General features: G+C 36.1%; 101 protein-coding genes, 1 tRNA gene, 2 pseudogenes, 1 riboswitch and 1 other annotated feature (2 of these 106 cut by a window edge). Of the genes and pseudogenes, 94 read left to right on the top strand and 10 right to left on the bottom strand.

Going from position 1 to position 115,343, the window contains the following annotated elements:
- The 40 genes and pseudogenes from NQ540_RS05920 to NQ540_RS05725 form a co-directional block, all read left to right on the top strand.
- A protein-coding gene (locus tag NQ540_RS05920) for a DUF2075 domain-containing protein (protein WP_005605813.1) crosses the window boundary here: on the top strand, positions 1-1,321 show its 3' portion. It extends 434 nt beyond the left edge of the window; the window shows 1,321 of its 1,755 coding nt (coding positions 435-1,755); its start codon lies off the left edge, out of view; it ends in the stop codon at positions 1,319-1,321.
- On the top strand, positions 1,311-1,613 hold the full coding sequence (locus NQ540_RS05915) for a nucleotide pyrophosphohydrolase (RefSeq protein ID WP_005605812.1): 303 nt from the start codon (positions 1,311-1,313) through the stop codon (positions 1,611-1,613). The genes NQ540_RS05920 and NQ540_RS05915 overlap by 11 nt, the downstream gene beginning before the upstream one ends.
- 174 nt (positions 1,614-1,787) lie before the next feature.
- Positions 1,788-3,290 (top strand): sugar ABC transporter ATP-binding protein, encoded by a 1,503-nt coding sequence (locus NQ540_RS05910; protein WP_005605810.1) that lies wholly within the window; start codon positions 1,788-1,790, stop codon positions 3,288-3,290.
- Positions 3,287-4,276, top strand: a complete 990-nt coding sequence (locus NQ540_RS05905; protein WP_005605809.1) for an ABC transporter permease — start codon at positions 3,287-3,289, stop codon at positions 4,274-4,276. Before NQ540_RS05910 ends, NQ540_RS05905 begins: the two co-directional genes overlap by 4 nt.
- A gap of 1 nt (position 4,277) precedes the next feature.
- Complete coding sequence (locus NQ540_RS05900; RefSeq protein WP_005605808.1) at positions 4,278-5,279, top strand: ABC transporter permease; 1,002 nt, start codon at positions 4,278-4,280, stop codon at positions 5,277-5,279.
- Positions 5,280-5,368: 89 nt separating this feature from the next.
- Positions 5,369-6,490 carry a substrate-binding domain-containing protein gene (locus NQ540_RS05895; protein ID WP_005605806.1) on the top strand — a complete coding sequence of 374 codons (1,122 nt, stop codon included), beginning with the start codon at positions 5,369-5,371 and terminating at the stop codon, positions 6,488-6,490.
- 11 nt (positions 6,491-6,501) lie between these two features.
- Complete coding sequence (gene lsrF / locus NQ540_RS05890) at positions 6,502-7,383, top strand: 3-hydroxy-5-phosphonooxypentane-2,4-dione thiolase (protein WP_005605805.1); 882 nt, start codon at positions 6,502-6,504, stop codon at positions 7,381-7,383.
- Between the two features lie 110 nt (positions 7,384-7,493).
- Complete coding sequence (locus tag NQ540_RS05885) at positions 7,494-8,453, top strand: sugar-binding transcriptional regulator (RefSeq protein WP_005605804.1); 960 nt, start codon at positions 7,494-7,496, stop codon at positions 8,451-8,453.
- Positions 8,426-9,997 carry an autoinducer-2 kinase gene (lsrK, locus tag NQ540_RS05880; protein ID WP_005605802.1) on the top strand — a complete coding sequence of 524 codons (1,572 nt, stop codon included), beginning with the start codon at positions 8,426-8,428 and terminating at the stop codon, positions 9,995-9,997. Before NQ540_RS05885 ends, lsrK begins: the two co-directional genes overlap by 28 nt.
- Before the next feature lie 15 nt (positions 9,998-10,012).
- Positions 10,013-10,369 (top strand): cupin domain-containing protein, encoded by a 357-nt coding sequence (locus NQ540_RS05875; protein ID WP_005605801.1) that lies wholly within the window; start codon positions 10,013-10,015, stop codon positions 10,367-10,369.
- 81 nt (positions 10,370-10,450) lie between these two features.
- Positions 10,451-11,287, top strand: a complete 837-nt coding sequence (gene rhaD / locus NQ540_RS05870; RefSeq protein WP_049554416.1) for a rhamnulose-1-phosphate aldolase — start codon at positions 10,451-10,453, stop codon at positions 11,285-11,287.
- Positions 11,288-11,563: 276 nt separating this feature from the next.
- Positions 11,564-13,516, top strand: coding sequence for a BglG family transcription antiterminator (locus tag NQ540_RS05865; RefSeq protein WP_005605798.1), 1,953 nt, complete (start codon positions 11,564-11,566; stop codon positions 13,514-13,516).
- On the top strand, positions 13,506-13,970 hold the full coding sequence (locus NQ540_RS05860) for a PTS sugar transporter subunit IIA (RefSeq protein WP_005605796.1): 465 nt from the start codon (positions 13,506-13,508) through the stop codon (positions 13,968-13,970). Before NQ540_RS05865 ends, NQ540_RS05860 begins: the two co-directional genes overlap by 11 nt.
- A gap of 98 nt (positions 13,971-14,068) precedes the next feature.
- Entirely contained in the window at positions 14,069-15,394 is a 1,326-nt protein-coding gene (locus NQ540_RS05855; protein ID WP_005605794.1) for a PTS galactitol transporter subunit IIC, read from the top strand.
- A gap of 11 nt (positions 15,395-15,405) precedes the next feature.
- Positions 15,406-15,690: a PTS sugar transporter subunit IIB gene (locus NQ540_RS05850; protein ID WP_005605792.1), complete on the top strand. Its 285-nt coding sequence runs from the start codon at positions 15,406-15,408 to the stop codon at positions 15,688-15,690.
- Positions 15,691-15,692: 2 nt separating this feature from the next.
- Positions 15,693-16,517 carry a class II fructose-bisphosphate aldolase gene (locus tag NQ540_RS05845; RefSeq protein ID WP_005605791.1) on the top strand — a complete coding sequence of 275 codons (825 nt, stop codon included), beginning with the start codon at positions 15,693-15,695 and terminating at the stop codon, positions 16,515-16,517.
- A 15-nt stretch (positions 16,518-16,532) separates the two neighbouring features.
- Positions 16,533-17,222 (top strand): triose-phosphate isomerase, encoded by a 690-nt coding sequence (locus NQ540_RS05840; RefSeq protein WP_005605788.1) that lies wholly within the window; start codon positions 16,533-16,535, stop codon positions 17,220-17,222.
- Positions 17,223-17,224: 2 nt separating this feature from the next.
- On the top strand, positions 17,225-17,746 hold the full coding sequence (locus NQ540_RS05835; protein WP_005605786.1) for a YjbQ family protein: 522 nt from the start codon (positions 17,225-17,227) through the stop codon (positions 17,744-17,746).
- Between the two features lie 428 nt (positions 17,747-18,174).
- Positions 18,175-19,005, top strand: coding sequence for a 5-dehydro-4-deoxy-D-glucuronate isomerase (kduI, locus tag NQ540_RS05830; protein ID WP_005605784.1), 831 nt, complete (start codon positions 18,175-18,177; stop codon positions 19,003-19,005).
- A 15-nt stretch (positions 19,006-19,020) separates the two neighbouring features.
- Positions 19,021-19,818 carry a gluconate 5-dehydrogenase gene (locus NQ540_RS05825; protein ID WP_005605782.1) on the top strand — a complete coding sequence of 266 codons (798 nt, stop codon included), beginning with the start codon at positions 19,021-19,023 and terminating at the stop codon, positions 19,816-19,818.
- A 101-nt stretch (positions 19,819-19,919) separates the two neighbouring features.
- The gene (locus NQ540_RS05820) at positions 19,920-20,609 is read left to right on the top strand and encodes a GntR family transcriptional regulator (protein ID WP_005605781.1); all 690 of its coding nucleotides are present in this window, start codon (positions 19,920-19,922) and stop codon (positions 20,607-20,609) included.
- 133 nt (positions 20,610-20,742) lie between these two features.
- Entirely contained in the window at positions 20,743-24,057 is a 3,315-nt protein-coding gene (locus tag NQ540_RS05815; RefSeq protein WP_169304263.1) for a polysaccharide lyase family 8 super-sandwich domain-containing protein, read from the top strand.
- A 64-nt stretch (positions 24,058-24,121) separates the two neighbouring features.
- Positions 24,122-25,303, top strand: coding sequence for a glycoside hydrolase family 88 protein (locus NQ540_RS05810; RefSeq protein WP_223429373.1), 1,182 nt, complete (start codon positions 24,122-24,124; stop codon positions 25,301-25,303).
- Positions 25,304-25,326: 23 nt separating this feature from the next.
- Positions 25,327-25,827: a PTS sugar transporter subunit IIB gene (locus NQ540_RS05805; protein ID WP_005605773.1), complete on the top strand. Its 501-nt coding sequence runs from the start codon at positions 25,327-25,329 to the stop codon at positions 25,825-25,827.
- A 14-nt stretch (positions 25,828-25,841) separates the two neighbouring features.
- A complete protein-coding gene (locus NQ540_RS05800; protein WP_005605771.1) occupies positions 25,842-26,642 on the top strand; it encodes a PTS mannose/fructose/sorbose/N-acetylgalactosamine transporter subunit IIC in 801 nt (266 codons plus the stop codon).
- Positions 26,632-27,447, top strand: coding sequence for a PTS system mannose/fructose/sorbose family transporter subunit IID (locus NQ540_RS05795; RefSeq protein WP_005605769.1), 816 nt, complete (start codon positions 26,632-26,634; stop codon positions 27,445-27,447). Before NQ540_RS05800 ends, NQ540_RS05795 begins: the two co-directional genes overlap by 11 nt.
- 9 nt (positions 27,448-27,456) lie before the next feature.
- Positions 27,457-29,316, top strand: coding sequence for a heparinase II/III family protein (locus tag NQ540_RS05790; protein WP_005605768.1), 1,860 nt, complete (start codon positions 27,457-27,459; stop codon positions 29,314-29,316).
- Positions 29,317-29,370: 54 nt separating this feature from the next.
- Positions 29,371-30,000: a bifunctional 4-hydroxy-2-oxoglutarate aldolase/2-dehydro-3-deoxy-phosphogluconate aldolase gene (locus NQ540_RS05785; RefSeq protein WP_039848813.1), complete on the top strand. Its 630-nt coding sequence runs from the start codon at positions 29,371-29,373 to the stop codon at positions 29,998-30,000.
- A 53-nt stretch (positions 30,001-30,053) separates the two neighbouring features.
- Positions 30,054-31,058 carry a sugar kinase gene (locus NQ540_RS05780; protein ID WP_005605764.1) on the top strand — a complete coding sequence of 335 codons (1,005 nt, stop codon included), beginning with the start codon at positions 30,054-30,056 and terminating at the stop codon, positions 31,056-31,058.
- Between the two features lie 990 nt (positions 31,059-32,048).
- Entirely contained in the window at positions 32,049-32,876 is an 828-nt protein-coding gene (locus NQ540_RS05775) for an HAD family hydrolase (RefSeq protein ID WP_039848812.1), read from the top strand.
- A gap of 18 nt (positions 32,877-32,894) precedes the next feature.
- The gene (locus tag NQ540_RS05770; RefSeq protein WP_005605760.1) at positions 32,895-34,364 is read left to right on the top strand and encodes an MFS transporter; all 1,470 of its coding nucleotides are present in this window, start codon (positions 32,895-32,897) and stop codon (positions 34,362-34,364) included.
- Positions 34,365-34,422: 58 nt separating this feature from the next.
- Entirely contained in the window at positions 34,423-36,147 is a 1,725-nt protein-coding gene (locus NQ540_RS05765) for a glycoside hydrolase family 3 protein (RefSeq protein ID WP_005605759.1), read from the top strand.
- Positions 36,148-36,162: 15 nt separating this feature from the next.
- Positions 36,163-37,966, top strand: a pseudogene (gene uidA, locus NQ540_RS05760) (beta-glucuronidase).
- 91 nt (positions 37,967-38,057) lie between these two features.
- Entirely contained in the window at positions 38,058-38,738 is a 681-nt protein-coding gene (locus NQ540_RS05755; RefSeq protein ID WP_005605756.1) for a FadR/GntR family transcriptional regulator, read from the top strand.
- Positions 38,739-38,855: 117 nt separating this feature from the next.
- Positions 38,856-39,485 carry a bifunctional 4-hydroxy-2-oxoglutarate aldolase/2-dehydro-3-deoxy-phosphogluconate aldolase gene (locus tag NQ540_RS05750; protein ID WP_005605755.1) on the top strand — a complete coding sequence of 210 codons (630 nt, stop codon included), beginning with the start codon at positions 38,856-38,858 and terminating at the stop codon, positions 39,483-39,485.
- A gap of 2 nt (positions 39,486-39,487) precedes the next feature.
- Positions 39,488-40,891 carry a glucuronate isomerase gene (gene uxaC, locus NQ540_RS05745; protein ID WP_005605754.1) on the top strand — a complete coding sequence of 468 codons (1,404 nt, stop codon included), beginning with the start codon at positions 39,488-39,490 and terminating at the stop codon, positions 40,889-40,891.
- Between the two features lie 13 nt (positions 40,892-40,904).
- Entirely contained in the window at positions 40,905-41,957 is a 1,053-nt protein-coding gene (gene uxuA / locus NQ540_RS05740) for a mannonate dehydratase (RefSeq protein WP_005605753.1), read from the top strand.
- Between the two features lie 10 nt (positions 41,958-41,967).
- Positions 41,968-42,807, top strand: a complete 840-nt coding sequence (locus NQ540_RS05735; RefSeq protein ID WP_039848811.1) for an SDR family oxidoreductase — start codon at positions 41,968-41,970, stop codon at positions 42,805-42,807.
- 78 nt (positions 42,808-42,885) lie between these two features.
- Complete coding sequence (locus NQ540_RS05730) at positions 42,886-43,890, top strand: sugar kinase (RefSeq protein WP_039848810.1); 1,005 nt, start codon at positions 42,886-42,888, stop codon at positions 43,888-43,890.
- 118 nt (positions 43,891-44,008) lie between these two features.
- Positions 44,009-44,716, top strand: coding sequence for an alpha/beta hydrolase (locus NQ540_RS05725; RefSeq protein WP_005605749.1), 708 nt, complete (start codon positions 44,009-44,011; stop codon positions 44,714-44,716).
- Between the two features lie 44 nt (positions 44,717-44,760).
- On the opposite strand, the gene NQ540_RS05720 is transcribed toward NQ540_RS05725, so the two are convergent.
- The 3 genes from NQ540_RS05720 to NQ540_RS05710 all read right to left on the bottom strand — a co-directional run bounded on the left by NQ540_RS05720 (position 44,761) and on the right by NQ540_RS05710 (position 46,482).
- Positions 44,761-44,834 (bottom strand) — tRNA-Arg (locus NQ540_RS05720).
- Between the two features lie 437 nt (positions 44,835-45,271).
- Entirely contained in the window at positions 45,272-45,715 is a 444-nt protein-coding gene (locus NQ540_RS05715; RefSeq protein WP_005605748.1) for a threonine/serine exporter family protein, read from the bottom strand.
- A complete protein-coding gene (locus NQ540_RS05710; RefSeq protein ID WP_049554443.1) occupies positions 45,712-46,482 on the bottom strand; it encodes a threonine/serine exporter family protein in 771 nt (256 codons plus the stop codon). Before NQ540_RS05710 ends, NQ540_RS05715 begins: the two co-directional genes overlap by 4 nt.
- Positions 46,483-46,691: 209 nt before the next feature.
- On the opposite strand from NQ540_RS05710, the gene pta reads away from it, so the two are divergent.
- Entirely contained in the window at positions 46,692-47,681 is a 990-nt protein-coding gene (gene pta / locus NQ540_RS05705; RefSeq protein ID WP_005605745.1) for a phosphate acetyltransferase, read from the top strand.
- Positions 47,682-47,922: 241 nt separating this feature from the next.
- Here pta and NQ540_RS05700 read toward each other — a convergent pair whose 3' ends face one another.
- A complete protein-coding gene (locus NQ540_RS05700) occupies positions 47,923-48,108 on the bottom strand; it encodes a PspC domain-containing protein (RefSeq protein WP_005605744.1) in 186 nt (61 codons plus the stop codon).
- A 421-nt stretch (positions 48,109-48,529) separates the two neighbouring features.
- Between NQ540_RS05700 and NQ540_RS05695 the strand changes: the two genes are divergently transcribed.
- From NQ540_RS05695 to queA, 4 genes are all read left to right on the top strand, one after another.
- Positions 48,530-49,069: an NADPH-dependent FMN reductase gene (locus NQ540_RS05695; protein ID WP_039848809.1), complete on the top strand. Its 540-nt coding sequence runs from the start codon at positions 48,530-48,532 to the stop codon at positions 49,067-49,069.
- Between the two features lie 143 nt (positions 49,070-49,212).
- Entirely contained in the window at positions 49,213-49,800 is a 588-nt protein-coding gene (gene ruvA / locus NQ540_RS05690; protein WP_005605742.1) for a Holliday junction branch migration protein RuvA, read from the top strand.
- 12 nt (positions 49,801-49,812) lie between these two features.
- The gene (gene ruvB / locus NQ540_RS05685; RefSeq protein WP_005605740.1) at positions 49,813-50,820 is read left to right on the top strand and encodes a Holliday junction branch migration DNA helicase RuvB; all 1,008 of its coding nucleotides are present in this window, start codon (positions 49,813-49,815) and stop codon (positions 50,818-50,820) included.
- 14 nt (positions 50,821-50,834) lie between these two features.
- On the top strand, positions 50,835-51,872 hold the full coding sequence (gene queA / locus NQ540_RS05680; protein WP_005605738.1) for a tRNA preQ1(34) S-adenosylmethionine ribosyltransferase-isomerase QueA: 1,038 nt from the start codon (positions 50,835-50,837) through the stop codon (positions 51,870-51,872).
- 1,046 nt (positions 51,873-52,918) lie between these two features.
- Here the strand turns inward: queA and NQ540_RS05675 are convergent.
- Positions 52,919-53,101, bottom strand: coding sequence for a YjzD family protein (locus tag NQ540_RS05675; protein WP_005605732.1), 183 nt, complete (start codon positions 53,099-53,101; stop codon positions 52,919-52,921).
- A 139-nt stretch (positions 53,102-53,240) separates the two neighbouring features.
- Between NQ540_RS05675 and NQ540_RS05670 the strand changes: the two genes are divergently transcribed.
- The 12 genes and pseudogenes from NQ540_RS05670 (at position 53,241) to NQ540_RS05615 (ending at position 66,053) form a co-directional block, all read left to right on the top strand.
- Complete coding sequence (locus NQ540_RS05670; RefSeq protein WP_005605730.1) at positions 53,241-56,594, top strand: DNA polymerase III subunit alpha; 3,354 nt, start codon at positions 53,241-53,243, stop codon at positions 56,592-56,594.
- A gap of 98 nt (positions 56,595-56,692) precedes the next feature.
- The gene (gene pfkA, locus NQ540_RS05665) at positions 56,693-57,658 is read left to right on the top strand and encodes a 6-phosphofructokinase (protein WP_005605729.1); all 966 of its coding nucleotides are present in this window, start codon (positions 56,693-56,695) and stop codon (positions 57,656-57,658) included.
- Between the two features lie 24 nt (positions 57,659-57,682).
- Positions 57,683-59,089: pseudogene (gene pyk / locus NQ540_RS05660) on the top strand (pyruvate kinase); the annotation flags it as partial.
- Between the two features lie 215 nt (positions 59,090-59,304).
- A complete protein-coding gene (locus NQ540_RS05655; RefSeq protein WP_005605727.1) occupies positions 59,305-60,168 on the top strand; it encodes a CvfB family protein in 864 nt (287 codons plus the stop codon).
- Positions 60,169-60,171: 3 nt separating this feature from the next.
- Entirely contained in the window at positions 60,172-60,636 is a 465-nt protein-coding gene (locus NQ540_RS05650) for a Fur family transcriptional regulator (protein WP_005605726.1), read from the top strand.
- A gap of 3 nt (positions 60,637-60,639) precedes the next feature.
- Positions 60,640-61,524, top strand: a complete 885-nt coding sequence (xerD, locus tag NQ540_RS05645; RefSeq protein ID WP_005605725.1) for a site-specific tyrosine recombinase XerD — start codon at positions 60,640-60,642, stop codon at positions 61,522-61,524.
- 24 nt (positions 61,525-61,548) lie between these two features.
- A complete protein-coding gene (gene deoB, locus NQ540_RS05640) occupies positions 61,549-62,718 on the top strand; it encodes a phosphopentomutase (RefSeq protein WP_039848807.1) in 1,170 nt (389 codons plus the stop codon).
- A gap of 19 nt (positions 62,719-62,737) precedes the next feature.
- The gene (locus tag NQ540_RS05635) at positions 62,738-63,553 is read left to right on the top strand and encodes a purine-nucleoside phosphorylase (protein WP_005605723.1); all 816 of its coding nucleotides are present in this window, start codon (positions 62,738-62,740) and stop codon (positions 63,551-63,553) included.
- A 26-nt stretch (positions 63,554-63,579) separates the two neighbouring features.
- Complete coding sequence (locus NQ540_RS05630; protein ID WP_039848805.1) at positions 63,580-63,957, top strand: GNAT family N-acetyltransferase; 378 nt, start codon at positions 63,580-63,582, stop codon at positions 63,955-63,957.
- A complete protein-coding gene (locus tag NQ540_RS05625; RefSeq protein ID WP_005605721.1) occupies positions 63,945-64,706 on the top strand; it encodes a segregation and condensation protein A in 762 nt (253 codons plus the stop codon). Before NQ540_RS05630 ends, NQ540_RS05625 begins: the two co-directional genes overlap by 13 nt.
- On the top strand, positions 64,699-65,319 hold the full coding sequence (gene scpB, locus NQ540_RS05620; protein WP_005605719.1) for an SMC-Scp complex subunit ScpB: 621 nt from the start codon (positions 64,699-64,701) through the stop codon (positions 65,317-65,319). Before NQ540_RS05625 ends, scpB begins: the two co-directional genes overlap by 8 nt.
- Before the next feature lie 8 nt (positions 65,320-65,327).
- Entirely contained in the window at positions 65,328-66,053 is a 726-nt protein-coding gene (locus NQ540_RS05615; RefSeq protein ID WP_005605717.1) for a pseudouridine synthase, read from the top strand.
- 64 nt (positions 66,054-66,117) lie between these two features.
- Here NQ540_RS05615 and NQ540_RS05610 read toward each other — a convergent pair whose 3' ends face one another.
- Positions 66,118-66,372: a ferredoxin gene (locus NQ540_RS05610; protein ID WP_005605715.1), complete on the bottom strand. Its 255-nt coding sequence runs from the start codon at positions 66,370-66,372 to the stop codon at positions 66,118-66,120.
- On the opposite strand from NQ540_RS05610, the gene NQ540_RS05605 reads away from it, so the two are divergent.
- The 13 genes from NQ540_RS05605 (at position 66,371) to NQ540_RS05545 (ending at position 81,123) form a co-directional block, all read left to right on the top strand.
- Entirely contained in the window at positions 66,371-67,438 is a 1,068-nt protein-coding gene (locus NQ540_RS05605; RefSeq protein WP_005605713.1) for a helix-turn-helix domain-containing protein, read from the top strand. The genes NQ540_RS05610 and NQ540_RS05605 overlap by 2 nt on opposite strands.
- A gap of 1 nt (position 67,439) precedes the next feature.
- On the top strand, positions 67,440-68,813 hold the full coding sequence (locus NQ540_RS05600; protein ID WP_005605712.1) for a RecQ family ATP-dependent DNA helicase: 1,374 nt from the start codon (positions 67,440-67,442) through the stop codon (positions 68,811-68,813).
- Between the two features lie 135 nt (positions 68,814-68,948).
- The gene (locus NQ540_RS05595; RefSeq protein WP_005605710.1) at positions 68,949-69,521 is read left to right on the top strand and encodes an SAG1386/EF1546 family surface-associated protein; all 573 of its coding nucleotides are present in this window, start codon (positions 68,949-68,951) and stop codon (positions 69,519-69,521) included.
- Between the two features lie 69 nt (positions 69,522-69,590).
- Positions 69,591-70,256 carry a (d)CMP kinase gene (gene cmk / locus NQ540_RS05590; protein ID WP_005605709.1) on the top strand — a complete coding sequence of 222 codons (666 nt, stop codon included), beginning with the start codon at positions 69,591-69,593 and terminating at the stop codon, positions 70,254-70,256.
- 130 nt (positions 70,257-70,386) lie between these two features.
- Positions 70,387-71,580: a 30S ribosomal protein S1 gene (rpsA, locus tag NQ540_RS05585; protein ID WP_005605707.1), complete on the top strand. Its 1,194-nt coding sequence runs from the start codon at positions 70,387-70,389 to the stop codon at positions 71,578-71,580.
- 84 nt (positions 71,581-71,664) lie between these two features.
- Positions 71,665-72,978, top strand: coding sequence for a ribosome biogenesis GTPase Der (der, locus tag NQ540_RS05580; protein WP_005605705.1), 1,314 nt, complete (start codon positions 71,665-71,667; stop codon positions 72,976-72,978).
- Between the two features lie 161 nt (positions 72,979-73,139).
- Positions 73,140-73,418, top strand: a complete 279-nt coding sequence (locus NQ540_RS05575; protein ID WP_005605703.1) for an HU family DNA-binding protein — start codon at positions 73,140-73,142, stop codon at positions 73,416-73,418.
- Positions 73,419-73,542: 124 nt separating this feature from the next.
- Positions 73,543-74,814, top strand: a complete 1,272-nt coding sequence (locus tag NQ540_RS05570) for a tetratricopeptide repeat protein (protein ID WP_005605701.1) — start codon at positions 73,543-73,545, stop codon at positions 74,812-74,814.
- A gap of 10 nt (positions 74,815-74,824) precedes the next feature.
- Positions 74,825-75,355 (top strand): YpiB family protein, encoded by a 531-nt coding sequence (locus tag NQ540_RS05565; protein WP_039848803.1) that lies wholly within the window; start codon positions 74,825-74,827, stop codon positions 75,353-75,355.
- Complete coding sequence (locus NQ540_RS05560; protein WP_005605698.1) at positions 75,348-76,577, top strand: CCA tRNA nucleotidyltransferase; 1,230 nt, start codon at positions 75,348-75,350, stop codon at positions 76,575-76,577. The genes NQ540_RS05565 and NQ540_RS05560 overlap by 8 nt, the downstream gene beginning before the upstream one ends.
- Positions 76,578-76,689: 112 nt before the next feature.
- A complete protein-coding gene (locus NQ540_RS05555; RefSeq protein ID WP_005605696.1) occupies positions 76,690-77,163 on the top strand; it encodes a hypothetical protein in 474 nt (157 codons plus the stop codon).
- Positions 77,164-77,289: 126 nt separating this feature from the next.
- Positions 77,290-78,708, top strand: a complete 1,419-nt coding sequence (glgA, locus tag NQ540_RS05550) for a glycogen synthase GlgA (protein WP_005605694.1) — start codon at positions 77,290-77,292, stop codon at positions 78,706-78,708.
- 18 nt (positions 78,709-78,726) lie between these two features.
- On the top strand, positions 78,727-81,123 hold the full coding sequence (locus tag NQ540_RS05545) for a glycogen/starch/alpha-glucan phosphorylase (protein WP_005605692.1): 2,397 nt from the start codon (positions 78,727-78,729) through the stop codon (positions 81,121-81,123).
- 40 nt (positions 81,124-81,163) lie between these two features.
- Here NQ540_RS05545 and NQ540_RS05540 read toward each other — a convergent pair whose 3' ends face one another.
- Entirely contained in the window at positions 81,164-83,014 is a 1,851-nt protein-coding gene (locus NQ540_RS05540) for a glycoside hydrolase family 13 protein (RefSeq protein ID WP_039848802.1), read from the bottom strand.
- Between the two features lie 273 nt (positions 83,015-83,287).
- On the opposite strand from NQ540_RS05540, the gene glgB reads away from it, so the two are divergent.
- The 9 genes from glgB (at position 83,288) to nth (ending at position 94,730) form a co-directional block, all read left to right on the top strand.
- Entirely contained in the window at positions 83,288-85,132 is a 1,845-nt protein-coding gene (gene glgB / locus NQ540_RS05535; RefSeq protein WP_005605688.1) for a 1,4-alpha-glucan branching protein GlgB, read from the top strand.
- Positions 85,133-85,147: 15 nt separating this feature from the next.
- A complete protein-coding gene (locus NQ540_RS05530; protein WP_005605686.1) occupies positions 85,148-86,320 on the top strand; it encodes a glucose-1-phosphate adenylyltransferase in 1,173 nt (390 codons plus the stop codon).
- Between the two features lies 1 nt (position 86,321).
- Entirely contained in the window at positions 86,322-87,434 is a 1,113-nt protein-coding gene (glgD, locus tag NQ540_RS05525) for a glucose-1-phosphate adenylyltransferase subunit GlgD (RefSeq protein ID WP_039848801.1), read from the top strand.
- Between the two features lie 156 nt (positions 87,435-87,590).
- Positions 87,591-90,218, top strand: coding sequence for an exonuclease domain-containing protein (locus NQ540_RS05520; RefSeq protein ID WP_005605682.1), 2,628 nt, complete (start codon positions 87,591-87,593; stop codon positions 90,216-90,218).
- 99 nt (positions 90,219-90,317) lie between these two features.
- Positions 90,318-90,794 carry a cell wall elongation regulator TseB-like domain-containing protein gene (locus tag NQ540_RS05515; RefSeq protein WP_005605680.1) on the top strand — a complete coding sequence of 159 codons (477 nt, stop codon included), beginning with the start codon at positions 90,318-90,320 and terminating at the stop codon, positions 90,792-90,794.
- A 13-nt stretch (positions 90,795-90,807) separates the two neighbouring features.
- Positions 90,808-91,995: a pyridoxal phosphate-dependent aminotransferase gene (locus NQ540_RS05510; protein ID WP_005605678.1), complete on the top strand. Its 1,188-nt coding sequence runs from the start codon at positions 90,808-90,810 to the stop codon at positions 91,993-91,995.
- Between the two features lie 30 nt (positions 91,996-92,025).
- Positions 92,026-93,327, top strand: coding sequence for an asparagine--tRNA ligase (gene asnS / locus NQ540_RS05505; RefSeq protein ID WP_005605676.1), 1,302 nt, complete (start codon positions 92,026-92,028; stop codon positions 93,325-93,327).
- 71 nt (positions 93,328-93,398) lie between these two features.
- On the top strand, positions 93,399-94,088 hold the full coding sequence (locus tag NQ540_RS05500) for a DnaD domain-containing protein (RefSeq protein WP_005605675.1): 690 nt from the start codon (positions 93,399-93,401) through the stop codon (positions 94,086-94,088).
- 3 nt (positions 94,089-94,091) lie between these two features.
- Positions 94,092-94,730 carry an endonuclease III gene (nth, locus tag NQ540_RS05495; protein WP_005605673.1) on the top strand — a complete coding sequence of 213 codons (639 nt, stop codon included), beginning with the start codon at positions 94,092-94,094 and terminating at the stop codon, positions 94,728-94,730.
- 29 nt (positions 94,731-94,759) lie between these two features.
- Here nth and NQ540_RS05490 read toward each other — a convergent pair whose 3' ends face one another.
- Positions 94,760-95,581: a hypothetical protein gene (locus tag NQ540_RS05490; protein WP_005605672.1), complete on the bottom strand. Its 822-nt coding sequence runs from the start codon at positions 95,579-95,581 to the stop codon at positions 94,760-94,762.
- Between the two features lie 284 nt (positions 95,582-95,865).
- Here NQ540_RS05490 and NQ540_RS05485 point away from each other — a divergent pair, with 284 nt between their 5' ends.
- Positions 95,866-97,443 carry an LPXTG cell wall anchor domain-containing protein gene (locus tag NQ540_RS05485; RefSeq protein ID WP_005605670.1) on the top strand — a complete coding sequence of 526 codons (1,578 nt, stop codon included), beginning with the start codon at positions 95,866-95,868 and terminating at the stop codon, positions 97,441-97,443.
- Between the two features lie 146 nt (positions 97,444-97,589).
- Positions 97,590-97,671, top strand: a riboswitch (SMK box riboswitch).
- A complete protein-coding gene (gene metK / locus NQ540_RS05480) occupies positions 97,669-98,841 on the top strand; it encodes a methionine adenosyltransferase (protein ID WP_039848886.1) in 1,173 nt (390 codons plus the stop codon). Its footprint overlaps the riboswitch before it by 3 nt.
- Before the next feature lie 76 nt (positions 98,842-98,917).
- Here metK and NQ540_RS05475 read toward each other — a convergent pair whose 3' ends face one another.
- On the bottom strand, positions 98,918-99,448 hold the full coding sequence (locus NQ540_RS05475) for a tRNA (mnm(5)s(2)U34)-methyltransferase (protein ID WP_259912400.1): 531 nt from the start codon (positions 99,446-99,448) through the stop codon (positions 98,918-98,920).
- Between the two features lie 190 nt (positions 99,449-99,638).
- On the opposite strand from NQ540_RS05475, the gene NQ540_RS05470 reads away from it, so the two are divergent.
- From NQ540_RS05470 to thiI, 4 genes are all read left to right on the top strand, one after another.
- Entirely contained in the window at positions 99,639-101,495 is a 1,857-nt protein-coding gene (locus NQ540_RS05470; protein WP_156780416.1) for a muramidase family protein, read from the top strand.
- Positions 101,496-101,513: 18 nt separating this feature from the next.
- Positions 101,514-101,709, top strand: a binding site (T-box leader).
- A 46-nt stretch (positions 101,710-101,755) separates the two neighbouring features.
- Positions 101,756-104,170, top strand: coding sequence for a leucine--tRNA ligase (gene leuS / locus NQ540_RS05465; RefSeq protein ID WP_039848800.1), 2,415 nt, complete (start codon positions 101,756-101,758; stop codon positions 104,168-104,170).
- A gap of 22 nt (positions 104,171-104,192) precedes the next feature.
- Positions 104,193-105,317 carry a cysteine desulfurase family protein gene (locus NQ540_RS05460; protein WP_005605660.1) on the top strand — a complete coding sequence of 375 codons (1,125 nt, stop codon included), beginning with the start codon at positions 104,193-104,195 and terminating at the stop codon, positions 105,315-105,317.
- 13 nt (positions 105,318-105,330) lie between these two features.
- Positions 105,331-106,548, top strand: a complete 1,218-nt coding sequence (gene thiI / locus NQ540_RS05455) for a tRNA uracil 4-sulfurtransferase ThiI (protein WP_039848799.1) — start codon at positions 105,331-105,333, stop codon at positions 106,546-106,548.
- 50 nt (positions 106,549-106,598) lie between these two features.
- Here thiI and NQ540_RS05450 read toward each other — a convergent pair whose 3' ends face one another.
- Complete coding sequence (locus tag NQ540_RS05450) at positions 106,599-108,017, bottom strand: N-acetylmuramoyl-L-alanine amidase (protein WP_005605656.1); 1,419 nt, start codon at positions 108,015-108,017, stop codon at positions 106,599-106,601.
- Positions 108,018-108,159: 142 nt separating this feature from the next.
- On the opposite strand from NQ540_RS05450, the gene NQ540_RS05445 reads away from it, so the two are divergent.
- From NQ540_RS05445 to era, 9 genes are all read left to right on the top strand, one after another.
- On the top strand, positions 108,160-109,062 hold the full coding sequence (locus NQ540_RS05445) for a deoxyribonuclease IV (protein WP_005605654.1): 903 nt from the start codon (positions 108,160-108,162) through the stop codon (positions 109,060-109,062).
- Positions 109,063-109,144: 82 nt separating this feature from the next.
- Entirely contained in the window at positions 109,145-109,558 is a 414-nt protein-coding gene (locus tag NQ540_RS05440; protein WP_005605653.1) for a Fur family transcriptional regulator, read from the top strand.
- 156 nt (positions 109,559-109,714) lie between these two features.
- On the top strand, positions 109,715-109,888 hold the full coding sequence (gene rpsU / locus NQ540_RS05435) for a 30S ribosomal protein S21 (protein WP_005605651.1): 174 nt from the start codon (positions 109,715-109,717) through the stop codon (positions 109,886-109,888).
- A 95-nt stretch (positions 109,889-109,983) separates the two neighbouring features.
- Positions 109,984-110,430 carry a GatB/YqeY domain-containing protein gene (locus NQ540_RS05430; RefSeq protein WP_039848797.1) on the top strand — a complete coding sequence of 149 codons (447 nt, stop codon included), beginning with the start codon at positions 109,984-109,986 and terminating at the stop codon, positions 110,428-110,430.
- Positions 110,431-110,452: 22 nt separating this feature from the next.
- On the top strand, positions 110,453-111,460 hold the full coding sequence (locus NQ540_RS05425; RefSeq protein ID WP_005605647.1) for a PhoH family protein: 1,008 nt from the start codon (positions 110,453-110,455) through the stop codon (positions 111,458-111,460).
- On the top strand, positions 111,441-113,633 hold the full coding sequence (locus NQ540_RS05420) for an HD family phosphohydrolase (RefSeq protein WP_156780430.1): 2,193 nt from the start codon (positions 111,441-111,443) through the stop codon (positions 113,631-113,633). The genes NQ540_RS05425 and NQ540_RS05420 overlap by 20 nt, the downstream gene beginning before the upstream one ends.
- A gap of 151 nt (positions 113,634-113,784) precedes the next feature.
- Entirely contained in the window at positions 113,785-114,273 is a 489-nt protein-coding gene (gene ybeY / locus NQ540_RS05415; RefSeq protein WP_039848795.1) for an rRNA maturation RNase YbeY, read from the top strand.
- Positions 114,263-114,643: a diacylglycerol kinase family protein gene (locus NQ540_RS05410; RefSeq protein ID WP_005605642.1), complete on the top strand. Its 381-nt coding sequence runs from the start codon at positions 114,263-114,265 to the stop codon at positions 114,641-114,643. The genes ybeY and NQ540_RS05410 overlap by 11 nt, the downstream gene beginning before the upstream one ends.
- Before the next feature lie 9 nt (positions 114,644-114,652).
- Positions 114,653-115,343, top strand: partial view of a GTPase Era gene (gene era, locus NQ540_RS05405; protein ID WP_005605640.1) — the 5' portion only. The gene runs 218 nt beyond the window's last position; the window shows 691 of its 909 coding nt (coding positions 1-691); it begins with the start codon at positions 114,653-114,655; the stop codon falls past the right edge of the window.

Genomic DNA, 115,343 nt, shown 5'->3' with positions numbered 1-115,343 from the left:
AATATGGGGAGAGTTACATCGAAAGAATAATATTATTTTTCCAACACGTAGACGGATAGAGGATGCAGCTGTTTTTAAAGCTTCTCCATTCCATAAATTGACTCAGGAACAATTACAAACCAAAGATAGAATTATGCTCAAGATTTTTGAAAACGTAGCTAATACTAGAAAAGATACTCCGCACCAATTAATTATGGTGAATGGTGAGGCGGGTTCTGGAAAGACAGTTCTAATGAGTAATTTATTTTATGAGTTATTCCAGGAAAGCGAAAAAGAGCAGGGTGAATCTATTTTTAGTGGAATTTCAACATATCTATTAGTCAATCATGAACAACAGTTGACCGTTTACAAAGAAATCGCAAAAAAACTAGGTATCAAAGAGCAGTATGTTCAGAAACCAACTAGTTTTATTAATAATCATTCCTCAGAAAATCCTGTTGATGTTGTTATCGTAGATGAGGCTCACTTATTATGGACACAAGGGAAGCAGTCTTATAGAGGGAAAAATCAATTAGATGATCTCCTAGAGAAAGCAAAAGTAGTTGTGATTGTTTTTGATGAAAATCAAATACTTTCAACTGAACAAATTTGGGAAGACGAACTCTTAGATAAATATAAGGGAATGTGTCAAAACGAAAATAATTATATTGAGTTGAAGAATCAAATGCGAATTCATTCAAGCAAAGAGACAGTGAAGTGGATTCGAAATATCATTGACTTACAAGAAGTAGGACCAATTCCTCACGATGAGTTAGGGTATGATTTACGTATTTTTGAAACTCCTAAAGAACTAGAAAAAGCAATTGTTGAAAAGAATGATAATGAAAATATCGGTCTGTCTAGAATAGTAGCTACGTTTGACTGGGAATATAGTGGTAACAAAAAAGAGGATGGTTATTGGGATGTTTCTATTGGAGATTGGAAAATGCCATGGAACTTACAATTACCTAAAGTTAAAAAGAAATCCATCAATTATAAATCATTGGCATGGGCGGAACAACCTCAAACAATCGCAGAAGTAGGTTCGACTTTTACAATTCAAGGTTTTGACTTAAACTATGTTGGGGTGATTATTGGACCATCAGTCGTTTTTAGAGATGGAAAAATCCAGTTCGTTCCTGAAAATAGTAAAAACGAAAAAGCGGTCAGAAATAGAACGTTGTCTGATGGAAGAAAAGAGAAATTTGGGGAACGACTATTAAAAAATGAACTGAATGTACTATTAACTCGGGGAGTAAAGGGGCTTTATATTTATGCCGTTGACCCAGCTCTTCAAGAAGAATTAATGCGTAGACAAGGAGAAAAGATAAATGGCAAATGAAAATAATCCTAGCATGAAATTAATTAATCAGTTTCATGATGATCACCAGTGGAGACAATTCCATAACGCAAAAGATTTGGCTCTTTCAGTATCCATTGAAGCTGCTGAATTGTTAGAAATCTTCCAATGGACTGATCCAGAATCTGCTGTGGAGAAAAAACGTGAGGACATTGAGGAAGAATTAGCAGATGTTCTTATCTATTGTTATACTTTAGCTGAAAAATTAGACATGGATATTGATGAAATCATTGCAAAGAAATTGGTGAAAAATCTGAAGAAATATCCTGTATAGTTAATTGATATGCAAAAAGAAATCCCGCTAGTTTTAGCGGGATTTCTTTTTTTCGTTCGTTTTTATTCATAGAATTATCAAAATTACGCTATTGACAGCGCTTTAAAAAATGAGTACAATGAAACCGAAACAAAAGTTAGTGTACGTAACATTTGTAAAGGAGGAAATGTTGTCGTGGAAAATGTGAAGTTGCTGGAATGTAAAAATATCTGTAAATCGTTCGGCGATAACCATGTATTAAAGGGCATTAACATTAGTCTTTCTCCTGGTGAAGTCTCCGCTATTATTGGGGGGAACGGTGCGGGTAAGAGTACGCTCATGAAGATTATTATGGGTATCTACAAATCCGACCAAGGAGAGATTATTCTCAATCAGGTGTCTCATAAGAACTTAACACCTGCTGTTGCTTTAAGTAGTGGAATTTATTTGGTGCCGCAGGAACCGATGCTCTTTAAGAATATGTCTGTTTTAGAGAATATTCTAATTGGATTGCCAGGGGATACAAGCGAACAAAAGGCTAATCTCCTCAAACTCATTGAAAAGTTGAAATGGAGTATTAATCTAGAACGTAGAGCTGATACGCTAACGATTGCGGAACAACAATTGGTTGAAATCCTAAAAGGCTTGATTCGTAATCCAAAAGTTTTAATTTTAGATGAACCTACAAGTTCATTGACCTTTAATGAAACAGAAACCTTATTCGAACTAATCGAGAAGCTAAAGACAGAAGGTGTAGGGATTCTCTATATTACCCACCGTCTAACAGAAGTCTTTAAGATTGCTACCGACATTATTATCATGCGCGATGGGAAGATTAGCCTATCTGGGAAGACACAAGATTTTACTAATGATATGTTGATTCAAGCTTTGTTACCGGATGGAACGAATATGGAAGATCTTCGAAATCATGACGATGGGAGAGTCATTGATCGAACAGTCGAACCGATTTTATCGGTGGAGGATTATTCGGGAAATGGCTTTAAAGGTGTATCTCTAAAAGTATTTCCTGGTGAAATTCTTGGTTTGGCGGGAGTTGTTGGTGCAGGTCGTACGGAACTCGCTGAGACGATTTTTGGGAAAGACGAAGTGCATAGTGGAAAGGTTCTTCTTGGAAAAATCGATATCACTGGGAAATCTACAAGTGAGGTGATTCATCTAGGTCTTAATTATGTACCTGAAGATCGATTCAAACACGGAATTTTTAAGATTAGTGATCTCGGGATGAATATCACGGGCGCTTCTCTTCAGTCGATTGGGAAGTACTTCATAGATCGAAAACGCGAGAAAGAAATGTATGAATACTTTAAACGCTCCTTCAAGATTAAATCAATGGATGTTAGTGATGAGATTGGTAGCTTATCGGGTGGGAATCAGCAAAAAGTGGTGATTGCAAAAGCCATTGCTTCCATGCCAAAATTGCTAATTTTAGATGAACCGACACGTGGAATTGACGCAGGGGCCAGAGGAGATGTGTACAAAATCATTCAAGAGCTCAAAGAAAGAGGGCTTGCGATATTGATGATTTCTTCGGATATGGAAGAAATTGTTCAATTATCTGACCGAGCCGTAACGATGTATCATGGCAGAATTAATGCAGAGTTTGTCGGTGAAGAAATCACCCAAGAAAATCTGATGAGTGCCTCATTCGGTGTTGTAAAAGGAGAGAAAGTCTCATGAAGAATTTACTCAAACAACGAGAAATCGTCTCAATCATTTTTATTATTGGACTCTTTGTAGTCGTAGGATTATTCAATCCACAGTTCTTGGCACTTGAGAATATTTTCCAGATTGTCAATAACAGTGCTGTCTATGCGATGGTGGCTCTTGGAATGTGTTTTGTTCTTTTCACTGGTGAGATTGATGTCTCCATTGGAGCAATCGTTGGTTTAACAGCAGCCATTACGGGAAAGATGTTAAACGGGGGAGCTTCTATCTTCTCAGTATTTATAGTAGCGATAGTCGTTGGAATGGCGATCGGCATTATTAATGCTCTGGGAATCGTGCTCTTCAAAATTCCTTCGATTATTATGACGCTTGGAATGATGGGGATTATTCGTGGCTTCCAATATATCTACACAAATGGACAATGGTTACAAGATTTTCCAAATGAATTTTTGAATATCTCTCAAGAAACAATTGGCGGAACTTTTGGATACGTATTTGCAAGCGCTTTAGTGATTGCGATTTTACTCTACTTCTTTACGAAAAAAACAATGGTGGGTAAGAGCTTTAAAGCAGTAGGAGATAATATCGATGGCGCAAGACTCATCGGGATTCCGGTAGAGAGAATTAAGTTCCTCAGCTATATCATCTGTGGAAGCTTTGCGGCTATCGGCGGTGTCTTATATGCGAGCCGTATTGGATTTGTGACTCCAACGGATGGAACGGGTTATGAAATGACCGCAATTGCCGCATGTGTGATTGGTGGTATTGCTCTTGAAGGAGGGCAAGGCTCAACATTTGGGGCGATTATTGGATCTATTCTGATGACATCGATTAGTAGTATCCTAGTCTTCTTAAACTTCCCTTCAACATTCAACAATACGATTACTGGAGGAATCTTAATTGCGATTGTGGTGATTGGAGCCATTTCCAACCAAAGAACGCAAGAAAATATTCGAAAAGAACGACTCCGCGTAAGAGTAGAACAAGGAGGGGAATAAGATGGAAAAGAGCAAAAAATCAATATTCAGTTCTCTAAAATGGCGCTGGGAGTATTTCTTAGTTCTTCTCTTAATTTTAGAGTTTGTCATTTTCGGAAGTTTGAATCCGCGTTTCTTGAATCCATTCATTTTAATGAATTCGATTAATAATTTTATTCCGGTGTGTATCGTTTCTCTATTGGTTACTTACGTCATTATTACAGGAGGAATGGATATTCAAGCTGGATCCATTATGGGATTGACGTCAATTTGTGTAGGGGTTCTCTGGCAAAAGATGGGGCTTAATATTTGGTTAGCCGTGCTTCTTGGGCTACTGGTAGGAGCTCTTTGTGGACTGATTAGTGGAATGTTAATTGCGTATGCAAAAGTTCAGCCGATGGTCATTACACTAGGTGGATCCTTCCTCTATTCAGGATTGGCTTTGGTCGTTCCCGCACTTGCTGGAGTAGTAGCTTATCAAGGGATTACTAATTTTCCACCTGAATTTCAGGAGATTGCTGCAGGGAACATCGCTGGGATTCCAAATCAGGTCATTATCTTCGCAGTCTTATTAATCTTTTCGTTTATTCTATTACACCTTACAAAATACGGAAGAAAAATCTTCCTCATCGGTGTGAACCGAAATACCGCGGAATACTCTGGAATTAAGACTGCTAGAGTTGTAATGAGTACCTACGTCTTATCGGGGATTGCCGCTTCAATTTCAGGAATTCTACTCACATCCTATCTTGGTACAGCCAAGCCGGACTTTGGAGCTGATTTGACCTTACCAATTATCACTGCGGTGGTTTTAGGAGGAACTTCTATCTATGGTGGTAAAGGAAATGTTATTGGCACAGGGTTAGCAGCCTTAATTATAGGTTTTATGAAATTTGGTTTAACACTTATTGGAGTTAATGCGCAATATCAAGATATTCCAGTTGGAATTCTATTGATTCTATCACTCATTATCAACTTTATGATTCATTCAAAAGTGTTCCAAAAAATAATGAAAAAGAAATAAGGAGGAAAGAAGCGATGAATAGTTCATAGTGTGAGATTCCCCAGTTGCAAAGTTGTCAAAAGAATGAGTTCTATAAAAGGAGAATTAACATGAAATTTAGAAAATTTTTAACGTATGGTGTCCTAGTTGGAGCAACGGCTTTCTTTTTAGGCGCTTGTGGAAACAGTAGTCAAAATTCAAGTTCAACTTCAAATTCAAATTCAAACGCAACAACTCAAACTGCAAACAATGGTGGGAAAGTAGTCTTCATCCCTAAAGTAACAGGGAATTCTTTCTTTGAATCTGGAAACTTAGGCGCTCAAGAAATGGCTAAAAAAGAAGGCTTTACAGTGGATTATAATGGGAACCCTGTAGCTTCAGTAGCCAACCAAGTAACCATTATCAACAACGCGGTTCAAACAGGAGCAGGCTCTATTGCAGTTTCTTCTGTAGACCCAACAGGACTAGATAATGCCCTAAAACAAGCTCAAAAGGCAGGGTTGAAAGTCGTTACTTGGGACTCAGACGTTTCTCCAGATGCACGTAGTTTAATGGTATCTCAAGGAACTCCGACTCAATTAGGGGAAATGTTAGTGAAAATGAGTGTGGATGCATTAGAAAAACGTGGAAAGGATCCTAAGAAAGACAAGATTAAATATGCATGGCACTATTCTTCTTCAACCGTACAAGACCAAAACTCTTGGCAAAAAGTGGGTGAAGAATATATTAAGAAAAACTATCCAAACTGGGAAAATGTGAATGAATCAAATTACTACAGTAACCAAGATGCTCAACAAGCTTTAAACGTAGGTCAATCAATCTTATCAGCGCATAAAGATATTGATTTAATCATTTGTAATGACTCAACAGCTTTACCAGGACAATTACAAGCGGTTCAAAACGCAAAACTTACGAAGAAGGATATTACTGTAACTGGATTCTCAACTCCTAACTCTATTAAGAAATATGCAAAAGATGACATTATCGAAGAATGGGGTCTATGGGATGTAAAAGTGCAAGGAGCTCTTGCTGTGTATCTTGCAAACTACTTAGCTTCAGGAAATCAAGCTAAAGTTGGCGATAAGATTAATGTTCCTGGAATTGGAGAAGTTGAAGTTCAAAATAACTCTATTTTAGATCCAAACTATAAAGATTCACCAGATAGTGGGGTTGTATTATTGCCAGAAAGAACAATCTTCACGAAGGAAAATATGGATAAATACGATTTCTAGGAGGAAAAATAATGGCAGATTTAGAAGGTTTAAAAGTTTCAAAAGAATATTATATCGATCAACCGGTTAAGACATTAGATCAATTCTTTGTAAAAGGGGCTCATAATGTCGATTACGGAATGAAGAAACATTTAGCGAATATTTTCAATCCTAAAAGCGGGAATACAGTGATGTTTGCTTTTGACCATGGGTATTTCATGGGCTCAACTGCTGGATTGGAACGTCTAGATATCGTGCTTCCAAAAATCGCACCAGAAGTAGATTGCTTGATGGGTACACGTGGAGCGATTCGAACAAGTGTTGATCCAAGTTGGAGAAAATCAACAGCTTTACGAGTGACTTCAGGTTCATCCATGCTGAATGATGATTTAAGTCATGAAATCTTAGCGGTGGATATTGAAGAAGCCATTCGATTAAATGCAGACTGCTTAGCCGTTCAAACTTTTATCGGAGCTGAAGGACAATTATCAAGCTTAGATAATTTATCTAGAGCGGTTAACCTTGGTAATCGTTATGGCATTCCAACGATGGGAGTTGTAGCAGTCGGAAAAGATATGGAAAGAACCGACCGCTTCTTCAAACTAGCAACTCGTATCGTAGCCGAACTAGGAGCTAATTTAGTCAAATCATATTATTGTGATAATTTTGAAGAGGTAGTAGCTGCATGTCCGGTACCTATTGTCGTTGCGGGAGGTAAAAAATTACCTGAGAAAGAAGCATTAGAGTTAGCTTATAAAGCCATTCAAGGAGGAGCAAAAGGTTTGGATATGGGGCGTAACATTTTCCAAAGTATGCATCCAACGGAAATGGCTAAGAGTATTGCAAAAATTGTTCATGAAAAATATACGGACAAAGAAGCATTTGAATACTATACAGATTTAATCAATCGATAATCTGAAAATGTAGGTATGAAAGGGTTAGGGAAGACGAGTGTTATTTCCCTAATTCTTTTGGGTAGTGTATACTTTATTCAGTTAAGATTTTCGTAAAGAGGGTAAATAAAATGGATTTTTCTGAAAAAGATAAACGTTATAAAGATTCATTACTTTATAAGGTTGCATGGCTCTATTATATTGATGGTTTGACTCAAAAAGAGATTGCAGATCGTCTTTCTGTCAGTCGAATTAAAATCATCAAAATGTTAGAAGAGTCACGTCAAAAGAAAATTGTTCGTTTCCACTTTTCGACAGTCTATCGGGATAAAAACAAGATTGAACAACAGTTAATAGAAAAATACAATTTAAAAGATGTCTTTGTTGTGCCATGGAGTAGCAATGAAAACTTAGCGGAAGATTTAGGACAAGCTACGGCCATGTATCTGAATGATTTAATTAAAGATGATGCATTCGTTGGAGTTGGTTATGGTGAAACAATGGGAGCCTTCCTCAGACATTTATCAGGTTTGACGGATAAAAATCTATCTGTCATCTCCATGACTGGTGGAGTAATGCCCTATATCAGACAGATTGGAAATGGAATCATTGATATTAAACACTATTTAATTCCTGCTCCATTAGTTGTAGGTAGTAAAGAATTAACGGAAGCAATTTTGAAAGAAAAATCAGTATCCGATATTGTCGAAATGACGGAGAAAATCAATGTAGTTGTTTCTAGTTTAGGTGGAATGCAAGAACATTCGACCATACTGAAATCAGGTCTTCTCACACCTGAGAAGTTTGAAAGCTTAAAGAGTAAAGGTGCAGTTGGAGATATGCTAATGCACTTTATGGATGAGGATGGCAATCTCGTTGATGATGAGATTGAAGACAGAATCATCAGTACCAAGCTAGATAAACTTAAAAATTATGATTATATCATTGTTGCAGCTGGAGGAGACGCTAAACTTCCAATTATTCATACTGCTATTACACATGGTTTTGTTAATGTATTAATTACGGATGAAAACACAGCAGAGCTTCTATTAGGAGACTGCACATGGAAGAAAGAAGAGAATACTTATTAGCGCTCGATGGAGGCACAGGGAGTTTTAGAGCTATTTTATTCCAAAAAGACGGTGTGCAAAAGGCCATTGAGCAAATTGAATGGGAACATCCTGTATACGATGAATACCCAGGAAGTGTAGGTTTTGATTTTGAAAAAAACTGGGAGATTATCCAGCGCTGTATTCGAAATCTAATAGAAAAAAATAATATTACTCCTGAAGATATTAAAGGAATCTCAACAGATTCAATGAGAGAAGGGTTCATTCTTTATGATGAAAATCAAAAGGAATTAATTGGTTTTTCTAACATCGATGCTAGAGCCAAAGAAGAAGTAATTTCATTAAAGAGGGAACATCCTACATTAGAAATGGAAATCTATCTTGAAACGGGCGAAACATTTGCATTGAGTGCAGTTCCACGTTTGCTTTGGGTTCAAAAAAACAAGCCAGATCTTTACCAAAAGGCTAAATATATGAACATGATAAACGATTGGATTGTATTCAAATTAACTGGAAAAATCGTTTCAGAGCCAAGTAATTCTTCTACTAGCGGATTATTTGACCTAGCTAAACGCGAATGGTTACCGGAAGTAGCGAAGAAATGTGGCTTAAAGGATGATATATTCCCACCTGTCTATGAAAGTGGCGTTCCAGTAGGAAATGTAAGTGCTGAAGCTGCTCGTCAAACTGGCCTTTCAGAATCAACGATCGTAGTTTGCGGTGGTGGAGACTCTCAACTAGGTTGTATTGGGGTTGGATCCATTAAACCAAATCAAGCTGCCCTTTTTGGAGGAAGTTTTTGGCAATATGAATTCAATACCGATAAACCTTATGTGGATGACAGAGGTAGAATTCGAGTAAATTGCCATTCGGTTCCTTCTGTGTGGCAACAAGAAGCAATTGCTTGGAGTTCCGGTCTCGTGATGAGATGGTTTAGGGATGCGTTTTTAGACTTAGATGTGGAACTAGCTAAACAATTAGGAACTTCTGTGTATGCGCTTATGGATCAAAAAGCGAAAGAAATTCCTATTGGATGTTATGGAATGCATTCGATTTTTGCGGATGTCATGAACTTTAGAAATTTGAAGCACGCGAGCCCAACATTCACAAACTTTTCAATTGACCCTTTAAAATTTAATAAAGCAACCTTTTATAAGTCCATCATGGAAAATGCTGGTTTGATTACATTAGGTCACTTGAAAATGGTTGAAGAAATCACTGGAAATAAACCAGATGAAATTTTCTTCGCTGGTGGCTCCGCTTATAGTGAGTTATGGTCACAAACAATCGCAGATATTTTAGGTATCAGAGTGATTACTCCAAAAGAAAAAGAAGCGACAGCACTAGGTGCTGCGTTTCTAGCGGGGATTGGTAGTGGCGTTTACGATAATTTGGAAGAAACAACCCAATATGTTCAAATTGACAAAGTTTACGAACCGGATATGGATAATCATCGTAAATATTTAGAGATTTTTAATGATTGGCAAGTGCTTTATAAAGAGTTGCTAAATATTTCAGATAAGGGGTTAACAGATTATATGTGGATTGCCCCAGGTTCTGAATAATAAAGGAGTGATTGTATGTTTGTATTAGATGAAAAAGAGAAAGATTATCGTTTTGGTGATAGTGGGCCAAAGTACTTAATGAAAGGGCCACGTTCCAATTTTGCAGTAGTAAGATTTAATCCGGGACAAGATTTTCCAGCGCATTATCATGAAATTATGGAAGAAAATTTCTATGTTCTTGAAGGGAAAATTGATATTTATGTTGATGATGCAAAAGTCACTTTATCTAAAGGAGAGTTTATTCATATTGAACCAAATGAAGTTCATTATGTAAAAAATCCTTATGATGAACCAATTGTCATGGTATCGACATTGGCACCTTTCCAAGAAGTGGATAAGATTGAAGCACCTGATTTCAAGCCTGAAGATTAAATAGAGCCCCCTGATGAATGATTCACAGGGGGTATTGTAATTATAATTTTTAATTTTTTATAGAAATGAAAGGAGATTTGTATGACATACCCAGACTATATTTATGAACTCTGCCATGTGACATATGACATGTGGAATAAGGGGTGGGATGAATACAATGGTGGTAATGTAAGTTATCGTCTCACAAAAGAGGAAGCCAGTTCGATTGAAGCAGACCTTGAAGGAACCTCGTACACTTATTACACTGAAAATAGAAAAGAAGTGGAAGTGCTTGATGTCCCTGAGCACGTACAAGGAGAATATCTCTTAATCACCGCTTCAGGAAGTCACTTCAGAACATTGTGTTTACAACCTCATGAGGACACTGGAATCATTCAATTGACTCCAAAAGGGTACCGAGTAGTAGCAGGATTCGTGACGGGAAAACGTCCAACCAGTGAAATCTTCATGCATATACTCGCTCATGCTGCGCGTCTAAAAGTGGATTCCAATCACCGTGTTGTGATTCATAATCATGCGACCAATATTGTTATTTACTCATTATTAGATGAAGTAACGAGTGAATCATTAACGCTTGATTTATGGTCCGTATTAACAGAATCTATCGTTGTATTCCACGACGGAATCGCTGTGTTGCCTTGGGAAGTCCCAGGAACTCAGTTAATCGGAGACGATACAGCGCGTGAACTGGAGACTCATCGTCTTGTTGTCTGGGCTAAACATGGGGTTCTTTCAACCGGAAAAGATTACCAAGACTGCTTTGGTCTCATTGAAACAGCCGATAAAGCAGCACATATTGCCTTAGAACTAAAACGTGTCAGCGGAAAGAGCATCCACGAAAACAATGTTCTTTCTAAGGCAGACTTGAAGAAAGTTTGTGATGTTTTAGGAGTAGAAGGCAAATATTTAAATGATTAAGAAACTTCATTTTTTATTAGAAAAGAGATAGACATAGTTCTATCTCTTATTTTTTATAAAGTCTAGTATAAAATCCGAAATATTCCCATTAATACCTAAATTAAATCTAATTATGGTTGCTATATGTTAATGAAAATATAAAAAATAGAGATAAAAATATAACTAGTTCCACATTAATCTGGAACTAGAACGAATAAAAATAATTGTAGGCATATCATATACTAGAAGTGTGATAAAACGCTTGCAGTAGAAATAAATTGATTAGGGAGTGAACGCATGAATGCAAGACAAATTTTCCTATTAGAATTTTTGCTTAAACAAAATGAGTATCTCTCAGCAAACCAATTATCTGAAAAGTACGGAGTTTCTACGAAAACTGTTTATCAAGATATTGACAAAATAAATTACTTTTTAGAAGAAGGAGCATTGAACAGCAGAATTATTAAAGTTCCAAGAAAAGGAATCAAGTTATCTGCTGATGAAGAAAGAAAAAGGATTCATGCTTTTCTTTTGGAGAATAAATTTGAATCTGGGGCAGAAAATTATTCACCAGAGTATAGAGAATTAGAGATTATTAAAAGGTTATTTATTAATCAAGATAAATTAGATATCTATGAGTTTGCTGAAGAAATGTACGTTACAGAATCAACTGTTCATAGAGATATTGATAAATTAGAGAATAATTTAGGAGAGTTTGATTTGAAAATCCGAATCAAACATGATCGTTTTTATGTAGATGGTGATGAATGGAGTATTAGAAAAGCATTACATTCTTATATAACTCAAAATCCAACAATCCGTAGTGAAGAAGGGTTAGAAGGATTTTTTACAAAAGGCGATGTTGAAAAATGTAGAGAGGCTATTGATAGATTATCTCAAAAGTATCATCACCAATTTTCAGATGATTATTCATGGTTATTACTTACAGAATGTCTAGTTTTTAAAAAGAGAACTGATCAAAATAATTACTTAACGAAAAGAACAAGTAACTTGATAAATGATCTTAACCACTTAGAAGTTTATTTCTTTTCTGGAGAATTGTTGGAGAACATTATTGATAAGCCTTTTTCAGAAATTTCTCCTTATGAGATTGAAGCAATGGCGTATAGTTTGCTTGCTTACGGGTTTAGTATACAATCAGCTGATTATATTCAAAATATTGAGGAGCAGGTAAATGAATTAATCGAAAAAGTATCTAGTTTACTTAGTCTTGACTTAACTAAAGACAAACATTTGAAATTGATGTTATCAAACCACATTTCAAAAATGATTTTCAGATTACGAAATCAAATTTACATTACAAATCCGGCTATAGAGGAAATAAAAAAACAATATTCTAGTTTGTTTAATGTCATTTGGATCGCTATTCGAGACTTGGGTAAATACTATGAAATCAATATTCCTAACGAAGAGTTGGCATTTATCGTAATTCATTTTCAATTGGCAATTGAAAAAATACTAAAACCTTTGAATGTCGGTGTTATCTGTCAAAATGGTATCGCAACTTCAGAATTAATCATGAGTAAGCTCCACAAGATTTTTGATGCAGATGCAAAGATTTCAAATATTAGTGTACGAGAAATCGATTTTTATGATTTAAGCAATATCGATTTAATTATTTCTACAATTTCGCTTCCAGATATAACGATTCCTGTGATTGAGGTTAGCCCAATTCTTACAAAAGGGGAAATTGAATCTATAAGAAGTTTCTACACTGATCATATGACTGATAATTACACATTAATGCGAACAAGTTTAGATGGTAGAAAGTTTAACATGGAGTCATTACAAACATTAATTAAGACACCTAAATTAGTTCATGTATCTGTGAAAAATAAAAAAGAATGTATTGAGAAAATGATTGATGAATGCGACCTGTCTAATCGAAGAATTCAAGGGTTTAAAGAGTCAATTCTTGAAAGAGAAACGTTAGGTAGTACAAGTGTATACACAGGAGTTGCTTTACCTCACTGTGATCCAAGATTTGTTAATCAGTCTGAATTAATATTTATGACATTAGATAAGCCGATTAATTGGGGTAAAAATAATGTTAAATTAATCATCCTTATTGCCGTTGCAGAAAATGATATTCCGATTTTTAAAGATAGTTTAATCGCATTATATTCTGTGATTGAAAATCAAGAATTAATGAATGAATTGGTGTTCATGAATAATGGTGATGAAATTAAGGAAAGACTATTAAAGGAGGTGAGCCAAAATGCTAAATGAGGAAGTCTTTGAAATGAATGTTCCAAACATGAAAACGAAAGAAGAAGCGTTAAGCTATTTGGCTGATAAATTAATCAGTAAAGGAATTGTAAAAGAATCTTATAAACAAGCAATTATTGATAGAGAGCATGTTTTTCCAACAGGATTGCAATTTGAAGCGTATGGAATTGCTATCCCACATACAGATATAGAACATGTGAATAAAGAGCAAATAGCGTTAATGACATTGAAAGATGCTGTTTCTTTTTATCAGATGGGAACAAATGATGTTGAAGTTCCAGTGAGAGTAATTTTTATGCTAGCGCTGAAAGAAGCACACAGTCAATTGACGATGCTTCAACAACTGATGGAAGTCTTACAGGATAAAGACATAATGGAAAGAATCTTGAGCATGGATGAGAATACACCTAACTCAGAGATTAAAGAAGTATTAGCATTAAAAAATATTAAATAATTAAATGGTTTAGTAATAGGAGAGGAGGACAGAAAGTTACTAAATCATCAGTATCAGACTGATATTCTGATTATTTTATACATTAGGAGGAATTTATAATGTTAGAATTATTTCAAAAATTTATTGATTTAGGAGCCATTGTTGTTCTACCAATTTTAATTTTTATTTTTGGTATGGCTCTTGGAACAAAACCTAAAAAAGCCTTTGTATCAGGTATTATTGTTGGGGTTGGTTTTGTAGGATTAAATATGGTAGTCGATTTGCTAGGAGGTAGCTTAGGACCTGCTGCCCAAGCAATGGTTGAACGTTTTGGCTTGAACTTAACAACAATCGACGTTGGTTGGCCAGCCGCTGCAGCAATTTCCTATGGTACATTGTTAGGTTCGCTTGCTATTCCAATTGGTATCGGTATTAACATTTTACTTTTATTCTTAGGGTTAACAAAAACATTGATGGTTGATATGTGGAATTTCTGGCATGCAGCCTTTGTTGCTTCACTAGTTTACGCAGTTACACAAGATTTCACATTGGGTTTATATGCAACTGCTACTTATTTAGTAATGATTTACTTATTAGCAGATCTTATTGCACCAGCAATCAAAAAATTCTATGGATTTCCTAATATTACATTCCCACACGGAACTTCAGCACCTGGATTCCTAGTTGCGATTCCTTTGAACTGGTTATTTGACCGTATTCCTGGATTTAACAAAATTGAAGCTAACCCAGAAAGTATCCAAAAGAAATTTGGTGTGTTTGGTGAAAGTACAGTTTTAGGCTTATTAATTGGTATTGCAATGGGTCTTTTAGCTGGTTATGATGCAAAAGGAGTTCTTCAATTAGGTGTTAAAATGTCTGCTGTAATGGTTCTTATGCCACGTATGGTGTCTCTATTAATGGAAGGTTTAACGCCAATCTCAGAAGCTGCTAACGAATTCGTTCAAAAACGTTTCCCAGGTCGTGAAGTAAATATTGGTATGGACTCAGCATTGTCAGTAGGACATCCAGCAGTATTATCAAGTTCATTACTTTTAGTACCAATTACAATTTTACTTGCAGTCATTTTGCCTGGAAACCAAACATTACCATTTGGTGACCTTGCAACAATCCCATTCGTAGTCTGCTTAATGGCAGCTGTATTTAAAGGAAATATTGTTCGTACAGTTGTCGGTGGAGCGATTTATATGACAAGTATTTTCTATATTACATCATGGGTTGCGCCTCTTGTTACGCAAGCAGCAAAAGCAGCTAACTTTGATTTAGGTGGAAATACAAGTATTACAGCGCTAGCAGAAGGTGGGTTATGGCCAACTTGGTTATTTGTCTTTGCTGGGCAAACAGCCCCATGGATTATTTTAACAGTTGTATTAGTTGGATCATTAGCTGGTCTATTCTATGTTAATAAAGTTCGAGTTGCAAAATAGGAGTGAATATTATGAAAAAATTATTAGTTATGTGTGGTTCTGGTATTGCGACATCTACTGTTGTTGTTGGTAAAGTAAAACAGTGGTTGAAGGATAATGGGTACGAAGATAAAGTGCAAGTATTCCAATCTAAAGTATCAGAAGAAGTAAATAGACTTGATGAATATGACGTAGTTATTTCTACAACAGTAGTTCCTGATTCTGTAAAAGATAAAGTGATTATGGGATTGCCATTACTTACAGGCATGGGAATTGATTCTCTATGGAATGAATTGAAACAAGCATTGGAGGCTTAATCATGAAAGCAAGAATGAGAGATGTACTGGGTAAAGCGAAAAAGGAACATTATGCAGTTCCAGCAGCTAATATGATTGATTGGAATTGTGCTAAAGCATATTCTGAGACTAGTGAAAAATTAGAATTACCATTAATTTTAGCATTTGCACAAGTACATTCTCAATATTTAAGTTTAGAAGACGCAGCTGCAATTGGACGTTATTTCCAAGAAGTAACAAATACTCCGGTTGTGTTGCATCTCGATCATGGTCAAGATTTTGAATTCATTAAACGTGCTATTGAACTTGGATTTAATTCAGTCATGATTGATGCTTCATTAGATACATTTGAGGAAAATGTTCGTAAATCGAAAGAAGTTGTCGAATACGCACATCAATTTGGTGTAGATGTAGAAGCTGAAATTGGATTTGTTGGAGCAAATGCTGCTTCGAATAATGAAGAGGTGAAATCCATTTATACGAGTGTTGAAGATGCTAAGAAATTTGTTGAAGAAACGAATGTAGATTCATTAGCTGTTTCTATTGGTACTTCTCATGGGTTGTATAAAGGTACTCCAAAATTAAACTTTGAACGGTTAGAAGAGTTGAATGAAGCACTTACTATTCCTTTGGTATTGCATGGCGGGTCAGGTTCTGGAGATGATAACCTCAATCGTTGTGCTACACATGGTATTTCAAAGATTAACATTTATAGTGATTTTATATACTCTGGTGCCAAAGCAGTTGCTGATGGATATGTAGAAAACTATATTGATATTGTGAATTTATCAAGAAAGGGTATGGAAAATACTCTTGAACATTATTACAAAGTATTTGAAACCAAATAAATTAGGAGGAGAAATATGAAAATTGTAAAAAGCAAATTCTTTATCTTCAATCCCAAATCATATTTATTTGGTGATGAATTACTAGAGTTAGCTAAAGAAGCGGACCATTTAGCAGAGGTTTATCCTGAAATTAGTATTTTTGTGACTTGCCCATATGCAGATATTAGTAGAGTTGCGAGTGAAACAAAAAATATTATTGTAACGGCTCAACATTTAGATGGAATTGATTGCGGTAGGGGAATGGGAGCTGTATTACCAGCATCGTTATATAATGCTGGTGCAAGAGCCACTTTCTTAAACCACGCCGAACATCCATTAACAACATCACAAGTAGTGGCGTCCGTAAATAAAGCAAAAGAACTAGGAATGATTACAGTTCTATGTGCGGATTCTATTCAAGAAGCGAGAATGCTTGCAATGTTAGAGCCAACAATTATGCTTTGTGAACCGACAGAGCTTATTGGTACTGGACAAACCAGCGATGATTCTTATATTGTGAAAACGAATGAACAAGTGAAGTCAGTATATCCTAATATTCTTATGATGCAAGGTGCAGGAATTATGAATGAAAAGGATGTCTATCGGACTATTAAATTAGGCGCAGAAGGTACTGGTTGCACAAGTGGTATCGTAAAAGCTGAAAATCCAAAAGAAATGTTGAGATTAATGGTTGAAGCGATTGATCAAGTGATGAATGAGGGTTAATCATGAGTGTATTTCAAAAAGAGTTTAAAGTTGAAACAAAAGAAAAGGCTGTATCCTATGTGGATATTACGCAAAGTGTAAAAGATACTATTTTAGAAAGTGGTATTCAATCGGGAACTTGTACAGTTGTAACAGCACATACGACATGTTCTATTTTCTTTGAAGAAGATACACATGACCGTGATGAAGACGGAGTGGATTTCTTACAATTAGATTTGAATCGAATCTTAGAAAGTATAGTTCCGCCCCATATAAATGCGCAAAGTTACAAGTATCCAGGCGAAGCACACTATAAAGAAGTGGAATCATGGCCTAATCCAGAAGAATGGCTACCAAATGGAAATCGTAGCTACCTTTGGAATGGAGATGCGCATATCAAGGCCACCATTATCGGTGCAAGTGAAACATTAGCAGTAGTGGATGGTCAATTAGGAATTGGTAAAACTGGGTATGTTTATTTTGCCGACTTTGATAAAACACGAAAAAGAACAAGAAAGTATAGAGTCATCGTTTTAGGAGAATAAAGGCATGAAAATAATCATGCAATATATTTTAATTACTTATTAAGAAAATGAATAAAAACGAAAACTAGAATTGCCAAAAACTGGTCGCCATCTATTCATTTTAGGTGCAATAAGATTTTTCTTATTGCACCTTTTTTAAAAATATCAAAAAAAATTTTTGTCACCTCGATTTGTGAAATCGAGAATTTTGAACTGGAATCTAATTCTAATTTATATCTATTTTAATGCGTTTTAGAAGTATGCATTCAACGGCGATATTGTGAAATACTCCGGAAAAACTTTTGAAAAGCATAAGTTTACGTGTTAACACGTTAAGTTTTACTTGAAACTGGTTTCGTTTAGTGTTAGACTGAACGCGAGAGCGCTACCAAAAGAGAAAAAAGATTTGGTAGTAAAAAGCTTTTATGAACCAATTAAGGAGGAGAACTATGGAAACGAGATATACACACAGTCCAGAGGACATCAGACATTACTCTACGGAGCAATTAAGAAAGGAATTCTTAGTTGAGAAAGTATTCGAACCAAATCAAGTGAAGTTGACGTACACTCATAACGACCGCATGATTTTTGGTGGGGTAATGCCAGTTGAAGGGAAATTAACTATTGAATTATCAACAGAGTTAGGCGTGGACTACTTCCTACAAAGACGTGAAATGGGTGTGATTAATATTGGGGGCCCAGGTGTCATTGAAATTGATGGTGTTTCAGAAAATATGGTGAAACAAGATGGATACTACATCGGGAAAGAAACAAAAGAAATTGCTTTCTCAAGTGTTTCTGCTGAAGACCCTGCGAAATTCTACATTGTGTCCGTTCCAGCACATCATAAATATCCAAATAAAAAATTAAGTATTGAAAAAATTGTTCCACTTTGCATGGGTGAATCTAATACATTAAACCAAAGAAAGATTTATCAATATGTTCATCCAAATCAATGCGAAAGCTGCCAATTACAATTAGGGTACACAGTGCTTGAACCAGGTAGCTCTTGGAATACAATGCCATGTCATACGCATGAACGTCGTATGGAAACATACCTCTACTTTGATATGGAACCTGATACAAGAGTCTTCCACTTCATGGGAACTCCGCAAGAAACAAAACACTTAGTGGTTGGAAACGAAGAAGCATGTATTTCACCAAGTTGGTCTATTCACTCAGGTGTGGGAACCTCAAACTACACATTCATCTGGGGAATGGCTGGAGAAAACATCACCTATACCGACATGGATATGGTTCCAATGCAAGATCTTAAATAGTGAGGAGTAAGTAAAATGACAAATGACATGTTTTCATTAAAAGGTAAAGTTGCACTCGTAACAGGTGCAGTATATGGAATCGGGTTTGCGATTGCAGAAGCTTTAGCAAGTGCTGGTGCCACTATCGTATTTAATGATAGAAATGAAAGTGGAGTAGAAAAAGGGCTAGCAAACTATGCGGAAAAGGGTATTAAAGCTTACGGATATGTTTGTGACGTTACGGATGAACCTGGTGTTCAAGAAATGGTGAAAAAAATCGAAGCAGAAGTAGGCGTGATTGATATCTTAGTCAACAATGCTGGAATCATCAAACGAATTCCAATGCATGAAATGGCGGCTGAAGATTTCCGCCAAGTGATCGATGTGGACTTAAATGCGCCATTTATCGTATCAAAAGCCGTTATTCCTTCAATGATTAAAAAGGGTGGCGGTAAAATCATTAACATTTGTTCAATGATGAGTGAATTAGGACGCGAAACCGTTTCGGCTTATGCAGCGGCTAAAGGCGGATTGAAGATGTTAACACGTAATATTGCATCAGAATACGGATGCTACAATATTCAATGTAATGGAATTGGACCTGGTTATATTGCGACACCGCAAACAGCTCCTCTTCGTGAAATTCAACCGGATGGAGAAAGACATCCATTTGATAAATTTATTATCGCAAAAACACCAGCAGAAAGATGGGGAGAAGCAGAAGACTTGAAAGGTCCGGCCATCTTCCTTGCAAGTGGTGCAAGTGACTTTGTAAATGGTCATATCCTCTATGTGGACGGCGGTATTTTAGCGTACATCGGTAAACAACCTTAATTCTAAACGCCCCTTCCCATAGAAGGGGTGTTTATTCTGTTTACTTGAGGAAATTATTTTGTTATGATGGCTTTAAAATAAAAGGACGGAAGTGTTTGTGTGTGCTACCAAAGTATGAAATTATAAAACAAAACATTTTAAAAGAGATTGACGAAGGCAAATTTAAACCCGGATCTAAAATTTATTCCGAAGGTGATTTGAAAAAAATCTATCAGGTTAGTAATACAACAGTCGTTAAAGCATTAAATGATTTAGTGGCTGAAGGGTACTTGATTCGAAGACAAGGTGAAGGGACCTTCGTTCGTAAAAACATGTTGCATCGAAAAGTTAGTTTTAGTGAAAGACTAACGAAGAAATTCAATCCGAAAAAGAATTCGGAACGAGTAGAGACTTCGATACAAATCTGTGAAGATAAACGCGTTTTAAGTCAATTTGAAGGGAAAGCTCCTTTATATGAAATCGTTCAAAGAGCGATGATTGACGATACTTTATGGAAAATTCAAAAGCGTTTTGTTCAAACGACTTTATTAAGTGAAGAGGCAGTTCGTCATATTACTGATGGTGGAAGTGTCTCTAAAGAGTTGGGTATTGAAAATAACTTAGTAAATATGCCTATGAGCATGACGATTGAATTTAAGACAGTGGATATTCTTGAAACAAACGAGCTCCAAACCAATTCGGTAGTGATTGTAAAGAAAACAATCTTTAACAATACAACCAAAGAAGTGATTGAATACTCGGAAAGCTTTATCCATCCTGATTTTTATGAAGTTAATTTGATTGCTGAATAAAATAAGAATCCTCCTAATGTGGGGGATTCTTATTTTTTTTAATTTTTTTAAATAAACCGTTTACAAATTCTAAAAGGAGTGGTAGAATTCATTTATAGGGTTAACACGTTAAGTTAAAAACGGAAGGATGGTCATGATGAAAAAAGTTTGGTCGAGCTGTTTAGTTTTAGCTTTTGCTTTGGTTTCGTCTCTGGGAGTCTCTCAGGGAAATCTTGTATATGCTGAGGATCATAAGGAAACTCAGGCAGAACAAACAGTCAATCTTGTAAAAAATGGAACGTTTGATTCGACCCTCGATACAGGGGAAAAATGGACTGGAAAATCAGCAGTTGATTGGAATACTCCTTGGATTGCTAAAGGAGAAAAAGGAAAGTATAAAATTCAAATTACAGATGAAGCGAATCTTTTAATGGAAGCTGAATCTGAAATGAGAGCGGTAGTAGGACAAGATATTCCAGTTGAACCGAATCAAAAGTATACTTTTTCAGTGAGAATCAAAACAGAAAAATTAGACTCAAAAATTGGTGCTAGAGTTCGCATTATGTCTTATGACAGCAATAACAAACAGCTTTCACCACTTTGGTATAGCAAGAGTTTAGTCGGAGATAACGATTGGACGACGATTACGGAGGAGTTTGTCGCAGGAAGTGAAGCGACAAAAATCCGAGTGGAGTTATTCTTTGAAACAGGAAAAGGAAAAGTTCAATTTGATGATGTGAGCTTGACCAAAAAAAAGGAGAAGAAAGAGACTCAACCGCAAAAGACAAAAGAAATTGATTTTGATGATTCAGTTACTTTAACGACTGACAAACGATGGGTGCTCGATTCCAAATATACGTACAAGATTAAAGACACTTCTGTTGCTACCATTGAAAACGGAGCAATTGTTCCTAAAAAGGCTGGAAGTACTGAATTAGTTGTAAGCGCTCCAGGAAGTAAGGATAAAGTAGTTCCACTGAAAGTGCTTGAACCAAATGCAACCTATGAAAACTTGTTAAAAAAATGGGATGCCATGATTTCTGGGAATGACTTTTACTCGACAGAGAGTAGTTATATGAAAGAAATCTTTAACATTAATGAAAAAGAAGTAGAAGGGTATCTATCTAGTTTCTTAGCAAATGATGAAAAGAAAATTTGGGATGCAGTTGGGGATTACTCTAAATCAGCCAATTTAACGAAGACGTATAGACGTGTGGAACAAATTGCAAAATCAGTTACGAATAAAAACTCAAAATACTATAACGACGACAAAGTTATTCAAGTAGTCAAACATAGCATGAAATTCATGTATGACCATTACTACAATGAAAATACTGAATCTAAAGGAAATTGGTGGGATTATGAAATTGGAGTTCCTCGTGCCATCAACAATATCCTAACGATTATGAATCGTTATTTCAGTAAAGAAGAAATTGCGAAATACTTAAAACCAGTGAGCAAAATGGTTCCAGACCCATCTAAAATCATGGTCAGCCAAAACCGTGGTAAAACAGCTGTTGGTGGGAACCTTTCAGATTTGGGAAAAGTTAAAATCATTGAAGCGCTACTCCTTGAAGATGACGCGAAATTAGAACGCTCAATTCAAGCCGTAAGTAATGTATTAGCATTAGTTTCTGAGGGGGAAGGGTTCTACTATGATGGTTCTTATGTAGATCATACAAATATTGCTTATACAGGGGCATACGGAAATGTATTAATTGATGGATTTTCTCAATTACTCCCTGTTATTCAAGCAAGTCCTTATAAGATTAGTAATGACAAATTAAATGTTCTTTATCACTGGATTCATCAAGGATTCTTACCTTTGATTTATAAGGGTGGGTTGATGGATATGACAAGAGGTCGCTCACTTAGCAGAAAAGTACAAAATGATCACTATGCTGCAGTGGAAGTTTTAAGAGGTATTTTAAGAATTGCCGAAGCAAGTGATCAACAAGAAAAAGCGAAACTTCAAGGACTAGTGAAAGATATCGTTTCTTCCGATGATTTCTACGATACCTTTAAATCATTGAAGTCTTTCTACGATGTTCATCTCTTTGAAAGTCTAATGTCTAATCAGATGGTAGAGGCGACTCCAAGAGATACGTATCTCAAACTCTATCAAGCGATGGACAAAGTGGCTTACTACAATAAAGAACGTGAATTTGCTTTCGGAATTAGCATGTATTCGAACAAGATTCAAAACTACGAATTCATGAATAAAGAAAATGCCAAAGGTTGGTATACAAGTGATGGTGCCTCTTATCTCTACAATGATGATTTAAGTTATTATAGTGATGATTATTGGGCAACCGTTGATCCTTATAAACTAGCAGGGATTACTGAAACGAACGAAGCTAGAGCAAAAGGGTCTGGGATGACAACAATGGATCATTCATTTGTTGGAAGTACAGCGCTAGGTAATAAATACGGAACGGTTGCGATGGACTTCCAAAACTGGAATAAAACACTAACCGCCAAAAAATCATGGTTTATTCTAGGCGATCGAATCGTATTCCTCGGTTCGGATATTAAGAACAGTACGGATAATGAAGCTTATACAGTAGTCGATAACCGTAAAGTTCAAAGAGAATCAAGAAATCGCAGTGCTTCGAAGAATGATTATAGTGTGGTTGCAGACGGAAAAGAAGTTCCTGTTTCAGACGCTGATACCAAAATGCAAGTGAAAGATTTACTCTTAAAATCTAAAAATACGCAAATGAATATTGGATATAAATTCCTAGAACCGACAACTGTTAATGTGAAAAAAGAAAACCGTAAAGGAACTTGGAAGGATATTAATGAAGGACAAAGTGATGAAGAAGTAGAAAATAGCTTCATTTCAATTGTTCAACCACATGATGCTACGAATAATAAATATGCGTATGTCCTCTATCCAAATCGTTCAGCTAAAGAATTTGAAGAGGAAAAGAACAACGATGACATTCAAGTTGTAGAAAATTCTGAAAAAACGCAAGCAGTCTTTGATAAGACGAATCAAATTTACGGAGTTGTAAAATATGATGACTCTGAGTTGACGTTAGAAGATGGTCTCGTATTAAAAGAAAAAGGGATTTATACCATTAAGAAAGAGGGCAATAAACTAGATATTGCATTCTTAAATCCAGAAGATCCTTCAGCAGGCCTACCAGCACTCAACACAGACAAATACGAATTACAAAATTCAACAGAACCTACTGTTGAAAACAAGATTAGATATTACTCGTATTTAGTGAAAAAACAAACAGAAGAAGAAACAACTCAGGAACAAACACAAGAGCAAACACAACAAAGTTCAAGTGAATCAACTACTGAAATTAGAAACACAGAAGATTCAAAAGACTCCAATACAACAAAAGAAGAGACTTTACCTGCCACAGGGGCTAAGAATTTTGAAGTGTATACGTTACTTGGAATTTTATTATTAACAATTTCACTTATTTTTTCAAAAAAACGTTTACAAAAATAAAAAAATAGGGTACAATGAACTTAACGAGTTAACGTGTTAAGTTGCCTTATAGAGAGGTGCAAGAATGATTGATAAAAATATCGAACTTTTGAAAGTGTATCAACCGAATGAGGCGGAGGTCTTAACTCCTGCTTTAGTAGATGAAGCGATCAAAGTTTGTTTAGAAAAAATTGATAGTAACTTAGAGCAGTTGGGGGAACAATACCCAACGCCAGCAACATTCGATAATGACTATAAACCGATGGGAAATATCGAATGGACCAATGGTTTTTGGACTGGAATGTTGTGGCTCGCTTATGAATTTACTGGGGAAGAGAAATATAAAGTAGCTGCCGAAAAGAATGTGGATTCCTTCATTGAACGAATTGAACGATTAATCGAAGTTAATCACCACGACTTAGGCTTCCTATATACGCCTTCTTGTGTCAGCGCTTATAAGCTAACAGGAAATGAGAAAGCAAAAGAAGCGGCCATTAAAGCTGCGGACCAACTCGCTTCAAGATATCAAGAAAAAGGAAACTTTATTCAAGCTTGGGGAGAATTAGGAGCACGTGATAACTACCGCTTAATTGTGGATTGTTTATTAAATATTCCTCTTCTATTCTGGGCAAGTAATGAAACTGGAGATAGTAAATATGAAGAAATGGCTAAAGCTCACTTCCAGACAACTTTGAAAAACGCTATTCGTCAAGATGCTTCAGCTTTCCATACTTTCTACTTTGATCCAGAAACAGGAGAGCCTGCATATGGAAAAACAAGACAAGGGTATTCAGATGACTCTGCATGGGCAAGAGGGCAAGCATGGTTAATTTATGGAATTGCTCTTTGCAATGCGTATGCTCCATCCGAAACTAATGTTGAATATTTCCAAGCGGTAACAAACTACTTCTTAAATCGTGTGCCGGAAGACTTTGTATGTTATTGGGACTTAATCTTTGATGATACTTCAGGTCAACCAAGAGATACTTCTGCAGCTGCCATTGCAGTTTGCGGTATCCAGCAAATGGCTAAAGAGCTTCCAAATAATGAAGCGGTTAAAGAGTATGAAAAATGGGCAGACAGAATTCTATATAACTTAATCACCAAATATACGGATAAAAAAGGATCTACTATCGTTGCCTTATTAAATGAAGGAGTATATTCATGGCATTCAGGGAAGGGGGTTAACGAAGGAAATATTTGGGGTGATTACTTCTATCTAGAAGCGCTTATGCGTAAAAACAAAGACTGGGAAATGTACTGGTAAAAAGAAAAGAAAGGGATGAGAATATGGAAAATAAACCAAACATTAAAATGGTCAGAATTGACGAAAGACTTATCCATGGTCAAGGACAATTATGGATTAAGAGTTTAGGAGTCAACTTAGCCATTTGTGCAAATGACGCAGTGTCAACGGATGAATTACAACAAACATTAATGACAACTGTATTGCCAAAAGAAGTGAATGTACGTTTTTGGACGATTCAAAGAACTGCCGAAATTATTTGGAAAGCTGCCCCACACCAAACAATTTTTGTAGTGGTATCTAGTCCAGCGGATGCACTTCGCTTATGTGAACTAGGATTTCCAATGGAAAATGTGAATGTGGGTAACATTCACGCGGCTCCTGGAAAGGATAAAGTATCACAATTCATTTATCTAGGAGAAGAAGATAAACAAGCACTTCGAACAATGAAAGAAAAATTCAATGTTCAATTCAATACAAAAACTTCTCCAGTTACGAATGACGGAGCACAAACTTTAGAAAAATTATTAGAAATGATTAGCTGAAAAGAGGGAGAACAATGGAAATTTCATTAATGCAAGGTATTTTGATTGGTCTAGTGACAGCATTCTGTTATTCAGGGATGTTACTAGGAATTTATACAAACAGAGCAATTGTTATGGCGTTTTTTGTAGGGTTAATTTTAGGAGACATTCCTACAGCATTAACATTCGGAGCTTTAGCTGAATTAGCTTATATGGGATTCGGGGTAGGTGCTGGTGGTACAGTTCCTCCTAACCCAGTAGGACCTGGTATCGTAGGTACAATCATGGTAATTACATTAAAAGATCAAGGGATTACACCTGAAAATGCATTAGCACTTTCATTCCCATTTGCGGTATTATTCCAATTCGTTACAACATTCTTATACACATTCTTCGCTGGTAATCCAAAAATGGCTGAAAAAGCGATCGAAAATGGTCACTTTGGTAAATTTAAATTAATCGCACACTCAACTTATATCGGTTTAGCAGTTGCTGGTTTCATTATTGGTATCTTATCTGCACTAAGCCGTCCAGCATTAGAAGCATTTGTTAATGCTTTACCAAAATGGTTGATTAGTGGTTTCGGTGTAGCTGGTGGGTTAATTCCAGCAATCGGTTTTGCAATGATTTTATCTGTAATGTTGAAAAAAGAATTAACTCCATACGTAATCCTAGGTTATATCTGCGTGGCTTACTTAGAATTACCAACAATGGCTGTAGCATTAGTTGGTTCAGTATTTGCATTAATTGCTTACTACCAAAATTCTAATAAACAAGAAGTAGTTGTGGAAACAGTTCAAACTAGCGAAGTGGAGGATTTTAGCAATGGAATCTAAACAAAATAAATTAACGAAACGTGATTATTTTAGAACATCATTAAGATCATACATCTTACAAAATGGATTCAACTATAATACTTATCAAGGGGTCAGCTACTTAAACGTTATCTTACCTGGCTTAAAGAAGATTTATAAAGATGATCCAGAAAAATTAAAAGAAACTGCTAAAGCAAACTTGGAGTTCTATAACACAAGTCCACATTTAGTACCGTTTATTTCGAACTTGCAATTAGCGATGTACGAAGATGGTCAAAGTATTGATTCTGTACGTAGTATTAAAATGGCTCTTATGGGTCCTTTAGCAGGGATTGGAGATTCTATCGCACAATTCGGTTTAGCGCCATTGTTCTCTACAATCTTTGCAGGTTTAGCTCTAGATGGTCTAGGATTTGCTCCAATGGGATATTGGTTGGCAATGTTATTAAGTATGTTTGCTATCAAAGTATTCATGGGATATCTTGGATATCGTTTAGGGACAAATGCTATTAAAACTTTAAGCGCTCAAATTAGCAAAATCTCTGAAGCAGCCAATATTGTTGGGGTAACAGTTATCTCTGCATTAGCAGCCTCATTTGTAAAAGCTAAAATTGCCATTCAATATGCGACAACTGTAAGTTCTGGTGAAGAACAAATCGTTTCTATTCAAAAAATCTTAGATAAAATGATGCCAAGATTATTACCAGTATTAATTACAGTATTAGTGTTCTATCTATTGAAGAAGAAAAAATGGAACACTTATCAATTATTAATCCTATTATTCGCAATTGGTATCTTAGCTTCTGTTCTAGGAATTTTAGCATAAGGTGATGAGATGTTTACGAATCTAGAGACATATCAATCTAGATTTTGGTTAAAAGAAGAATTTCTAAAAAAGATAGGGAAAAGTTCAAGTGGGTTTCTGCTTGAACTTTTTTCTAGAGTAGATGCTTTAGTTGACCAGGATTTAGTCTACTATGATCATCAAATGGATATGGAAACGTGTTTTGAAAAATATTCATTTCATGAGTTTAAATGGCACCAAACGCCAAATGGAGATATGGAATGGATCTTCATGTTAAATCGACAAGGATATCTTGTTGATTTAGCAGTAGCGTCTTATGTAACCAAAGATGAAAAGTATTTGAAAAAGTGGAAGGAAATCGTTTTTGATTTTATTTTGGAAAATGAAGAGGAGATTTCTCACCCAGAAGCTTCATGGAGAGTGTTGGATGCTGGCATTCGTTTAATGAATTGGGTGAAAAGTTTAACCTATCTTCCACTATCAGAGTTTAGTGAGGTAGAAAGAAAGCAAATTCAGGAAGCGATGTCTTTGCATGTTAATTATATTCGTACTCATTTACAAGAGAAGCATCTTCTTAGTAACTGGGGAGTTCTTGCCGTCAGTGGTGTTCTTTCTTTCGTATATTTCTTTGATGAACAACCTGAGCTGTATTTGTGGGCTAAAGAAACACTTTTAAATCAAGCGTCTCTTCAGTTTACAAAAAAGGGACTTCATTGGGAACAAAGTCCACTGTATCATCATCAAGTCGTCATGTGTTTTGCATATTTATATCAGATTGCTTGTTATATGGGATATGAGGATCAACACCTTTGGAAGGAAGTTTTAATCGAACCTGTTCGTGCGAGTTATTATTTATCGAATTCTAATCATATGCTTTTAGCGTTAAATGACAGCGATACGGTTGATTTTTCTTGGGTCCATTCCTACTATCATTTGCTGGGGTTTGAGAGTGAATGTCCAGAGTATACAATGGGAGTTTTATATTCAGGGAGAGCGTTTGATAAAAAACATAAAGTGAATTTCGAAAACTGGTTTTATGATGAAGTAGGCGGAATAGCGGTTGTAAAAAGTTCAGATATTTACTTCAGTCTGTTTTGTGGCCTTCATGGAAGCTCACATGGTCATGCATCCCACGGAGCAATCAGTCTAGAAATGGATGGAGCTCCTTTTATAACACATCCAGGGAGATATACTTATACAGAATGTGAAAAACGAGTTCACTTTAAATCAGAACAGATGCAAAATACGGTCCTAGTAGAAGGCGGTCATTATCCTTCTATCGAAAGCTCATGGGGATATCATTGGGTAGCCAAACCTTTATCAATGCAGATGAAAAAGGAGGACGAACTCTATTATTTTGAAGCACAATGGAGTATTCCAATGAAAGATAATGAAACTTCTAGTAGAGCTTATGTTAGTCGAAAAATGATTTTGGATACGCAAGCTAAACTTTTATTGGTGATTGATGAAGAAGAATGTGGACATGCTTTAACCCAAAACTTTATCATCCCAACGAAACATTCGAATGATGTGTATTCCAGGTTCTGGACGAATGGAGAGATGGTTACAGAGGCTATCCAATATTCTAAACGATACAATTCGTTGGATGAAGGCATTCAATTAAAAATCAGAAATAAAAAAGATCCCATTTTTACATGTATTGCATTGGAACCTTATTCAGTGGAGAAGGAGAGCATCCCTCGCCTAGATTGTCCAGGAGAAGAAAGAGGGACAAAAATAAAATGTAAAACCAAGAGTGGAGAAATAACGATCTATTATTCTCCGGAAGATATTCATAATGGACTGAAATATCTAAAAGATTCAAATGGAAATATCGTTTATGGGAGAATGGTTGCTGAGAAAAATAATCAGATAAAAAGATTCAGATAAAAAGACTAGACTATGTATACAAACAAAGCCAGATTTATAAAGGAGAGAAAGGACATGTCAAGTGTATTAGAACAATTAAAAGAAAACTATATTTTTGCAGTTATCCGCGGGAAATCATCAGATGAAGCGATTGAAATTTCAAAACATTCTGTATTAGGTGGAATTAAAAATATTGAAGTGACTTATACAACACCTGAGGCTTCTAAAGCAATTACTGAATTGAAAGCTCTTTATGCAAAAAAATCAGAAGTTGTCATTGGTGCTGGAACGATTATGACAGTAGAGTTGGCTAAAGAAGCAATTGCTGCTGGTGCGGAATTTTTAGTAAGTCCTCACTATGATGCACATATTCAAAAGGTTGCTCATGAAGCTCATATCGATTACTTCCCGGGATGCGCAACAACAACAGAAATCGTTCAAGCGATGAATGGGGGAGCAAAAATCATTAAATTATTCCCGGGTGGAGTTCTAGGGCCTTCGTTCATTAAAGATATTCATGGCCCAATTCCAAATGTAAATTTAATGCCTTCAGGTGGAGTTTCTCTAGCCAATATTAAAGAGTGGAAAGAAAAAGGCGCAGTAGCAGTAGGAGTTGGAAGTGCTCTTGGTGCGAAAGTTGCAACAGAAGGGTATGAAAGTGTCACACGCATTGCTAAAGAATTTGTGAATGCTTTGGTTGATTAATTGGAGGTAATTCATCCTTCTAAAAAATTCTATTTAAGAAAAGAGGAGACAAGATGAGAGTCATCACTTTAGGTGAAATTTTGTTAAGATTATCGACCGCAGATGATGTACGGTTAAAAAGTACAAAAGAGTTCAGAGCCTGCTATGGTGGAGCTGAAGCAAATGTAGGGATTTCCTTAGCGCACTTTGGCCATGACGTTTCTGTGGCAACGGTTCTACCGCAAGATAATCCTTTAAACGATGCTGTAAGTTCAAGATTACGAATGAATGGAATTGATACGAATCTAGTAGCGACAGAATATGGAAGATTAGGAACTTACTTTTTAGAACAAGGAAATGCAGGACGTGCTTCTCGTGTTACATACGATCGCTTATATTCTAGTATCTCCGTTTTAAATGAACTATGCTGGGATCTAGACGAAATCTTTATTGATACTGATTTGCTTCATATTTCAGGAATTCTACCAGCTCTTTCTAAGAAGTGGCAAGCTTGGGCGGTTGAAGTCGTCCGTAAAGCGAAAGAATATGGATGCTATGTGAGTTTTGATATGAACTATCGTAGTAAGTTGTGGAGTTATGAGGAAGCCTATCCTTGTTTCCAACAAATCTTGCCTTATGTAGATATTTTATCTGCAGGGAGACTCGATGCGATTCATTTTCTCCAAGTTGCAACAGCTGAAGAAGACGTATCTCTTGAAGAAATCTATCGTCGCGTGAAAGAAAAATATGCGAATATCAAAGTGTTATATTCCACAAAAAGAAATGTCATTTCAACCAATCACCATGAGTTACAAGGTTTTTATGTAGGAGAAGATAATAACTTTGTAGAGTCAAAAATCTATGATATTCAACCTGTAATTGATCGAGTTGGCGGTGGTGATGCTTTTGCCGCTGGGATTCTAAACGGAGTTCTAAAAGGTTGGGATAGCCAACAAATTGTCGATTTTGGAACAGCAAGTTCGGTATTAAAACATACGGTTTTTGGCGACTGGAATCCGTTCGACGAAAATGAAGTCTTTGAATTTATGAACCAAAAATCAGGACAGATTGTTCGTTAATTTAACAAAAGGTAAAAACGCCAATGCAATTGCATTTGCGTTTGTTTGTATGATGTCAAGGGTATTCGAACCATCCTACTTCATTAATCACTGCTGTTAATTTAATTAGACGCTTTAGAGCCTCGAAAATAATACAGCTGAAACGGTACGAACGGTACCAATGTTTTAGTCACCATGTAAGATGTCACGAATCGCGTTGGTAATCGTAGTCGATTAACTAATTAAAAGACGACGAGGAGATGACAAAAAAAATTATCACGAGAATGATTGGAATTTTTAATCTATTTAAGACAATGGAAGGAGATGCAGAAAAAATGTATATCAAAAATCATCAAGTTAGCATTGCCAGATAACTTAAAAAATCAACGGTTTGAGAAGGCGATTTGTCACCGGGAGAATATTGGGATTAGGAGTACGTATGCATTCATTGCCTTGCCTGACACGAATCTTAAAAAACGCGTCCACATCCGAACTCGTCATGAGGACATTCAACAAACCTATTTATTAGGGCCAGAATATCTTTAAAGTCGTAGTGCTTATCTCCATTTCGGAAATAGAGTTAGAAATTAACAAGTATGTCTTGAAAGTTATCTACTCGAAAATAGATAGTTCTTCTTACAGTCAACATTTGTGGGAATCAGAAAAACAAGATTGTTTTTTATCTTAACAATATATATTCATCATTCAACAGATGACTTTTAAAAGTCGTCTGTTGATTTTTGTTGCCTATTATAATAGATGAAACCTTTATTTAAATAGGGAAATAGCAACTTTAAAAAAGTTTGAAAATTTTTTAATTTAGGTATTTATTTTTTGGTTCACATCTGATACAATGAATACATCAGATGAATTTACTGCAAAACGTCACATCATTTCTAAAATTAGAGACGATTTTATATTTACGCACTAATGTAAGCGGGTGCATAAAAGTCATCTAACAAAAATCATCTGCAGACTTTAGAACTGATTTATTTTATGAAAGGAGAGCATATGGCTTTAACAAATGAAAGTCCATTCGTAGTATGTATCGATTCAGATGGCTGTGCGATGGACACAATGGATATTAAACACATTCGTTTCTTCGGCCCGCTAGCAGCGAAGTATTTCGAGATTCAAAATCAAGAAGTCTATTTAGAAGAATGGAATCGTGTCAACTTATTCTCTGAAACGAGAGGGATTAATCGCTTTAAAGGGTTACTACTTAGTCTCGAGTTTGCTCAAGAACATGGTGAAGCAATTGAAGACTTTACAGTGTTTGCTAACTGGTGTAATCATACGACATCTCTTTCAAATCAATCATTGGAAGAGGAGATTGCTAAGCATAATGATGCCGTACTAATAAAAGCGCTCGAGTGGAGCAAGGCTGTAAATCACGGCATTGAAACCGAACTTGTTGGCGAAGACAAACCTTTTGAAGGCGTAAAAAGAGCTTTAGAAGAAATTAGTAAAGTAGCTCAGATTGCGATTGTTTCTTCAGCAAACAGCGAAGCAGTTAATAGCGAATGGAAACGTCATGGGTTAATGCCATTTGTTTCTGAATTCTTCGGACAAGAACGAGGAAGTAAAGCAGCAGCGATTAAAGAAATTAAGAGTCTCGGATTTGAAAAAGAGAAAATCTTAATGGTTGGGGATGCTCCTGGGGATTTTGATGCTGCAAAAGTTAATGAAGTACATTTCTATCCAATATTATTTGGGAAAGAAAAAGAGTCATGGGCAACGTTAGTCACAAATATTCTTCCAGAATTTATTGACGGACAATACAATGACGAAGAGTATCAAGCAATTTATCATAAACATTTATCACAATTTAAAAATTAAAAATAAGGAGTTATTAACATGGAAAATACAGGGATTCATAGAGCGAAAACGTGGCAAATGGCTTTGTTTGCTTTAAATAATACATCAACAAACTTATGGCTAGTTCTTTTGAACTTCGTTGCCTACTATTTAACAGGTTACGTTGGGGTAGCAGTAGTAATGGCTACTTCAATTATGACATTCATGCGTATTTGGGACGCGATTACTGACCCAATCGTTGGTTATATCGTAGACAAAACAGATGGAAAATTTGGTAAAAATCGTCCGTTTATGGCAGCTGGTAACATTGTATTAGTGATTACAACATTCTTAATGTTCTTCACAACTCACCATTTACCAGAAGAATTTAGATTTATTTATTTCTTAGTAATTTATTTAATCTACATCATTGGTTATACATTACAAACAGTAGTAACTAAATCAGCTCAAAGCTGTTTAACAAATGACCCTAAACAACGTCCAACATTCGGTATCTATGACGGTATTTATAATGCTACATTATTCGCGTTAGTACCAGGATTTGTTGCTCAACACTTAGTACCAAAATACGGTGGGTTTACTGCTGAGTTGTTCCAAGAGTTATGGATTTATATCGCTCCAGTAACAGTCATCTTCACTTGGTTAGCGATCTTTGCACTAAAAGATAAAGACCGTACAGAATTCTTTGGTACAGGCGAACCTGTTAAAGTTACTTTCAAAGACTACTGGGATGTACTAAAAAATAACCGTGCTATTCAAATGTTAGTAGTATCAGCTTCAACAGATAAATTGGCAGCGATAGTTACTTCAAACGCAACAGTATCAGTAATTATCTTTGGTATTATTTGTGGTAACTATAAATTACTAAATACATTTAACCAATATACATTGATTCCTAAGATTTTGATTATGATTCTTGGAGTTAAATTTATTGCTCAAAAACTTGGTCAAAGAAAAGCGTTGTTATTAGGTTCATGGGCGGGTATCATCCTTTACGGATTATTATTCGGTCTATTCTATGTAGCAGATCCTTCAACATTCTCACTACCTGGAGCTGAGGGATACACAGGGCTATCATTCTTCACAATTGCATTCTTAACACTATACATCTTAGCTCAAGGTGCAAACGGGTTAGCAGGAACAATGGTAATTCCGATGACAGCCGACTGTGCGGACTACGAAGTATATCGTTCAGGTCGTTACGTTCCTGGTTTAATGGGAACATTATTCAGTGCTGTTGATAAAATCGTTTCTTCATTCGGTTCTGCATTTGTAGGTATCTTATGTGCATCTATCGGCTTTACTGAAAAATTACCTCAAGTAGATACACCATTAACACCAGAATTGAAATTTATCGGTTTAGTGATGTTCTGTGGTTTCATTATGTTTGGATATCTTTGTAACGTAATTGCGATGAAATTCTACCCATTAAACAAAGAGAAAATGGAAGAAATTCAAAGTGAAATCGCTCGAATCAAAGCTGAAACATTAGCAAAACAAAAAGCATAATTGATTAACGCTCCGTAAGCTAGACAGTTTACGGAGCGTCATTATAGGAGGAAGTAAAATGGCAAGACTAGTAGATTTATCAAAAAAACCTTACAACTTGAATCCAAGTCAAATTGAATGGGTTGAGTCAACAATTAAAGGCATGACAGATGAAGAGAAAGTAGGACAATTATTTACAAACTTATTCTTCTTCGGAGGGGATGCTTTTAGCGGAAACAATTTAAGCAATAAAGAGATTCTAGAAAAATATCATATCGGCGGTGTTCGTTATATGAACGGTAGCCCTGAAGATGTTCAAGGGTTAATTAATGATCTTCAATCTCAAACAAAAATCCCATTATTAGTGGCAGCTAACTGCGATTCAGGTGGGGACGGTGCCGTTAAAGGTGGTACTTATATTTCTTCTGGCGCACAATCTGAAGCAAGTCGCGATCCTTGGGTTCCTTATCATGCAGGACTAGTATCTGCTCGTGAAGAGACTGCTCTTGGGGTAAACGTAAACTTTGACCCATGCGTGGACATTTTAGAAAACTGGAGAAATACAATCGTTAATACGCGTGCTTACGGAACTACTGCTGAAGACGTTATTAAATATACAAATGCGTATGTAGAAGGATTAAAAGCAGAACGTGAAGTAGTTTGCTGTGTGAAACACTTCCCTGGAGATGGAACTGAAGAACGTGACCAACACTTAATTTTAGGTGTGAATGAACTTTCAGTAGAAGAGTGGGAAAATTCTTTTGGTAAAGTATATCGCAACCATATCGAAAATGGTGTTGAAATGATTATGGCTGGACATATTGCATTGCCTGAATATCAAAAAGCGCTTCGTCCAGGGATTGAAGATAAAGATGTAATGCCAGCAACACTTGCTGAAGAACTAATTCAAGATTTACTAAAAGAAAAACTAGACTTCAACGGAATGGTAATTACAGATGCAAGCCACATGTTAGGAATGACAAGTGCGATGCGGCGCGAGGACTATGTTCCAGGAGCAATTGCTGCAGGATGTGACATGTTCTTATTCTTTAACAATATGGAAGAAGACTTTAACTTCATGTTAAAAGGATATCACAATGGAGTCATTACTGAAGAACGTATGACAGATGCTCTTCGTCGTATTTTAGGATTGAAAGCAAAATTAAATCTTCCTGAAAAACAAGCAAACGGAACATTGTTAAAAGATAAGAAAGAGTTAGAAGTCATTGGTTGTGCTGAACACTTAGAGTGGCAAAAAGAAGCAGCTGACCGCGGAATCACTCTTGTTAAAGATACGCAACAAAACTTACCGATTAATCCAGTGGATCATAAACGCGTACGCTTGTATTACTTAGATGGAGAAAAAGGTGGAATCATGGCTAATGATGATTCAGTTTTAAACCGCTTCGTAGATGAATTAACTAGTCGTGGATATGAAGTAATGGTTAATGATGGAAATAGTCGTATCAAAGGACGTACACTAGAGTATAGAGTTACAGTTGATTTAGCGCTAGTGGTTGCAAACGTAATTGGTTATGGTGCACAAAATAACTACCGTATTCAATGGAAGACAGCTATGTCGAATGAAGTACCTTGGTATGTACATGAAGCACCAACTGTATTTGTGTCTACAAACTTTACAACTCATTTACACGACGCGACAATGGTTAAAACATTTATCAATGCATACCATGGTAATGAGAACACAGTTAAAGCTGTAATCGATAAACTTGAAGGGAAGTCCGAATTCAAGGGAACTCCAAACGAGTTAGTGTGGACTGAAAAATGGCAAGCTAAATTATAGAAAGAGGGATGGTCGATGTTATATCCAGTTTTAAATGCAAAGAGAAAACGTTATTCGTTAGATGGGGTTTGGAATTTTAAGCAAGGTGAATACGTCCCAGGAGTGGATCCACGACTTTCTACTGAAGACTTAATGGTTGTACCAAGTTCATTTAATGATGTAGCAGTTGAATCTGAAAAAAGATATTTTATTGGAGATAACTGGTATGAGCGTACTTTTGCGGTTCCTTCTTTCGAATCAGATGAAGAATTAGTGCTTCGTTTTGGTTCTGTAACCCATCAAGCAAAAGTATATGTGAATGGGCAATTATTAGGAGAACATATCGGTGGGTTTACACCATTTGAAGTTCGTATTCCTGAAGAATTGACAAGAGAAAAAGAATTATTGATTAGTGTTTGTGCCAACAATATTTTAGATCATACAACTTTACCAGTCGGCAACTATTCTGAAGAAAAATTACCGGACGGTACTGTGAAGAAGAAAGTTTCAGAGAACTTCGACTTCTTTAACTATGCTGGGATTCAACGTCCTGTTCAATTATTAGTTCTTCCTAAAGCGCGTATTGAAGATATTGTAGTTACTTACGATGTTCATGAAAATGATGCGACTGTGAAGGTAGTGGTAGAGCATACTGCTAATGGTGGAACCGCAAAAGTAACACTTTTAGATGAAGATGGTGAAGTGGTAGCTAAGGGTGAGGCAGAGTCTGAACTTGAGATAGTCAATGTTCATCGCTGGGAAGTATTAGATGCTTACCTTTATACAGCAAAAGTCGAGTTATTTGCTGGAGACGAGTTAGTAGATGAATATGAAGAACTATTTGGAGTTCGTACGGTTCGTGTTGAAAAAGGTCAGTTCTTAGTAAACGACAAACCAGTATACTTCAAAGGATTCGGGAAACACGAAGATAGTTATGTAAATGGTCGTGGTTTTAACGAAGCAGTAAACTTAATGGACTTGAATTTAATGAAGAATGTGGGAGCTAACTCATACAGAACGGCTCACTATCCATATTCAGAAGAGATGATGCGTTTATCAGACCGTATGGGATTCTTAGTGATAGATGAAGTTCCAGCAGTCGGTTTGTTTGCAAACTTTACTGCTGCACTAAGTATGAATAGCGGAGGAACTAAACCGATTAAGACATGGGAATTCTATCAAACAATGGAAAATCACAAACTTGCACTTAAAGAATTAGTGGCCCGTGATAAGAACCATGCATGTGTGGTTTTATGGAGTGTCGCGAACGAACCAGATGGTGCTGGTGAAGGTGCGGATAAATACTTCGAGCCTTTAGTCAAAATATGTGAAAGAGTTAGATCCACAAAAACGTCCAACAACTGTTGTGAATATTATGATGGCAACACCAGAACAGGATTTAATTTCTCCATTGATTGATGTGCTTTGCTTGAATCGTTATTATGGTTGGTATCTTAACCATGGGGATATTGAAGGGGCACGCGTAGGGCTTCGTAAAGAGTTGAAGGAATGGCAAGAAAAATATCCAGACAAACCAATCATTATGACTGAGTATGGTGCAGATACTTTACCAGGCTATCATTCAAATTGGGATGTTCCATATACAGAAGAGTATCAAGAACGATTCCATCAAATGAGTCATGAAGTATTTGATGAACTCGAAAACTTTGTTGGTGAACATGTTTGGAACTTTGCGGATTTTGAAACAAACAGTTACGCATTAATTCGTATCCAAGGAAACCACAAAGGATTATTCACAAGGGATAGAAATCCAAAATCAATTGTGAAACTATTTAGAAATCGTTGGAATGCTATTCCAGACTATAACTACAAAAAATAGTAAGTATTTTTCGAAAGCTATTCTAATGGTTTGAGCTATAGAGTGAGAACTGTTAGAATAGGTTCGAAAAAGTGACGAATGGGGAATAGATATGAAAGAGAAAACTGTTTCTTTAGTGGAACAAACCGCAAATAGAATTGTCGAATATTTTGAAAAAAATGATTTAAAAGTCGGAGACAAGTTGCCCAATGAATATACATTGGCACAAGATTTAGAAGTGGGTCGTAGTACGTTACGTGAAGCGGTGAAAATGTTAGTTTCAAAGAATATCTTGGAAGTACGTCAAGGTTCTGGAACTTATATTACAAGTTTAACGGAGACTGTAATAGATCCATTAGGTTTTGGTGAAATCGATAATCATATGAAGTTGACACAAGACTTATTTGAAGTACGCTTCTTGATTGAGCCTCAGATGGCGAGTCTTGCCGCGCAGCATATTACGGATGAAGAAGTGGCTGTTTTAGAAAGGCTTGAAAAGGCCTTGGAAAAAGAAATCCATTCGGATGGAGATATTCACTTTAAACTGGATATTCAATTTCATAGTGCGATTGCTGAGGCTAGTCGTAATGTAGCTATGCAGCAACTGATTCCAATTATTATTCAATCGATTAAGTTGTATAATGATTTCTTTACAAGTGAGCAAAGCAAAGCAAATACGATTCGTGCTCATAGAGAAATTGTAAGAGCAATTAAAAATCGAGATGCTGTCGCTGCCAGAGACGCGATGTTACTGCATTTAGCAGATAATAGACGCACATTATCGTATAATTAAATCGTCTGATGAAATAGACGATATCAACCGAATATTGTCATTGACACCAAAAGTCATCTGATGTATCATAGATATAACAGATGACTTTTATTTTTTTACTAGAAGGAGAAAAAGCTTATGACAAGTGTATTAGAACAATTAAAACAGAACTATATTTTTGCAGTTATTCGGGGGAAATCATCAGATGACGCAATTGAAATTTCAAAACACTCAGTATTGGGTGGCATTAAGAATATTGAAGTAACTTATACAACACCTGAGGCTTCTAAAGCAATTGCTGAATTGAAAGCTTTTTATGCAAAAAATTCAGAAGTAGTGATTGGTGCTGGAACGATTATGACAGTTGAATTAGCTAAAGAAGCTATTGCTGCTGGAGCAGAGTTTTTAGTAAGTCCTCATTATGATGCACATATTCAAAAAGTCGCTCATGATGCTCATATCGATTACTTCCCAGGATGCGCAACAACAACTGAAATCGTACAAGCGATGAATGGTGGAGCAAAAATCATCAAACTATTCCCTGGTGGAGTTTTAGGACCTTCATTTATTAAAGATATTAATGGCCCAATCCCAAGTGTTAATTTAATGCCTTCCGGTGGCGTATCTCTTGCAAACATTAAAGAGTGGAAAGAAAAAGGTGCTGTTGCAGTCGGTGTCGGAAGCGCTCTCGGTGCAAAGGTTGCAACAGAGGGTTATGAGAGTGTAACACGTATTGCTAAAGAATTCGTCAGTGCGTTGGAGGACTAATTATGACTTTTAATCGTAAAAAATTTTTACTACAAAGTAAGGTTGCGGAAGACCTATATAGAGTAGTGGAACATCTTCCAATTGAAGATTTCCACTGTCACTTATCTCCTCAAGAAATTTTTGAGGATAAACCATTTGAGAATGCCGTACAAATATGGCTTGGCGGAGATCACTATAAATGGCGCCTAATGCGTGCAAATGGTGTGAGTGAACGTTTGATTACAGGGGACGCAACTCCTGAAGAAAAATTCGAAGCATGGGCTAAAACGTTAGCTAAGGCATTTGGAAATCCTTTATATCACTGGAGTCATTTAGAATTGAAACAAGTTTTTGGTATTGATGACTATGTGACGCCTGATAATTGGAAAGAGATTTATGACCGTATGAATCAAACCATTGCAGAGGAACAACTGAGTCCAAGAAAATTAATTAAACGAGCAAATGTAGAATTTATTGGAACAACTGACCATCCGCTTGATTCGCTCGAATGGCATCAAAAGATTGCAGAAGATGTCTCTTTTGATACAGTTGTTGCACCAACATTCCGTCCGGATGAAGCCTTTGTGTCACATCCAAAATTCGCTAACTTTGTGACTAGATTACAAGAAGTAACTGGCGTAGAAGTTGGTTCGTTTGATAGCTTTGTGGAAGCTTTGGAACAACGTATCGAATTCTTTGTGGCAAACGGATGTAAAGCAAGTGATATTAGTTTTGGAGAAATCTTGTATAAGAGAGCTTCAAAAGAAGAACTAGATGCAATTTTTGCAAAAGTGATTCGTGGAGAAGTACCTACTCTTGAAGAAATCCAACAATGGCAAACAGAAGTGTTTATTGCCTTATGTGGGTTGTACAAGAAACACCATCTAGTGACACAAGTTCACTTTGGTGCAGTTCGAGATACAAACCGTAAGTACTTTGAGGAAATTGGTGTAGATGCAGGATTTGATTCAACAGGAGATCAAACGCATCTAGCACTGGCTTTAAACCAATTATTAAATGCATTAGAAGAATCGAATCGTCTTCCAAAATGTATTTTCTATAACTTAAATCCATCGTACAACGACATTTTGGCAAATACGCTCGCCAACTTCCAAGCAAACGAAGAAGGAATTAAAGGACGTTTACAATTTGGTGCAGCTTGGTGGTTCTCGGATACTGAAAAAGGAATGAGAGAACAAATGCTAGTACTAGCAAATCAAAGCTTATTATGGAATTTTGTAGGAATGTTAACTGACTCAAGAAGCTTCCTATCGTATCAAAGACATGATTACTTCCGTCGAATTCTTGTTTCACTTGTAACGGAATGGATTGAAAGTGGTCGAATCCCTTATGATGAAAAATTAATTACAGAGTTCTTAGAAGCCATTTGCTATAAAAATGCTAAAGAATTTTTTGGATTGAACTAAAGGAGGAATAAAAATGGAAATGACATTCCGGTGGTATGGGAATGATGATCAAGTAACTTTAGAAAATATTAGACAAATTCCTGGTATGAAAGGGATTGTAACTGCGATTTATGATGTCCCAGTTGGAGAAGTATGGAGCCGTGAACGTATTCGTCAATTAAAACAAGACGTTGAAGCTTCAGGCTTAAAACTTTCTGTTATTGAAAGTGTTCCAGTTCATGAAGATATTAAACTTGGAAAACCTACAAGAGATCAATTGATTGATAACTATATTCAGACTATTAAAAACTTAGGGGCTGAAGGAGTAAATATTGTATGTTATAACTTCATGCCAGTATTCGACTGGACACGAACTGACTTAGCGTATGAACTTCCAGATGGTTCTAATGCATTAATCTTCGACGAAGAAGTGGCTAAGAAAATGGACCCTGTAAAAGGGGAGTTATCTCTGCCAGGTTGGGATTCAAGTTATACAAAAGATGAAATGAAAGCTATCATGGATGAGTATTCCAAAGTAGACGAAGAAAAGCTTTGGGAACATTTAGAATATTTCATTAAACGTGTCATTCCAGCAGCAGAAGAAGCTGGTGTGAAAATGGCAATCCACCCTGATGATCCACCTTATAGCATCTTTGGATTACCTCGTATTATTACTTGCAAAGAAAATCTTGTAAGATTTGTAGAATTATACGATAGCCCAAATAATGGAGTAACTGTTTGTGTAGGTTCATATGCTTCTGATCCAAACAACGATGCTGTTGAGATGTTAAAAGAAATGTTGAAACGCAACCGAGTAAACTTTATGCATGCTCGTAATATCCGTTTAACAGGAAAAGGCAAATCATTCGAAGAATCAGCACACCCAACAGAATACGGTTCAATTGATATGTATGAAGTGGTTAAAGCTCTTCATGATGCAAACTGGGAAGGCCCAATCCGTCCGGACCATGGTCGTATGATTTGGGGAGAAACAGGTCGCCCAGGATATGGATTATTTGACCGAGCTCTAGGTGCTACTTACCTTCACGGTTTAGCTGAAGCCGTAGCTAAAAATGCAAAACAATAGGAGAAAAACCATGACACAATTTTTTGATTTTACAAATAAAGTCGTAGTCATTACCGGTGCCGGTGGAGTAATTTGCGGTGAACTCGCAAAAAGCTTTGGTAAACAAGGCGCAAAGGTAGCTTTACTAGACTTAAACGGAGAAGCTGCACAAAAATTTGCAGATGAAATTATTGCTGAGGGCGGTATCGCAAAAGCATATAAAACGAATGTACTTGAAAAAGAATCATTAGAAGCTGTTCGCGAAGCGGTGAATAAGGATCTTGGTACCGTAGATGTTTTAGTAAACGGTGCTGGAGGAAATAACCCACGTGCAACAACAGATAATGAGTTCCATGAAGTTGGATTAAGTGCTGAGACAAAAACATTCTTTGAATTAGATAAAGCAGGAATTGAATTTGTATTCAACTTAAACTATTTAGGTACATTATTACCAACACAAGTTTTTGCACAAGATATGGTTGGAAAAGAAGGAGCAAATATCATCAATATTTCAAGTATGAATGCATTCACTCCTTTAACAAAAATTCCAGCGTATTCAGGAGCGAAAGCAGCGATTAGCAACTTCACTCAATGGTTAGCGGTTCACTTCTCTAAAGTAGGAATCCGTTGCAACGCGATTGCACCAGGTTTCTTAGTAACGGCTCAAAATGAGAGATTACTATTTGATGAAAATGGAAATCCAACTCCACGTGCGGATAAAATTTTACGCAATACACCAATGGGACGCTTTGGTGAATCAAATGAATTAGTAGGGGGAGTATTCTTCCTTGCAGATTCAACACTTTCAAGCTTTGTAAATGGGGTAGTTTTACCAATTGATGGTGGTTTCGCGGCTTATTCTGGAGTATAGTTAAAGTACATAAAAGGAATCGAAGTGAGAGCTTCGATTCTTTATCTATCAATTGAAATTTGGAGAAGAGATATAGAGATGAAAGTAATAACTCTAGGTGAAGTTTTATTAAGATTATCGACCGCAGAAGATGTACGGTTAAAGAGTACAAAAGAGTTCAGGGTCTGCTATGGTGGAGCTGAAGCAAATGTTGGAATTTCATTAGCTCACTTTGGTCATAATGTCTCGGTAGCATCAGTTCTACCTCAAGATAACCCTTTAAATGATGCCGTAAGTTCAAGATTACGAATGAATGGGATCAATACAGATTTAGTAGCAACAGAATACGGAAGACTAGGAACTTACTTTTTAGAACAAGGGAATGATGTGCGTGCTAGTCGCGTTACATATGATCGTTTATACTCTAGTATCTCCGTTTTGAACGAACTCTGCTGGAATCTAGACGAAATCTTCAAAGGTGTAGATTTGTTACATATCTCAGGGATTCTACCAGCTCTTTCTAAGAAATGGCAATCCTGGACTGTTGAAGTCGTTCGTAAAGCAAAAGAATATGGATGCTGTGTAAGTTTTGATATGAACTACCGCAGTAAGCTTTGGAGTTATGAGGAAGCTTATCCTTGTTTCCAACAAATCTTACCGTATGTAGATATTCTTTCTGCGGGTAGATTAGATGCGATTCATTTCTTGAAAGTAGCATCAGAAGACGAAAATGTTTCCCTAGAAGAAATTTACAAACGAATTCAAGCAAAATATCCAAATATTAAAGTGTTGTATTCAACAAAACGAAATGTCATTTCAACAAATCATAACGAATTACAAGGATTCTTCGCAGGTGAAGATGGAGCATTCGTAGAGTCTAAACTATATGACATTAATCCAATCATCGACCGAGTAGGTGGAGGAGATGCCTTCGCTGCTGGGATTTTAAACGGGGTTCTAAAAGGGTGGAACAGCCAACAAATTGTTGACTTTGGAACTGCAAGTTCAGTCTTAAAACATACTGTTTTTGGAGACTGGAATCCATTCAATGAAGATGAAGTCTTTGAATTTATGAACCAAAAATCGGGACAAATTTTCCGTTAAATTGATATAACAACAATTAGACGTCAGTGTTTATCTCTGACGTCTTTTCATTTGGGCTTATCAAGCGCGAGGAAAACTGTTAAAATAGTGGAGACTAAGCAGTAGAAAGGGAATCGCCATGGTTAAAAATTCTGTATGGATCCAACAAGAAATTGAGGGAGTGAAGCTATATGTTTATCGTTCCAATGTCAAAGATGCTACGACCATTTATTTTTTAGATGGAGATCAATTCGAAGAACCTTTTAATCATTGGATTCGCAAACATCAACCTGCACTCAATTTTGTACTCATAAATGCAAATAATCGAACAGATGATTATACACCGTGGCCTCTCCAGGCGTCAGAAAGCATGCCGATGGATTTCGGTGGGAAAGCTGCAGAACATCTTTCGTTTTTCGCAACACATGTTATTCCATTTTGTGAGAGTAAATATGCTTTTGCCTCAAGCGAAGAAAAGAGAGTTATCGGTGGTTATTCGCTAGGTGGATTATTCAGCCTGTACGCAGCGGTGAACACTAATTTATTTGGGACCGCCCTCAGCTGTTCTTCATCGCTGTGGTTTCCTGATTTTCTGGACTATTTAAAAGAACATCCTTTTAAAGCCGCTCATCCAAAATTATACATGAGTGTGGGAGACCAAGAAGGAACGACTGCGACGAATTTAACAGCAGACCAAACTCTAAATACGATAGCATTAAAAGATTTTTATGAGCCGAAATTTCAACCAGGTGATTTCAAGTTTACATTGGAAGTGGGAAATCATGGAAATAATATCTCAGGACGTGCCTGGCGTGCTATTGAATGGGTAGAAGAGAATTGTAGATAATGAACAAAAAATCCACTGGTTTAACCAGTGGATTTTTTTACTAGCGGTGCCAAAGGGTCTCGAACCCCCGACCTAGCGTTTAGGAAACGCTTGCTCTATCCAACTGAGCTATGACACCCTGATACATTTATTGAACCACAGAACCTGCAATCTGTCCATACACTGTCACTTTTTCTTAACAAAATGAGGAATGACAATCTTCATCCGCAAAGCAGATTTAAATAATAAAACTCAATTATGTCTTTAAACAAGAAGGTTTAGAGACCACAGATTTTATGAAAAAAGATGGAGTCCTTTGGGATTCTATGGTAGGAGTAAGAGCGTTTCGTAACTGATGCGAATATGAGACTCTAGGAATTTATTCCGTAGAGACTCATTGAGGCTCAGTAGGTGAGAGACATCGGCTCGAACCGGTACAGCTCTTATCCCTACCATGAAGATATCCCAAAGGGACGGAATCAATCTGTTCTAATATCTTTAGATTTTATCTCTAAACCTTCGGTTTAAATATAAAAACCACCAAAGAAAATCTTTGGCAGTTTCAAGTTCATTTATTTAGTTTGCTGATTGACGGCGTGAAGATTGCCAATGCGAATACAGACGGAAAATCGAATCGACCGTAAAGATAGCAAGTGCAATCATCCCGGCAGTAATCATTGTTTGACCGAAGAAGAATTTTCCTTTTTCAACATCTCCAACAAAGAATGCATATACAGTACGATACATGCCTGCACCAGGAACGAGTGGGAAAAATCCAGGGATAAAAAATACCGTTACGGGAGCTTTAAAATAGCGTGCTGCTAAGTGCGATAAAAAAGCAATGGTAAGGCCGCTATAGTAAGTAGCTAGTTGTAATCCAGAACTGTCCAAGAAGAAGAGATATACAAACCAACCAATGCCTCCAATAATCGAAATATGAATGAGGAGTCGTTTTGGTGCTTCAAAGACAATACAACTGAAGTAGACAGCGATGAGAGCACTAATCACTTGATAAATCATAAGGGGTTTGCACCTCCTGCTAACACGAGTCCCAAAGCAACTGCAATAGCGACGGAAAGAGCCGTCACAAACGCTTCAATTGCCCGAGCTGCTCCTGAGTTGTAGTCTCCGCGTAATGTATCGCGAATGGCATTTGTAATGGCGGTTCCAGGAACGGCCGGCATGATTAATCCTACAATGGAGATGCCGATTCGAGCGTCCGGAACGAAATGTTTCTGAATCAAAATGATAATGACAATCGCAGGAATAATCGAGATGAGGTTCAACACGAATGTTCCTAATTTTAATTTAGGATCTAACTTATAAACAAATGGCATGATAATCGCTGCTACTGATGCTATGACGAGTTCAATTGGCGTTGCTCCAAATAGAGCAGCGTAGAACCCACACATCAGAATAAGGCCTAAGTCTTTTAACCACTGTGGATATTCGGATTCTTTTAAATCTTGTAATCGTTGATAAGCCGTATCAAGGTCGATTTCTTTTGTCACTAATTGACGAGAAATGGCGTTAACTTTATAGATACGATTTAAATTTGTGTCACGATTTGGAACACGGCGGATTTCTGTAATAGAATCGATACAGTCGTCATCGAGCGTTGCAAAGATTCCAGTCGCCATCGCGAAGGCTTCGCAAGTTTCAAAGTTTGAAGTGGAGAGAATATAGTTCATGGTTTCTTCCACGCGATAGGATTCAGCGTTACATTCTAGCATGATTTGACCAGCCAGAATAGCGGTATCCATTAATTTTTTTGCATATGATCGCACAAAGCCTTCCTCCTTACTAAAATACTCTCTAAGTATAGCATACAAGGCGTGTTTTGCTAAGTAGAAATTTTTATGAAACGAAACTGTACTATTTTCATATTGCTTACAAATTAGTACAGCTGTTTTTTTGATGATTGTTTTAACATTGTACTGTTTTTTTAAAAGTATTTAGTGTATTATTAAGATAACAAATTTTTGGAGGGATATCCGTGGAATTATTTGAAGAATTATCACTTAAAGTGAAAGGGAAAGACGTTAAAATCGTATTTCCAGAAGGAGATGAACCAAGAATTATTGGTGCGGCTGTTCGTTTATTAGCAGATGGACTTTGCAAACCAATCTTACTTGGAAATGTAGATGCTATTAATGAAGTAGCAGAAGCTCGTGGATTTAACATTTCTCATTTAGAAATTATCGATCCTGAAACTTATGCGGACGATAAATATGCAGAAATGGTTGCAAGCTTTGTAGCACGTCGAAACGGTAAAGTATCTGAAGAAGATGCGCAAAAATTATTACGTGACGTAACTTACTTCGGAACAATGATGGTATACATGGGCTTAGCAGACGGATTAGTATCTGGTGCGGTTCACTCAACAGGGGACACTGTACGTCCAGCATTACAAATCATCAAAACAAAACCAGGAGTATCTCGTACAAGTGGTGCGTTCATCATGATCAACAGCGACAAATCTAAGAAATACTTATTCTCAGACTGCGCAATCAACATTAACCCTAACGCACAAGAATTAGCTGAAATCGCAGTAGAATCTGCTAAAACAGCTGAATTATTCGGTATTGAACCAAACGTTGCAATGTTAAGTTTCTCAACTAAAGGTTCTGCTAAATCTGAAGAAGCATTAAAAGTAGCTGAAGCAACTAAAATCGCTCAAGAATTAGCTCCAAACTACAACATCGACGGAGAATTACAATTCGATGCTGCATTCGTACCAAGCGTTGGTAAACAAAAAGCTCCAGACTCACCAGTAGCTGGACAAGCAACTGTATTCGTATTCCCAGAAATCCAATCAGGTAACATCGGATACAAAATTGCACAACGTTTCGGTAACTTCGAAGCTATTGGACCAATCTTACAAGGATTAAATAAACCAATCTCTGACTTATCACGTGGATGTAACGAAGAAGACGTCTACAAATTAGCGATCATTACAGCTAACCAAGCGTTGATGGAAAACTAGGATGTGAGACATCGCGGTTAGAAATCGACCACTGGACCGGAACGACGAAAGGAACGTGAAATGTTCTGCGTACGTTCCGGGAAGTGGACGCGATTTCTGCGATGGCGAACTCAACTACACAAAACGACTCGCATCGCGAGTCGTTTTTGCTTTGCTCATAATGGATTCCCTAAAGTAGAGAGACTTTATCTGAAAGCACAAAAAAAGCAGGTTTTAAACCTGCTTTTTTTACTTAGAACGATTATTCACCTTCAGGAAGTACAAATGATAAAACTGCGTATGCTAGAGCACCAGTTCCTGCAGCTAAGACAGATATTGCCCAGCCGATACGAACTAATGATACATCGATACCATAGTAATCAGCTACACCAGCACAAACTCCCATAATTTTCTTTTCTTTTACATTACGTGTTAAACGTTTTTCCAAATGAAATCACTCCTAATTATTAAGATTGTATTAAATGTATCATAGGCTATTTACGAAAAACAATTAGTTTTACTACATTTCACGGAAAGAACTAGATTCTTTCAAAAACAGATATGAATTTTCGGTGAATTTCACAAAATATTCATATTCCGACTGATATTCTTATTATGAGAATGGAGTAAATTTATATACTTTATTATTAAATAATATATCTCATCCCAAAGATTATTTATTAGATTTCTATTTGAAAAATATCGTGATAGCAATGGTTCTAGTTCATTGTTAGAGGTTATAAATTTATAATAATTTTTATGAGCAAATAAATTGCTTTAATATTTAAGTGATGATAATCTTTAATTAAGCCAAGAGAGAAGACGTCGCTTTCTTGGAAAAACAACGAAAAAGAAATGAGGTATTTAATATGAAAAACATTTTATTTGTAGTAGGAAGCTTACGTAAAGGAAGTTTTAACCATCAAATGGCTGAAAAAGCAGTACAACTTTTAGAAGGAAAAGCAACAGTATCATACTTAGACTACTCAAACCTTCCATTAATGAACCAAGATTTAGAAACTCCAGTATTACCTGAAGTACAAGCAGCACGCGATGCTATCGGTAAAGCAGATGCTATTTGGATTTTCTCACCAGTTTATAATTTCGCTATTCCAGGAACAGTGAAAAACTTAATTGACTGGATGAGTCGTGCTCTAGATTTATCAAACCCAAGTGGACCTTCTATTTTACAAGATAAAGTAGTAACAGTGTCTGCATTGGCAGCAGCTGGGCATGATCAATTATTCGCTTCATATCAATCATTATTACCATTTGTACGCATGCAAGTAGTAGGTGATTTCACAGCTGCAACAATTAACCCAGAAGCTTGGGGAACTGGTGTTGTTACATTAAGCGATGAAGTAGTAGCAGGACTTGAAAAACAAGCTGAAGCATTATTAAATGCATAATTAAATTTCAAACTTAACTTAAGGAAGCAGTCTCTCTTCGAAGGGGCTGCTTTTTTTGAACAGTATACGAACAGACATTTGCCCTAGACCTTCCTGTTATGCTAGAATTGTACTGATATAGACATAAAAAAGGAGCATTATTCATGTATGAATACTTAAATGGAGAGTTAGCGCATATCTTACCAACAGCTATTGTTATCGATGTGCATGGCGTAGGCTATCAAGTGGTATTTGCAAACCCATACCGCTTGCAAGATTCTCTAAAAAAACAAATTAAAGTTTTAGTACAACAAGTTGTTCGTGAGGATTCGATTACCTTATACGGATTTATCTCAAGCGAAGAACGCGAATTATTCCAACGATTAATTAGTGTTTCAGGTATTGGTCCAAAGAGTGCGATGAGTATTTTAGCAAATGACGATACGGAAGGTTTCGTGAACGCTGTAGAAAGTGGGAATGTCACTTATTTAACAAAATTCCCAGGAGTTGGGAAGAAAACAGCGCAACAAATTATTCTTGACTTGAAAGGAAAGTTTGAAGCACTACCAGAGGAAACCACGAAAGCAGTTGTTTCAACGAACCAAGCCACTCTTGAAGAAGCAAAAGAAGCCTTACTTGGTCTTGGGTATTCTGCAAAAGAAATTAAAAAGATTTGGAAGTCACTGGAAGCTGCTGCTCCAAGTACGACGCAAGAGGCATTAAAAGTGGCCTTTAAACTATTGATGAAATAATGGAGGATTATCGTGGAGGAAGAACGTTTTATTGACCAAAACCCGCTTGACGAAGTGGAAGTACAAGACGAGTTATCACTAAGACCACAGACGTTACAACAATATATCGGTCAACAAAAAGTAAAAGAAGAACTTGCCATTTATATTCAAGCGGCGCGTAGTCGTTCTGAAGCCTTGGATCACGTGTTACTATACGGACCTCCAGGACTCGGGAAGACGACACTCGCGATGGTCATTGCCAATGAATTAGAAGTGGGTATTAAGACAACCAGTGGTCCAGCGATTGAACGCCCAGGAGACTTAGTGGCTCTTTTAAATGATTTAGAAGCAGGAGATGTTTTATTTATCGACGAAATTCACCGCTTGCCACGTGTAGTGGAGGAGATGCTGTATTCTGCGATGGAAGATTTCTTTGTAGATATCGTAGTCGGACAAGGGCCAACTGCGCATCCAGTGCATTTTCCATTGCCGCCGTTTACGTTGATTGGAGCAACAACTCGTGCGGGGGCACTTTCTGCACCGCTTCGTGACCGTTTCGGGATTGTGGAACATATGGAATATTATGATGAGGCTTCTCTGTCTGAGATTGTTAAACGTAGTGCAAATGTCTTTGATAGTGAAATTAAAGATGAAGCCGCTCTTGAGATTGCACTTCGTTCTCGCGGGACACCGCGTATTGCCAATCGCCTACTGAAACGTGTACGTGACTTTTCTCAAGTATACGAAGAAGGCATGATTTCAAAAGAAATTACGCAGCAAGCATTGAAGGTCTTACGTGTGGACGCTAAAGGGCTAGACCATATTGACCGTAAATTGTTGACGGCGATGATTGATTTATACGATGGTGGTCCTGTTGGTCTTGGAGCTATTGCGGCGAACATTTCAGAAGATGCGGAAACCATTGAAGATATGTATGAACCGTATTTATTACAAATTGGATTTTTAAAACGGACATCACGCGGTCGTGTGGTGACACCGGAAGGATATGCTCACTTAGGGCGCTTGTATCCCATGTCGTAAGGAAGGAAATAGAAATGAACTATACAACTAAAGATTTTGACTTCGATTTACCCGAAGAATTAATCGCGCAAACGCCATTAAAAGACCGTACGTCTTCGCGTCTATTGATGGTGGATAAAACTAAGCACACGATTGAAGATAGACATTTTTCTGATTTACTAGAAGAATTAGAAGCAGGGGATACACTTGTTGTGAATAACACACGTGTACTTCCAGCACGTCTTTATGGAACAAAAGAAGAAACGGGTGCTCATATTGAAGTGTTACTATTAACGAATACAGAGGGTGACAAGTGGGAAACTCTTGTGAAACCTGCTAAACGTATGAAAGTAGGTAGTGTCGTTTCTTTTGGTGACGGTCGACTTAAAGCAACAGTTATTGAAGAATTAGAACAAGGTGGACGTATCATTGAGTTTTCATACGAAGGAGTATTCCTCGAAGTATTGGAATCTCTTGGGGAAATGCCTTTACCACCTTATATTAAAGAGCGTTTAGAAGATAAAGAACGTTATCAAACGGTTTATGCTAAAGAAAATGGATCTGCAGCAGCACCTACAGCTGGCTTGCACTTTACGGAAGAATTAATGCAACAAATCCGTGACAAGGGCGTGAATATTGTTCCAGTCACATTGCACGTTGGTCTAGGAACGTTTAGACCTGTTTCTGTGGATTCGCTAGAAGACCATAAGATGCATTCTGAGTATTATAATGTGTCAAAAGAAACTGCGGATATGATTGAAGCGACTAAAAAAGCTGGCAAACGCGTCATTGCTGTTGGGACGACTTCGATTCGTACACTAGAAACAGTTGCTAGAGACAACGATGGGCATGTGGTGCCTGCGAGTGGTTGGACAGATATTTTCATCTCGCCAGGGTATGAGTTTGGTGTAGTTGATGCATTTGTGACGAATTTCCACTTGCCAAAATCAACGCTTGTGATGCTTGTTAGCGCATATCTTGGACGTGAATTCACACTAGAAGCGTATCAGCACGCTATCGAAGAACGTTATCGCTTCTTTAGTTTTGGCGATGCAATGTTTGTGCATAAATAAAGGGAAAAGACCTTCGGTCTAACTACGAACCATAGGGAACTCTTCATGGTAGAGATAATAGCTGTATCGGATTAAGCCTTTTGTCTCAATCCTACCGAGCTTCAAACTGACTCTAGGAAATGAATTTCCAGAGTCAGTAATTCACATCGGTTACTAATCGCTATCACTTCTACCATAGAATCCCTATGGTTCTTCGTTTGCCCACGGTCTTTTTGTGCGATTTATACAGTAACCTTTCTAAATAAGTAATAACTGAAAATAATCGAAGCTAATTGAAAGAAAATTAGCTTCGATTAATTTTTTATAAAATATAAACCGAGAGAGAAAATTATAGTTTGCCAAGCTGGGATTAATAGATATTCTAAGAATATACTATATGATTCAAAAGAACCAAAGTAATGTTGCTGAAAGTATAGCATAATAAATGTGATTGTAGAAATAAACATGAACGAGAGTAAAATTTTTACGGTGGAAATTTGTTTATTAATGGAAATTAGTGGGAATAGTGGTAGTAAGTATATTCCACTGAAAATGAAAAAAAGAATTATGAAGTTCGATTCTGAAGTCATAATATTATAATTATCAGGTTTAGGGGGATCCACTACTAAAGCTATAAACGATAATATTATCCAAAAAAAATGATATGCAACACAATAACTAACAAATTCTTTTATAGAGTGTATTTTTTTCATAGATATTGTTCTCCTATCGAATTTTCAAAGTAACTATACTGCTATCACCACTGAATATACAATGTATTTAAGAAAATTTAATAATTCTCTTAAGTATTCAGTTGATGTACAAGAATATGTGCTCACTAAAGAAAAAAGGATTATCTGCAGTATGTTCTGTAAAGGGATTCCCACAGATAATGCACCTATCGAAAGCTTCCAGTCTTTTCTAAAGTGCAAAGCTTTCTATATAAAAGATGAAGTAATAACTTCTTTTAGTGTGATTTTACGAGAGATAGAATTGCAACGTACGAAAATCGGTCAAACTTCGAAGCGCTAAAAATAAATAAAAAAACAGAAGTTAAGGTTCAACTCTTAACTTCTGTTTTCTTTTGATTTCATAAATACGTGCTGGATGATAAAGATAGCTGCAGTTACGAGCACTCCTACGGTTACGGCGCTTTGTACGTTGTAAGGTGTTTGAGAGAGCGCACTTCCTAGGTAATAAGTAACTTGGCTAAGTATCAATCCCCATACGATGGTAACAATATATTTCACGGACAACCCTTCTTTCAGTTCCCATTATAGTACAAGCAAGATTCTTTTGACAATAGATGGGGCGAAAAACTTTCCAAAAGGGAGCGCGAATGGGGAAGATATGCTATAATAAGACGACTAATACGAGAGGAGGAACCCTATGCCATATACAACTTTACAAGTATTCAGTAGCTATTCATTACTCAAGAGTACGATTCGTTTAAATGAGTATGTTGCGACTGGAAAATTATTAGGTTATAAACAATTGGCCCTAACAGATGATGGCGTGCTGCATGGTGCAGTGGAGTTTTATGAGCGCTGTATTCAAAATGGAATTCAACCGATTCTAGGATGTACATTCGAGATTGCATGGAAGAGTGATGCGTCTAAAAAAGAAATGCTTGTCGTCTATGCAAAGGGCTCTAAGGGGTATGAATCCCTCCTGAAACTCTCAACCCTATATCAACAAGGACTTACTTGGACAAAAGAAATGACGGAGTGGATTGCCACTCATAGCGAGGATGTGAAAATCGTTCTTCCTCCAACGGATAGTGAGTGGGTTGCGGCGAATTCTAAGGGCAGACTTGAAGCGGTTCTAAAAGCTGTGAAGGAAGAGTATGCGGGCGTTGAGATTGCTATAGGGATTACTCGTGAAATGGTCGAACGTAGTGAGTTCGAAAAAATGCGTGAAGGAATTGAAGCAGCTGGAGTTCTTCCTGTTGCCTTTAGTGTCTCACGTTATTTAAATGCAACTGATTATTTCCCATGGAAAGTATTACAAGCGATTCGACTAGGGGGAACTCTCTCGTTTACTCAAGAAGATGCAACAGGGAGTGAATCTTTACCAGAAGCGACTTCGATGGCGAAGGTGTTCCAAGTGGTAGAAGGTGGAGTGCTTCTTTCTAACTTAGAAAAGTTTACAAAAGATTTAGTGGTAGAGATTCCTCTAAGAGACACCATGCTCCCTAAATTCCCAGTACCAGATGGGAAGACGAGTGCACAGTTCCTTTATGAATTATGTGAAGCAGCAATGCTTGAGATGGGAGTAACGACGCCCATCTATGTGAATCGTCTTAAAGAAGAATTGGCCGTTATTCATGAGATGGGATTTGATGATTACTTCCTAATTGTTTGGGATATTATGCGTCATGCGCGTGAGAAAGGTATTCAAACCGGAGCTGGTCGTGGATCTGCGGCAGGTTCACTTGTAGCGTATCTCTTACATATTACAGGTGTTGATCCGATTCGTTATCACTTGCTATTTGAACGTTTCTTAAACCGTGAACGTTATACAATGCCTGATATCGACTTGGATTTTCCTGATGATAAGCGTGAAGATATTTTAGCGTATATCGTTTCAAAATATGGAAATCAAAATGTAGCGCAAATCGTGACATTTGGTACACTTGGAGCGAAACAAGTGTTACGTGATGTATGTAAAGTCTTTGGCGAAAACATCATTACGGTTCAGAAGTTTTCAAATAATATCGCTCAAGGGAAAGTAACATTAGAGCAGACCTATAAAGAAAATAAAGCGTTTAGAGAACATATAGAAAGTAGTGAACGCAATCGCAAACTCTATCAAGTGGCAAAAGCTCTTGAAGGTCTTCCACGTCATTCATCTGTCCACGCGGCCGGAGTTGTGTTGTCGCAAGATGCGTTGACCAAGACCGTTCCGTTAATGAAACGAGACAAAGGGTATTCGGCGTCACTTCAGGAAGCTGATTGGATGCTAACGCAGTATGCGATGCAGGCTGTTGAAAAAGTGGGTCTTCTCAAGATGGACCTACTTGGGTTAAGTAACCTGACATTGCTGCATAAGGCAATCCAACAAACTCAAAAGATTACGAAAAAAGAATTGGATATTACGAAGATTCCTCTAGACGACCCTCGTACGTTTGAACTCTTCCAAAAAGCACAGACGAACGGGATTTTTCAATTCGAGTCAGATGGTATTCGCCGTGTTTTGAAGGAAATGAAACCAACTGAATTCGAAGATTTAGTGGCAGTACTCTCGTTGTACCGTCCAGGACCAATGGAGCAAATTTCTCATTTTATTAATCGTAAAAAAGGAACAGAAATCGTTCAGTATCCGCATGCATCTCTTCAAAGGATTCTTGAACCAACCTATGGTATTTTGGTCTACCAAGAACAAGTTATGCAAGCTGCAAGTGAAATGGCTGGTTTTTCTTTAGGAGAAGCGGATATTTTACGTCGTGCGATTGGTAAGAAGAATAGTGAAACTATCGCTGCACAAAAAGAAAAATTTGTGCAAGGCGCCGTTTCAAAAGGATACAAACAAGAGGATGCCGAGACGGTCTACGACTATATTGAAAAGTTTGCCAACTATGGATTTAATAAATCACACGCAGTAGCTTATGCGATGCTGTCTTATCAATTGGCGTACTTAAAGGCAAACTATCCTACAGCGTTCTTTACAGCCTTGTTCCAAAACGCGAGTGCGAAATCATCGAAGTTACAAGACTATCTTGTAGAAGCGCGTCAATTAGGGATTAAAATATTGCCACCAAGTATCAATAATAGTTTTGCTGATTTCGTAGCGAACGATAGTGGTGTTATTGTCGGTCTCAATAGTATTAAAGGAATTAGACGAGACTTTGTTGAAAGTATCGTGAAGAACCGTTATGAGTATGGACCGTTCAAAGGGTTCCAAGACTTTGCATATCGAATGGGTGCTCAATATACAAAAGAACCACTTTTAGTAGCGTTAATTAATGCGGGGGCTTTTGATGAGTTTGGTGAAACACGGGCGACGCTGAAGGCGAATGTGGATGCTGTTGCTAAAAGTGTGAAATTCCATGGGTTGAATTTATCACTTGAGGATGACTTAGAAGTAGCTTTCACTCATGTAGAAGAAGAACCATTACTTCAAAGGATTGGAGAAGAAATTGAAGTGCTTGGCTTTTCAATTTCGCCACATCCTTCCTCGAAATACGATCCTCTTATGAAGAGTGGATGGATTCAAGCAATTCAATCTGTTTTTGAAGAAGGATATATGCGTTTTGTAGGATTGATTGTGGACATTCGTAAAATCTCCACTCGTAAAGGAGAGAAAATGGCGTATGTCACACTTCAAGATGCGTCTGGGATGATCGATGTAGTTGTCTTTCCATCAACACTTGCTGAAATCTATCAGCATCTTCAACAAAATACGATGGTTCTTATGGAAGGTCGTGTGAAGAGAGGACAAAAAGGTCAATGGCAATTGCAGTTAAATCGTATGTATCCGATGAGTTTTGCTGATAAGTTGCTAGCTGATTCATCTAAAAAATTGCAAATTGCGATTCGTCCAGAAAAACATACTCCAGAAGTATATGCGGAAATCAAACAACTCGTGACCAAATATAAAGGAGTGACACCTGTTGAATTATTCCTTGTGAATAGTAAGACGCTCGTAAAGAATTCTTTTGCAAACGGTGTAAATCTTGAGTCAAAGCTAATACCTAGTCTTATCGACATTTTAGATAAAGAATGTATAAAAATTGTAAAATGAAAAAGTTTATGAAAATGAAAGACATTTGTTCTAAAAAGTGATAAAATGAGAACAAATGGGCTTGTTCCAGTAAAAATAAATCTAAGAGGTGAATCTTTGTGAAACGCATTGCTGTTTTAACAAGTGGAGGAGACGCTCCAGGGATGAATGCCGCTGTACGTGCCATTGTACGTAAGGGTATTTATGAAGGCTTTGAAGTCTATGGAATTAACTACGGTTTTGCCGGTTTAGTAGCTGGTGATATTCGTAAATTAAATCCGTCTGACGTGAGCGACATGATTGGTCGTGGGGGTACATTCTTGTATTCTGCGCGTTATCCTGAATTCGCAAATCGCGAAGGACAAGAAAAAGGGATTGAACAATTAAAGAAATTCGGTATTGAAGGTCTTGTTGTTATCGGTGGTGACGGAAGCTATCAAGGTGCCGTTGCTTTAACGAAGCTTGGTTTCCCAACAGTTGGGGTTCCAGGAACGATTGACAATGATATTCCTGGTACGGAATATACAATTGGTTTCGATACTGCAATCAATACTGTATTAGAAGCGCTAGACCGTCTTCGCGATACTGCGACATCACACGTTCGTACGTTTATCGTTGAGGTTATGGGTCGTCGTGCTGGAGATATTGCACTTTGGACAGGGGTTGCTAGTGGTGCAGAACAAATTTTAATTCCTGAACAAGATTTTGATTTAGAAGCTGTTGCAAAAGAAATCAAACAAGGACGTTTAAATGGGAAGAAACATACGTTAATTCTTCTAGCGGAAGGCGTAATGTCAGGGGACGAACTGGCCAAAAAATTACGTGAATATGATAGTGATTTCCACACTCGTGTTACAGTTCTCGGACACGTTCAACGTGGGGGAGCTCCTAGTGCTCGTGACCGCGTTCTTGCAAGCCGAATGGGTGCCAAAGCAATCGATTTGTTAAAAGAAGATATCGGTGGCGTTTGTGTTGGCGTTAAAGCTGAAGAAATTATCTATAGTGATATCGTTGAAACATTAGCAAACGGCAAACATTTACCTAACTTAGAGTTGTATCAACTAAATAAAGAAATTTCTTTCTAAAAAATTAAAGGAGTCAAGGATAAAATGAAAAGAACTAAAATCGTATGTACAATTGGACCAGCTAGTGAAGCTCCAGAAAAATTAGCTGCTTTATCAGAAGCAGGAATGAACGTTGCACGTCTAAACTTCTCACATGGTGACCATGAAGAGCATTTAGCACGTATCAACACAATCAAAAAAATCCGTAAAGAAACAGGACGCGTTATCGCAATTCTTTTAGATACAAAAGGACCAGAAATTCGTACACATAATATGGAAAATGGTGCGATTGAATTCCACACTGGTGATGTAGTTCGTATTTCAATGACTGAAGTGCTAGGAACAAAAGAAAAATTCTCTATTACTTATCCAGAATTAATCAACGATGTTAAACCTGGATCAATTATCTTAGTAGATGACGGTTTAGTAGGTTTAGCTGTTACTGAAGTAGACCACGCAAATGGCGAAATTGTCTGCGTCGTAAACAACAGTGGTGTTGTTAAAAACAAAAAAGGAATTAACGTTCCTGGTGTTAAAACAAAATTACCTGGTATCACTGAAAAAGACCGTGCAGATATTATTTTCGGTATTGAAAATGATATTGACTTCATCGCAGCAAGTTTCGTTCGTCGTGCTTCAGACGTTCAAGAAATCCGCGATTTGTTAAAAGAACATAATGCAACTCACATTCAAATTATTCCAAAAATCGAAAACCAAGAAGGTATCGACAATATTGACGAAATCTTAGCTTTATCTGACGGTTTAATGGTTGCTCGTGGAGACATGGGTGTTGAAATCGCTGCGGAAGAAGTTCCAATCGTTCAAAAAATGTTAATCAAGAAATGTAACACATTAGGTAAACCAGTTATTACAGCTACTCAAATGTTAGATTCAATGCAACGTAACCCACGTCCAACACGTGCGGAAGTTGGTGACGTAGCGAATGCTATCTTCGACGGAACAGATGCAGTTATGTTATCTGGTGAATCTGCAGCAGGGGATTACCCAGTAGAAGCAGTTCGTACAATGGCAAATATCTGTGTTCGTACAGAACAAGAAATCCGTGTACGTGACAAATTCAAATTAAAAGCATTCAACGAAAACGATGTAGCTGAAGCGATTGGTCGTTCAGTAGCACATACAGCTAAAAACTTAAAAGTTAAAACAATTGTTGCTGCAACAGAATCAGGACATACTGCGAAAATGATTTCTAAATTCCGTCCTGACGCAACAATCTTAGGTGTCACTTCAACAGAACGTCAACAACGTGCCTTAGCATTAATCTGGGGTGTTAAACCAGTAATCGTTGATCGCGCTAAATCAACTGACGAAATGTTTGAATTATGTCTTCAAGCAGTACGTGACTACCACACTGCTAAAGAAAACGACTTAGTAATCATCACTGCTGGTGTTCCTTTAGGAATTAAAGGTACAACAAACATGATGAAAGTAGCTCGCTTATAATTCATTTGAAAATAAAAAGGTTTGAACGAATCTAAAAGGTTTGTTCAAGCCTTTTTTTTATAAAATTGAGAGCGTAAGTGTAAGTGCTTCAAAGATTCATGCGTATCCTTTAAGAAAAAGGCCCAATTTACAGGATAAAAATGACTGTAAGCCCTATTTTGTGGTAAAATAAAAAGACAAATGTAAAAAGAAGGAGGTTTGTTATGACAAGTGAATTATCGACTGTTGTTCAAGCCATTATCACGGATGAAAACGAAAAGTACTTTTTTGTGCAAAAGAGTGGAGAAACATTCCGTCTAAAAAAAGACGAAGCTACAGAAACACTAAAAATCGGTGATGTAGTAACGGGATTCTTATATGAGAATTCTTCTCGTAAAAAAGTCTTTACTCTGAATATTCCTGAAGTAACAAATGAAAGTTATGGATGGGCAAGTGTGACACAAGTCAGAAAAGACTTAGGCGTATTTGTAGATATTGGTTTAGAAGATAAAGATATGGTAGTTTCATTGGATGAACTTCCAAGTATGAAAGAGTTATGGCCAAAGAAAAATAATCGTTTATATGTAACATTGATAAAAGATAAAAAAGATCGTACATGGGCAACGATGGGGGATGGAAACGCACTTAATGATAAAGTGATTCGTGGTCACAAAGGGCTGTTGAATAAAGATTTAACTGGAATTGTGACACAAGTGCGCCTGGTTGGGACTACGATTATAACTCCGGAAGGATATAAATTGTTCTTGCATCCTTCAGAACGATTATATGAACCAACGCTGGGAGAAGAAATTACTGTTCGTGTGATTGGCTTACGACCTGATGGAGTCCTTAATGTATCAATGAGACCTAGAGCACATGAAGCTATTGGAGATGATGCGGAAATGATTATTGCGATGTTAAAGAATCGACCAACGCATACACTTCCATATTGGGATAAAAGTGATCCTAAAGTCATCAAAGAGATTTTTGGAATTAGTAAAGGACAATTTAAACGTGCCATTGGAAACTTGTTAAAGGCAAAACGAATTACACAAGAAGAAGGATTTATTCATCTGATTGAAGAATAATGAGTGGAGGCGAATCGCTTGTCATCTATTTCTATTGAAGAGATTCAAAAGAAGTTACAAGAAGAAGGATTCAAACTAACCCTGCAAAGACAGGCAACAGTTGAGATTCTTCTGGAACATTTAAATGAACTACTGACTGCTGAAGAAATTTATATGTTTGTAAAAGAAAAATATCCAGATATTGGATTAGCAACAGTTTATCGAACATTAGAAATTTTAACGGATTTAGAGGTAGTTACCAGAAATATATTTGACGATGGTATTGGTCGCTATCATTTGAAGCAGTCTGTTAGCAGACATTTTGCACATCATTTATTGTGTGTTAAATGTGGTCAAATTCAAGAGGTGGAAGAGGACCTTCTCATTGATGTGGAACAGAAAGTGTTAGAGCAGTTTCATTTTCAGGTGTTGGATCATCGGCTGACTTTCCATGGAATTTGCAAAAATTGCCAGCAAAAGGAAGGGTAGAAGATGAAAGAAATACACTACTTCCTGGATAGTATTGCCGTTCAGGGTCTATCCGATAATACGGTTTCCAGCTATAGACGAGACTTAGAGAAGTTTTCTCAGTTTTTAGAAGAACAGAAGGTGATACGTCTTCAAAATGTGGACCATACGACAATGGTACTATTTCTACAGAAATTAAAAAAAGACGAATATGCCGTTAGTTCAACAAGTCGCATGATTAGTTGCTTGAAGAAGTTCTTCCAGTTTCTTATCCAAGAGCGAATAATAGACAAAGACCCGACACAGCAAATTCATCCGCCAAAACCGAAGAAGCAGTTGCCAAAAGCCCTCAGTATCGATGAAGTGAATCGGTTGCTGGAGGTCCCAGACACAACGACTGTTTTAGGACTAAGAGATAAAGCCATGCTCGAACTTTTGTATGCAACTGGGATGCGTGTAAGCGAACTGATTAGTATTGAACTTGGTGATTTGCATTTGGAACTTGGATTCTTACAAACGATTGGGAAAGGAAATAAACAACGCATTATCCCGATTGGACAAGAAGCAACTAACTGGATTCAAAACTATTTAGAGTATGCACGGCCTGCTTTAGAAGACGAGAAGAAGTTATCGAATGTCTTGTTCTTGAATCACAGAGGCGGTCCGTTTACACGTCAAGGTTTCTGGAAGAATTTAAAGAAGATCGTCCAGACAGCCATGATTACAAAGGAAGTGAGCCCGCATACATTGCGCCATTCCTTTGCAACTCATATTTTAGAAGCGGGTGCCGACCTTCGAATTGTGCAGGAGTTACTCGGGCACTCGGATATTAGTACGACACAAATTTATACACATATTACAAACGAACGAATGAAGGAAATTTACAAACAAGCACATCCTCGTTCGTAAATAAAGAAAATGGAGATGGAAACTATGAAATTTAAAAGAATACATGTCATTGTAATGGACTCTGTAGGTATTGGAGAAGCACCCGATGCTGCAAAATTTGATGATGCAGGTTCACATACTTTAGGCCATATTTCAGAAACTGTAGGTCTAAATGTGCCAAATATGCAACGTTATGGTTTAGGGAATATCGCTCCTTTAAAAACAGTTCCACCAGTAGAACATCCAGAAGGAAGCTATACGAAACTTGAAGAAGTTTCTGTTGGTAAAGATACAATGACAGGTCACTGGGAATTAATGGGCTTAAATATTAAAACTCCTTTCCGTGTTTTCCCTAATGGTTTCCCACAAGAATTATTAGACCGTATTTCTAAGTTCTCAGGAAGAGGGATCGTATGTAACTTACCATACAGTGGAACAGCGGTTATTGATGACTACGGTAAACACCAAATGGAAACAGGCGATTTAATCGTTTATACTTCTGCTGACCCAGTAATGCAAATTGCTGCTCATGAAGACATTATTCCGCTAGAAGAGTTATATCGTATTTGTGAATACGCTCGTGAAATTACAAAAGACGATCCATACATGATTGGTCGTATCATTGCTCGTCCATATGTGGGTGAACCTGGCAACTTCCAAAGAACTTCAAACCGACATGACTATGCGTTAAGTCCATTTGGCGAAACAACATTAGATTTCTTGAAGAAAGATGGCTTTGATGTCATTGCAATTGGTAAAATTAACGATATCTTTAACGGACAAGGAATCACTGAATTCGTTCGTACAAAAGACAACATGGATGGCGTAGACAAACTTGTTGAAGTATTGAAGAAAGACTTCACTGGTATGAGTTTCTTAAACTTAGTGGACTTTGACGCGGTTTATGGTCACCGTCGTAATACAAAAGGATACGGTGAAGCGCTTGAAGCATTTGATGCTCGTATTCCAGAAATCGTAGAAAACATGCAAGAAGATGATTTACTCATTATCACTGCTGACCACGGAAACGACCCAACATTCAAAGGAACAGACCACACTCGTGAGTACATTCCAGTGTTAGCCATCAGCAAATCATTGAAACACCCAACACACTTACCACAAGGACACTTCAGCGATATCGCAGAAACAATCAGCGAAAACTTTGGGGTAGCATCAACTGGTAACGGAACAAGCTTCTTAAAAGAATTAAACTAATACAGAAAGAGGGAACATCATGAGCAAATACGAACAATTAGTCGAAACAAAAACGTTTTTACAAGAAAATGGCATTGGTCACATTGATTTCGGAATGATTTTAGGATCAGGTCTTGGTGAACTTGCTGGAGAAGTAAAAAATCCATTAATCTTTGACTATAAAGATATTCCAAACTTCCCAGTGTCAACTGTAGTCGGTCATGCTGGCCGTCTTGTATATGGTGAATTAGAAGGCAAACAAGTTCTAATCATGGATGGACGTTTCCATTACTATGAAGGTTACGATATGGAAACAGTAACGTTCCCAATTCGTTTAATGAAATTATTAGATGTTGAAACGATTATTGTGACAAACTCAGCTGGTGGTGCAAACCCAACATTTGAACCAGGGGACTTAATGATTATTACAGACCAAATTAACTACACTGGTACAAACCCGCTTATCGGACCAAACGATGAACGCTTTGGACCTCGTTTCCCTGACATGAGCCATGCGTACCATGAATATGGACAAGAAGTGGTTCGTAAAGCTGCTAAAGAATTAAACATCAATATTAAAGAAGGAGTATACATGGGATACTCTGGACCAACATACGAAACACCAGCAGAAATCCGCTTTACACAAGCTATCGGTGGGGATGCTGTAGGAATGTCAACAGTTCCTGAAGTTATCGTAGCAAACCACGCTGGTATCAAAGTAATTGGGATTTCATGTATCACAAACTTAGCTGCAGGAATGCAAGCAAACTTAAACCACGAAGAAGTGGTAGAAACAACACAACGCGTTAAAGAAGTGTTCAAATCATTGGTTCGTAAAGTGTTAGTTTTATATTAAGAGACGAACCTCGAGGAGGAATGAATTTGTTAGTACCTTATTCAGCAACGAATAAAAAAATTGTGATGGGATTATTATCCTATATCCCAGAATTCAAGGACTTTAAACGATTGCAAGAGGAAATTGAAGAAATCGCGACAAATCCATCAATTAAATGTTGGCTTTTTAAAGAAAGTGACAGTGAAAATTTTATTGGATTGATTGGTGGGGAAAGCACAACAGACACGGTTATCATTAAATACTTATCGTTGTCACCTTCGTTTCGTGGGGAAAATATTACATTCCAAATGTTAGAAGATTTAGCAAAGATGGAAGATAAAGTATTAAGTGGAACAATTGAGACGAGTGTTATTCTTGCAAAATGGAATAAACATCGTGTAAGTGAGGAACCATGGAAGATTTAACAATTAAAGTAGCTGAATACGAAGGACCGATGGACGTCCTCTTGCATCTGATTCGTGAGATGAAAATCGATATTTACGATATTCCGATGAATGAATTAACGAAGCAATATTTGAACTTCATTCATTCCATGAAGACATTGGAATTGGAAGTGGCAGCTGAATATTTAGTAATGGCATCAACCTTATTAGAAATTAAAGCAAGAATGCTTCTTCCAAAACCAAAGTTGGAGGAGTTGGATGAAGACGGGGAGCCAATCGTGGAAGACCCTCGTGATCAGTTAGTCCAACAACTATTGGAATATCAACAAATTAAAGAAAATGCCAAAAAGCTTGAGGAGCTCTCTTTCCTAAGGGGATTACACTTCGGGAAAGAAGCAAGTGACTTGTCTTCGATGCAAGAAATTATTCCTTTAAAAGAAGGAGAAGTGACGACTCAAGATTTATGGAACGCGTTAAAGAAATTAGCGCGTAAAAATATTGCTAAGATGCCGCTAAAGGCCAATATTCAACATGAAACGCATACAGTTGAGGAATTGATGGATTCGATTATTTCAAAAATAGAGCATACAGATAAGAAACAAGTTCCATTCGAGGAATGTTTCCCAGCGTTCAACAGGCATGCGATTACAACAACATTTTTAGCGATGTTACAGCTCGTTCGTGAACATCGTGTACGTTTTATTCAAAGTTCTCCATACGAGGATATTTTGATTGAGAAAAGACAAGAAAAGGAGAAAGAGAGTGACTAATTACATTTCAGTATTAGAAGGCTTACTATTTGTTGCTGGAGATGATGGGATTACATTAGAAGAAGCAAGCTATATTTTAGAACTCGAAAGAAGTGCGGTTCGTCAGTTGCTAGATGAATTAAAGAAACGCTTAGAGGACGAAAATAGTGGCCTAGAACTTCTTCTTACAGCTTCTCATTATAAACTTGTGACAAAGGCTAGTTTAAAATCCTATATCGAAAAATATGCGGTTTCTCCTTATTCTTCTCAATTGTCTCAAGCTTCTCTAGAAACGTTGGCGATTATCGCGTATAAGCAACCTGTCACACGTGTGGATATTGAATCGATTCGTGGCGTTCAAAGTAGTGGTTCGATTCAAAAACTACTTTTAAGAGATTTAATCGAAGAGGCTGGAAGATTAGAGACACCCGGACGTCCAAAATTGTATAAAACAACAGCGTATTTCATGGATTACTTTGGATTAGAATCGCTTGATGCACTGCCAGATGCTTCAGATTTATTCGATTTAGATTCTGAAGAAGCAAACCAATTATTTAGAGATAATCATGATTTATTTGAAGAGTTGGAAATACGCTCTAAAGAACATCATGAAGTAGAAGAAGAGAAAGAGTAGGTTTTTTTGTGGAAAGATTACAAAAAGTAATGGCACACGCAGGTGTGGCATCCCGCAGAAAATGTGAGGCATTTATTCAAGAAGGCCGCGTTAAGGTCAACGGTGAAGTCGTTAGAGAACTAGGCTTTAAAGTTGGTGCCAATGATAAAATTGAGGTAGACGGTATTCCAATTTACAAGGAAGAACCTGTATATTTTATGTTTTATAAACCCAAAGGAGTGCTTTCAAGTGCCAGTGATGATAAGGGAAGAACCGTTGTCACTGATTATTTTAAAGATGTAGAACAACGCGTGTATCCAGTGGGACGTTTGGACTACGATACGACAGGACTTCTTTTATTAACCAACGATGGTGAGTTTTCAAACTTGATGACTCATCCAAAGCATCACGTGGAAAAGAAATATATTGCAAAAGTTAAAGGAATTCCAACACCTCGTCAAATGCGTCAATTGGAACGCGGAATTGTTTTAGATGGTAAGAAAACGTCAAACGCAATAGCTCAAATTTTATCAGTTGATACAGATAAAGGAACAGGGATTGTCGCTTTAACGATTCACGAAGGATGGAATCATCAAGTGAAGCGTATGTTTGAAGCAGTGGAATTACCTGTTATGAAATTAAAACGTGAAGAGTTTGGATTTTTAACGTTGGAAAACTTACGCCCTGGAGACTATCGTGAATTACGCTCATTTGAAGTACAGAAACTAAGAAAGCTCGCTTTAGACGAAAAATAGATTTCTATTAGGGAGTCATACAAAGAAAAACGGACTCATACTGTTGTGAGTCCGTTTTGTTTATTTATTCTTCTGTAAAGGGTCTGTTTTTTCGTTTAATGGCACCAGTTGGACAGGCTGTATAAGCATCTTTGAACTTTTCCAGCGTATCTTCTGGTAGTGGAACTGTTCCGGTATTGTTGTCTTGTTTTACAAAGGCAATCCCTTCCGCATCGTACTCGAAGATTTCAGGAGCACGTAGTTGACAGATTCCACAGGCGATACATGAGTCGCAGTCAACTTTTGTATAAATTTTTGAAAGAGAGGATTTTTTATCCATGAGTCAGTACTCCTTTTATCAAATTTGGATATTACATGCGATCAAGTCGTATGGTGTGGTTCCGTTAAATCGATTATATCGTATTTTAACGGGAAATCGTACCATGTCGACTTTAATTGGCGTGACAGAAGATAAAACTGAAGTATTTTTTGCTAGTTTACCTCATTTAAAAGAAGAGTACTTTCATCAATTAGTAGATGGATTCTTTCGTGAAGGAATGGTTAGCGAAAATGAATCAGGTTTAGTGCTACTGAAAGAGATTCCAGAATTTTCTCTTGTGACAAATGGAAGACATGCTGTCAATTATTTGATGCATCCATACTCATTTGTGCAATTACGAGATGTCACAAGACTCTGGGTCGAATGGATTAGTTACAACCGCTACGAAGAAACACGATATCGTCCTCTCATTCAAAATGTATGGTTACAGCAATTATTTAAGAGGTGGTATAAAGAAAAAAAAGAGAACATTACGTCCGTTTGGTTTAGTAGTATTGTAGATGAATTCCATGACTGGGCTAATAAGCAAGATGAATCTGTGAAAGGACATTGGGTAGGGCTTTTTAATGGAGCTAAGTCGACAGCGGCTCTAGAAGACGAGCTTGTTTCGTTATGGGGATTTACCACGGTTGAAGACTGTGAACCTCTTTCGAGATTAGTCTTAATGAAATGGGTGAGCGATGTCTTTGAGGAACCTGAAAATTTTCCAATTGCTTATGGATGGTTTTCTATAATGGTTGAATGGATTTCTCATGAAACGAGTTCCGTTCAAGAAACAGTTCGTCTGTTTTGTAAAGGAATGAAACGCACAGAAATTGCCCACCTTCGTAAGCTTAAAGAGAGCACGATTAACGACCATCTCTTAAAGTATGTGTTACTTACAAAAGAGGCATTATATGAACGCGTTGAAGAAACGAAGGCTGCCGTGGCTTATAAATCCCTCTTTGAAAATGGACAATATCCTAGGTATAAAGAGGCTAAAGACCAATTTGAAGCAGCAGGGAAAAAACTAGATTTCTTCTTATTCAGATACTATCAAATTAAAGCCTTAAAGGAGCGTAAATGACATGGATCCAATATTGAATCGATTCGGATATGATGCGTTTAGAGAAGGCCAGAAAGAAATCATTACGGCTCTTGAAGAAGGGCATGATGCGATTGCGATTTTACCAACAGGAAATGGAAAATCATTTATTTATCAATATATCGGTATCAAAGAAAACTGTAGAGTCGTTATCGTGTCTCCTCTGATTGCGTTAATGGTCGACCAAGTAGCTAGTTTAAAACAGATGGGGATTCATAAAGCCGTGGCCATTACTTCCCTTATGACTGAAGCAGAGAAAAATTATATTTTAAATACGTTAAAGGAGTATCAATTTATTTTTGTTTCTCCAGAGATGTTACAAGCCCCCAGATTCTTTAAGCAATTATCAAAACTTGAAATTGGATTACTCGTTGTCGATGAGGCGCATTGTATATCGCAGTGGGGGTATGACTTTAGAAGCGATTACCTATTTATTGGTAAGATGAGAAAAAGTTTAGGAAGTCCTCGAACGTTAGCGCTAACTGCGACAGCGACGACTCAAGTGATTCATGATATTTATACATTTTTAGGATTAAATAAAGAGGAGACGACTTATTTCCAAGGACATGCCTTCTTGAAGAATCGTGAAATTGATGTTATTTCGGTTGAAGGCCTTCGTAGTAAGATGCTTTCTGAATTGTTGAAGCGTGTGGAATATCCTTGTATCGTGTATGCCTCAACGATTAAAGAGATTGAAGGGTTAAAAGGATCACTCCAAGAGGAAGGATTTACAAAAATTGATACCTTTCACTCTAAGAGACATAGTAGTGACCGTCAAACGATTCAGCAGAAATTTTTTAGAGGAGAAATCAACATTCTATTAGCAACAAGTGCATTTGGAATGGGGATTAATCAGTCTAATATTCGTACGATTATCCATTTTCAACTTCCACAGACACTTGAAGATTATGTGCAACAAATTGGTCGAGCTGGAAGAGACTTGCAATTTAGTCGTTGTATCGCCTTGGTTCATTCAGACGATTTTCCCCAAATGAGACGTAAGATTGAACGCTCCTATGAAGTAGATGATGAGGAAGAGACGGAACTTCATCAAAATATCAAAGAGATTGCGAAAACGTTTCGTTGGAATAATGATCAAACGAGTGCATTTATAAAGAACCAGAAATCGCGTAAATTAAAGCAAATAGGGCAGATTGAAGAATTTGCAAATACCACCTTGTGCAAAGAACAATATCTAGCTCATTTTTTCGGTGAAAAAAGGAAAGCTTCGTGTGGAAAGTGTAGTAGTTGTAGGCATCTTGATTTGTTTTTAATGGAGATTACTTCTAAGTGGAATGAAGTGGAAAATTCAAAAAATTCCTTTGAAGAGAGCTTTAAAAAATTGTTTAATCTCTGATTAAATAGAGTGATTTTTAATTTTTTTATGCTACAATAGAGCTAAAGTAAAAGTTTGCACCTAAGCACATAAATATGCTATATTGTTTAGTGAATTGACTGAGGATTGTATTGGGTCAAATTAGGAGGATTTTTGATGAGTGATAACTTTAATAATGAAGACTTAAATAAAAATGAAGAACAACCATGGGAAAGAAAATTTGGTGAAGATGAAAATTTAAAAAATCGTCAATTTTCTCGTAGTGCTAGAAACTCAGGTGGAAAAGCAGTAGCTCCTTTATCAAATGTACTATTATTTGTATTCCTAATTGTAATTGTTGCACCAGTATTATTTATGTGGTGGTTCTCGATTGTTAATAGCAGTAATCAAGTGAAACCTAGAACTGCTGATGATGTAATGCTTACTAAAACGGTTGAAACAACGACAGTAGCACCAGAAACAACAGTTGCACCAACTACAAAGCAAGAAGCAACAACAGCAGCTCCTGAAGCGACTACGACAGCTCCTAGACAAGCCGAAACAACACAACAAACGCCTACAACAGCAGCGCAACAAAATGGAAATTACGGAACTTATGTTGTTAAACAAGGAGATACTTTATACCGTATTGCTGTAAATCATGGGATGGATGTTGCTACATTAAAACAAATTAATGGTTTATCAGGAGATAATATAGCTCCAGGAACTACTTTAAAAGTTAAACAATAATAATTAGTTAATTTTTAGAAGTCTGAGACGCAAGACGTTTCAGACTTTCTTTTTGAAAGGAAGAATAGAATGCAAGTTGCAATTGATGGACCAGCTTCATCTGGAAAAAGTACGATTTCAAAATTGATTGCTAAAGAAACGAATTTTCTATATTTAGATACAGGTGCGATGTATCGTGCAACAACATTGGCTTTTCTAAGAAATAATATTGCAGTAGTGGATGCTGAAGCAATCAAAGAGTTATTAGAGAATTTAGTAATTAGTTTTAGAAATACGGATGAAGGCCAACTCGTTTTCTTAAATGGGGAAGATGTTACACATGAAATCCGTGATCTTGAAGTGACACGAAATGTCTCTGAAGTTTCAGCGATTAAATCAGTAAGAGTAAAACTTGTTCAAATGCAAAGGGAAATTGCAGAAAATCACTCCATCATTATGGATGGCCGGGATATTGGAACTGTAGTACTTCCAAATGCTGATTTGAAAATTTTCTTAGTAGCTTCAGTTAAAGAACGTGCATTACGCCGTTTTAAAGAAAACCAAGAGAAAGGTATTGAGTTATCTCTTGAAAAATTAGAAGAAGAAATTGCTCACCGTGACTATTTAGACAGTACTCGCAAAGAGTCTCCTTTGAAAAAAGCGGATGATGCAATTGAAATCGATACAACAAGCCTATCAATTCAAGAAGTTGTTTCTAAAATCACGAATCTTATCCAAGAAAAGTTAACGAATTAACCAGATTTTACACAAAAACACTAGAATTCGTTTTCATTTAGTGGTATGATTGTAAATGGATAAAAAGTTTGATTTTACACAAAAAGTAAACTTTGCGTTCGTATGAATTGTCGCCCTAGGAGGAAGTCACATGTCAGAATTACAAACAATGCAAGATGCGCTAGATATCGTTAAAGATATTCAAATCGGAGATTTAGTACAAGGTGAAGTATTAACTCTACAAGATAAACAAGCCATCGTCGGAATTATCGGTGGAGGTGTTGAAGGGGTTATTCCTTTCAATGAATTATCAACATCACCAGTGGAACGTGTAGAAGACGTTTTATCAGTAGGAGATGTTGTTGATTTAGTAGTCATCAAACAAATCAAAGATAAAGAAAATGGAAGTTTCTTACTTTCTAAAAAACGTGTAGATGCACGTAAAGTTTGGGAAGAAATTCAAGCTAAATTTGATAATAAAAAAATTATCGAAGCTCCAGTTGTGGATGCTGTTAAAGGTGGTTTAGTAGTAGATGCAGGAGTTCGTGCTTTCGTACCAGCTTCTATGGTATCAGACCACTATGTTGATAACTTAGCTCAATTCAAAGGCCAAACATTAGCTTTTGAAATCGTTGAAATCGAACCAAGCGAAAATCGTTTAATCTTATCACGTAAAAACTTAGTTGCAGCTGAAAAAGCAGCTAAGCGTGCAGCTGTATTTGAATCAATTCAAGAAGGTTCTGTAGTGACTGGTAAAGTTGCTCGATTAACAAACTTCGGTGCGTTTATCGACTTAGGTGGAGTGGACGGATTAGTTCATATTTCACAAATCTCTCATGAACATGTTGCAAAAGCAAGCGACAAATTAGAAGTTGGCCAAGAAGTTCAAGCAAAAGTTATTTCTGTAGATCCTGAAAGCGGACGTGTATCATTATCAATCAAAGATACATTAGCAGGACCATGGGATAACATTGAAGAACGTGCAGCAGTTGGTTCAGTATTAGATGGTTTAGTAAAACGTCTAACTACTTTCGGAGCATTTGTTGAATTATTCCCTGGAGTAGAAGGATTAGTACACATCTCTCAAATCGCTCACCAACATATTGCGACACCGCACGAAGTTCTTAAAGAAGGTCAAGAAGTTCAAGTGAAAGTTCTTGAAGTTCATCCAGAACAACAACGTATTTCTTTAAGTATTAAAGCTTTACAAGAAGCTCCAAAACCTGAAAAAGAAGAAGTTGAAGAAGTGGTTGAAGAAACCTACGAATTACCTGAAGAAGATGTTTCATTCTCTTTAGCAGATCGTTTAGGTAATCAACTTTCTGAACTTAAAGTTGAAGAATAACATTCATATAAAAGTTAAGTGGAAATAGTCTGGACTGGTTCCAGACTATTTTTATGATAGAATTAGAGAAAAAGGAGGAATAGTATGTCAACACCAGTTATTGCCGTTGTAGGAAGACCAAATGTTGGGAAGTCTACAATTTTTAACCGTATTGTCGGAGAACGTATCTCTATCGTAGAAGATATCGCCGGAGTCACTCGTGACCGTATCTATTCTGAAGGTGAGTGGTTAGGGCACTCATTTAATATTATTGATACAGGTGGAATTGACATTACGGATGAACCGTTTATGTCAAACATCCGTATGCAAGCAGAAATTGCGATGGAAGAGGCAGATGTGATTATCTTTCTTACAAGTGTAAAAGAGGGCGTGACAACGACTGACGAACACATTGCAAAATTACTCTATCGTACAAATAAACCAGTTTTACTTGCTGTTAATAAAGTGGATAACCCAGAATTACGTTCAGAAATTTTTGATTTCTATGCGTTAGGATTCGGCGAACCATTTCCAATCTCAGGAAGTCATGGTTTAGGTCTTGGTGATTTATTAGATGCAGCTGTTAAAGCTTTCCCTGAAGATAAAGGAGACGAAGAGGATAAAGATGTGATTAAGTTTAGTTTCATCGGACGTCCAAACGTAGGGAAATCGAGTTTAGTGAATGCGATGCTTGGTGAAGAACGTGTAATTGTATCGAATGTTGCAGGAACGACTCGTGATGCCATCGATACAACTTTTGAAGACGAAGAAGGTACTGTCTTCAAGATGATTGATACTGCCGGTATTCGTAAGAAAGGTCGTGTCTTTGAATCCACTGAAAAATATAGTGTTCTTCGTGCCTTAAGAGCGATTGAACGAAGCGATATTGTTTGTGTGGTCTTGAATGCCGAAGAAGGAATTCAAGAACAAGATAAGAAGATTGCGGGATACGCTCATGAAGCCGGTAAAGGTGTCGTTATTTTAGTGAATAAATGGGATACTCTTGAAAAAGATAATTCAACGTATAAAGAGTTTGAGGACAAGATTCGTCAAGAATTCCTATATTTATCATACGCTCCGATTATCTTTGTATCTGCAAAAACGAAACAACGTCTCTCAAAAATCCCACCAATCCTAAAAGAGATTCATGAAGTTCGTTCACGTCGAATTTCATCTTCAGTGCTGAACGATGTATTGATGGATGCTATTGCCATGAACCCAACTCCAACGGATAAAGGAAACAGATTGAAAATTTACTATATGACACAAGTAGCGAATCAACCACCTACGTTTGTTACTTTTGTTAACGATGTAGAATTGATGCATTTTTCATACGAGCGGTTCTTAGAAAATAGAATTCGTTCTGCTTTCGGTTTTGAAGGGACTCCAATCCATATGATTACCCGTCAAAGAAAGTAAAAAAAATCATATCTATCTTATAAAAGACGATATAAACCATTGAAACTATTCTCTTAGAATGTTATACTTTAGAAGAAATCAAAACTATTTAGATTTCCAGATTAGTTGGACCACTCAACAAAATCTGATAGAAATTCTTATTTGATGGAGGTGAAACTAAAATGGCTAACAAAGCAGAATTAGTAGATCGCGTTGCTAAAAAAACGCAATTAACAAAGAAAGATGTTTCAGCAACAGTTGAAGCTTTATTCGAAACAATTCAAGAGGCTTTAAAAGCAGGTGAAAAAGTTCAAGTTATCGGATTTGGTAACTTTGAAGTTCGCGAACGCGCTGCTCGTAAAGGACGTAACCCTCAAACAGGTAAAGAAATTAAAATCAAAGCTTCTAAAGTTCCAGCATTCAAAGCTGGTAAAGCTCTTAAAGATGCAGTTAAAAAATAATTCAATTGAACTATTTTCTTAGCAAGAAGTTTTAAATGGTGTTATATTAGAGATATCTCTATATAATGCCATTTTTTATTATATACATATTTATTAATAGTTTTTATTATATCAAGGAGAATTTATGACTACAGTAATTAAAGAGATACAACAAGCTTTAGAAGAACAAGATATTGAAAAAGTATATGAATCTTATCATCGATTTTTTGATCATTTTGACCCAGAAAATGACCTTCAAGAGATGGCGGACTTGGCAACATATTCTGTATCCATCGGGTTCTATGAAGAAGCAAAACGAGCTCTGTTACGACTTACAGAAGTTGAACCAGATGAAGCGATTTGGACGATTTTACTAGCTGAAATTTTAGTTGCTGAAGGTGAAACAGACCAAGCGTTATCGATTCTGTATGATATTCCAGAAACAGATCCAGACTATCCAAGTGTATTGGTGGTACAATCAGAAGCATATCGTGAAGAAGGGGACTTTGATTTAGCAGAGAAAAAACTCTTAAAAGCAAAAGATTTGGAACAGGACGAAGCTATCATTGATTTCTACTTAGGAACATTATTATTTGAAGCGGGTAGTTTCGAACGTAGCGCCTTTTTCTTAGAGCGTTTCTTAAAGCAAAATCCAGAGGAAACTGGGGAAGAGGAACGTGCACAAGAATTGTATGTTGAAGCAACTTTGAGAATGGGAAATAAAGAGCCCTTAGAGCAATTTATTGGGGAAGAGAGTATTGACGGGCTATCAAGTGATTTACTCACTCAAATGGCTTCGTATGAGTCTATTGAGGGCAACTACGAAAAATCTCTCGAGTACTATATGGAACTTCTAGAACGTGAACCTGAAAATAGTGACGTGACACTAAACGTAATTCAATGTCTCTTAATCTTAAAACGTGATGAGGAAGCAAAATGCTATGCTAAGAAATGGATTGCTTTTGATGAATTGAACGATGAAGCACATCGTATTCTTGGACAAATTGAAATTGCAACAGGGAATCAACAGGAAGGATTACTTGAATTAAAAGAAGCCGTAAACTTAAATAATGATTCAATTCTCAATGTGACAAGCTATGTTGAAGCATTGAATGATGAAGAAGAATATGAGGACAGTATTGAGTTTCTAAAGAGTCTAGAAACAAAAGAAGATGCAGTTATTCTTTACTTGTTTGCGAAAACTTATGAAGCAATGGAAGAGTACAGTGAAGCATTCACGAACTATCAAAAAGCTTATGAAGCAGGGGAAAGTTCCTTAGAATTCTATGAAGATTACATTCGATTTATGATTGAAGAAGGAAGAAAGGAACAAGCAAAAGTAGTTTTACAAGAAGCTTTGAAATTAGATCCGTTTAATCCAGAGTTTATTCGTTATTCATTTATTTTTGAAGAATAGGAGTGGTAATATGTTTAACCCAAGTTTAGAAACCAAGAAAAAGTTTATTTCGTGGTTTATTTCGAACCATTCTTTAAAAAGAAGAGAATCCCTTTGGATTTTGAATTATCTTTTAAACCATGAATTATTATTGAAACAAATTCATTTTGTTGAACATGTAGAATCAACTCCAAAAGGAATGTTGTTTTCAACGATTAAACCTGCTCAAGAATCCTTCTTATTTTTTAAAGAAGGGACCTCTTTTGATAATCCAGAAGTTGCTTTTCATGATATGCGTCTTCATTGGAAAGAAGATTGTTTCGTTGAACTTGATTTTCCAAACGCATATAAAAGTATGGTAAGTTTTGGTGTTTTAGAAAAGAATCCGTATTTCATTTCAGAACTTGATGAAATAGATTCTGTAACAGAAGAACTACAAATCATTCAAAAGGAAGTTCAAATCTCGCAGTTAAAACTAGAAATCAATGAAGCACTTGAAAAAATGGACTCAGAACTCTTTATGCAATTAACAAATCGATTAAAGGAGTTAGAAAATGAATAAATTTAATCGAAAAATTGACATTCTATCGGTTCCACTTTTTGTTGCAGCTTTACCTGTTTTACAAACCTTAAAGAAGGCTGGACATGAAGCAGTATTTGTTGGAGGGTCCGTTCGAGATTTAGTGTTGGGTAAAGAGATTTCTGATGTAGATATAGCAACAAGTGCCACACCAGAAGAAGTGAAATCTTTATTTTCCCATACGGTAGATGTAGGTATTGAACATGGTACAGTACTAGTCATTTATCATCAAGATAGTTATGAGGTTACCACCTTTAGAACGGAAGGGACTTATCAAGATTTTAGACATCCGGATTCTGTTACCTTTGTTAGAAGTCTTGAAGAAGATTTAATGAGACGGGACTTTACCATTAATGCATTAGCTATTAATGATCAAGAAGAAATTGTCGATTATTTTGATGGACTTAAAGACTTGGAAAACTCTATCATTCGATGTGTTGGAAATCCTATGGAGCGTTTTAATGAGGATGCGCTTCGAATGATGAGAGCTATAAGATTTGCAGGTCAATTAGGTTTTACAATAGAATCGAAGACGTTTAATGCCATTCGTGTTCTGAAAAGTAATTTAGAACGTGTTGCGGTGGAGCGAATGAAGGTAGAATTTGAGAAAATGATTGTTAGTTTGCATCGTAGCAATGCGTTTCTTGCATTTATCGAATCGGATTTGTATCAATCATGTCCAGATTTTACAAATTCTAGAGAAACATTGAAAAAAATTGGAGAGTTTCCAGTAAGTTCTATGTCGATTCTTCAAGCGTGGGTTTTATTTGCGTATTATAATCAATTAAGTGTTTCCGAGCTAAAAAAAGTATTAAAAAATTGGAAATCTTCAAATGAGCAAATTTCTGAGACGTTGATAGGATATCAAACGTTTCTTAAGCGTTTAGATAAAGAGTGGGATTCATTCATGGCATACGAATGTACAGAAAGGATTGCTATTGAAATTGAAGGATTACTCCCTGGACTTGGTAGAACTGAAAATCATAATATCTTAACTCAAGTGTATAAAACTTTACCTATTCATTCTATGCAAGATATTCAGATAGATGGATTTGGTGTAAAAGAAGCATTAAAGCTTGAAAAAATGGGGCCAAAGATAGGGAAAGTTCTTCAAGCAGTTGAGAAGGCCATACTCTCTAATAAATTAAAAAATGAAAACCATGAAATTGTTGATTGGATAAGGAACCATTTTCTCGAAAATTAATGCTATGAAATCAATTTCATTTTTTCATTTATTAGTATTAAGTCTTGAATGAAAGGCGTTTCAATGGTAAAATTAATTTTGTAAGCAATAATATTTTAAGGAGTGACCCTATATGAAAAAGGTTATGTCAGGTTTACGATTTGTATTTAGAAATGGAGAAACATGGACGATTAATCGCCGTTTGATTGGTGACTTATGGATTAAAAAAGTTACAACTTCATTTGGACGTATTAACGGTGGAGAATTCCAAGAAATTCACCCATGTGAATCATTACGTATTGAAATCTTACCAGAAGCTGACCACGTAATGTCTGAAGACATTAACTTAGGTGGATTAGAATTAGGTATGTTCGAACGTGTTAAAAAATATAGCGATATTGAATTAATGGATATTTTATATTTAGATGGAAATCATCCAAAATCAGACGTAGTTGTTGAAACTGACCGCGTTTATTTCCCATACAGCCCTGTGGATGAAGATGGAAATGACAACAAATTCCAAAGTTCAGCTATTGGATCTCACGGAAACTTATTTATTGTAATTGATCCTGAAAAATCTGTAGAAGATATCTATCCTGAAATTTAATGAATTTAGAAAGTCTAAGACTATTTTGTCTTAGACTTTTTTATATCAAAATTTTTATATAAGAGGCTAGTTCTTTTCAAATTTTAAAGGTATAATGAAGCCAGAATAATTTAAAGGAGAGAGAGTATGAAAGTATGTTTTATTGCAGCTGAGGCAGCTCCTTTCGTGAAAGTTGGAGGTTTAGGAGATGTTATTGGCTCTCTACCGAAGGCGCTTCGTGAACTGGGAATAGATGCTCGAGTAGTATTGCCACTATATTCTAGCATTGATCGTGAACGATTTGGATTAAAATATAGAGGATATCAGTTTGTTGATTTAGGTTGGAGACACTTATATTGTGGAATATTTGAAACTGTAGTTGACGGCGTTCCGTTTTATTTTATTGATAATGAACAGTACTTTAAGAGAGAGAGTATTTATGGACAAGCCGATGACGGTGAGAGATTTGCTTTCTTTTCCAAAGCTGCTCTTGAGATTTTACCTGGTGTTGACTTTAAACCAGACATTGTTAACGTAAACGATTGGCATACAGCTCTTTCTGTCATTTATTTAGATGTGTTGAAGAGTAGAGAAGCAGATTTCTACAAAAATATGAAAAGCGTTCTTTCGATTCATAATATTGAGTTTCAAGGACGATTTAACCCGTATGAAATGGGAAATCTATTTGGTTTAGATAATAAATATTTCGATGCGTTAATTTATAATGGTGATTTAAATTTATTAAAAGGTGCTATTCAACTCGCAGATCGTATCAATACTGTTAGCGAAACCTATGCTCGTGAGATTTTAGATCCTTATTTTTCATACGGATTAGATAAAATTTTGATTGTTGAACAAGGAAAATTAAAAGGGATTTTAAACGGGATTGATATTGAAAAATTTAATCCTAAAACAGATCCGATTATTCCTGTTAACTATGATATCCATTCTTTTGAAGATAAAGTAAAGAATAAGCTAGAACTTCAAAAAGAGTTAGGATTAGAAGTAAGCGTGGATATTCCATTAATTGGTATGGTTACAAGATTAACTCATCAAAAAGGAATTGATTTGCTATTACAGGCTAGCGAGGATATTTTAAGAACTGGAGCACAGTTAATTGTGTTAGGAACCGGAGATGCTCATTATGAAAGTGCTTTACGTTCTCTAGAAAATTATCGCCATGATCGAGTTCGCAGCATTCTTCTATTTTCTAATGAAATATCCGCAAAAATATATGCTTCCAGCGATATTTTCCTAATGCCTTCTAAAACCGAGCCTTGTGGTTTGTCACAATTAATCTCAATGAGATATGGTACAGTCCCTGTGGTACATCGTGTAGGTGGATTGCGAGACACCGTAATTCCTTTTACTGGAGTAGAAGGAAATGGATTCACGTTTGAAAGTTTCCAATCGGGAGATATGATGGATGCAATTTATCGTGCAGTAACTTGTTTCTATGAATCACCTGGTGAATGGAATCAAATTATCCAAAATAATCTCAATAAAGATGTTAGCTGGGAAAAATCTGCTAAACAATATTTGTCGTTGTATCATGAAGTGCTGTAAGAAGAAAGAGGAAAATAAATGGTTGATAAGAGCTTAGTAAGTCGTGTTGATAATTCGTTGAAAAATCAATTTGGGGTCACTATTTCGAACGCAAGCAAGCGTCAAGTCTATGAAGCATTAATGAGATCTGTTCGTGATATTTTAATGGAAAAGAAATTTAGTTATGAACAAACTTTAAAACAAACTCGTCAGAAACGTGCCTATTATATGTCTATGGAATTTTTAGTTGGCCGTACTTTGCGAAATAATTTGTTTAATTTAGGACTTGAATCAGAAGCAAAAGATTATTTGAAAGAAAATAACTTTTCATTAAATGAAATCTATAATATGGAACCAGACCCAGGACTTGGAAATGGTGGCCTTGGAAGACTTGCTGCTTGTTATTTAGATGCATTAACAAGTAATGAGTATCCAGTAACAGGATTTTCTATTCTCTATGAATATGGTATCTTTAAGCAAGTTATTACTAATGGTTGGCAACAAGAGTTTCCAGATCAATGGTTGGATTTGGGGAAATATGGTTTAGTATATCGTAACGATGAAGAAGTCGAAGTAAGGTTCTATGGTGAGTTAGAACAAGTGATAACAGATACGGGTTTAAAAGTAATCCATAAAAATTACACCTCTATCCAAGCAGAACCTTATGATTTATTGATTTCAGGATATGACGCTTCTGCAGTAAATACACTACGTCTATGGGAAGCAAAAGCCAAAACTGGCTTCAACATGAAGCTGTTTGAACGTGGTGAATATACTAAATCATCAGAGGCTGAAGCAATTGCGTCTTCTATTTCTAAATTATTATATCCAGCAGATGTTACTAATGAGGGTAAAGAGTTACGAATTAAACAACAATACTTCTTTATTAGTGCTTCATTACAACAATTAGTGAAGAACCATTATCATGAATTTGGCACATTAGAAAACCTTTCTGAACACATTGCGCTACATATCAATGATACCCATCCTGCTATGGGTGTTGCTGAATTAATGCGCTTATTAGTGGATGAATATGGCTATGATTGGGACAAAGCATGGCAAATTACGACAAAAACATTTGCTTATACAAACCACACGATTATGGCAGAAGCTTTGGAAAAATGGGCAGTTTCATTATTCCAACCAATTCTTCCTCGTATTTATTCTATTATTGAAGAAATTAATAGACGATTCTGTCTATGGGTAATGGAACAAGGAAAAGAATATACCCTAAGAGATACAGCGATTATTTATGATGATATGATTAAGATGGCAAATCTTTCAATTGTGGGAAGTCATTATGTGAACGGGGTATCAAAACTGCATAGTGATATTCTTGTTCGTGATACTTTTAAAGCATTTAACGAATTATATCCTGGAAAATTTGGAAATGTTACGAATGGTATAGCTCATCGACGTTGGTTAGGACAAGCCAATCCGGAGTTAGCCTCTTATTTAGAACAATTAATTGGAAATGATTTTATTAAAGATCTTTCTGGCATTTCTAAATTAAATGCCTATAAGGATGACGAAAATGTTTTAGAGGCACTTAGAGAAATTAAACTAAAGAAAAAAGAGCAGTTAGCAGACTATATTCGTGAAACTCTTGCGATTTCAGTAAATCCTCATTCAATCTTTGACGTACAGGTGAAGAGATTACATGAATACAAACGTCAATTATTAAATGCTTTGCACATTGTGTATCTTTATCATGAGATTAAATACGGCGGATTACGTCCGACACCACGTACATTTATCTTTGCTGCGAAAGCTTCTTCTGGATATCAAATGGCGAAAAATATTATTAAATTCATTCACTCAATCTCTCAAATGGTTGAAAGTGATGAGTTAGTACGTGAGTATATTAAAGTTGTATTCATTCCAGATTACAAAGTGACTCTAGCGGAGATTATCTTGCCTGCCGCTGATGTGAGTGAACAAATTTCTCAAGCAGGAAAAGAGGCAAGTGGTACTGGTAACATGAAATTGATGTTAAATGGTGCAGTGACTCTTGGTACAATGGACGGAGCAAACGTGGAAATTTACGAAGCTGTAGGAGAAGACAATATCGTCATCTTCGGTTTAGAAACAGAAGAAGTTGAAGCATTATATGCAAAAGGCTACAAGCCTTGGGAATACTACAATAATTCACCTAAGATTAAGACAGTTCTTGATTTCATCCGTACAATGACGGTTGGTGGAATGAATTTCAACTTCATTGTGGATTATTTATTAACTCAAGATCATTATATGTGTCTTGCAGATTTTGATAGCTATGTTGAAGCACAAGAACGTATTGAAAAAGCCTATAATGATTCCAATAAATGGATGAAGATGAGTCTATCAAACATTGCAAACGCTGGAATATTTTCAGCAGATCGTTCTGTGGAAGAGTATGCGAAAGATATATGGCATATAAAAAAGGTAGAAGGTTAAAATAAAAAGAAGATTATCACAACCGTGATAATCTTCTTTTTTATTTTTTGATTTTATAAACTGCAAACCCAACAGATGGAATGATTAATCCTTTAGGATGGTTACGTGTAGGAGTGCTAGAAAATAATTGTTTACCATGTAATCCTTCTACGAAGTGAGAATGGTTGTTGATATTTACGGCACAAATAAGAGATTCTCTTTGGTAAATTAAACAACCATCTTGACAGTAAATAACTTTAAAATCTCCTTTGAACTCTTCTTTATAATCATTTCTAAATTTTGTTAGAGACAAATAATGTTCAAAAATCTCTTGATTCATTTTTGTTTTATCAAAAGTTTTACGATTGTATGGGTCTCTAAATCCTTGCATTCCAATCTCGTCTCCATAATAAATAGATGGAACACCAGGAATCGTAAACTGGATAAAACTTGCTACTTTTAGTTTCCTAATAGCATCTTCTAGCATATCTCCAGATAACTCTAAAGTAGGTCGTTCGTGGAGAGGGACATCTTCAGTATTATTAAAACCAAGAGATGTTAAGATGCGTTCAGTATCATGGCTATCTAATAAGTTCATTAATACTTCTAAAGCCGGTTTTGGATAATGGTCAATGATTTCTTCAAGAGCATATTTTAATGCTGAAGCATCTTTTGTTTTCATAAACTCTATAATTGCATTTTTCCAAGGATAATTCATTACACTATCCAATTGTTCTCCAAGGAAATACTTTCTACGACGATCATAAGCTACTTTAGTTGTCGCATCTTCCCATACTTCTCCAATAATAAGTGCTTCAGAATCGGTTTTCTTTACTGTTGTCCGAAGTTCATCTAAAAACTCGTCAGGAAATTCATCCGCCACGTCTAGTCGCCAACCAGAAATTCCTAAATGTTGCCAAAATGGGAGAACCCCATCGCTTGGATTATTGATAAAATCCATATAAGATTTGTTTAACTTATTAACGGTAGGAAGGTTGGAAAATCCCCACCATGAATGATAGGTATCAGGGTAGTGCATGAAATTAAACCATGAATAATATGGAGAATTGATTGAATTAAAGGCACCATTACTTTCATAGTGACCTTGTTTATTAAAGTAAATACTATCATCACCAGTATGGCTGAATACACCATCTAGAATAATATGGATACCATGCTTTTTGAAAAGCTCACATAACTCCTTAAAGTCATCATTTGTACCTAAATACGGATCGACATTAAAATAGTCAGCAGTTGAATACCGATGGTTATCTGGACTTTCCATAATTGGATTCAAATAAATACAATTAACATTTAGTTTTTTAAAGTGTTCTAGTTCCTCTTCAATTCCCTTTAGATTTCCTAAGAAGAAATCTTGAGCTTTATAATTTTCATGAGTGATTCCTGAATCGGGATTATCATTCCAATCAGAGTGTTTAATTCGAACCTCTTCATTACGAGCAATTGGGGCTTTATATTTGTTACTTTTTTTAAAACGATCAGGGAAAATTTGATACATAATTCCACCTTTAAACCAATTTGGAGTGTGGAATTCTTTATCATATACAGTTAATTGCCAGCAATTCACTTCATCAAAGTAGAGTGTAGGAACTGCCTGAAATTTGTTATTGCTTAAAAAATACATCCCGATTTCTGATCGAACCTCAAAGTAGTAGAAGTAAAGACCGGTATCTAATTTAGAAATTTCAAAAGTATATAGTGTCCCATCCGCTTCAATCTTAGATAGACTTGGATGTAACACATGTATTTTTTGAGTAAAATCTTCTTTTAGAATTAATTGTAACGATGAAAGAGGAGTGTCTTTAGTCACTTTTACTTGTATAAAGACAGATTGTTCATTGGTCACTGCACCAGCAGGATACTTATTCATAAGTGAGTGATATTGAATCATTAGTAACCTCCTTTTTATTTATAAATCTAGTTTCATTGTAATACAAACTTCTTAAAAGTGATAACAAAACGAAGAATTGAAAAATATTATAGACACAACAATAAATAACATGAAAATTCACACAATAGTATAGGAAAATTAAAAAAATATGATATAATTTATAAAAGAGAAATTGTTCAACTAGTAACATTTTCTAATTTTTTATCCAGAACTTGAAAACGCTTATCTGTATAGTAAAGCGATTTGAAAAGGAGTGATTGTCAAGTGCAACAAATGGCAGAATATTTATTTCATGAAGGCAGAAACTTTCATAGTTATGATTATTTGGGTAACTTTCTAACTGAAGAAGGTTGTACATTTCGAGTATGGGCTCCTAATGCCAAAGAAGTCTATGTGACTGGTGAATTTTGTAATTGGGAACCTACTAAATATGCTATGAAACGAATAAATGATAATGGAATTTATGAAATAACAATTCCAGGAATTAAGCAATTTGATGCTTATAAATATGTTATCATTCCTTATAATGGAGATTTTCTTTGGAAAGCTGATCCGTATGCAAGACATGCGGAAACAAGACCCAATACGGCATCAAAAGTATATGAATTTCCGGAATTCACATGGTCTGATTCAAAGTGGATAGAACAAAGAAATATTCCATATCAAAATGCTTTAAATATATATGAGGTAGAATTAGGATCTTTTAAGAGAAAAGAGAATGGAGAATCATACTCTTACCGGGAATTAGTGGATGAATTGATTCCCTATGTAAAAGAGATGAACTATACCCATATCGAATTACTTCCAATTACGGAATATCCATATGATAAATCATGGGGATATCAAGTGACAGGCTTTTTTGCCGCAACATCTAGATTTGGGACTCCTGAAGACTTTATGTATTTTGTGGATGAATGCCACAAAGCCAATATAGGAGTTATTTTAGATTGGGTTCCGGGTCATTTTACCAAAGACGCTTTCGGATTATATGAATTTGATGGAACGCCTTGCTACGAGTATGGAGACCCCCGAAAACAAGAACATAAAGGCTGGGGGACAAGGGTCTTTGATTATGGAAGGTCAGAAGTGCTATCTTTTCTATTTTCTAGTGCTGTTTTTTGGATTGAGAAGTTTCACATTGATGGCTTAAGAGTCGATGCAGTCAGTTCGATGTTATTTTATAACTACTGTAGAAATGAGGAAGAGTCAGCAAGAAATATATACGGTGGTTTTGAAAATCTTGAGGCCATTCATTTTATTAAAGAACTGAATCAATTTGTGAGAACTCATTATCCAGGGGTGATGATGATTGCTGAGGAGTCTACTTCTTATGAAGGGGTAACAAAACCGGTTGAAGAAGGAGGCTTAGGATTCCACTTTAAATGGAATATGGGATGGATGAATGATTCCCTTGATTACTTAGAAACAGATCCTTTGTTTAGAGGAGGAATTCATCATCAATTTACTTTTTCTATGATGTACGCATTCACTGAGAATTATATTTTACCTATTTCTCATGATGAAGTCGTTCATGGAAAGAAATCTCTAGTAGATAAAGCGCCGGTCTCTTATGAAGATAAGTTTGCAAATTACCGTGCCTTTATGGGATATATGATGGCACATCCGGGGAAAAAATTAAACTTTATGGGAAATGAAATTCCGCAAATTATTGAATGGAATGAAGAAAGAGAATTAGATTGGTTCCTACTAAAATATCCGATTCACGATGCTACTCATCGTTATGTGAAAGATTTGAATGCTTTTTATAAGAAACATTCAGAATTATGGCAGTTAGATGGTGGATGGTCAGGATTCAGGTGGCATGAGGTTCAAGATATTTGGAATAATGTTTTCGCGTTTTCTAGAATAAATGAATCTGGGGATGAAATTTTAGTTATTTCTAATTTTTCAGGGAACTTAATCAGAAATTATAAATTAGGTGTTTCTAAATGGGGTAGTTATAAGGTTGTTTTAAATTCTGATGCAAGAAAGTATAACGGAAGTGGGCTTATCAATAGAGCTCTTCATACAAAAACTCAACCACATAAAGAGTTTGATTATACGTTGGAGGTAAATGTACCACCGTTTTCAACTTTGTATATTATTAATAATAATTAATCGGAGGATAAACATATGGCAAGAAAAAAAGAAATTGTTGCAATGCTACTAGCTGGTGGACAAGGAACACGTCTCCAAGTTCTTACGAAAGATATGGCCAAACCAGCTGTCCCATTTGGTGGAAAATATCGAATTATTGACTTTCCACTTTCTAACTGTTCTAATTCAGGAATTTCCACTGTTGGTGTTCTTACACAGTTTATGCCTCTAGAACTTAATTCCTATATGGGGAATGGTAACCCATGGGATTTAGACAGAGTTGATGGAGGTTTAACGATTCTTCCTCCGTATACTGCTGGAAAAACGGGTGAATGGTATAAAGGAACTGCAAATGCCATTTATCAGAATATTAAATATATTGAACAATATGATCCAGAATATGTTTTAATTTTATCAGGGGATCATATTTACAAAATGAATTACAATAAGATGCTTGATTTCCATAAGGAAAAAGAAGCTGACTTAACAGTAGCTCATATAAATGTACCATTAGAAGAAGCGAGCCGTTTTGGGATTTTGAATACGAATGATGACTTACAAATCATTGAGTTTCTTGAAAAACCAGAACATCCAATTTCAACAAAAGCCTCAATGGGAATTTATATTTTTAACTGGAAAGTTCTCAAAGAGTATTTAATTCGTGACGAGGAAAATCCTGAAAGTGAAAAAGATTTTGGGAAAAATATTATTCCAATGCTCTTAGAGGAAAATCGTCGTATTTTTGCATTTCCTTTTGCAGGTTATTGGAAGGACGTTGGTACGATTGAAAGTCTTTGGGAAGCCAATATGGACTTAATTAAACGTAGAGATGAATTTAATATCTCTGATAAAACATGGAAAGTTTACTATCGACATGAAGGAAAACTACCTCAATTTATTGGAGATAGTGCTCAAGTAACAGATTCAATGATTTCAGATGGGACGATTGTGTTAGGAACCGTTCATGAATCTATTGTTTCTTCTGGAGTATCCATTGAAAAGAATGCCAAAGTTCAAGGAAGTATTATTATGCAAAATGCTATAATAGAAGAAGGAGCAACAGTTATTAATTCAATTATTGCCGAAGGAACTGTTGTAAAATCTGGAGTAACAGTAGGGCATTCTGAAGTGGAACTTGGTCAAGATATGATTACCGTAATTGGTAAAGATGAGATTGTTACAGAAGATACAAAAGTTGGAGGTAACTAATATGATTAAAGCGTTTTGTGTACTATTTGCAGATAATTATAGAAATGATGATTTACAAGGATTAGTTCGAAATCGTACAGCAGCTGCATTGCCAGTAATCTCTCGCTATCGTATGGTTGACTTTATGATTTCTTCTCTTGTGCATGCCAACATTGATAATATTGCAGTCCTTACAAACCATAACTATAAATCTTTATTAGATCATATGTCTCATGGTAAGGACTGGGATTTAAACCGAAAAAATCGTGGGCTTAAATTTATTACTCCTATGTCTAATTATTTATCGACGCGAATTCCTCAGAATAAAATTGAGGCTTTAGCTAACACGATGGTTTATACACAAAGTTTAGATGAAGAATTTGTTATTTTAGCGGATACCAATATTATTGGAAATATTGATTTTAAAGAAATGTTCCAATACCACTTAGATACGGGTTCGGATATTACTGTAGCTTATACTTACAGAAAGCCTAATGTTGGTGAATCACAAATCATTTTTGATGAAAATCATAAAGTATATGAGTCTCTTTATCATTTTGATGGATCAGATAATATTTGTGCTACTCAAGTAAAAATTTACATTTTGACCAAGGAACTTTTCAATGGCATTGTTAAGAAGGGATTAACTCTAGGATGGGAAGATATTCTTAGAGACTATATTGCCAAAAATTTAGAAACTTTACGTGTGTTTGCATATCAAATTAAAGGTTATTTGAAGGTTGTTAATAATATCAAAGATTATTATGATTTAAATATGGATATGTTAGATTTTGATAATCTTAAGGATGTATTTCTATCTGGAACGGATATAATTACACGTGTACAAGATACAGTGCCTACTATTTATGGTAAAAACGCTGATGTAAAAGGATCTATACTTGGTGATGGATCAAAAATTAACGGAACTGTTGAAAATAGTATAATCTTCCGTGATGTAGTCGTAGAAGAAGGCGCGGTTGTACGAAATAGTATCATTTTATCGGATGCGGTTATAAAAACAGGTTCTCATCTGGATTATGTAATTGCCGATAAAGGTGTAGTTGTCAAACAGCATACTGTTCTTACAGGAACTGAAGAAGTACAAGTAGTGGTAGATAAAGGTAAAACTGTTTAAAATAAATAATTGAAAAGAAGCTAGAGGTGCTTTCTAGCTTCTTTTTTTTGATAAAAAATAAACGATAGTCGGCGAATGTGTATTTTGTTGGTTGCAACCCTTTAAAGAAGTTAGTACACTAATATAGATGAGAATACGAAGAAAGGGGGATTGCGAATGCATAGGAAATATGCCGTCATCGATTTAGAAACAACGGGACCTAAGTACGAACAAGGGGACCGTATTTTCCAATTTGGGTGTACCTTGATCACTGATCATAAAATCGTTGAACATATTACTTTAAACATAAATCCGGAGCAGAGTATTCCCTTTGAAATACAGTTATTAACGGGTGTAACAAATGCTGATGTTGAAAAAGCACCTTATTTTGATGAAGTGGCAATGAATATTTACAATCTGTTAGAAGGTCGAACTCTTGTAGCTCATAATGTTGGATTTGACGGGCCTTTTATCATCACTGCTTTAAAAGAGGCTCTAGGGATTGAACTAGAAGTTCCTTTTATAGATACTGTTCAATTGGCTCAAATTTGTTATCCTTCAGCTATCAGTTATCGTTTAAGTGATTTAACAAATATGTTAAAAATTCCTCATACTCAAGTTCATACAGCTGGAAGTGACGCTCGGGCAACTGCCCAATTATTTTTAATACTTCAAGAGAAAATTCGTAGTTTTTCTAAGGTAACGCTTGAACAATTAGTTGAATTTTCGAATGAACTTATTGGGGATACGGGAGCTATTTTTAAGGATGCCTTCAGTATTGCTAAAGGGAAAGATAGTAATAATTATTTAATTGAAAATGGTTTTGTAGTGTCGAAAAAGGTTTTTGAAGAAAAAAGTTTTCCAACAACTAGTAAAGTTTCTGCGTTGAATGCCTATAGTAAATTAGTTGAAAATCAATTTTTAAAAGATAATGATTCTCAAAGAAAAATTATTAAAAAAATTCTTGAAACATTAGAAGAAGAGGAGCCCATTCATTTTATAGAAGCACCGCCAGGCTCTGGAAAAACATATGCTTATCTTCTTGCAGCTCTTGAAAAGGCCACAAATCAAAATCCTATTTGGATTGTTACGTCAAATTTATTACTCCAGCAACAATTGTATGAAGATAGTGTACTTCCAATAGTAAGTGCCTTAAAGATAAAAAATCCTATTGTTTCAATAAAGGGACAAAGAAATTATATTGATTTAGAAGCTTTCTCTTACAAAATTAGTCAGTTAAAAAATGACAAGAGTCCAAGAGTCAGTTTGTCAGTTATGGGCTTAGTTGTTTGGATCACTGAAACAGAAACAGGAGATTTATCAGAATGTAATCAAGTGCTATACCAATCATCTCTTTGGAAAGATATTTGTGTGAAAGAGAATTCCAAAAAGGAAAGTTTATATTGGACTAAAGCTGTTCAATCTGTTCAAAAAAGTAATATTGTCGTAACAAATCATGCGTTTTTAATTCATTATGCGTCTACAATGTCATATCAGACGAAACCAATTGTTCTTTTAGACGAAGTGCAACAGTTTGAACATTCACTGGAACAATACGGAACCGTATCGATTAAATTCTCGAATTTGTTCTTATTACAACAATTATGGAGTGATTACTATCTAAATTCGATGACAAATTTTTCGAAAGATGAGGAGCATTTGTCCAGAACAATAAACCGCAAACTTTTAGAAATTTGTGACTTATACGAAACTTGGTTTGAAGAATTGAATAGAGGAAATTATTTGAAGGAATCTATTGTTTTTACAAATGAAGAATGGATTGAAACGATTCATCATGAAATGATTCGAGCGTTCACAAAGTCCATTATTCAGTTAATGAATTATCTTCAAGAAAATTCAGAAAAGACAAGTTTATTTGAGAATAGCATTCAATTATTACAAGAAATGAAGGATTCCTTGCTCAAATTCCAAGAGTCCAATCATTCGTATTTTGTCATTGAAAGAAAAGACCAATATGGGCAGGAAATGATAGAAGTACTGAGAGTTGACTCAGTTACTCATGTTTTTAATCATTTTAAGAAAACAATTAAAAAGTTAATAGGGATTTCTGCAACAATTCCAACTTTTACTCCTTTATTTTACGATTTAAAGGCACAAGAGAACCTTACAATTATGGACTCCAAAGTGAATTCGCACGCCCACCATATTTTTATTCCAAATGACTTAGTTTCTGTTACTGCAGCTTCAAGTAACCAATATCATGAACAAATCGCATATTGTATTCAACAAATTTACGAACGTAATGGGGGAAGAATGTTAGTTTTAATGCATTCTATAGAGGCATTGATGGCAGTAGAAGAATTGATGGTTAATTATTGTAAAAGGAATCATATTGAATTACTAGCACAAAAAGGATCTCAATTAGGACGGAAAATTCAAAGAAGATTCCAAGAAAAGAGTGATTCCATTTTATTAGGAGTATACAGTTTCTGGGAAGGCTTTGATAGTGGTGGAGTTTCCATAAACTCTTTAGTAATTACTAAATTACCATTTCCAAATCCAGTAACAACCCATCAGCAAATTGTTCAATTGGAGATGAAAGAACAGAATCGTTCCTATTTTGCTCAATATTCGATTAAAATGATGCTTCTTCAACTTTATCAAGGATTGGGTCGATTTAGTCGTCCAACACAAAAGAATGCAGAAATATGGATTTTAGATGTACGAGCCTCTATTAGCAAGTATTCGGATAAAGTAAAAAATATATTTCCAGAGAGTGCAGTGGTTATCGAAAAGACTTTCAAAAAATGTTTGAATAGTGCGCGTATAAAAAATAAAGATTAACTAAGTTTGGGATTTTTTTATAAGGGGATGTTGGTATTTTTGCTTAGAATAGCGTATAATACCTTTATCTATGAAAGTTTGAGTTGAGGAGAGAAATTGATGAAAAGAAAATCAATGTTTATTCTATTACTCACTTTATTTCTATTATTTTTAGCCGGCGCACAAATCTTTTTAACGAGTGTGGATCCAAAAATAAAAAAACGTAATGAAGCATTAACCTTGATGGCTCCAAAAGTAGAGTTTTCTAAGGTAACTAAGTTTTACTGGTTTAATAATGACAAATCTTACTACACGATTATGGGTGAAGACACTGAAGGAAAAGCAATTTATGCGATTATTCCTGAAGAAGGTGGAGAAGTGACTATTCTTCAGCAATCTGCAGTAGTGAACGAAGAAGAGGCACGTTCCATTACAGCTCAAGCAAAACCAGATGTAGAGGTTTTAGAAGCGAGAATGGGTATTTTAAATGGAGAACCGGTATGGGAAGTGAACTATAGAATGAATAATCAAAGAATTGGTTATTACTATATTTCGGCTCAGAATGGACAATGGATTAAAGATATTGAGAATATATAGAAATTGGTGATTTATGGTTAAAATTTCAAAGAGAGTATCAAGAATCTTACCGTCGGGGACTTTAGCAATGACTCAAAAGGCTAGAGAATTAAAGGAGAAAGGTCGTAAGGTTATTAGTCTTTCGATTGGAGAACCAGATTTCAATACTCCAGAACAAATCACAGATGCAGCCATTACTGCTTTAAAAAGCCATGAAACGGATCACTATACTCCTGCGTTAGGAATAGATTCTTTACGCCAAGCGATTTGTGATTATCATTATCGAAGAGATGGAATACGTTTAGAAAAGAATCAAGTAGCTACTTTTTCAGGAGCGAAATTTGCTTTGTATTCAGTTTTCATGACTTTAGTTGACGCTGGAGATGAGGTATTAATTCCAATTCCTTATTGGGTTAGTTACGCTGAGCAAGTTCAATTGGCAGAAGGTGTCCCAGTATATGTTGAAACTAAAGAAAAAAATTCATTTAAAGTAACGATTGATTTACTAAATGAATATGTGACTGATAAGACAAAACTCTTATTATTAAATGCGCCATCGAATCCATCCGGGCTCATTTATACAAAAGATGAGCTATTCGCTATTGGAAATTGGGCATTAGAACACAACATTTTTGTAATCGCAGATGAAATTTATTATGAATTAGTGTATGGTGAAGATTCAATTAGTATGGCCAGCTTATCAAAGGAAATTTTTGATAATACACTTATTGTAAATGGTTTATCGAAATCTGTGGCCATGACAGGTTGGCGTTTAGGATATGTTTTTGGTCCTCAAAAAGTTATAAGAGCTTTAAATGACCTTACAAGCCATACGACTAGCAATCCTGCTGCGGTTACTCAATATGCGGCTATTCGTGCGTTTGATGAAGATATGGAAGTCGTTAAGACGCAGATGCGTGAAAAATTTCAATTAAGGATTGACTTGTTTCATCAACTTCTGAACGAAATTCAAGGAATCAAGTGTGAAAAGCCTAAAGGAGCTTTCTATTTATTTGCGAATATAAAAATAGCCATGCATATTGTTGGTGTGGCTTCGTCAGAAGAATTTGCTTTAAAACTTTTGGAAGAAGCTGGAGTGGCTACTGTATCTGGAGAAAATTTTGGATGCAATGGCTTTCTAAGGCTTAGCTGCGCTAGTAGTGAAGAAGAGTTAAGAGAAGCAGCAAAACGTATTAAAGAATTTATTGAATCATATTTGTAAAGGAAGAGGGATATTTTGAAAACTATAACAATGAATCAAGCAAAAGATTACGTTGGACAAACCGTTAAAATTGGTGCTTGGGTTACCAATAAACGTTCTAGCGGAAAAATTGCATTCTTACAATTGCGTGATGGAAAAGCTTATTTCCAAGGAATTGTAGTGAAAGCTGATGTAAATGAAGAAACTTTTGAATTAGCAAAAGGATTAACTCAAGAAAGTTCTGTATTCGTAACAGGTGTTGTACAAGAAGATACTCGTTCTAAATTAGGATATGAGTTATTAGTAAAAGACATTGAGTTAATTGGTGAGAGTCATGAATATCCAATTACTCCAAAAGAGCATGGTACTGACTTCTTAATGGACCACCGTCACTTATGGTTACGTTCAACAAAACAACATGCTATTATGGAAATTCGTAATGCGATTATTTACGCATCGTATGAATTCTTTGATAAAAATGGATTCATTAAATTCGATAGTCCAATTCTTTCAGGAAATGCGGCAGAAGATTCTACAGAATTATTCGAAACGGATTACTTTGGAGAACCAGCATTTTTAACACAATCTGGTCAATTATATTTAGAAGCTGGAGCAATGGCATTTGGTCGTGTATTCGACTTTGGACCAGTATTCCGTGCAGAAAAATCTAAAACTCGTCGTCATTTAACTGAGTTCTGGATGATGGATGCAGAGTATTTATACCTAACACATGACGAGTCATTAGACTTACAAGAAGCATACGTTAAAGCGTTAATCCAAGGAGTACTAGACCGTGCACCTCATGCGTTAGAAACTCTTGAACGTGATACTGAATTATTGAAGAAATACATTAGTGAAGCGTTCAAACGTATCACATACGATGAAGCGATTGACTTATTACAAGCGCACGAAAATGACGAAGATACAGATTACGAACACTTAGAACACGGTGATGACTTCGGTTCACCACATGAAACATGGATTTCAAACCACTTTGGTGTTCCAACATTTGTCATCAACTATCCAACTGAAATTAAAGCTTTCTATATGAAACCAGTTCCTGGAAATGAAAGTCGTGTACTATGTGCGGACTTACTTGCTCCGGAAGGATACGGGGAAGTTATTGGGGGTAGTGAGCGTGAAACGGACTACGATAAATTATTAGACAGAATTAAATCAAATGGATTAAATCCAGATGACTACGCATTCTACTTAGATTTACGTAAATTCGGTTCAGTGCCTCATTCAGGATTTGGACTTGGTCTAGAACGTATGGTAACATTTGTAGCTGGTACGAAACATATTCGTGAAGCGATCCCATTCCCACGTTTATTAAACCGTATTTACCCATAAATAATAAAATGAATATAAAAGAGCCGCTGACATGAGTCGTTGGCTCTTTTTTAGAAGAGGGAGGAAATCGAATGGCATTAACATTCCAAGAGCATTGGATGTTTAGTGGTTCCACAACAGTTCCTAATGTATTGATACAATATTATCGGCATTTACAATTAAGTGCAGATGAATGTTTGTTAATTTCTTGGTTACTACAAAGGCATACAGAAGAATATTTCATTTTAAATGTAGAAGAAACTTGTAAAACATTTGGGCTGGATGAAAAACAATTATTCGGAATTATTCAACATTTAATGGATAGACAAGTCTTAGTGATTCAACAAAGAGAAACTCACAATGAGAAAAAGGTAGATTATTACAGTTTTAAACCTTTAATGCAACAATTAGAGATTGCATATAAGCAGCATTCCATTAAAAATAAAGAGCAAAAACAGTCTGATATTAACTTATTAGCTTTAATTGAACAGGAATTTGGTAGACCACTTAGCTCTTTTGAGATTCAAAATGTATCTAGCTGGATTCATCAGGATCATTATCCACAGGAAATTATTATTGCGGCATTAAAGGAATGTGTATTAAATCAGGTTTTCACGATTAAATATATGGATAAGATTCTTTTAAGTTGGCATCGAAAAGGAATTAAAACTTTACAACAGCTTGCTACTGAAAAGAGTCGAATCAAAAATAATCAAGTTGAATTACAAGCTAGTCCACTAGATAAAACTAAAGTACCGATGATTCATTGGACGAAAAGGTGATTTATGTTATCGAAAGCAAAAACTATTGAAGCAGTAGAGAGAATGGAAAAACTATTTCCTAATGCGCACTGTGAATTGAATCATGAAACACCTTTTCAACTTTTAATTGCAACGATCTTAAGTGCACAGGCTACAGATAAAGGCGTGAATAAAGTGACACCGAAACTTTTTGCAATTTATCCCAATGCTCATGCTCTAGCCAATAGTGAAGAAGAGGTTGTAATTGAGTGTATTCAATCATTAGGATTATATCGAAATAAAGCTAAAAATATTAGACTTTGTGCCCAGCAACTTGTTGAAAAATATAATGGTGAAGTTCCAAGAACAAGAGAAGAATTGGTTTCGCTAGCAGGTGTAGGGCGAAAAACAGCAAATGTTGTACTAAGTGTTGCTTTTGGCTTACCAGCTTTTGCCGTAGATACTCATGTGGAAAGAGTAAGCAAAAGATTACAGATTTGTAAACAGTCAGCATCCGTTCTTGAGGTAGAAGAAACCTTATGTAAAAAGTTACCTAAGAATAAATGGGGAAAGGCTCATCATTGGATGATTTTCTTTGGAAGATATCATTGTACGGCTAGAAGTCCGAAGTGTCAGGGATGTCCATTGTTAGATCTTTGTGCATATGGTCAAAAAGAAGTTTAAAAAACCGTTGGACATTGTCCAACGGTTTTTTAAATGATAAAGAAAAATCCATATAAAAATGACATTACAATTAAATACCAATGTAAGTATGTAAATTGTCGATTAACAGAAAATTCTTTTCGATAGTATATTTGATATAAAATTGGAATCAATAAAGATAATGAGAATAAAATGGTTCCCAAAATACTGAAGGAGCCTAGATACCAGACAAAGTAGATTATTGTTCCAATTAGCCAAGAAAGACTAAATAAAACAGTACAAATTGCTACTACTGGACCATAGTGTCTTTTTCCTTCTCTAATCTCTATCAAACGTGATTTGACATGAGAAACATATAATCCAAATAAAATATATTGGAATAATTGAATGCCAATTTCTTTAGAAACCGCACCACTTAAAATAAACAAAGTGATGAAATTTCCCAAATAATATTTTGAAATACTATTTAAAAATGAATGATAAATATAAAACATATCATTTGTCTTCAATTCAAACAAGTGACCGTGGTTCAGTATCACTATTAAAAGTAAAAGAAGAACGATTCTTAAAGCTACATTTTGATAAAAATAGACTAGAAGAGAAAGTAGCAGTATATCTGTAATGGCTATAAAAATCCATCTTTTCAATTCTGGATGATTGGCAAATTTTCTAAATGAATTTTCTTGCAAATAAATAATGACAAAGAACAAAAACAATACTGAAAAATGAGTAAAGTGAAATTGTTGTTGTCTTACAGCAAGAAGAAGTCCGATTAAACAATAACCTAAAGGAGCTAAAATAAAATTCAGCCAAGGAGAGGTTAGTTGATGTAAGATGTTCGAAACGGACATAGACTGTGGTTCGTTGTTCATAAAAATACCTCATTCTTAATTATAGTTTAATGATATGGAATAATGCCGTTCTTGTCAAGATGAGGGGATTTAAAGGCGTTTTTACGTCTTTTGAAAAGAAAACTATTTCTTTAATATGAAATCGACGAAAACTTTTTCTATATTTGTTCATCTTTTCATTTGATGAAAATGTGAATATATCGAATATTTAACAATTATACTATGTTAATTGTGGTGTTAATGTGATAATATGAACATATAAATCATTGATTTATTACCAGCAAATCAAGAAAAGAGGATTAAATATGAAAAAAAACAGAAAAATTACCTTTTTATCGTTCTTATTAGTATTTTTAGCAGCACTCTTCTCCTTAACTTCACGAAATGCTTCTGCGGATACCTCTCCGACAGTTACTGGTAATTTAGCTGATACCATAACTAGTTTAAGTATTTCTAATAATGAAGGCGGAAAGTTAGACTGGGATTTAGCACAATGGGCTACTTTTAGAATTAATGCTACATTTGATTTAAGCGATAAGGATGTTAAAGCAGGAGACAAGACGATTTTAACAGTTCCTGATGCATTGATTATCACTTCAACTAGCTTTGAAATTCGAGATGTCAATACAAAAGAAGTGATTGCGCATGCAACGGTGGATGCCAATAACAAAACTTTAACCTTAGAGTATACGGATTATGTGGAAAAGCATTCAGATACAAATGGTAAATTCTTCTTCTATGCTAGAGTAGATTTCAAAAAACATCCACAAGCTGGAGAGATTTCGATAGATCTAACTGTAAACAAAGAAACAAAAGTCGCAGGAAAAATTAAATTCAAAGGCATTGGAGATGGAAATCCAACACTTTTCACAAAAACTAGTTGGGTGAACAATACAGACTATAAAACTGTTTCCTACAATATTTCTATTAATCGAACAAAGCAGAATTTAAAAGAAGTTACTATAGAAGATCAATTACAATACCATAATGCTTCTTATGTGAAAGATAGTTTTCGAATTTATAAAGGAAAATTTAATTACGTGAATGGTGAATGGCAATTCACCGATAGAACGGATGTAACAAGTCAACATAAAATTACTTTTGGTGCAGACGGAAAGTCTTTTGTTGCTGAACTAGGAGATATTAGTGAAACAGATCAATATCGTATTTCATATGATGTCAGATTAAACTATTCTCCTTTAGACGGAGAACTGTTGAAAAATGATGCGAAATTAAAAGCTAAGGGAATTGTTCAAAAAGAAGTTACAAATGCTTCTGCTGTGCAAGTAGCTGGAGGCTCTGGAATTGGTTATGTATTCACCATTAATGTTCATAAAGTAGATGATGAAAATAAACCATTAGCTGGAGTGAAATTTAAATTGACTCGATTAAGAAATAATCAAGTAATAGGAGAATATATCACAGATTCTAATGGAAACATCACGGTACCTTCATTATTAAAAGATAAATATACACTTACAGAAGTTGAAACACTTCCAGGATATAAAATTGAAACTCCTGAAACAGATGTAAACATTGCTGATTTTGCAGCTGATAGAACAGTTACAAAAACAATTGTGAATCCAAAAGAACAAACAACAACGACGACTACGACTACAACAACCACAACAACTACTACGACTTCTACAACTACAACGTCAACCACAACAACTGAAGAGTCTACAACAGTAACGACTACAACAGAGTCTCCTTCAACGACAACGGAAGTCCCAAGTACTGTTGAAACGACAGAGAACACTACAACAACCGAAGAAAAACCAGAATTGCCAAATACTGGTACTTCGAATTATAATATTCTAGTTTTAATAGCTGGTTTATTCTTAGTGACTTCATTTGTAGTGATTCGTAAAGAACAAAATTAATGATGATTTAATATGTAAAGCCTAGGTCTATACTTAGGCTTTTTTATTAAGTTTAAAATTTGTATTTAAGTCGATTACAAATTTCCATTCAGTTCTTAATGATAATTGATTTTACTATCATTTTTTTATAAAAGTGCTATAATAGGAAAAGTTAAAAATGATATTCCCGAAAGGATGCACCATGTGTAGATGCCTTGTAACCGGAATTGAATGGGGGAAAAAGAAATGGAAAAAATTTTATTTACATCGGAATCCGTAACAGAAGGACATCCCGATAAAGTTGCAGACCAAATTAGTGATGGTATTTTAGATGCCATTCTTGCTCAAGATCCAACTGCTCGTGTAGCTTGTGAGACAGTAGTAAATACTGGTTTAGTCGTTTTAGTAGGAGAAATCACAACGAGTGCGGTAGTTGACTACCAACAAGTTGCTCGTGATACGATTCGTAAAATAGGATACACTGACCGCAAGTATGGATACGATGCTGATGCAGTTGCGGTTATGGTTTCTTTAGACAAGCAATCACCAGATATTGCAATGGGTGTTGACGATGCATTAGAAACTCGTGGACAATCTGAAGAGTTTGGAGCAGGAGACCAAGGTTTAATGTTTGGTTATGCTACAAATGAAACGAAATCTTATATGCCATTGCCAATTGATTTAAGTCATAAGTTAGCTTATCAACTAGCGAAAGTTCGTAAAGAGAAACAATTAGATTACTTAGGCCCAGATGGAAAAGTTCAAGTAACAATTGAATATACTCCTGAACATAAAGTAAAACGTATTGATACAATTGTTGTTAGTACACAACATGATGAAGAGATTTCTCAAGAGCAAATCAGAAAAGACGTACTTGAGTATGTTGTAAAACCAGTCGTACCTTCTGAATTACTGGACGAAGAAACTCGTTACTTCATTAATCCGACTGGTAAATTCGTTATCGGTGGACCTGTTGGAGACTCAGGATTAACTGGACGTAAAATTATCGTGGATACTTACGGTGGTTATGCACGTCACGGTGGTGGAGCTTTCTCTGGTAAGGATTCTACAAAGGTAGACCGTTCTGCAAGTTATGCAGCACGTTATATCGCAAAAAATGTTGTTGCAGCAGGTCTTGCTGATAAATGTGAAATTCAATTAGCGTATGCGATTGGGGTAGCACAACCAGTTTCGATTGCTGTAGATACATTTGGAACAAGCCACGTACCAGAAGATAAAATCATTGAAGTCATTCGTAAAGAGTTTCGTTTAACTCCAAAAGGAATTATTGAAACACTAAACTTACGTAGACCTATCTATCAACAAACAGCCGCTTATGGTCATTTCGGTAGAACAGATATTGAACTTCCATGGGAACAACTGAATAAAGTAGAAGAGTTAAAAGCTTATTTTGCTTAAACGATTATGAAGAAAGCCAACCTCATTGAGGTTGGCTTTTCATTTAAAGTAGAAAATTATCATTTATGATAATTTTCTACTTTTTTTCTATGACATAACAAATTGGTGGGCAGTTGATTTGATTGATAAATTGATATTTTAAAACGGACCATTCCTTTTGAGAAAGAGCTGAAATGAGTTCTTCAACAGCATCCTTTTCTTCTATCCCACCGTCATGACCATAGTAGGAAACGATGATTATTTTTCCATATTTTTCTAATCGCTCCAGCAAAATTTGGATGGCTTCCAGAGTAGAAGAGGGAATTGTGATGATTTTTTTATCACTTCCAGGTAAGTAGCCAAGATTAAAAATTGCTAATCTAACTCGCTCGTCTTGTTCTAAATAGTTTGAAATATTCGCGTGGGAGTCTAAAATACAGGTCACTTTTGGGGCTAAGTCATGTTTTTGTAATAATTGTCTTGTTTGTAAAATAGCTGTTTCTTGAATATCAAAAGATAAAATTTTTGAAGTCGAATCTATATGTTGTGCCAAAAAAAGTGTGTCATGTCCATTTCCTGCGGTTGCGTCGATAAATAGTCCATTTTCTAAATTTGCGGAAAGTATCATTTCGTGGCTAAATTGTTGAGCGTTCTTCAAAATAAACACCTCTTAAGTAGAATTTTACAATTTGTTACATAATTTTTACGGATATTAAGAGTATACGACGTTTTGCGTGTTCGCGCAACGTTCCCCTACACATTCAATTTTATCCTACTATAATGGATTACGAATTAGTTTTTAGATGGAGGATAAAAGGATGACAGAAACAAAACACGAAAGATATTTACGTTTAAAAAAAGAAAAACAAATGAAGGCTTTAAAAACTGCTAATAAAAATTTACAAAAGACAGTTGCAGTTGTTGGAGCAACTACGGTAGCAGGTTTAGCATTAGCGCCAAAATCTCATGCATATACTGTACCTACCAATCAAGTACAAACTCCTGCACAACGATTCTTAAATAAGATTATTCCTGCAGCTCAACAAGCTACTGAAGGTAAAGATGTCTATACTTCAGTAATGATCGCACAGGCAGCTCTAGAATCTGCATGGGGAACAAGTGCGTTAGCTTCTGAACCAAACCATAACTTATTTGGTGTAAAAGGGAACTATAATGGTCAATCTGTCAATATGTATACTTTAGAAGATGCTGGAGCGCAAAACTACTACGGTATTCATGATAATTTTAGAAAATATCCATCATACAAAGAATCAATGGATGATTATGTAGATAAAATTGTTAATGGGATTAAAGGGGCTCCAATGTTCTATTCTGGTGCATGGAAGAGCCGTACAAATAGCTATCAAGATGCTACACGTTATTTAACTGGTCGTTATGCAACGGACACTGCGTATTATGCTAAATTAAACCGCATTATTGAACAATTTGGATTGACAAAATATGATAACGGAACTGCAACGGCAATCGCAGCGTCAATTGAAGAGAAATCTTCAATTGGAGGACAATATACTGTTCAAGCAGGGGATACATTATATTCTATCAGCCGTAAGTCGGGTGTTAGTGTAAATCAATTATTGTCTTTAAATGGATTATCATTAAATTCAGTGATTCGTCCAGGACAATCTTTATCATTAGGAAATAATACAAAACAAACTACTAATACAGTAGTATCAACTCCTGTAAGTACTACATCTGTTTCAAAAGCAAATGGTACTTATACTGTAAAAGCTGGTGATACCTTATATGGTATCAGCCGTAAATTTGGGATGAGCTTATCGCAATTAATTTCATCCAATGGAATTTCTACATCAAGTATCATTCGCCCAGGACAAACATTACGTGTAGTTGGTGGTGAAGCTTCTGCTACAGTAGTTAGAACATCTACTTCTACAGCTCGTACAAGCGGTGGAAACTATGTTGTCCAAGCGGGGGACACTTTATACAGTATCGCTCGTCGTTCAGGAATGAGTTTAAATTCATTATTAACATTAAATGGTTTATCTCAATCATCTATCATTTATCCTGGTCAAAGTTTAACAGTGAGTCAATCAGAAGGGAACTTCACAACTCCAGTAAGTACTAAAACAAATAGCGCATCTTCAGTGGTATCAACTTCTGGAACGTATACTGTAAAAGCAGGGGATACATTATATAGTATTGCTCGTCGTTCAGGTGTGAGCTTGAGTTCGTTATTATCATTAAATGGACTATCTCAATCTTCAGTGATTCGTCCTGGTCAAACACTAAATGTTTCAGGAGCTTCAAGTACAACAGTTGCTACTCCAGTAAGTACCGCTAGTCAAGCAACTTCAACTTCAGGGACCTATACTGTAAAAGCAGGAGATACTTTATATCGTATTGCACATAACCATGGAATTTCATTAAGAACATTACTTTCAGTGAATGGATTATCAGAAACTAGTACGATTCGTCCAGGTCAACAGTTAGTAGTGTCAGGTTCAACACAAGCAACTACTTCATATTCATCAACACAAACCGTTTCATCAGGCTCTCAAACTCATACAGTTAAAGCAGGAGAAGGGTTATGGCGTATTGCTAGAACTTACGGACTTTCATTAGAACAATTAAAAGCTTTAAACGGCTTAACTTCAAATGTTATCCGAGTTGGTCAAGTGTTGAAAGTTTCAAAATAATCTGCTAGAATAATACTCACAAAAGCAGATAGAGGAATAGTAAGTTTCTTTGAAAGTTGTAGAGAGTGCATGGTTGGTGAAAATGCATCAATTCGATAAACTGAACTCGCCTTTTTAGCCGAACTCTGAAGGATTAGTAAGAGTTTCCGCTTCGCCAGCGTTACAGGTAAGAAGAGTAAAATGTTTAGGTGGTAACACGTATTGCGTCCTATCTGTCAGTGACAGGTGGGGCGTTTTTTATTTTGAAAGGAGTGAATCAGATGACATTTAATCATCTTGAAATAGAGCCCAAATGGCAAAAATATTGGAAAGAACATCATACATTCAAAACAACAGAAGATCCTTCTAAGAAAAACTTCTACGCATTAGATATGTTCCCGTATCCATCAGGACAAGGACTTCACGTAGGTCACCCAGAAGGTTATACAGCCACTGATGCCGTTTCCCGTATGAAACGTGCACAAGGATACAATGTTCTTCATCCAATGGGATGGGATGCGTTTGGACTTCCTGCAGAGCAATATGCTCTTGATACAGGGAATGACCCGGCAGAATTCACGAAAGTAAACGTTGCAAACTTCAAACGTCAAATTAATGAATTAGGATTTAGTTATGATTGGGACCGTGAAATTAACACAACGGATCCAGAGTACTATAAATGGACACAATGGATTTTTACAAAGTTGGTTGAAATGGGATTAGCATATGAAGCTGAAATCCCCGTTAACTGGTGCCCAGCACTTGGAACGGTACTTGCTAACGAAGAAGTAATCGATGGTAAGAGTGAACGTGGAGGACATCCTGTTTACCGTAAACCAATGAAACAATGGATGCTTAAAATTACTGCTTATGCGGATCGTCTATTAGAAGATTTGGATGAGTTGGATTGGCCAGAAAGCATTAAAGATATGCAACGTAACTGGATTGGCCGTTCAGAAGGGGCTCAAGTTCGTTTCAACGTAAAAGGAACAGACGAAAGTTTTGAAGTGTTCACGACACGTCCGGACACATTATTTGGAGCGACTTACAATGTATTAGCGCCAGAACACGAATTGGTTCAAAAGATTGTCACTCCTGAACAAAAAGAAGCAGTGGATGCTTATATTGCTGCTGTTTCTACCAAATCTGACTTAGAACGTACAGAACTTTCTAAAGAGAAAACAGGGGTATTCACTGGAGCATATGCGATTAACCCAGTAAACGGAAAAGAAATTCCAATCTGGATTGCAGACTATGTATTAAGTACTTATGGTACAGGTGCCATTATGGCCGTTCCAGCTCATGATGAGCGTGACTATGAATTTGCAAAAGTATTTGGATTAGACATTATTCCAGTAATTGAAGGCGGAAATGTTGAAGAAGAAGCATACACTGGTGATGGTGTACATATTCATTCAGATTTCCTGGATGGATTGAATAAAGCGGACGCCATCGCAAAAATGAATGCATGGCTTGAAGAGAATGGCGTAGGAGCAGCAAAAGTAAGCTATCGTCTACGTGACTGGTTGTTCTCTCGCCAACGTTATTGGGGAGAACCAATTCCAGTGATCCACTGGGAAGATGGCACAATGACAACAGTTCCTGAATCTGAATTGCCATTAGTATTGCCAAAAACGGATAAAATTCGTCCTAGTGGTACTGGTGAATCTCCACTGGCTGCAATTGAAGACTGGCTGTATGTCACAGACCCTGTGACAGGTAAGAAAGGTCGTCGTGAAACAAATACAATGCCACAATGGGCAGGTAGTTCATGGTACTTTGTACGTTATGTTGACCCACATAACAAAGAAAGAATTGCGGATCCGGAAAAAGTAAAACAATGGTTACCAGTTGATTTATATATTGGTGGTGCAGAGCATGCGGTTCTTCACTTACTATATGCTCGTTTCTGGTATAAAGTGTTATACGATTTAGGCGTTGTTCCTAACAAAGAACCATTCCAAAAATTATTTAACCAAGGAATGATTCTAGGTGAAGGAAATGAGAAAATGTCTAAATCTAAAGGGAATGTTGTAAACCCTGATGATGTTGTTCGCGAATATGGTGCGGATACATTACGTGTCTATGAAATGTTCATGGGACCACTGGATGCATCGATTGCATGGAGTGAAAAAGGACTTGAGGGTAGCCGTAAGTTCTTAGATCGCTTCTGGAGATTGATGATCGACGACAACGGTAAAATGCGCGACCGTATTACAAAACTAAATGATGGTAAATTGGATAAAGTGTACCATCAAACAGTGAAGAAAGTAACAGAAGACTTCGAAGAGTTGCATTTCAACACTGCAATTTCTCAAATGATGATCTTCGTCAACGAAGCATATAAAGCAGATGCATTACCATTTGACTATATGAAAGGTCTAGTACAATTGATTGCGCCATTAGCACCACATATGGCTGAAGAAATCTGGAGTAAATTCGGATTTACTGAATCAATTAGTTACGAACCATGGCCAACTTACGATGAATCTAAATTAGTGGAAGACGAAGTTGAAGTGATTTTCCAAGTCAATGGAAAAATTAAAGCACGCGTAATGGTTCCAACAGACGCAGATGCTGCTGCTCTTGAAGCATTAGCTAAAGAGCATGATTCAGTGAAATCTGCCATCGAAGGAAAAACAATCCGCAAAGTGATCGCTGTTCCAGGGCGTTTAGTAAACATCGTTGCGAACTAATAGATTCTGAAAGGATAGTAGAATGATTTATTTTGATAATGCAGCAACAACGAAAATTTATGATGATGCATTAACGAGCTATGTTCAAGTTAGCCAAAAGTTCTTCGGAAATCCATCAAGCTTACACCAATTAGGAGTCGATGCCTATCAAGTGTTGACAAAAGCTAGAGCACAAGTGGCTAGTTTATTATCCGTTCAACCTGAGGAGATTTTTTTCACCTCAGGTGGAACTGAATCGAATAACTGGGCTATTAAAGGAACAGCTTTAGAAAAATCCGTATTTGGGAAGCATATCATCACGACAAAGATTGAACATCCTTCAGTCCTTCAAACATGTAAGCAATTAGAGCGCTTCGGGTTTGAAGTGACTTACTTAGATGTTGATTCAAAAGGGATTGTTAGTGTTGACCAATTAAAAGAGAACCTTCGTAAAGATACGATTTTAGTAAGTGTGATGGCTGTCAATAATGAAGTCGGAGCAGTTCAACCGATTGCTGAAATTGCTAAAGTACTAGAGGAATACCCATCGATTCATTTTCATGTCGACGCTGTTCAAGCAGTAGAACGCGCAAGTCAACTGCTAGCCATTGGACGTATTGATTTGTTGAGCCTTTCTGCGCATAAATTCCATGGACCAAGAGGCGTTGGGATTATGTATAAGAAATTTGGACGTAAGATTCAAGCGCTCTTAACAGGTGGCGGACAAGAAAAAGGAGAACGTAGTACAACGGAAAACCTTCCAGGAATTGTAGCTACAACAAAAGCTCTGCGAATGACTTTAGAAGAAAAGTCAGTTACGGGAGACCTTCGTAGCAAACTATGGAAAGAGCTTGCTACAAAACCAGAGATTCGCATCTTCTCACCTGAAGATGGAGCAAGTCATGTATTATGCTTTGCTATTAAAGGAGTTCGTGGAGAGGTGGTTGTCCATGCTTTTGAAAATCATGGCATTTATATTTCTACGACTTCTGCTTGTTCAAGTAAAAAAGCAGATTCATCAAGCACTCTTTATGCGATGGATGTTCCAACTGAATGGGCAACAGGTGCCGTTCGTGTAAGCTTCTCAAACGACAACACAAAAGAAGAAGTCGAACAGTTTATCAATGTTCTGCATCAGTTAATGAAACAATTTTCGTTTTTAAAATAAAAGGAGGAAACCTTTGAAAACTAGAATTTTGATTCGCTATGGTGAACTTTCTACAAAGGGTAGAAACAAGAAAATGTTCACTCAAAAATTAGCGTCAAATATTAAAAAAGCCTTAGTAGACTTTCCTCAGGTAAAGGTGATTCCTGATTATGACTTTATGTATTTAGATTTACATGAAGCACCTGAAGAAGCTGTTATCGAAAAGGTAAAACCAATTTTTGGGATTCAATCAATTTCACCAGTCTATATTATTGAAAAAGATATGGAAGTAGCTAAAAAAGTGGTTCTTGACTTATTGAGTCAAGAAAATCTTGAAGGTAAGACGTTTAAAATTATGACAAAACGCTCGGATCACACATTCGAGATGGATACGAATCAAATCAATCTATTCTTAGGAGATGCTGTTCTTGAAGCATTTCCAGATATCAAAGTTCAATTAAAACAACCAGATATTACAGTTCGTATCGATGTGCGCCGTGAACACTTAATGGTGAGTCTTAAGACCATCCCAGGGGCAGGCGGACTTCCTGTTGGAACAAGTGGTCGAGTGATGCTCATGTTATCTGGGGGGATTGATTCTCCAGTAGCCGGGTATCTTGCGATGAAACGTGGGATGGAAATTCAATGCGTGCACTTTGCAAGTCCACCATATACAAGTCCTCAAGCGCTTGAGAAAACAAAACTTTTAGCTGCAAAAATTGCTCGTTTTGGAGGAAGCATCCAATTTCTAACGGTACCTTTTTCAAGAATTCAAGAGGAAATCAAGAAAAGTGTACCAGAAGCGTATTTAATGACGATTATGCGTCGTTTTATGCTTCGAATTACGGATCAACTAAGAGAAAATGCACGTGCTCTTGCGATTGCTAATGGGGAATCGGTGGGGCAAGTAGCTTCTCAAACATTAGATAGCATGGTGGCGATTAACGATGTGACTAACACACCAATTATTCGTCCAGTAGCAACCATGGATAAACTTGATATTATTAAAGTTGCAGAAGAAATTGATACATTCGAGTTATCGATTCAACCGTTTGAGGATTGTTGTACAGTATTTGCACCACCAAGTCCTAAGACAAAACCGAAACTTGAAAAAGCGCGTCAGTACGAAGCTCGTCTTGATGTAGAAGGGTTAATTAGAGAAGCCGTTGAAGGAACAGTGATTGAGGGAATTACTGCCAATTACACAACCGCCGTTGAAACAGCTCAACAAGAGATTGATGATTTATTTTAAAATAAAAAGAAGCGATGCTATTCCTGATGGAGTAGCATCGCTTCTTTGGTTTATTGGAAGTATTCTTTTAGGGCGTTTGCTATACTTTTTGCGATATTTTCTTGATATTCTTGAGAAGAAATCACTTTATTATCACCTTGGTTGTTTAAGTATCCAAGTTCTAGAAGAATAGACGGACGAGCATTGTCTCTTAATACCATGAAGTTTTGGAATCTGCTTCCTTGGTTTTTAAGAGGTAAGTTACGTGATAAATACTTATTAATGGTTTGACTGAGATTTTCACTTTTATCGCTATAATAATAGGTTGTAGTTCCACTAGCGCTATCAACTTCCGCAGAATCAAAGTGAATACTGATAAATGCATTGGCATTATTTTTATTACTAATTTCAGCACGATCTGCTAAGGAAACGGAACTATCGTCAGTTCTAGTTAAAATAACTTTTGCGCCTAACGCTTCTAATTCTTTCTTAACTAAGAAAGCAGTTGAAAGTGTGTGATCAGCTTCATGTTTTTCACTAAAGTTTACAACAGCACCAGGATCATCTCCGCCGTGACCAGGGTCAATGACAATAGTTGCATTTTTAATTCCTTGTGGGAGGGCGTCATCTGTTTCTATCCCTGCGAAGTTTGCGGTGACTAACCAATATGGTATATATCCATATTTTCCATTGCCTACAGAAACTTTGTAGAAATCTCCCTCTCTATCTTCATATACAAATTGCGTTCCTTTATCTACCGTTCCAATTAAATCTGAAGTGATAGATGATTGAGAGTAGATTGGAGTTTCTTTTAGTTTCGTTACAAACATTTTATTGGAATCAATAGTCGTTGGAAGCCCAGCTTGTTTGTTCAATATTTCTTGTATTAATTCAATTGTATAGTTCGAAGAGTCGCTATCTACATATCCTTCAGTCTCTTTATAGCGGATTTTTAAAGTTTTATCCGAAACATCTTCAAGAAGATAGAAAATCTCACCATCGGGAATCGTCCCAATTTCTTTAGTGTTTTTTTCGGCAGTTTGATAAATCTTCAAACCTCCATTTGCATAACCCTTCATTAAGGTTGTTAGTAAGATATGATCATTTTCTTCCACGTATCCAACCTGTTCATTATACTGAACTTGAATCCATCCATTGTCTAGTTTGTGTAAAGATAATAAATATTGTCCTTGAGAGATTTCACCCATTGGGATTGACTTTGAATCCATTTTTTGATATACCTGCACGTTCGAAGAACCAGTATTTACAGCAAACTGAACAATTTTATTTTTTACTCTTGAAGTTGTCTGTGTGGTAGAGTTTGTATTTGAATTCTCTACGACCGTTTGACGCGAATTGTTTTCATTTGTAGAAGCAGTTTTTTCACTGACTAATGGATAGGCAATTAACCAAAGTGTTAATAATATAAAAATGAAAGCTATGAATTGTTGTGTATTTTTCTTTTTAAATAAATGCAATAATGAATCCATAGAGACTCCTTTAAAATTAAGTATTTCTAATTCATTATAACAATAAAACCCTTATTTGTGTATAAAAAATTGCTTTGAACTTGATTGTAGTCGAATTTATTAGGTACAATAAAAAAGAATAAGAGCAAATTGGAGGTTTGACATGTTAATTGGATCTCATGTTTCAATGAGCGGTAAAGATATGCTATTAGGATCTGCTAAAGAAGCCTATAGTTACGGGGCAAATGTTATGATGGTGTATACGGGAGCTCCGCAAAATACCAGAAGAAAACCAATAGAAGAATTAAATGCTGAAATAGGCAAGAAATTTATGGCTGAAAATGGAATCAAGGAAGTAGTCGTTCACGCTCCCTATATTATTAACTTAGCTAATACAACAAAAGAAGGATATATTGATTTTGCAATTGATTTTTTGAAAGAAGAATTGAGACGTGCTGAAGCAGTCGGAGCTACACAAGTTGTTTTACATCCAGGCTCTCATGTAGGTGCTGGTGTTGACGTTGGATTGAATCAAATAATTTATGGTCTAAACCAAGTAATTACAAAAGACCAAACAGTTCAAATCGCTTTGGAAACAATGGCCGGAAAAGGAACAGAGTTAGCTCGTACGTTTGAAGAACTAGCTCGTATTATTGATGGAGTGACGTGCAATGAACACTTATCGGTTACATTTGATACTTGTCATGTTCATGATGCTGGATACGATATTAAAAACGATTTATCAGGAGTATTGACTCAATTCGATAAAACGGTAGGACTTGATCGCATTAAAGTTCTTCATATCAACGATTCTAAAAATCCTGTGGGTGCTCATAAAGATAGGCATGAAAATTTTGGGTTTGGAGAGATTGGGTTTGATGCGTTAATGAATGTTATTCAAGTCCCAGAATTTAAAAATCTCCCAAAAATTCTTGAAACTCCATGGATTAAAGTGGAAGATAAAGTTCAGATTGCGCCATACAAGAAAGAGATTGAAATGATTCGTTCTGGAAAATTTGATTCACATTGGATTGAAGAGTTATTAAATCAAGAAAGAAGGAAATAATATGCATTCACACGATCATTGCTGTGGTCACGAACATTGTGAGCACCATCATGAACATCATCATAACCACTCACATAATCATGTGGAAGAAGCATTAGAGATTCTAAAAGAAGCGGGCTACAAGCACACGAATAAACGCCAACGATTGGTTGAAATTTTAAATGATGCGAATCGTTACTTGTCAGCAAAACAGGTGCAAGAGTTAATTGCTTCAGAGTTTCCACAATTAAGTTATGATACAATTTATCGTAATTTATATACCTTTGTACAATTGAATATTTTAGAAGGAACAGAACTAAATGGTGAGAAATTATTTAGATTCCGGTGCCAAACTCATGGGCATCATCATCATTTCATTTGTGAAAAGTGTGGTAGTACAAAAGAAATAGATATGTGCCCAATGGACTTCTTCCAAGATCAATTAGAAGGTTGTGAAATTCACTCTCATCGATTCGAGATTTTTGGACTTTGCGAAAAATGCGCAACTAAAGCATAAATTATGGTTTTCCTAAAAAAGTTCATAGGCAGTATAGAAGTTGATTGACATTTTAGCGAACCTTTCCTATAATAAAAAAAGGACATTTCGTTTGTTTGGTTATTCTATTCAAAAGAAAACAGTTACTTTTAAATGCTCGGAGGGAGGGAATAGGATATGTCAAAAACAGTTGTTCGTAAAAACGAATCACTTGATGATGCTCTTCGTCGCTTCAAACGTACTGTTTCTAAAACCGGAACTTTACAAGAGGCTCGCAAACGTGAGTTTTATGAAAAACCAAGTGTAAGACGTAAGAAAAAATCAGAGGCAGCTCGTAAACGCAAGTTCTAGTCAACTCTGTGTATCATATGACTATGTCAGGCTGGGGCTATAGGTCCCAGTCTTTTTTTATCAATCAAACGAAATACAAGAATGGAGAGAGAACAATGTCATTAAAAGAAACGATTAACAACGATATTAAAACAGCGATGAAAGCAAAAGATAAAGAAACATTAGCAGTTTTACGTATGATTAAAACAGCAATTCAAGCGGCTGAAATTGACAAAAAATCAGAGCTAACAGCTGAAGAAGAATTAACAATTTTATCACGTGAAGCAAAACAACGTCGTGATTCAATTGTTGAATTTGAAAAAGCAAATCGACCAGAACTAGTTGAAAAAACACAAGGTGAATTAGTGATTGTTGAAAAATATTTGCCAGCACAACTTTCTTTAGAAGAAGTACAAGCAAAAATTGCTGAAATCGCTGAACAAGTAGGGGCGACAACACATAAAGAATTCGGTAAATTAATGGGTGCCGTAATGCAAGCTCTAAAAGGACAAGCAGACGGTAATGTCATTAAAGAACAAGTAAAAGCACACTTAAATAAATAAGTGTGGATTGGAGGATAACTGATTGGAAAAAGAAACCGTAAAAGCAAGTGTTGAATTAAGCGATAATCCTCAACTAATTCAATTATTTGGTTCTCAAGATCAGAATATTCGTTTTATTGAAGATTCATTCCAAGTACAAATCACTCATCGTGGAGAGCAACTCTTTATTACTGGTGAAGAAGAGAATGTTACTCAAGTTAAAGAACTACTAAACCAGCTTCAAGACTTGATTGCACGTGGGATTAGTATTTCTAAAACAGATATCATCACTGCGGTGAAGATGGCTAAACGTGGTACTTTGGATTACTTTGTTAATTTATATAACGAAGAAATTGGCCGTACATTTGCAGGAAAAGCGATTCGTGCCAAAACATATGGGCAACAACAGTACATTCATGCCATTAAGAAGACTGATGTGGTCTTTGGGATTGGACCTGCCGGAACGGGTAAAACGTTCGTTGCCGTTGTGATGGCTGTTCAAGCATTAAAAAAAGGCGAAGTGAAGAAAATAATCTTGACTCGTCCAGCCGTTGAAGCCGGTGAAAATTTAGGTTTCCTACCAGGAGACTTAAAAGAAAAAGTAGATCCATATTTACGTCCGTTATACGATGCTCTTTATACCGTATACGGTATGGAACATACGAATCGACTCTTAGAACGAGGAGTCATTGAAGTGGCGCCGTTAGCGTATATGCGTGGGCGTACTCTAGAAGATTCATTTATCATTTTAGATGAAGCTCAAAATACAACTAGAGCGCAAATGAAAATGTTCTTAACTCGTTTAGGTTTTGGTTCAAAAATGATTGTCAATGGAGATAAGTCTCAAATTGACTTGCCAAAAGGACATCAAGCCAGTGGTCTTTTAGATGCTGAACGCAAGCTAAAAGGAATCAATGGAATTGCGTTTGTAGAATTTGATGCAGGAGACGTTGTACGTCATCCAATCGTATCTGAAATTATTAATGCATATTCAGCACCAAAGGAAACTGAAAAGGAACGAGGTGAAGAAAGTGAGACAAAAGCTCCGTAAGTTTCAAGAAACTTTAGGAATGCTCTATCTACCTGCTTTATTAGGGATGACATTTTTAGTGTTACTCATTTTAGGATGGAGTAATGTACAACCAACTTCTTATTCTTTAGAGTTAAATCAAGTTGCTAAAGAAACAATTCGTTCTCCAAGAACAATTGAGGATAAAGAGCAAACCGCAAAAAATCAACAAATGGCGATGGATGGTATTGGTGATATTTATGTATTTGATCAAACGAAACAACAACAGCAAATCGATAAGATAAAGCAGTTTTTCCAAGCGATTAAAACGGTTGCGGCCAAATCATCAAGCGAAATATTTGGGGGAGATTCAACTACCACAACGACTGGAGAAACATCTACAAAAGTAGCTACAATTCAAGATAGATTAAGCTATTTTAAGAAAAGTTTAGATAGGGAAAATAAAGCCATTCGAGATTTTGCTTTGTATATTAAAGATAGTGTTATTGTTCAGCTTTTATCGGCTAGTTCTGAAAAATTAGAGAGCTATGAGAAGGCTGTAGAAGACGCAACGAAGGAACAAATGGCTTCTTCTATTACAGATTCTAATCTGTTGCAAGCGCAAGAAGTTGCAAAAAGATCTTTGTTTAATGGTGGATTCTCTGATTCAGAACGTGAATTATTAGGACAATTGTTAACCAATAGCATTGTTGCTAATAATGTAGTGGATAAAGATGCAACCAACAGTGCAAAAGAGAATGCAAAGCAAAGCGTCTCAACCGTTAGAATTCTTCAAGGTCAAGTTCTCATCCAAGAAGGACATATTATAACTCAAGAAGATTTACGTATTCTTGAGTTACTCGGTATCAATGGAACAACAAACAATTATCATCAACTCTATAGTTACTTGATTTTCCTTGGAATCTTTATCGTTAGTCTTCTAGTATTCTCGCTTCGATATAAAGTGGGAGTTTCAAGTAAAGACTGGGATACCCGTTTAAATGAATTAACAGTGTTTACTTTTGTTTTTTCAATGGGGGCTGTTCTGTTGAAAATTTTATCGTTCTTGCAAAATAGAGGGATTGATTATATTGGTGTTGCTTTTCCAATTGCTGGATTAATCTATCTTATTTATAAGTTAACCTCAAAATTTTTCTTTACAATTATTGCGATGTTAGTTTATCCGATTTTAGTCTGGTTTATGTTTGGTAGTGACAATATCAATACTGAAATAGCATTAACAACTGTTTATTTTTCTCTTGCGGCTTGGTTAGGAGTTGTTCAAGAAGTTTATTGGAAAAACTTATCTTGGTTTAAACAATTACTTCTACAAATTGTAATTCCTGTTTCGTTAATGATTCCGTTTGTATTTTTTAGTAATTATGAACTAGTTTCTACTCAATCTGGTTGGTTATTTGCGTTTGCAGCGATTAGTGGATTTTTATCATATGTAATTCCAGTCATTTTAATGCCATATCTAACTTATCTTTTTGAAGATAGTTCAGTTCTTTTATGGGCAGAGTTATCTAATCCAAATCAACCTCTGTTAAAAGATTTAATTACAAAAGCACCAGGGACTTATCACCACAGTCTAATGGTGGCTAATATTTCAGCAAACTGTGTTGAGGCAATTGGGGGAGATTCTCAATTAGCACGAGTAGCAAGCTATTATCATGATATTGGAAAAACAGAGCACCCGTTCTTCTTTATTGAAAACTTGCCTGCTCATATGGAAAGTCCGCATAAAATGATTGGACCTTATGAATCAAAAGAAATCATTTTTGATCATGTTCGTAAAGGAGTAGAAATCTTAAAAGAACATCAATTACCAAAATCAGTAATTGATATTTGTGCAGAACATCATGGAACTACTTTGATGAAATACTTTTATGCAGAAGCCCTAAAAGAAAATCCGGATGCAATCGAAGAGGATTTCAGATATCCTGGTCCAAAACCTCAGACCAAAGAGTCAGCGGTCATTAATATTGTAGATAGTGCAGAAGCTGCAACTCGAGCGATGAAAGAGCCTACTTTAGAAAAAGTTCAGAATTTGGTTCATTCTATCATTATGAATCGCTTGGAAGATGGTCAGTTTGTAGAATGTGATATTACGATGAAAGAGTTGTCCATTATAGAAAAAAATATTGTGGCTTCTCTAAACGGAACATTCCATTCGCGAATAGAGTATCCAAAAATTGTAAAAAAACCTAGTTAAGAGTTAGTATCCTTTCCTTTAAGATTGTTTAATGAACAATTTTGGGGGAAAGGATCATTTTTATTTAATGTTTAGTTCAACATTCGTCAAAGTTCCAATAATGTAGGGAGTTTGTTAAAATAATAGTGACATGAATAAAGGAGATTTTAAAATGATTATTGAAATTATTGATGAAACAGAAGTAGTTCCAGAAAGTCATCAAGAACTGGTTCATAAGGTGGTATCTTTTGCAGCAGATTTTCTAAAAATACCTCAAACAAAAGAATGTAGTATTTCTTTCGTATCTAGTGAACGGATTCGAGAAATCAATCGTGATTTTAGAAATATCGATAAAGTAACGGATGTTATCAGTTTTGCATTGGATGATGACGATGATGATTTGGCAAGCATGCAGTCAATTATGGAGGAAGATGATAGTTTCGTGACTTCAATTGGAGATATTGTCATCTCTTTAGACCGTGCAAAAGAACAAGCAGAAGATTATGGTCATTCGCTTGAAAGAGAACTTGGATTTTTAGCACTTCACGGATTTTTACATTTAAATGGCTATGACCATCAAACTGAAGAAGAGGAAGCTGAAATGACAGGATTGCAACAAGAAATCTTAGAAGCTTATGGGTTAACTAGAAATGACGGATAGACAAACGGGAAAAAATTCAACCTTTTTGACTTCAATGAAACATGCACTACACGGAATCAAAACAGTTATTCATGAAGAACGGAATATGAAAGCTCATTTGTCCATGGCGGCGTTGGCCATATTGATAAGTTTCATTTCTGGACTAACTGCACTCGAATGGTGTTTTATATTACTTTGTATATTTTTAGTATTAGTCATGGAGATATTAAACACAGTTGTTGAAAATTTGGTAGATTTATTAGTGAAAAAGGAATATCATATTGAAGCTAAAAAGGCAAAAGATATTGCAGCAGGTGGAGTATTGTTAAGCGCAGGTTTTACAGTCGTTATTGCGATGATTATAATTTTGCCAAAATGGTTTCATTTTTAAGGAGAGAGTATGACAAAATCATTTAAATCAGGATTTGTAGCGATTGTGGGGCGACCTAACGTCGGCAAATCAACATTTATGAACTATGTGTTAGGTCAGAAGATTGCCATTATGTCTGATAAAGCACAAACCACAAGAAATAAAATTCAAGGAGTCTATACTAAAGATAACGCTCAGATTGTCTTTTTAGATACGCCTGGAATTCATAAACCAAAACATGAGCTTGGTGAATTCATGGTGAAGAGTGCCTATTCTGCTTTAAAAGAAGTGGATGCAGTCTTATTTATGGTCAATGTCAGTGAAAAACGTGGGCCAGGAGACGACTTCATTATTGAAAAGCTAAAAGGAATTAAGACACCGATTTTTTTAGTGTTAAATAAGATTGACCTTGTTACACCAGAAGTGTTATTAGAGCGTGTTGAAAGTTATAAAGATGCTCTTGATTTTGCGGGAGTATTCCCAATTTCAGTATTACAAGGAAATAATGTGAACGAATTAATGGAAGCACTTATAGAAGCTCTTCCCGAAGGTCCACAATACTATCCAGCAGACCAAATAACCGATCACCCGGAATACTTTGTGGTTTCAGAATTAATTCGTGAGAAAATTTTACAGTTAACACAGGAAGAAATCCCTCACTCAGTGGCTGTAACAGTGGATAAAATGCAAAAAGATGAATTTGATAAGGTTCATGTCTATG

It is taken from the genome of Granulicatella adiacens ATCC 49175, from assembly GCF_025150565.1.
Classification (GTDB): domain Bacteria; phylum Bacillota; class Bacilli; order Lactobacillales; family Aerococcaceae; genus Granulicatella; species Granulicatella adiacens.
This window is presented reverse-complemented; position numbering and strand designations above follow the sequence as displayed.

What these genes read in the sequence shown, in the direction of transcription:
- NQ540_RS05915 (WP_005605812.1), top strand. Translation starts at nt 1,311, where the DNA reads ATGGCAAATGAAAATAATCCTAGCATGAAATTAATTAATCAGTTTCAT.
- NQ540_RS05905 (WP_005605809.1), top strand. Translation starts at nt 3,287, where the DNA reads ATGAAGAATTTACTCAAACAACGAGAAATCGTCTCAATCATTTTTATT.
- NQ540_RS05900 (WP_005605808.1), top strand. Translation starts at nt 4,278, where the DNA reads ATGGAAAAGAGCAAAAAATCAATATTCAGTTCTCTAAAATGGCGCTGG.
- NQ540_RS05895 (WP_005605806.1), top strand. Translation starts at nt 5,369, where the DNA reads ATGAAATTTAGAAAATTTTTAACGTATGGTGTCCTAGTTGGAGCAACG.
- lsrF (WP_005605805.1), top strand. Translation starts at nt 6,502, where the DNA reads ATGGCAGATTTAGAAGGTTTAAAAGTTTCAAAAGAATATTATATCGAT.
- NQ540_RS05885 (WP_005605804.1), top strand. Translation starts at nt 7,494, where the DNA reads ATGGATTTTTCTGAAAAAGATAAACGTTATAAAGATTCATTACTTTAT.
- lsrK (WP_005605802.1), top strand. Translation starts at nt 8,426, where the DNA reads ATGGAAGAAAGAAGAGAATACTTATTAGCGCTCGATGGAGGCACAGGG.
- NQ540_RS05875 (WP_005605801.1), top strand. Translation starts at nt 10,013, where the DNA reads ATGTTTGTATTAGATGAAAAAGAGAAAGATTATCGTTTTGGTGATAGT.
- rhaD (WP_049554416.1), top strand. Translation starts at nt 10,451, where the DNA reads ATGACATACCCAGACTATATTTATGAACTCTGCCATGTGACATATGAC.
- NQ540_RS05865 (WP_005605798.1), top strand. Translation starts at nt 11,564, where the DNA reads ATGAATGCAAGACAAATTTTCCTATTAGAATTTTTGCTTAAACAAAAT.
- NQ540_RS05860 (WP_005605796.1), top strand. Translation starts at nt 13,506, where the DNA reads ATGCTAAATGAGGAAGTCTTTGAAATGAATGTTCCAAACATGAAAACG.
- NQ540_RS05855 (WP_005605794.1), top strand. Translation starts at nt 14,069, where the DNA reads ATGTTAGAATTATTTCAAAAATTTATTGATTTAGGAGCCATTGTTGTT.
- NQ540_RS05850 (WP_005605792.1), top strand. Translation starts at nt 15,406, where the DNA reads ATGAAAAAATTATTAGTTATGTGTGGTTCTGGTATTGCGACATCTACT.
- NQ540_RS05845 (WP_005605791.1), top strand. Translation starts at nt 15,693, where the DNA reads ATGAAAGCAAGAATGAGAGATGTACTGGGTAAAGCGAAAAAGGAACAT.
- NQ540_RS05840 (WP_005605788.1), top strand. Translation starts at nt 16,533, where the DNA reads ATGAAAATTGTAAAAAGCAAATTCTTTATCTTCAATCCCAAATCATAT.
- NQ540_RS05835 (WP_005605786.1), top strand. Translation starts at nt 17,225, where the DNA reads ATGAGTGTATTTCAAAAAGAGTTTAAAGTTGAAACAAAAGAAAAGGCT.
- kduI (WP_005605784.1), top strand. Translation starts at nt 18,175, where the DNA reads ATGGAAACGAGATATACACACAGTCCAGAGGACATCAGACATTACTCT.
- NQ540_RS05825 (WP_005605782.1), top strand. Translation starts at nt 19,021, where the DNA reads ATGACAAATGACATGTTTTCATTAAAAGGTAAAGTTGCACTCGTAACA.
- NQ540_RS05815 (WP_169304263.1), top strand. Translation starts at nt 20,743, where the DNA reads ATGATGAAAAAAGTTTGGTCGAGCTGTTTAGTTTTAGCTTTTGCTTTG.
- NQ540_RS05810 (WP_223429373.1), top strand. Translation starts at nt 24,122, where the DNA reads ATGATTGATAAAAATATCGAACTTTTGAAAGTGTATCAACCGAATGAG.
- NQ540_RS05805 (WP_005605773.1), top strand. Translation starts at nt 25,327, where the DNA reads ATGGAAAATAAACCAAACATTAAAATGGTCAGAATTGACGAAAGACTT.
- NQ540_RS05800 (WP_005605771.1), top strand. Translation starts at nt 25,842, where the DNA reads ATGGAAATTTCATTAATGCAAGGTATTTTGATTGGTCTAGTGACAGCA.
- NQ540_RS05795 (WP_005605769.1), top strand. Translation starts at nt 26,632, where the DNA reads ATGGAATCTAAACAAAATAAATTAACGAAACGTGATTATTTTAGAACA.
- NQ540_RS05790 (WP_005605768.1), top strand. Translation starts at nt 27,457, where the DNA reads ATGTTTACGAATCTAGAGACATATCAATCTAGATTTTGGTTAAAAGAA.
- NQ540_RS05785 (WP_039848813.1), top strand. Translation starts at nt 29,371, where the DNA reads ATGTCAAGTGTATTAGAACAATTAAAAGAAAACTATATTTTTGCAGTT.
- NQ540_RS05780 (WP_005605764.1), top strand. Translation starts at nt 30,054, where the DNA reads ATGAGAGTCATCACTTTAGGTGAAATTTTGTTAAGATTATCGACCGCA.
- NQ540_RS05775 (WP_039848812.1), top strand. Translation starts at nt 32,049, where the DNA reads ATGGCTTTAACAAATGAAAGTCCATTCGTAGTATGTATCGATTCAGAT.
- NQ540_RS05770 (WP_005605760.1), top strand. Translation starts at nt 32,895, where the DNA reads ATGGAAAATACAGGGATTCATAGAGCGAAAACGTGGCAAATGGCTTTG.
- NQ540_RS05765 (WP_005605759.1), top strand. Translation starts at nt 34,423, where the DNA reads ATGGCAAGACTAGTAGATTTATCAAAAAAACCTTACAACTTGAATCCA.
- NQ540_RS05755 (WP_005605756.1), top strand. Translation starts at nt 38,058, where the DNA reads ATGAAAGAGAAAACTGTTTCTTTAGTGGAACAAACCGCAAATAGAATT.
- NQ540_RS05750 (WP_005605755.1), top strand. Translation starts at nt 38,856, where the DNA reads ATGACAAGTGTATTAGAACAATTAAAACAGAACTATATTTTTGCAGTT.
- uxaC (WP_005605754.1), top strand. Translation starts at nt 39,488, where the DNA reads ATGACTTTTAATCGTAAAAAATTTTTACTACAAAGTAAGGTTGCGGAA.
- uxuA (WP_005605753.1), top strand. Translation starts at nt 40,905, where the DNA reads ATGGAAATGACATTCCGGTGGTATGGGAATGATGATCAAGTAACTTTA.
- NQ540_RS05735 (WP_039848811.1), top strand. Translation starts at nt 41,968, where the DNA reads ATGACACAATTTTTTGATTTTACAAATAAAGTCGTAGTCATTACCGGT.
- NQ540_RS05730 (WP_039848810.1), top strand. Translation starts at nt 42,886, where the DNA reads ATGAAAGTAATAACTCTAGGTGAAGTTTTATTAAGATTATCGACCGCA.
- NQ540_RS05725 (WP_005605749.1), top strand. Translation starts at nt 44,009, where the DNA reads ATGGTTAAAAATTCTGTATGGATCCAACAAGAAATTGAGGGAGTGAAG.
- NQ540_RS05715 (WP_005605748.1), bottom strand. Translation starts at nt 45,715, where the DNA reads ATGATTTATCAAGTGATTAGTGCTCTCATCGCTGTCTACTTCAGTTGT.
- NQ540_RS05695 (WP_039848809.1), top strand. Translation starts at nt 48,530, where the DNA reads ATGAAAAACATTTTATTTGTAGTAGGAAGCTTACGTAAAGGAAGTTTT.
- ruvA (WP_005605742.1), top strand. Translation starts at nt 49,213, where the DNA reads ATGTATGAATACTTAAATGGAGAGTTAGCGCATATCTTACCAACAGCT.
- queA (WP_005605738.1), top strand. Translation starts at nt 50,835, where the DNA reads ATGAACTATACAACTAAAGATTTTGACTTCGATTTACCCGAAGAATTA.
- NQ540_RS05670 (WP_005605730.1), top strand. Translation starts at nt 53,241, where the DNA reads ATGCCATATACAACTTTACAAGTATTCAGTAGCTATTCATTACTCAAG.
- NQ540_RS05655 (WP_005605727.1), top strand. Translation starts at nt 59,305, where the DNA reads ATGACAAGTGAATTATCGACTGTTGTTCAAGCCATTATCACGGATGAA.
- xerD (WP_005605725.1), top strand. Translation starts at nt 60,640, where the DNA reads ATGAAAGAAATACACTACTTCCTGGATAGTATTGCCGTTCAGGGTCTA.
- deoB (WP_039848807.1), top strand. Translation starts at nt 61,549, where the DNA reads ATGAAATTTAAAAGAATACATGTCATTGTAATGGACTCTGTAGGTATT.
- NQ540_RS05635 (WP_005605723.1), top strand. Translation starts at nt 62,738, where the DNA reads ATGAGCAAATACGAACAATTAGTCGAAACAAAAACGTTTTTACAAGAA.
- NQ540_RS05625 (WP_005605721.1), top strand. Translation starts at nt 63,945, where the DNA reads ATGGAAGATTTAACAATTAAAGTAGCTGAATACGAAGGACCGATGGAC.
- NQ540_RS05605 (WP_005605713.1), top strand. Translation starts at nt 66,371, where the DNA reads ATGAGTCAGTACTCCTTTTATCAAATTTGGATATTACATGCGATCAAG.
- NQ540_RS05610 (WP_005605715.1), bottom strand. Translation starts at nt 66,372, where the DNA reads ATGGATAAAAAATCCTCTCTTTCAAAAATTTATACAAAAGTTGACTGC.
- NQ540_RS05600 (WP_005605712.1), top strand. Translation starts at nt 67,440, where the DNA reads ATGGATCCAATATTGAATCGATTCGGATATGATGCGTTTAGAGAAGGC.
- NQ540_RS05595 (WP_005605710.1), top strand. Translation starts at nt 68,949, where the DNA reads ATGAGTGATAACTTTAATAATGAAGACTTAAATAAAAATGAAGAACAA.
- cmk (WP_005605709.1), top strand. Translation starts at nt 69,591, where the DNA reads ATGCAAGTTGCAATTGATGGACCAGCTTCATCTGGAAAAAGTACGATT.
- rpsA (WP_005605707.1), top strand. Translation starts at nt 70,387, where the DNA reads ATGTCAGAATTACAAACAATGCAAGATGCGCTAGATATCGTTAAAGAT.
- der (WP_005605705.1), top strand. Translation starts at nt 71,665, where the DNA reads ATGTCAACACCAGTTATTGCCGTTGTAGGAAGACCAAATGTTGGGAAG.
- NQ540_RS05575 (WP_005605703.1), top strand. Translation starts at nt 73,140, where the DNA reads ATGGCTAACAAAGCAGAATTAGTAGATCGCGTTGCTAAAAAAACGCAA.
- NQ540_RS05570 (WP_005605701.1), top strand. Translation starts at nt 73,543, where the DNA reads ATGACTACAGTAATTAAAGAGATACAACAAGCTTTAGAAGAACAAGAT.
- NQ540_RS05565 (WP_039848803.1), top strand. Translation starts at nt 74,825, where the DNA reads ATGTTTAACCCAAGTTTAGAAACCAAGAAAAAGTTTATTTCGTGGTTT.
- NQ540_RS05560 (WP_005605698.1), top strand. Translation starts at nt 75,348, where the DNA reads ATGAATAAATTTAATCGAAAAATTGACATTCTATCGGTTCCACTTTTT.
- NQ540_RS05555 (WP_005605696.1), top strand. Translation starts at nt 76,690, where the DNA reads ATGAAAAAGGTTATGTCAGGTTTACGATTTGTATTTAGAAATGGAGAA.
- glgA (WP_005605694.1), top strand. Translation starts at nt 77,290, where the DNA reads ATGAAAGTATGTTTTATTGCAGCTGAGGCAGCTCCTTTCGTGAAAGTT.
- NQ540_RS05545 (WP_005605692.1), top strand. Translation starts at nt 78,727, where the DNA reads ATGGTTGATAAGAGCTTAGTAAGTCGTGTTGATAATTCGTTGAAAAAT.
- NQ540_RS05540 (WP_039848802.1), bottom strand. Translation starts at nt 83,014, where the DNA reads ATGATTCAATATCACTCACTTATGAATAAGTATCCTGCTGGTGCAGTG.
- glgB (WP_005605688.1), top strand. Translation starts at nt 83,288, where the DNA reads ATGGCAGAATATTTATTTCATGAAGGCAGAAACTTTCATAGTTATGAT.
- NQ540_RS05530 (WP_005605686.1), top strand. Translation starts at nt 85,148, where the DNA reads ATGGCAAGAAAAAAAGAAATTGTTGCAATGCTACTAGCTGGTGGACAA.
- glgD (WP_039848801.1), top strand. Translation starts at nt 86,322, where the DNA reads ATGATTAAAGCGTTTTGTGTACTATTTGCAGATAATTATAGAAATGAT.
- NQ540_RS05520 (WP_005605682.1), top strand. Translation starts at nt 87,591, where the DNA reads ATGCATAGGAAATATGCCGTCATCGATTTAGAAACAACGGGACCTAAG.
- NQ540_RS05515 (WP_005605680.1), top strand. Translation starts at nt 90,318, where the DNA reads ATGAAAAGAAAATCAATGTTTATTCTATTACTCACTTTATTTCTATTA.
- NQ540_RS05510 (WP_005605678.1), top strand. Translation starts at nt 90,808, where the DNA reads ATGGTTAAAATTTCAAAGAGAGTATCAAGAATCTTACCGTCGGGGACT.
- asnS (WP_005605676.1), top strand. Translation starts at nt 92,026, where the DNA reads ATGAATCAAGCAAAAGATTACGTTGGACAAACCGTTAAAATTGGTGCT.
- NQ540_RS05500 (WP_005605675.1), top strand. Translation starts at nt 93,399, where the DNA reads ATGGCATTAACATTCCAAGAGCATTGGATGTTTAGTGGTTCCACAACA.
- nth (WP_005605673.1), top strand. Translation starts at nt 94,092, where the DNA reads ATGTTATCGAAAGCAAAAACTATTGAAGCAGTAGAGAGAATGGAAAAA.
- NQ540_RS05490 (WP_005605672.1), bottom strand. Translation starts at nt 95,581, where the DNA reads ATGAACAACGAACCACAGTCTATGTCCGTTTCGAACATCTTACATCAA.
- NQ540_RS05485 (WP_005605670.1), top strand. Translation starts at nt 95,866, where the DNA reads ATGAAAAAAAACAGAAAAATTACCTTTTTATCGTTCTTATTAGTATTT.
- metK (WP_039848886.1), top strand. Translation starts at nt 97,669, where the DNA reads ATGGAAAAAATTTTATTTACATCGGAATCCGTAACAGAAGGACATCCC.
- NQ540_RS05475 (WP_259912400.1), bottom strand. Translation starts at nt 99,448, where the DNA reads ATGATACTTTCCGCAAATTTAGAAAATGGACTATTTATCGACGCAACC.
- NQ540_RS05470 (WP_156780416.1), top strand. Translation starts at nt 99,639, where the DNA reads ATGACAGAAACAAAACACGAAAGATATTTACGTTTAAAAAAAGAAAAA.
- leuS (WP_039848800.1), top strand. Translation starts at nt 101,756, where the DNA reads ATGACATTTAATCATCTTGAAATAGAGCCCAAATGGCAAAAATATTGG.
- NQ540_RS05460 (WP_005605660.1), top strand. Translation starts at nt 104,193, where the DNA reads ATGATTTATTTTGATAATGCAGCAACAACGAAAATTTATGATGATGCA.
- NQ540_RS05450 (WP_005605656.1), bottom strand. Translation starts at nt 108,017, where the DNA reads ATGGATTCATTATTGCATTTATTTAAAAAGAAAAATACACAACAATTC.
- NQ540_RS05445 (WP_005605654.1), top strand. Translation starts at nt 108,160, where the DNA reads ATGTTAATTGGATCTCATGTTTCAATGAGCGGTAAAGATATGCTATTA.
- rpsU (WP_005605651.1), top strand. Translation starts at nt 109,715, where the DNA reads ATGTCAAAAACAGTTGTTCGTAAAAACGAATCACTTGATGATGCTCTT.
- NQ540_RS05430 (WP_039848797.1), top strand. Translation starts at nt 109,984, where the DNA reads ATGTCATTAAAAGAAACGATTAACAACGATATTAAAACAGCGATGAAA.
- ybeY (WP_039848795.1), top strand. Translation starts at nt 113,785, where the DNA reads ATGATTATTGAAATTATTGATGAAACAGAAGTAGTTCCAGAAAGTCAT.
- NQ540_RS05410 (WP_005605642.1), top strand. Translation starts at nt 114,263, where the DNA reads ATGACGGATAGACAAACGGGAAAAAATTCAACCTTTTTGACTTCAATG.